The sequence below is a fragment of the Ekhidna sp. genome (assembly GCF_965212185.1).
GTDB lineage: Bacteria > Bacteroidota > Bacteroidia > Cytophagales > Cyclobacteriaceae > Ekhidna.
The window spans coordinates 4,113,949-4,229,291 of sequence record NZ_OZ243102.1 but is presented as its reverse complement, the minus strand read 5'-3'; the positions used below and the strand labels follow the sequence as shown (position 1 = coordinate 4,229,291).

At 40.3% G+C, this 115,343-nt stretch carries 108 protein-coding genes and 1 pseudogene (2 of these 109 only partly in view); 59 read left to right on the top strand and 50 right to left on the bottom strand.

Going from position 1 to position 115,343, the window contains the following annotated elements; genetic code table 11:
• A protein-coding gene (locus tag ACOMC3_RS18585) for a BspA family leucine-rich repeat surface protein (protein WP_420317393.1) crosses the window boundary here: on the bottom strand, positions 1-455 show its beginning. Its footprint begins 14,599 nt before the window's first position; only the first 455 of its 15,054 coding nucleotides appear in the window; it begins with the start codon at positions 453-455; the stop codon falls past the left edge of the window.
• A gap of 283 nt (positions 456-738) precedes the next feature.
• On the opposite strand from ACOMC3_RS18585, the gene ACOMC3_RS18580 reads away from it, so the two are divergent.
• Positions 739-3,846 carry a CHAT domain-containing protein gene (locus tag ACOMC3_RS18580; RefSeq protein WP_420317392.1) on the top strand — a complete coding sequence of 1,036 codons (3,108 nt, stop codon included), beginning with the start codon at positions 739-741 and terminating at the stop codon, positions 3,844-3,846.
• Between the two features lie 31 nt (positions 3,847-3,877).
• On the opposite strand, the gene ACOMC3_RS18575 is transcribed toward ACOMC3_RS18580, so the two are convergent.
• A complete protein-coding gene (locus ACOMC3_RS18575) occupies positions 3,878-4,918 on the bottom strand; it encodes a hypothetical protein (protein ID WP_420317391.1) in 1,041 nt (346 codons plus the stop codon).
• Between the two features lie 30 nt (positions 4,919-4,948).
• On the opposite strand from ACOMC3_RS18575, the gene ACOMC3_RS18570 reads away from it, so the two are divergent.
• Positions 4,949-5,395, top strand: a complete 447-nt coding sequence (locus tag ACOMC3_RS18570; RefSeq protein ID WP_420317390.1) for a nuclear transport factor 2 family protein — start codon at positions 4,949-4,951, stop codon at positions 5,393-5,395.
• Positions 5,396-5,399: 4 nt separating this feature from the next.
• Here the strand turns inward: ACOMC3_RS18570 and ACOMC3_RS18565 are convergent, their stop codons facing one another.
• The gene (locus ACOMC3_RS18565; protein ID WP_420317389.1) at positions 5,400-6,194 is read right to left on the bottom strand and encodes a DUF6503 family protein; all 795 of its coding nucleotides are present in this window, start codon (positions 6,192-6,194) and stop codon (positions 5,400-5,402) included.
• Positions 6,195-6,374: 180 nt separating this feature from the next.
• On the opposite strand from ACOMC3_RS18565, the gene ACOMC3_RS18560 reads away from it, so the two are divergent.
• From ACOMC3_RS18560 to ACOMC3_RS18550, 3 genes are read left to right on the top strand one after another with little or no spacing between them, the layout of a single operon-like run.
• Positions 6,375-6,746: a PadR family transcriptional regulator gene (locus ACOMC3_RS18560; RefSeq protein ID WP_420317388.1), complete on the top strand. Its 372-nt coding sequence runs from the start codon at positions 6,375-6,377 to the stop codon at positions 6,744-6,746.
• A gap of 3 nt (positions 6,747-6,749) precedes the next feature.
• Positions 6,750-9,377 carry an ABC transporter permease gene (locus tag ACOMC3_RS18555; protein ID WP_420317387.1) on the top strand — a complete coding sequence of 876 codons (2,628 nt, stop codon included), beginning with the start codon at positions 6,750-6,752 and terminating at the stop codon, positions 9,375-9,377.
• 50 nt (positions 9,378-9,427) lie between these two features.
• Positions 9,428-11,992, top strand: coding sequence for an ABC transporter permease (locus ACOMC3_RS18550; protein WP_420317386.1), 2,565 nt, complete (start codon positions 9,428-9,430; stop codon positions 11,990-11,992).
• 60 nt (positions 11,993-12,052) lie between these two features.
• Here ACOMC3_RS18550 and ACOMC3_RS18545 read toward each other — a convergent pair whose 3' ends face one another.
• Entirely contained in the window at positions 12,053-12,523 is a 471-nt protein-coding gene (locus ACOMC3_RS18545; RefSeq protein ID WP_420317385.1) for a hypothetical protein, read from the bottom strand.
• 133 nt (positions 12,524-12,656) lie between these two features.
• Here ACOMC3_RS18545 and ACOMC3_RS18540 point away from each other — a divergent pair, with 133 nt between their 5' ends.
• Both ACOMC3_RS18540 and ACOMC3_RS18535 read left to right on the top strand, forming a co-directional pair.
• Positions 12,657-12,989 (top strand): PadR family transcriptional regulator, encoded by a 333-nt coding sequence (locus tag ACOMC3_RS18540; protein ID WP_420317384.1) that lies wholly within the window; start codon positions 12,657-12,659, stop codon positions 12,987-12,989.
• Complete coding sequence (locus tag ACOMC3_RS18535; RefSeq protein WP_420317383.1) at positions 12,986-15,655, top strand: FtsX-like permease family protein; 2,670 nt, start codon at positions 12,986-12,988, stop codon at positions 15,653-15,655. The genes ACOMC3_RS18540 and ACOMC3_RS18535 overlap by 4 nt, the downstream gene beginning before the upstream one ends.
• A gap of 109 nt (positions 15,656-15,764) precedes the next feature.
• Here ACOMC3_RS18535 and ACOMC3_RS18530 read toward each other — a convergent pair whose 3' ends face one another.
• The 5 genes from ACOMC3_RS18530 to ACOMC3_RS18510 all read right to left on the bottom strand — a co-directional run bounded on the left by ACOMC3_RS18530 (position 15,765) and on the right by ACOMC3_RS18510 (position 19,876).
• A complete protein-coding gene (locus ACOMC3_RS18530; RefSeq protein WP_420317382.1) occupies positions 15,765-16,574 on the bottom strand; it encodes a M48 family metalloprotease in 810 nt (269 codons plus the stop codon).
• A gap of 107 nt (positions 16,575-16,681) precedes the next feature.
• Positions 16,682-17,095 (bottom strand): nuclear transport factor 2 family protein, encoded by a 414-nt coding sequence (locus ACOMC3_RS18525; RefSeq protein ID WP_420317381.1) that lies wholly within the window; start codon positions 17,093-17,095, stop codon positions 16,682-16,684.
• A gap of 4 nt (positions 17,096-17,099) precedes the next feature.
• On the bottom strand, positions 17,100-18,353 hold the full coding sequence (gene metK, locus ACOMC3_RS18520) for a methionine adenosyltransferase (protein WP_420317380.1): 1,254 nt from the start codon (positions 18,351-18,353) through the stop codon (positions 17,100-17,102).
• A 51-nt stretch (positions 18,354-18,404) separates the two neighbouring features.
• Positions 18,405-19,115 (bottom strand): SAM-dependent methyltransferase, encoded by a 711-nt coding sequence (locus tag ACOMC3_RS18515; protein WP_420317379.1) that lies wholly within the window; start codon positions 19,113-19,115, stop codon positions 18,405-18,407.
• Complete coding sequence (locus ACOMC3_RS18510) at positions 19,112-19,876, bottom strand: alpha/beta fold hydrolase (protein WP_420317378.1); 765 nt, start codon at positions 19,874-19,876, stop codon at positions 19,112-19,114. Before ACOMC3_RS18510 ends, ACOMC3_RS18515 begins: the two co-directional genes overlap by 4 nt.
• 114 nt (positions 19,877-19,990) lie before the next feature.
• Here ACOMC3_RS18510 and ACOMC3_RS18505 point away from each other — a divergent pair, with 114 nt between their 5' ends.
• From ACOMC3_RS18505 to ACOMC3_RS18490, 4 genes are read left to right on the top strand one after another with little or no spacing between them, the layout of a single operon-like run.
• Positions 19,991-21,349, top strand: coding sequence for an alanine/glycine:cation symporter family protein (locus ACOMC3_RS18505; RefSeq protein ID WP_420317377.1), 1,359 nt, complete (start codon positions 19,991-19,993; stop codon positions 21,347-21,349).
• Positions 21,350-21,408: 59 nt separating this feature from the next.
• The gene (trkA, locus tag ACOMC3_RS18500; RefSeq protein ID WP_420317376.1) at positions 21,409-22,749 is read left to right on the top strand and encodes a Trk system potassium transporter TrkA; all 1,341 of its coding nucleotides are present in this window, start codon (positions 21,409-21,411) and stop codon (positions 22,747-22,749) included.
• Positions 22,749-24,206 carry a TrkH family potassium uptake protein gene (locus tag ACOMC3_RS18495; RefSeq protein ID WP_420317375.1) on the top strand — a complete coding sequence of 486 codons (1,458 nt, stop codon included), beginning with the start codon at positions 22,749-22,751 and terminating at the stop codon, positions 24,204-24,206. The genes trkA and ACOMC3_RS18495 overlap by 1 nt, the downstream gene beginning before the upstream one ends.
• Positions 24,207-24,256: 50 nt before the next feature.
• Positions 24,257-25,351 (top strand): prolipoprotein diacylglyceryl transferase, encoded by a 1,095-nt coding sequence (locus ACOMC3_RS18490; RefSeq protein WP_420317374.1) that lies wholly within the window; start codon positions 24,257-24,259, stop codon positions 25,349-25,351.
• 53 nt (positions 25,352-25,404) lie between these two features.
• Here the strand turns inward: ACOMC3_RS18490 and ACOMC3_RS18485 are convergent, their stop codons facing one another.
• Complete coding sequence (locus ACOMC3_RS18485) at positions 25,405-25,650, bottom strand: hypothetical protein (RefSeq protein ID WP_420317373.1); 246 nt, start codon at positions 25,648-25,650, stop codon at positions 25,405-25,407.
• A 239-nt stretch (positions 25,651-25,889) separates the two neighbouring features.
• Here ACOMC3_RS18485 and clpB point away from each other — a divergent pair, with 239 nt between their 5' ends.
• The 4 genes from clpB (at position 25,890) to ACOMC3_RS18465 (ending at position 30,451) form a co-directional block, all read left to right on the top strand.
• Positions 25,890-28,505, top strand: coding sequence for an ATP-dependent chaperone ClpB (clpB, locus tag ACOMC3_RS18480; RefSeq protein ID WP_420317372.1), 2,616 nt, complete (start codon positions 25,890-25,892; stop codon positions 28,503-28,505).
• On the top strand, positions 28,498-28,647 hold the full coding sequence (locus tag ACOMC3_RS18475) for a hypothetical protein (RefSeq protein WP_420317371.1): 150 nt from the start codon (positions 28,498-28,500) through the stop codon (positions 28,645-28,647). Before clpB ends, ACOMC3_RS18475 begins: the two co-directional genes overlap by 8 nt.
• A gap of 215 nt (positions 28,648-28,862) precedes the next feature.
• A complete protein-coding gene (locus ACOMC3_RS18470) occupies positions 28,863-29,030 on the top strand; it encodes a hypothetical protein (protein ID WP_420317370.1) in 168 nt (55 codons plus the stop codon).
• 209 nt (positions 29,031-29,239) lie between these two features.
• Positions 29,240-30,451, top strand: a complete 1,212-nt coding sequence (locus tag ACOMC3_RS18465) for a WG repeat-containing protein (protein ID WP_420317369.1) — start codon at positions 29,240-29,242, stop codon at positions 30,449-30,451.
• Positions 30,452-30,496: 45 nt separating this feature from the next.
• Here ACOMC3_RS18465 and ACOMC3_RS18460 read toward each other — a convergent pair whose 3' ends face one another.
• The 3 genes from ACOMC3_RS18460 to ACOMC3_RS18450 form a co-directional block, all read right to left on the bottom strand.
• Complete coding sequence (locus tag ACOMC3_RS18460) at positions 30,497-31,339, bottom strand: dienelactone hydrolase family protein (protein ID WP_420317368.1); 843 nt, start codon at positions 31,337-31,339, stop codon at positions 30,497-30,499.
• Positions 31,340-31,422: 83 nt separating this feature from the next.
• A complete protein-coding gene (locus ACOMC3_RS18455) occupies positions 31,423-32,070 on the bottom strand; it encodes a TPM domain-containing protein (RefSeq protein ID WP_420317367.1) in 648 nt (215 codons plus the stop codon).
• Positions 32,071-32,082: 12 nt separating this feature from the next.
• Positions 32,083-32,970: a TPM domain-containing protein gene (locus ACOMC3_RS18450; protein WP_420317366.1), complete on the bottom strand. Its 888-nt coding sequence runs from the start codon at positions 32,968-32,970 to the stop codon at positions 32,083-32,085.
• 72 nt (positions 32,971-33,042) lie between these two features.
• On the opposite strand from ACOMC3_RS18450, the gene ACOMC3_RS18445 reads away from it, so the two are divergent.
• Positions 33,043-33,633, top strand: coding sequence for a LemA family protein (locus ACOMC3_RS18445; protein WP_420317365.1), 591 nt, complete (start codon positions 33,043-33,045; stop codon positions 33,631-33,633).
• A gap of 68 nt (positions 33,634-33,701) precedes the next feature.
• On the opposite strand, the gene ACOMC3_RS18440 is transcribed toward ACOMC3_RS18445, so the two are convergent.
• The 4 genes from ACOMC3_RS18440 to katG all read right to left on the bottom strand — a co-directional run bounded on the left by ACOMC3_RS18440 (position 33,702) and on the right by katG (position 37,605).
• Positions 33,702-34,385 (bottom strand): energy transducer TonB, encoded by a 684-nt coding sequence (locus ACOMC3_RS18440; protein WP_420317364.1) that lies wholly within the window; start codon positions 34,383-34,385, stop codon positions 33,702-33,704.
• A 66-nt stretch (positions 34,386-34,451) separates the two neighbouring features.
• A complete protein-coding gene (locus tag ACOMC3_RS18435) occupies positions 34,452-34,967 on the bottom strand; it encodes a hypothetical protein (protein ID WP_420317363.1) in 516 nt (171 codons plus the stop codon).
• Positions 34,968-34,974: 7 nt separating this feature from the next.
• Entirely contained in the window at positions 34,975-35,361 is a 387-nt protein-coding gene (locus ACOMC3_RS18430; RefSeq protein WP_420317362.1) for an ankyrin repeat domain-containing protein, read from the bottom strand.
• A 75-nt stretch (positions 35,362-35,436) separates the two neighbouring features.
• Complete coding sequence (katG, locus tag ACOMC3_RS18425; protein WP_420317361.1) at positions 35,437-37,605, bottom strand: catalase/peroxidase HPI; 2,169 nt, start codon at positions 37,603-37,605, stop codon at positions 35,437-35,439.
• A 71-nt stretch (positions 37,606-37,676) separates the two neighbouring features.
• On the opposite strand from katG, the gene ACOMC3_RS18420 reads away from it, so the two are divergent.
• Positions 37,677-38,744 (top strand): DUF3089 domain-containing protein, encoded by a 1,068-nt coding sequence (locus tag ACOMC3_RS18420; RefSeq protein ID WP_420317360.1) that lies wholly within the window; start codon positions 37,677-37,679, stop codon positions 38,742-38,744.
• A 7-nt stretch (positions 38,745-38,751) separates the two neighbouring features.
• Here ACOMC3_RS18420 and ACOMC3_RS18415 read toward each other — a convergent pair whose 3' ends face one another.
• Positions 38,752-39,525, bottom strand: a complete 774-nt coding sequence (locus ACOMC3_RS18415; RefSeq protein ID WP_420317359.1) for a carboxypeptidase-like regulatory domain-containing protein — start codon at positions 39,523-39,525, stop codon at positions 38,752-38,754.
• Positions 39,526-39,606: 81 nt separating this feature from the next.
• On the opposite strand from ACOMC3_RS18415, the gene ACOMC3_RS18410 reads away from it, so the two are divergent.
• Genes ACOMC3_RS18410 through ACOMC3_RS18380 form a run of 7 tightly spaced genes read left to right on the top strand, consistent with a single transcriptional unit; the run spans position 39,607 to position 45,023 of the window.
• Positions 39,607-40,086: an SRPBCC family protein gene (locus ACOMC3_RS18410; protein WP_420317358.1), complete on the top strand. Its 480-nt coding sequence runs from the start codon at positions 39,607-39,609 to the stop codon at positions 40,084-40,086.
• 37 nt (positions 40,087-40,123) lie between these two features.
• The gene (locus ACOMC3_RS18405; RefSeq protein ID WP_420317357.1) at positions 40,124-41,389 is read left to right on the top strand and encodes an aminotransferase class V-fold PLP-dependent enzyme; all 1,266 of its coding nucleotides are present in this window, start codon (positions 40,124-40,126) and stop codon (positions 41,387-41,389) included.
• Complete coding sequence (locus tag ACOMC3_RS18400; protein WP_420317356.1) at positions 41,386-41,730, top strand: DUF4260 domain-containing protein; 345 nt, start codon at positions 41,386-41,388, stop codon at positions 41,728-41,730. The genes ACOMC3_RS18405 and ACOMC3_RS18400 overlap by 4 nt, the downstream gene beginning before the upstream one ends.
• Before the next feature lie 2 nt (positions 41,731-41,732).
• The gene (locus tag ACOMC3_RS18395) at positions 41,733-42,137 is read left to right on the top strand and encodes a VOC family protein (protein ID WP_420317355.1); all 405 of its coding nucleotides are present in this window, start codon (positions 41,733-41,735) and stop codon (positions 42,135-42,137) included.
• Between the two features lie 2 nt (positions 42,138-42,139).
• On the top strand, positions 42,140-42,853 hold the full coding sequence (locus ACOMC3_RS18390; RefSeq protein WP_420317354.1) for a glycosyltransferase: 714 nt from the start codon (positions 42,140-42,142) through the stop codon (positions 42,851-42,853).
• A complete protein-coding gene (locus ACOMC3_RS18385) occupies positions 42,850-43,860 on the top strand; it encodes a glycosyltransferase (protein WP_420317353.1) in 1,011 nt (336 codons plus the stop codon). The genes ACOMC3_RS18390 and ACOMC3_RS18385 overlap by 4 nt, the downstream gene beginning before the upstream one ends.
• The gene (locus ACOMC3_RS18380; protein WP_420317352.1) at positions 43,860-45,023 is read left to right on the top strand and encodes an MFS transporter; all 1,164 of its coding nucleotides are present in this window, start codon (positions 43,860-43,862) and stop codon (positions 45,021-45,023) included. The genes ACOMC3_RS18385 and ACOMC3_RS18380 overlap by 1 nt, the downstream gene beginning before the upstream one ends.
• Here ACOMC3_RS18380 and ACOMC3_RS18375 read toward each other — a convergent pair.
• The 6 genes from ACOMC3_RS18375 to ACOMC3_RS18350 all read right to left on the bottom strand — a co-directional run bounded on the left by ACOMC3_RS18375 (position 45,004) and on the right by ACOMC3_RS18350 (position 48,441).
• Positions 45,004-45,453: a DUF6265 family protein gene (locus ACOMC3_RS18375; protein WP_420317351.1), complete on the bottom strand. Its 450-nt coding sequence runs from the start codon at positions 45,451-45,453 to the stop codon at positions 45,004-45,006. The genes ACOMC3_RS18380 and ACOMC3_RS18375 overlap by 20 nt on opposite strands.
• Before the next feature lie 37 nt (positions 45,454-45,490).
• Positions 45,491-46,279 carry a VOC family protein gene (locus tag ACOMC3_RS18370; RefSeq protein ID WP_420317350.1) on the bottom strand — a complete coding sequence of 263 codons (789 nt, stop codon included), beginning with the start codon at positions 46,277-46,279 and terminating at the stop codon, positions 45,491-45,493.
• 11 nt (positions 46,280-46,290) lie between these two features.
• A complete protein-coding gene (locus tag ACOMC3_RS18365) occupies positions 46,291-46,839 on the bottom strand; it encodes a YciI family protein (protein ID WP_420317349.1) in 549 nt (182 codons plus the stop codon).
• Positions 46,836-47,360 (bottom strand): RNA polymerase sigma factor, encoded by a 525-nt coding sequence (locus tag ACOMC3_RS18360; RefSeq protein ID WP_420317348.1) that lies wholly within the window; start codon positions 47,358-47,360, stop codon positions 46,836-46,838. Before ACOMC3_RS18360 ends, ACOMC3_RS18365 begins: the two co-directional genes overlap by 4 nt.
• An 81-nt stretch (positions 47,361-47,441) precedes the next feature.
• On the bottom strand, positions 47,442-47,912 hold the full coding sequence (locus tag ACOMC3_RS18355) for a BLUF domain-containing protein (RefSeq protein ID WP_420317347.1): 471 nt from the start codon (positions 47,910-47,912) through the stop codon (positions 47,442-47,444).
• Positions 47,913-47,982: 70 nt separating this feature from the next.
• Positions 47,983-48,441, bottom strand: a complete 459-nt coding sequence (locus ACOMC3_RS18350; RefSeq protein ID WP_420317346.1) for a BLUF domain-containing protein — start codon at positions 48,439-48,441, stop codon at positions 47,983-47,985.
• 83 nt (positions 48,442-48,524) lie between these two features.
• Here ACOMC3_RS18350 and ACOMC3_RS18345 point away from each other — a divergent pair, with 83 nt between their 5' ends.
• Together ACOMC3_RS18345 and ACOMC3_RS18340 are read left to right on the top strand one after the other, a co-directional pair.
• On the top strand, positions 48,525-49,340 hold the full coding sequence (locus ACOMC3_RS18345) for a hypothetical protein (protein WP_420317345.1): 816 nt from the start codon (positions 48,525-48,527) through the stop codon (positions 49,338-49,340).
• 23 nt (positions 49,341-49,363) lie between these two features.
• On the top strand, positions 49,364-49,876 hold the full coding sequence (locus tag ACOMC3_RS18340; RefSeq protein ID WP_420317344.1) for a DUF350 domain-containing protein: 513 nt from the start codon (positions 49,364-49,366) through the stop codon (positions 49,874-49,876).
• On the opposite strand, the gene ACOMC3_RS18335 is transcribed toward ACOMC3_RS18340, so the two are convergent.
• Positions 49,877-52,489: an ABC transporter permease gene (locus tag ACOMC3_RS18335; protein WP_420317343.1), complete on the bottom strand. Its 2,613-nt coding sequence runs from the start codon at positions 52,487-52,489 to the stop codon at positions 49,877-49,879.
• A 26-nt stretch (positions 52,490-52,515) separates the two neighbouring features.
• Entirely contained in the window at positions 52,516-52,836 is a 321-nt protein-coding gene (locus tag ACOMC3_RS18330) for a PadR family transcriptional regulator (protein ID WP_420317342.1), read from the bottom strand.
• Positions 52,837-53,056: 220 nt separating this feature from the next.
• Between ACOMC3_RS18330 and ACOMC3_RS18325 the strand changes: the two genes are divergently transcribed.
• Positions 53,057-54,046 (top strand): hypothetical protein, encoded by a 990-nt coding sequence (locus ACOMC3_RS18325; RefSeq protein ID WP_420317341.1) that lies wholly within the window; start codon positions 53,057-53,059, stop codon positions 54,044-54,046.
• Between the two features lies 1 nt (position 54,047).
• On the opposite strand, the gene ACOMC3_RS18320 is transcribed toward ACOMC3_RS18325, so the two are convergent.
• Positions 54,048-54,434, bottom strand: coding sequence for a DUF6768 family protein (locus tag ACOMC3_RS18320; protein ID WP_420317340.1), 387 nt, complete (start codon positions 54,432-54,434; stop codon positions 54,048-54,050).
• A complete protein-coding gene (locus ACOMC3_RS18315; RefSeq protein WP_420317339.1) occupies positions 54,421-54,987 on the bottom strand; it encodes an RNA polymerase sigma factor in 567 nt (188 codons plus the stop codon). The genes ACOMC3_RS18320 and ACOMC3_RS18315 overlap by 14 nt, the downstream gene beginning before the upstream one ends.
• A gap of 119 nt (positions 54,988-55,106) precedes the next feature.
• On the opposite strand from ACOMC3_RS18315, the gene ACOMC3_RS18310 reads away from it, so the two are divergent.
• Positions 55,107-55,820, top strand: a complete 714-nt coding sequence (locus ACOMC3_RS18310) for a DsbA family protein (RefSeq protein ID WP_420317338.1) — start codon at positions 55,107-55,109, stop codon at positions 55,818-55,820.
• A 283-nt stretch (positions 55,821-56,103) separates the two neighbouring features.
• Here ACOMC3_RS18310 and ACOMC3_RS18305 read toward each other — a convergent pair whose 3' ends face one another.
• From ACOMC3_RS18305 to ACOMC3_RS18285, 5 genes are all read right to left on the bottom strand, one after another.
• On the bottom strand, positions 56,104-57,039 hold the full coding sequence (locus tag ACOMC3_RS18305) for an IS3 family transposase (protein WP_420317337.1): 936 nt from the start codon (positions 57,037-57,039) through the stop codon (positions 56,104-56,106).
• On the bottom strand, positions 57,036-57,410 hold the full coding sequence (locus ACOMC3_RS18300; RefSeq protein ID WP_420316999.1) for a hypothetical protein: 375 nt from the start codon (positions 57,408-57,410) through the stop codon (positions 57,036-57,038). Before ACOMC3_RS18300 ends, ACOMC3_RS18305 begins: the two co-directional genes overlap by 4 nt.
• A gap of 102 nt (positions 57,411-57,512) precedes the next feature.
• The gene (locus ACOMC3_RS18295) at positions 57,513-57,947 is read right to left on the bottom strand and encodes a YHS domain-containing (seleno)protein (RefSeq protein WP_420317336.1); all 435 of its coding nucleotides are present in this window, start codon (positions 57,945-57,947) and stop codon (positions 57,513-57,515) included.
• A 119-nt stretch (positions 57,948-58,066) separates the two neighbouring features.
• Positions 58,067-58,336, bottom strand: a complete 270-nt coding sequence (locus tag ACOMC3_RS18290) for a hypothetical protein (RefSeq protein WP_420317335.1) — start codon at positions 58,334-58,336, stop codon at positions 58,067-58,069.
• Between the two features lie 404 nt (positions 58,337-58,740).
• The gene (locus tag ACOMC3_RS18285) at positions 58,741-59,331 is read right to left on the bottom strand and encodes a hypothetical protein (RefSeq protein WP_420317334.1); all 591 of its coding nucleotides are present in this window, start codon (positions 59,329-59,331) and stop codon (positions 58,741-58,743) included.
• A 341-nt stretch (positions 59,332-59,672) separates the two neighbouring features.
• Between ACOMC3_RS18285 and ACOMC3_RS18280 the strand changes: the two genes are divergently transcribed.
• Positions 59,673-60,461 carry a PhzF family phenazine biosynthesis protein gene (locus ACOMC3_RS18280; RefSeq protein ID WP_420317333.1) on the top strand — a complete coding sequence of 263 codons (789 nt, stop codon included), beginning with the start codon at positions 59,673-59,675 and terminating at the stop codon, positions 60,459-60,461.
• Here ACOMC3_RS18280 and ACOMC3_RS18275 read toward each other — a convergent pair whose 3' ends face one another.
• Positions 60,462-61,589 (bottom strand): hypothetical protein, encoded by a 1,128-nt coding sequence (locus tag ACOMC3_RS18275; protein WP_420317332.1) that lies wholly within the window; start codon positions 61,587-61,589, stop codon positions 60,462-60,464.
• Positions 61,590-61,598: 9 nt separating this feature from the next.
• A complete protein-coding gene (locus tag ACOMC3_RS18270; protein ID WP_420317331.1) occupies positions 61,599-62,441 on the bottom strand; it encodes a UbiA prenyltransferase family protein in 843 nt (280 codons plus the stop codon).
• 14 nt (positions 62,442-62,455) lie between these two features.
• On the opposite strand from ACOMC3_RS18270, the gene ACOMC3_RS18265 reads away from it, so the two are divergent.
• On the top strand, positions 62,456-63,418 hold the full coding sequence (locus ACOMC3_RS18265; RefSeq protein WP_420317330.1) for a YheT family hydrolase: 963 nt from the start codon (positions 62,456-62,458) through the stop codon (positions 63,416-63,418).
• A 54-nt stretch (positions 63,419-63,472) separates the two neighbouring features.
• Here the strand turns inward: ACOMC3_RS18265 and ACOMC3_RS18260 are convergent, their stop codons facing one another.
• The 5 genes from ACOMC3_RS18260 to ACOMC3_RS18240 form a co-directional block, all read right to left on the bottom strand.
• Positions 63,473-64,090, bottom strand: a complete 618-nt coding sequence (locus ACOMC3_RS18260; protein ID WP_420317329.1) for a DinB family protein — start codon at positions 64,088-64,090, stop codon at positions 63,473-63,475.
• Between the two features lie 86 nt (positions 64,091-64,176).
• Complete coding sequence (locus ACOMC3_RS18255; protein WP_420317328.1) at positions 64,177-64,995, bottom strand: LytTR family transcriptional regulator DNA-binding domain-containing protein; 819 nt, start codon at positions 64,993-64,995, stop codon at positions 64,177-64,179.
• Positions 64,996-65,126: 131 nt separating this feature from the next.
• The gene (locus ACOMC3_RS18250) at positions 65,127-66,797 is read right to left on the bottom strand and encodes a M1 family metallopeptidase (protein ID WP_420317327.1); all 1,671 of its coding nucleotides are present in this window, start codon (positions 66,795-66,797) and stop codon (positions 65,127-65,129) included.
• Positions 66,798-66,882: 85 nt separating this feature from the next.
• Complete coding sequence (locus ACOMC3_RS18245; RefSeq protein ID WP_420317326.1) at positions 66,883-67,383, bottom strand: hypothetical protein; 501 nt, start codon at positions 67,381-67,383, stop codon at positions 66,883-66,885.
• A gap of 3 nt (positions 67,384-67,386) precedes the next feature.
• Positions 67,387-70,251 carry an FAD-binding and (Fe-S)-binding domain-containing protein gene (locus tag ACOMC3_RS18240; RefSeq protein WP_420317325.1) on the bottom strand — a complete coding sequence of 955 codons (2,865 nt, stop codon included), beginning with the start codon at positions 70,249-70,251 and terminating at the stop codon, positions 67,387-67,389.
• 143 nt (positions 70,252-70,394) lie between these two features.
• Here ACOMC3_RS18240 and ACOMC3_RS18235 point away from each other — a divergent pair, with 143 nt between their 5' ends.
• The 12 genes from ACOMC3_RS18235 to ispF all read left to right on the top strand — a co-directional run bounded on the left by ACOMC3_RS18235 (position 70,395) and on the right by ispF (position 80,165).
• The gene (locus tag ACOMC3_RS18235; RefSeq protein ID WP_420317324.1) at positions 70,395-70,946 is read left to right on the top strand and encodes an RNA polymerase sigma factor; all 552 of its coding nucleotides are present in this window, start codon (positions 70,395-70,397) and stop codon (positions 70,944-70,946) included.
• 2 nt (positions 70,947-70,948) lie between these two features.
• On the top strand, positions 70,949-71,743 hold the full coding sequence (locus tag ACOMC3_RS18230; protein ID WP_420317323.1) for a HEAT repeat domain-containing protein: 795 nt from the start codon (positions 70,949-70,951) through the stop codon (positions 71,741-71,743).
• Positions 71,744-71,760: 17 nt separating this feature from the next.
• Entirely contained in the window at positions 71,761-72,588 is an 828-nt protein-coding gene (locus ACOMC3_RS18225; protein ID WP_420317322.1) for a DUF4097 family beta strand repeat-containing protein, read from the top strand.
• Positions 72,589-72,618: 30 nt separating this feature from the next.
• Positions 72,619-73,440, top strand: coding sequence for a hypothetical protein (locus ACOMC3_RS18220; protein WP_420317321.1), 822 nt, complete (start codon positions 72,619-72,621; stop codon positions 73,438-73,440).
• Positions 73,441-73,545: 105 nt separating this feature from the next.
• A complete protein-coding gene (locus ACOMC3_RS18215; RefSeq protein WP_420317320.1) occupies positions 73,546-74,469 on the top strand; it encodes a bile acid:sodium symporter family protein in 924 nt (307 codons plus the stop codon).
• A 168-nt stretch (positions 74,470-74,637) separates the two neighbouring features.
• The gene (locus ACOMC3_RS18210; protein WP_420317319.1) at positions 74,638-76,470 is read left to right on the top strand and encodes a SurA N-terminal domain-containing protein; all 1,833 of its coding nucleotides are present in this window, start codon (positions 74,638-74,640) and stop codon (positions 76,468-76,470) included.
• An 81-nt stretch (positions 76,471-76,551) separates the two neighbouring features.
• Positions 76,552-76,812: a DUF493 family protein gene (locus tag ACOMC3_RS18205; RefSeq protein ID WP_420317318.1), complete on the top strand. Its 261-nt coding sequence runs from the start codon at positions 76,552-76,554 to the stop codon at positions 76,810-76,812.
• A 10-nt stretch (positions 76,813-76,822) separates the two neighbouring features.
• Positions 76,823-77,056, top strand: a complete 234-nt coding sequence (locus ACOMC3_RS18200; RefSeq protein ID WP_420317317.1) for a 4a-hydroxytetrahydrobiopterin dehydratase — start codon at positions 76,823-76,825, stop codon at positions 77,054-77,056.
• Between the two features lie 179 nt (positions 77,057-77,235).
• Positions 77,236-77,916, top strand: coding sequence for a 16S rRNA (cytidine(1402)-2'-O)-methyltransferase (gene rsmI, locus ACOMC3_RS18195; protein ID WP_420317316.1), 681 nt, complete (start codon positions 77,236-77,238; stop codon positions 77,914-77,916).
• Positions 77,913-78,698, top strand: coding sequence for an inositol monophosphatase family protein (locus ACOMC3_RS18190; protein WP_420317315.1), 786 nt, complete (start codon positions 77,913-77,915; stop codon positions 78,696-78,698). Before rsmI ends, ACOMC3_RS18190 begins: the two co-directional genes overlap by 4 nt.
• Positions 78,699-78,732: 34 nt before the next feature.
• Positions 78,733-79,563, top strand: a complete 831-nt coding sequence (locus tag ACOMC3_RS18185) for a DUF4349 domain-containing protein (RefSeq protein ID WP_420317314.1) — start codon at positions 78,733-78,735, stop codon at positions 79,561-79,563.
• 113 nt (positions 79,564-79,676) lie between these two features.
• Positions 79,677-80,165 carry a 2-C-methyl-D-erythritol 2,4-cyclodiphosphate synthase gene (gene ispF / locus ACOMC3_RS18180; protein ID WP_420317313.1) on the top strand — a complete coding sequence of 163 codons (489 nt, stop codon included), beginning with the start codon at positions 79,677-79,679 and terminating at the stop codon, positions 80,163-80,165.
• A gap of 13 nt (positions 80,166-80,178) precedes the next feature.
• Here ispF and ACOMC3_RS18175 read toward each other — a convergent pair whose 3' ends face one another.
• Complete coding sequence (locus tag ACOMC3_RS18175) at positions 80,179-80,676, bottom strand: DinB family protein (protein ID WP_420317312.1); 498 nt, start codon at positions 80,674-80,676, stop codon at positions 80,179-80,181.
• A 29-nt stretch (positions 80,677-80,705) separates the two neighbouring features.
• On the opposite strand from ACOMC3_RS18175, the gene mnmD reads away from it, so the two are divergent.
• Positions 80,706-81,365: a tRNA (5-methylaminomethyl-2-thiouridine)(34)-methyltransferase MnmD gene (gene mnmD, locus ACOMC3_RS18170; RefSeq protein WP_420317311.1), complete on the top strand. Its 660-nt coding sequence runs from the start codon at positions 80,706-80,708 to the stop codon at positions 81,363-81,365.
• A gap of 33 nt (positions 81,366-81,398) precedes the next feature.
• Here mnmD and ACOMC3_RS18165 read toward each other — a convergent pair whose 3' ends face one another.
• On the bottom strand, positions 81,399-82,505 hold the full coding sequence (locus ACOMC3_RS18165) for a hypothetical protein (RefSeq protein WP_420317310.1): 1,107 nt from the start codon (positions 82,503-82,505) through the stop codon (positions 81,399-81,401).
• A 108-nt stretch (positions 82,506-82,613) separates the two neighbouring features.
• Here ACOMC3_RS18165 and ACOMC3_RS18160 point away from each other — a divergent pair, with 108 nt between their 5' ends.
• The 5 genes from ACOMC3_RS18160 (at position 82,614) to ACOMC3_RS18140 (ending at position 88,986) form a co-directional block, all read left to right on the top strand.
• Positions 82,614-83,837 carry a hypothetical protein gene (locus ACOMC3_RS18160; RefSeq protein ID WP_420317309.1) on the top strand — a complete coding sequence of 408 codons (1,224 nt, stop codon included), beginning with the start codon at positions 82,614-82,616 and terminating at the stop codon, positions 83,835-83,837.
• 94 nt (positions 83,838-83,931) lie between these two features.
• The gene (locus ACOMC3_RS18155) at positions 83,932-85,029 is read left to right on the top strand and encodes a DUF2911 domain-containing protein (protein WP_420317308.1); all 1,098 of its coding nucleotides are present in this window, start codon (positions 83,932-83,934) and stop codon (positions 85,027-85,029) included.
• 307 nt (positions 85,030-85,336) lie between these two features.
• Positions 85,337-85,669: a PadR family transcriptional regulator gene (locus tag ACOMC3_RS18150; RefSeq protein WP_420317307.1), complete on the top strand. Its 333-nt coding sequence runs from the start codon at positions 85,337-85,339 to the stop codon at positions 85,667-85,669.
• Positions 85,670-85,671: 2 nt separating this feature from the next.
• Positions 85,672-88,347, top strand: a complete 2,676-nt coding sequence (locus ACOMC3_RS18145; RefSeq protein WP_420317306.1) for an ABC transporter permease — start codon at positions 85,672-85,674, stop codon at positions 88,345-88,347.
• A gap of 39 nt (positions 88,348-88,386) precedes the next feature.
• Positions 88,387-88,986, top strand: coding sequence for an FISUMP domain-containing protein (locus ACOMC3_RS18140; protein ID WP_420317305.1), 600 nt, complete (start codon positions 88,387-88,389; stop codon positions 88,984-88,986).
• Between the two features lie 22 nt (positions 88,987-89,008).
• Here the strand turns inward: ACOMC3_RS18140 and ACOMC3_RS18135 are convergent, their stop codons facing one another.
• On the bottom strand, positions 89,009-89,725 hold the full coding sequence (locus ACOMC3_RS18135) for a hypothetical protein (RefSeq protein WP_420317304.1): 717 nt from the start codon (positions 89,723-89,725) through the stop codon (positions 89,009-89,011).
• 146 nt (positions 89,726-89,871) lie between these two features.
• Here ACOMC3_RS18135 and ACOMC3_RS18130 point away from each other — a divergent pair, with 146 nt between their 5' ends.
• Together ACOMC3_RS18130 and polA are read left to right on the top strand one after the other, a co-directional pair.
• Positions 89,872-90,351: a hypothetical protein gene (locus ACOMC3_RS18130; protein WP_420317303.1), complete on the top strand. Its 480-nt coding sequence runs from the start codon at positions 89,872-89,874 to the stop codon at positions 90,349-90,351.
• 49 nt (positions 90,352-90,400) lie between these two features.
• On the top strand, positions 90,401-93,160 hold the full coding sequence (gene polA, locus ACOMC3_RS18125; protein ID WP_420317302.1) for a DNA polymerase I: 2,760 nt from the start codon (positions 90,401-90,403) through the stop codon (positions 93,158-93,160).
• 198 nt (positions 93,161-93,358) lie between these two features.
• Here the strand turns inward: polA and ACOMC3_RS18120 are convergent, their stop codons facing one another.
• Positions 93,359-93,706 (bottom strand): endonuclease domain-containing protein, encoded by a 348-nt coding sequence (locus ACOMC3_RS18120; protein ID WP_420317301.1) that lies wholly within the window; start codon positions 93,704-93,706, stop codon positions 93,359-93,361.
• A gap of 120 nt (positions 93,707-93,826) precedes the next feature.
• Between ACOMC3_RS18120 and ACOMC3_RS18115 the strand changes: the two genes are divergently transcribed.
• From ACOMC3_RS18115 to ACOMC3_RS18105, 3 genes are read left to right on the top strand one after another with little or no spacing between them, the layout of a single operon-like run.
• Positions 93,827-94,777, top strand: coding sequence for a pyridoxal-phosphate dependent enzyme (locus ACOMC3_RS18115; protein WP_420317300.1), 951 nt, complete (start codon positions 93,827-93,829; stop codon positions 94,775-94,777).
• A 5-nt stretch (positions 94,778-94,782) separates the two neighbouring features.
• Positions 94,783-96,636, top strand: a complete 1,854-nt coding sequence (locus tag ACOMC3_RS18110) for a phosphate/phosphite/phosphonate ABC transporter substrate-binding protein (RefSeq protein WP_420317299.1) — start codon at positions 94,783-94,785, stop codon at positions 96,634-96,636.
• On the top strand, positions 96,633-97,514 hold the full coding sequence (locus tag ACOMC3_RS18105) for a diacylglycerol/lipid kinase family protein (RefSeq protein WP_420317298.1): 882 nt from the start codon (positions 96,633-96,635) through the stop codon (positions 97,512-97,514). Before ACOMC3_RS18110 ends, ACOMC3_RS18105 begins: the two co-directional genes overlap by 4 nt.
• Here ACOMC3_RS18105 and lgt read toward each other — a convergent pair.
• Positions 97,501-98,283 carry a prolipoprotein diacylglyceryl transferase gene (gene lgt / locus ACOMC3_RS18100; protein WP_420317297.1) on the bottom strand — a complete coding sequence of 261 codons (783 nt, stop codon included), beginning with the start codon at positions 98,281-98,283 and terminating at the stop codon, positions 97,501-97,503. The two genes, ACOMC3_RS18105 and lgt, sit on opposite strands and share 14 nt — an antisense overlap.
• Positions 98,284-98,443: 160 nt before the next feature.
• Here lgt and ACOMC3_RS18095 point away from each other — a divergent pair, with 160 nt between their 5' ends.
• Complete coding sequence (locus tag ACOMC3_RS18095) at positions 98,444-98,833, top strand: hypothetical protein (RefSeq protein ID WP_420317296.1); 390 nt, start codon at positions 98,444-98,446, stop codon at positions 98,831-98,833.
• Here ACOMC3_RS18095 and ACOMC3_RS18090 read toward each other — a convergent pair whose 3' ends face one another.
• On the bottom strand, positions 98,834-99,316 hold the full coding sequence (locus tag ACOMC3_RS18090; RefSeq protein ID WP_420317295.1) for a PaaI family thioesterase: 483 nt from the start codon (positions 99,314-99,316) through the stop codon (positions 98,834-98,836).
• 183 nt (positions 99,317-99,499) lie between these two features.
• Between ACOMC3_RS18090 and ACOMC3_RS18085 the strand changes: the two genes are divergently transcribed.
• From ACOMC3_RS18085 to ACOMC3_RS18065, 5 genes and pseudogenes are all read left to right on the top strand, one after another.
• Complete coding sequence (locus ACOMC3_RS18085) at positions 99,500-100,387, top strand: MBL fold metallo-hydrolase (RefSeq protein ID WP_420317294.1); 888 nt, start codon at positions 99,500-99,502, stop codon at positions 100,385-100,387.
• A 179-nt stretch (positions 100,388-100,566) separates the two neighbouring features.
• A complete protein-coding gene (locus ACOMC3_RS18080) occupies positions 100,567-103,629 on the top strand; it encodes a SusC/RagA family TonB-linked outer membrane protein (RefSeq protein ID WP_420317293.1) in 3,063 nt (1,020 codons plus the stop codon).
• Positions 103,630-103,647: 18 nt separating this feature from the next.
• Positions 103,648-105,000 carry a RagB/SusD family nutrient uptake outer membrane protein gene (locus ACOMC3_RS18075; protein ID WP_420317292.1) on the top strand — a complete coding sequence of 451 codons (1,353 nt, stop codon included), beginning with the start codon at positions 103,648-103,650 and terminating at the stop codon, positions 104,998-105,000.
• Positions 105,001-105,086: 86 nt separating this feature from the next.
• Positions 105,087-105,311: pseudogene (locus ACOMC3_RS18070) on the top strand (pentapeptide repeat-containing protein); the annotation flags it as partial.
• A gap of 72 nt (positions 105,312-105,383) precedes the next feature.
• Positions 105,384-105,650 (top strand): pentapeptide repeat-containing protein, encoded by a 267-nt coding sequence (locus ACOMC3_RS18065; protein ID WP_420319328.1) that lies wholly within the window; start codon positions 105,384-105,386, stop codon positions 105,648-105,650.
• 29 nt (positions 105,651-105,679) lie between these two features.
• Here ACOMC3_RS18065 and ACOMC3_RS18060 read toward each other — a convergent pair whose 3' ends face one another.
• From ACOMC3_RS18060 to ACOMC3_RS18045, 4 genes are all read right to left on the bottom strand, one after another.
• The gene (locus tag ACOMC3_RS18060; protein WP_420317291.1) at positions 105,680-107,221 is read right to left on the bottom strand and encodes a RagB/SusD family nutrient uptake outer membrane protein; all 1,542 of its coding nucleotides are present in this window, start codon (positions 107,219-107,221) and stop codon (positions 105,680-105,682) included.
• 32 nt (positions 107,222-107,253) lie between these two features.
• On the bottom strand, positions 107,254-110,256 hold the full coding sequence (locus ACOMC3_RS18055) for a SusC/RagA family TonB-linked outer membrane protein (protein WP_420317290.1): 3,003 nt from the start codon (positions 110,254-110,256) through the stop codon (positions 107,254-107,256).
• A 116-nt stretch (positions 110,257-110,372) separates the two neighbouring features.
• Positions 110,373-112,742: an ABC transporter permease gene (locus tag ACOMC3_RS18050; RefSeq protein WP_420317289.1), complete on the bottom strand. Its 2,370-nt coding sequence runs from the start codon at positions 112,740-112,742 to the stop codon at positions 110,373-110,375.
• Between the two features lie 191 nt (positions 112,743-112,933).
• Positions 112,934-115,343, bottom strand: the 3' portion of a protein-coding gene (locus tag ACOMC3_RS18045; protein WP_420317288.1) for an FtsX-like permease family protein. Its footprint extends 2 nt past the window's final position; the window shows 2,410 of its 2,412 coding nt (coding positions 3-2,412); its start codon straddles the right edge of the window (only 1 of its three bases is visible, at position 115,343); it ends in the stop codon at positions 112,934-112,936.

Sequence of the window (115,343 nt, the reverse complement as noted above, 5' to 3'; positions counted from 1 at the left end):
GGGCTAACCCCTAAAGAATACCTTTGGCTGGTCACATTGGGGCCGTATGAGAAAAAATATTGCTGACTTCCGGGTGTGGATGGGTATTCAGCTACAACGAATACAGATCGATCAGCAGAGCCGAATGCAAAGGCGTCCAATGCGAAATCCATATCATCATCGCTAAAGCTAAGATATGGTCGACCATTTTGACCGCCTATCTGAAAAGTAGGATTTGCTCCTCCAACGCTGGCGTTGTTTCCAACGCCTGAAACATCATTCCACTGTACAACCGGATCTGTATTAACTGCGGGTGTGGTTCCTGCGTCTGAAAAGACGGCTGAATCGGCCCTTAGCCACAGGGCAGAAAAGTCTACACCTCCCGGACCACTTTGGGCAAACGAAGAAAGGGTACTGAGAAAAATAAAGCAAAAGAGGATATATCTAAACTTTCTAAGGAGGGTAGTAGTGTGCATGACTAAGTGGTTAAATCAATTTAGTGGCCAAAGTAATCTGATATTTCCCTGGTATGAAATACCATAATCACGGTAATTAGATCATTAATAAGTGAAATAATTACTAAAATAGTGTGATAAGCCCCATTTGCATTTTAACAAATTAATATTTCGATCAACTTTCTGCTTCATTCCATGAACCACACTCTTTGAAGCATTGAGATGCATTATCTTTAGTCTTTATTTCAAGGCGTAATTTTTCAATTCTCCTTGCACTTGTTTTATTTGTTGAAAACACACTACCATGAAACTGCTATATACTGCACTCTCCCTGCTCCTCAGTACTTCTATTTTTGCCCAGTTTGCTTTTGAAAGTAAAAAAGCTGAGAAGCTGTATTACAAGCTGGATGATGCCTATCTGGACTATGATTATGCCACCATTTTGGATAATGAGGAGGTAGCTAAAGAAACATTTCTAAGTAAAGAAGATACAGTCGCTGCTAACATCTATAGCTATCTGGCAGAAGCCTATGACTATGAGCTGGGTGATTTTCAAAAAGCGTTAGACTTTTACCAATTAGAATTAGATCTACGAAAGAAAATTGATCCAAATGGAGACAACAAAGACCTTCTGTACAACATGGCCACTTTACAGACCGAACTAGGTTATTATGGTGCAGCGGAAGAATTTTTAATCTCAATCAGGGAATCAGATGCAAAAGCATTTGGTGAGGGCAGCCCAGAGTATTTTGATTCATCCCGAGCACTTGTGGAACTCTATCTTCAAACAGAGCAGGTCAAAAAAGGGCTTGAGGTAGCAGAAGAAATTAAAAAGGAAGTATCTAAAAACAGCGTTGAAGAAGGGGTCTCTTATAAATGGGTCGGAGATGTTTATGCGATTGAAGGCTCTTTTAAAAAGGCAGAAAGAAATCTGTTGCGTGGGCTTGAAGTCTTTGAAAAAAATGGATTAGATGCAACATTCGAATATATATCCACACTGAATAGTCTCGGTGTATTATATATGGATAAAGGTAAGTTACCTGAGGCTGAAGAGATTTTTCAAGAGTCAATAGACCTTGCAAATAGGATGCAAGGGGAGATTGAAGATGTGATTGCAGGGTTGGAAAACAACCTGGCAATAGTATACTTCAACTTGGGAGACTATGAACGAGCAACTGAACTTCAACGTAAAATATTAGAACAGGACAAGGAGTATTATGGTGAGGAATCCTTCACTTATGGTTTGAGCTTACTAAATCTTGGTCTTACTCTTTTATATGATGGACAATATGCCGAGTCGGAACAGCTTCACCTGGAGGCTATGGGGGTTTTTGAAGTCAGTGCTGGAAAAGAAAGCATCGATTACGGTAGAGTTCAAAACAATCTTTCACTTCTAAATTCAAAAAGAGGACAAATTGATGATGCTATTGAATATGGTAAAAAAGCGATTGAAACCTATGAATCCACTTTAGGAAAAGATCACCCGGAAACTGCCTTCCCTTATTTTAACCTGTCAAACGCATATTTAGGATATGAAGACGTTGAAAAGGCCATTCCATTAGCCAAAAGAGCATACGAAATCAGAAAAAAGAGCCTGGGAGAGCAACATCCATATTTTGCTCGTAGTGCCAATCAACTCGCCATAATTAATTGGAAACAAGGCAATAATGAAGAAGCCTTAAAATTCTATAAAGAGACATTTGCAAACTATTTCAGACAGATCAACACTTTTTTCCCGGTGCTGACCGAAGAGGAAAAAGCAACCTTTTATTATACCAACCTGCGTCCTGCTTTTGAGCAATACGTTTCATTCATCGAAGAGACATCCAGAGAAGATAAAGAGCTTCTGGGAGAAATCTATGATTACCAACTAGCACTTAAAGGGCTAATCATGTATGCTACTTCGAAGGTACGAGAGAGCATTCTCGCCAGTGGCAATGAAGAATTAATTAGCATGTTTGAAGAGTGGATCAGCCAGAAAGAACAGCTTGCCAAGCTATTCAGCGCCACGGATATTGAAATCAGTGTACGCAATATGAAAATTGATTCATTGACTGCAGCCTCTAATGCCCTGGAAGAGGAGCTTAGTAAATCATCACAAGCATTTGGAGAAAACTTTGCTAATAAATCTGTTTCGTGGCAAGATATCCGGGATATCTTAAAACCCGGAGAGGCCGCTGTTGAGATGGTCAGGTATAAAAGCTTTTCAACCGATTCGTCGGGAGTTTTCACGGATGAAGTGTTCTACGCGGCAATGATTGTGCGTCACGATACCCAGGATCATCCCGAGATGATCACCCTTCGTAACGGGGCTCAGATGGAAAAGAAGTTCCTTGCCAATTATCGAAATGCCATTAAGTATAAAATATCAGAAAACTACAGTTACCGATTGTTCTGGCAACCAATCGCGCGAAGACTTGAGGGAATCAAGAAAATCTATTTTGCCCCTGACGGGGTGTATAATCAGATCAGTATTTATACACTTCAGAATCCCGGAACCAAAGATTATCTTTTGAATGAAATTAACCTGGCACTGGTAACTAACACCAAAGACTTGTTAGCTGAAAGTCAGCCATTTGAAGACGGTGGAAGAAGTGTCTTCTTTGGCTATCCTCAATACTCGATGGGATCCAATTTATCGGGAGATTCAGAAGATCGTGGTGTTAGAGGTGTTAGAGGTGCAAGAGGCTCTCGTGGCAAGACGAGTAAAGAGGAACTATCTAGAAGTATCCCTAGAGGAGTGCGTGGAAACTTAGTTAGATACATGCAGTCGTTTAATGGTCTAGGAATGCTTCCGGGCACCAAAAAAGAAGTAGAACTTATTGATAGCTTATATGCTGCTAACGACAGAAAGAGAGATACCTATTTTCTGGATGCCGCACTCGAAGGAACAGTAAAAGGTGTTAATAATCCGAATATTCTCCACATTGCAACTCATGGGTTTTTTCTTGAGCAGGATTCTGATGCACAATCTGATGATGCATATGTTCAAAACCCTTTGCTAAGATCTGGCCTCATTCTAGCAGGTGCCAACGACTTCATTCAGACCGGAACAATTGATGAGGCAGATGGGAATGATGGGATTCTCACCGCATTTGAAGCAATGAATATGAACCTAGACAAAACAGATGTGGTGGTACTTTCTGCCTGTGAGACCGGTCTCGGAGAAATTAAGAATGGTGAAGGTGTATATGGATTGCAACGTGCCTTTCAGATCGCGGGTGCTGATGCGATCATCATGTCTATGTGGACCGTGGATGATGATGCAACTCAAGAGCTAATGACTACTTTTTATCAAGAGTGGCTGTCACACGGAGACAAACAATTGGCCTTTAATACCGCTCAGAAAAAGTTGAGAGAAAAGTATAACAAGCCGTACTACTGGGGGGCATTTGTGATGATCGGTGAGTAATCATAAGCAGTGCAAAAGAAAAAGGGAGAGCTTACCGCTTTCCCTTTTTCTTTTCCCAAGCCTTCAAATCCATCACAAGTATACCTCTTCCCTTTCCTGCAGGATCTTCAGCATGTGCATATTGAAAAGCCATATACCTGCCATCATCGCTTACTACCGGATTCGATGCTTTATACTCAGGATTTTCATTGAAATACGTGATTCGCTCAACATCTCCGGTCTCATCAAGTTTGAGCTTGTAAATATCAAGTGTCAGAAATTCTTTCATCCCCTTGTAATTGACTCTGTGTCTATTACTCTCGATGAGCATTTCAAACCCATTTGGAAAAATTCCTTCTGCTTCATCGTATGTCTCTTTGCTATTTGAATAGTTCGTAAACTTCTTTTCCTCAATATTGTAGCCAAGTACTTCTGCCTGATATCCAAACTGCCCTCCAAAGGCATAAAAGAACAACTCATTTTCATTCGTGGGATTGAAGTTCTGAGTTTCTAAATCCCAACCCTTAGCTGGAGATGGAAGACTTCCTGAAGTGAAAAGAGGCTTCCAATTTTTCAATTTCGGTTTTTCATTCTCATAGTCAATTTCACCTATATAAATGGTAGAACCTAATGCCCACGCGATATTCATTTTCTTTCTTGAAACGGCAGGACCTTCTTTACAATGTACACCCAAAGCCACAGGTGGTGATTTCAAATCTTTCTTTAACACCCATAGCTCCGTGTTTCTTGCATCTCTGCTTTTCCATGGATCTTCGGAATTAAAGTTTTTTGCCCCGGACAGCAGTATATCTCCATTGGCCAGATAGAGTGCTCGTACGAATCCCTCATGAAAGAAGTGATGCGTCATCGGGGTAATCTTCCCTGTTGCTACTTCCACCTCAAATACGTCTCCAAATGTTTTTTCAATGAAAAGAATGCGCTCACCATCATGAGACCAGTCTGCTCGTTGACCAAAGTGCGTCACTTGTGTGATATAATCAGGTAAATCATCCAAAGGCGATGGACCCTCTTGAGCATGTGAGGAATAATTTAGGGCAACAAAAAATATGATTATGAGGTATAAATGCTTCATGAATAATGGGTGATAATCTCCAAAGATAAAATGAATAAACTGGTTATAATTTTTTTAATCCTGTCAATTCGCTGTTCTTTTCAAAACGTTCCTTCTGAGGAAGAGTTAAAATTGACCATTGAAGAATTCAACCAGGCTTATAAGATTGGCGATGTTGAAAGGTTATCGTCAATGATTACTCAAAACTATATGCATACGAACGCTTCATGGAAATCATTCGGTAAAGAAACATGGTTGGGTTATATGAATGACCGTTACACAAAAATCAGCGAAGGCACCCTTATCATTGAATCTTATGAGATGGATGAGCTATCGATTGAAATGCACAATGATGCTGCCATAGTCACAGCTCTTATCTCCTCGTCTGGAATTGAAGATAGTACACGATTCAGTAAGAAATTTAGAGTATCCAATTTTTGGGTTTATGATGGAAACCGCTGGCTTAGAGCGGGCTTCCATGATACCCCCATAGAATAAAGAATTACCCTTTCCCAACATTTAATGGCGCAATCTGAGCATCCACTGGCATTACAAATAAACTATCAGAGGGTACTTCTTCAGTAATTTTAATGTCTTCAAAACGCACCTTGTTACTCATCTCACCTACTGAATCATCTTTAAACTGATGCCATTGAATGGCAGTAGGCAAGAGCAGCCCATTAACCTCTGCCCACTGATCGTATTTTATCAACTTATACGTATTGCTAGGTTCTCCACTTCGATACGTCACTGTGTACATGAGCCATTCCATTTTGTTGGTCTCAGGATCATACCATAAGATATAATTATCATCTGGGGCATCTCCAATATTTTCCCCGTAAGAAATTTTGATTCCATTGTACGTTTTACCTGAAAGCTCACGAGGTTCTACATCTTCGTAAAATGCTCCCGGATCTCCTACGACGAATGGCATTGCATAGAAATAGAAGTATAGATTATGATAAAACCTAGCTCTACTGGCATCTATCGTGTCTGGAGTAACCCAAACTACCTCGCCATCAAAACCAATGGTTTGTTTGGGTGATTCCAAACGAATTTTTCTGTTCTGCAGGTTGGTGATGGTGGACTCCTCTCCCTTCATGTACGAAAGTGATTTCATTTTGGACCATTGCTCATAACCTCCGTGAGCATGCATCACTTTGGTGAGTGATTCGGAGTGGTGTCCCGGCTCATTATAGATCGATTCTGCCTGAACAGCTTCTTCAGGAATGTCTTTTTGGTTGTTCGGCTGGCATGCTATCAACACTGACAGTGATAGAATAGTGAGATATTTCATAAAAAATTTTCTTCAAAAGTAGCCGATAAAAAACGCCTCCTGTAGCTCATTAAAATCATTTTTGGCTAAAAGGTAAGCTAGACTACATTCAAAAATTGAAATTGATAATGAAACATTAAAACTACAATTAAGGTATAAGGTATTTATAATTACTACATTTGAGGTAAAAATGTAAAGATCATGGGAAAACATCAACTGGGAGAATTTGAAGAAGTAGTCATGCTGACGGTGGCCATACTTACCAATGAAGCGTACGGATTTGCCATCATCGAAGAAATGGAAAAGCGCCTCAACCGAAAGGTGAGTATCGGTGCATTACAAACGGTACTTCGAAGGCTCGAGAAAAAAGGCTATCTCTCTTCTGAAATGGGAGAAGCTACTGCCGTACGTGGAGGTAAACGAAAACGATTCTTCCATCTCACATCGGCAGGGAAGAACATTCTGCAAGAAACTAAGGAACAGCGACTTGGACTATGGAATGCTGTACCTGAGTTTGTGGTGAAGTTTAATAAAACCTCCAAAGTTTTTAAAACCTTGGAGGTTTCCAACTGATTTATGAAAACACCACCCAAATATCCCCTACGCTTCTTTCGTTGGTTCTGCCACCCGGACTATGTGGAAGACATAGAAGGTGATCTTTTGGAACGATTTAAAAAAAGGACTAACGAAAATAAAGCTCCGAAATGGCTATTTACTCTGGACGTACTAAAACTCTTTCGTCCGGGTATAATCAGACCAGTCAAAAGCGGTCAAAAACTAAATAACTACGACATGATCTCTAACTACTACAAAGTGAGTATGCGAAACATACTACGTAACAAGACATTCTCATTTTTGAATATTTCCGGACTAAGTGTCGGCATTGCCAGCTGCATCCTGATTCTGATTTACGTAAATAATGAGCTATCCTATGACACGTACAATAGCAAGTATGAAAATACTTATCGGGTGATTCATTACTACGGCGAGCAAGGTGAAGCTCCTGATTATTCATCCCTTCCTACGAATGAATACCAGGTATGGGGAAATGCACCGGTTGCACCTGCCATGCAGCAATTTTTTCCTGAAGTAGACAAGGTTTTTCGTTTTACCAGTGATGCGCCGTGGCTTTTTTCCTACAATTCGATCACCTATTCAGAGTCAGATGTTCTTTTTGCTGACTCCACCGCATTAGACATCTTCGACTGGAAAGTAATCGCAGGGAATCCTAAAACTGCCCTTGAGAGACCAAATACGGTGGTCTTAACTCAGAGATTAGCCGAGAAATACTTTGGTAAAGAAAATCCCATTGGAAAGTCCATTATCATGGACAATCAAGACCCTTACGAAGTAACTTGTGTTGTGGAAGTGCCCACCAATTCCCATTTCTCTTTCAATGCCCTCATCTCCATGAGCACCTTTCGAAATTCACGGCCGCAAATTTTCGATTCATGGGGTTATGTGGATTTTTACACCTACTTCACCCTTAAGCCAGGCACAAGTATTGAGCAACTTCAGGAAAAAGTACCCGAGTTTTTGGCGGCCAATTTCCCAAATGACTTTAACTATCACATCGAATTTGAACCTCTTTCAGACGCTTATCTTCACTCGGATGCGGGACGTCAGCCTGGGCCTGTAGGTAGTATGGGAAATATCTACATTTTCACATCGGTAGCCATTTTCATCTTACTGATTGCCTGTATCAACTTCATGAATCTCTCAACCGCCCGATCGGTAGAGCGTGCGAAGGAAGTAGCCATCAGAAAGACCATAGGTTCTCATCGTAGCGCGTTGATTTATCAATTTTTAGTAGAGGCTATTCTTGTAACTTTCATAGCCTCTATGATGGCTTCCATTTTAGTGTTTTTAGGGCACTCTTTGCTTGAACAGATTTCTGGAAAAACATTACCAATCGAATGGCTATTTAGCATGAAAAATGTGGCAATCGCTATATGTGCAATTCTAATAATCGGAATTGTGGCTGGTAGCTATCCGGCATTTGTGCTTTCCACCTTCAAGCCAATTACGGTACTGAAAGGCGCCTTCAAGTCCTCATCCAAGGGTGTCTGGCTCAGAAAAGCATTGGTTGTTCTGCAGTTTGCTTTGTCCATCATTTTATTGGCGGGAGCCGCCGTGGTTTCCTCGCAACTCGATTTCCTCCAAAAACAGGATTTAGGTTTTAACTCCGAACAAGTACTCGTTATTGATTTTGGTTATGATGGTGAAGTGCAGCGAAAGCGGGAGTATATAAAACAACAATTTTTAAATCATAAAGACGTAGAGTTGGTCTCCATTTCCAGGGCCACCCCGGGTGACTTCTTCCCCAATGCAGGTACAGGAGTAGCGGATCCTAAAACTGGCGAAATCACCTATAAAGGCCCTGCTATTTATGAAGTAGATGAAGATTTTATCCCTACCTATCAGATGACCATGGTGGCAGGAAGAAACTTTTCGGATGACTTTCCATTGGACTCTGCCAATGCCCTGATCTTAAATGAATCAGCCGCCAAACTTTTTGGGTATCCAAATCCACAAAACATCATTGGTCAGTCTTTTGAACAGTGGGGAAGAGAAGGCAAAGTGATTGGTGTGGTGGAAGACTTCAACTATGTCTCTCTTCATGAAGAAGTTGAACCACTCTCCATTCGATTCGGGACACAGTTCAATGTTTCAGCTGTCTCCCTTAAACTAAACAGCCAGGATTATTCCAAAACATTGTCAGAACTTGAAAACATTTGGACAGAAATGGTTCCACACCGTCCTTTTGATACCCGATTCGCTGATCAAAATTTTGAAGCTCAATATGAGTCTGATGAACGGTTTGGGATGATTTTTTCGGTGTTCTCCGCCTTAGCCATATTTGTCGCCTGTCTGGGTCTATTCGGTTTGACCATCTACAGTACAGCTCAGCGCAACAAGGAAATTGGTGTAAGAAAAGTACTGGGAGCTTCCACCGGACGAATAATTGCCCTGCTTTCCAAGGACTTTATCAGGTTGTACATCGTAGCGCTGGTCATTGCTATTCCGCTTTCATGGTTCCTGATGAATAATTGGCTGGATGGCTTTGCTTATCGCATACCACTAGGTTATGAAGTGTTTACTATCTCAGCAGTCATTACGCTCATTGTGGCATTTGTAACTATGAGTTTTAAGACGGTTAATGCAGCTCTAGCCAACCCTGTTGAATCATTGAGGGATGAATAAACTGAAAATCCTGACAGGTTTCTGAAACCTGTCAGGATTAAACGAAACTAATGAAACAACCCCCAAAATATCCCCTTCGCTTTTTCCGCTGGTTCTGCCACCCGGACTATGTGGAAGATATTGAAGGTGATCTGTTGGAGCGTTTTGAAAAAAGGACTAACGAAAAGCGATCAGCCAGCTGGCTGCTCACACTCGATGTGCTCAGGCTTTTCAGGCCGGGGATCACCCGAAATTTTGAAGGGACAAAAAAACTCAACTATTACGGCATGTTTAAACACAACCTACTCATTTCACTTCGCGGATTCAAAAAACATAAGACGGTCTTTGGAATCAATCTTATCGGTCTTGTTGCAAGTTTAACGTGTGTTTTGTTCAGTGTTCTTTGGGTCTCTGACGAACTAAACAAAGACCGATTTCATGCTGATTCCGATAACCTATTCCAGGTGTATTCCAAGTTCACCAACGTGAACGGGATTAGTGTCTCCAGAGGTGTAAGTGGGCTTATTGAACCAGAAATTGAAGCTCAGATTCCACAGGTTAGCGCCTCAGCAGTTTCTTCCGATGTGCATGAATATACCCTAAGCGTTGAGGAAAAAGGATTTAAAGTAAGAGGCCGTTTTGCAGATGCTGACTACTTAAAAATCCTTGACTACCCGCTCTCTGAAGGTAACATCAATGCGCTATCAGATCCTTCCAATATTCTTATTACAAAATCCTTAGCCACTAAGATGTTTGGAAAAGAAGATGTTGTAGGAGAAGCCCTAAACTGGCATTTCTGGAGCACCGAAAAAACCTTTCAGATTGCAGGAATATTAGAGGATGTTACCCTTGCTACTTCAGAGCCTTTCGAATTTATTCTGCCATGGACCTTTTATCATGACGAACTCATCAACTATAAAGGCTGGGGTAATTTTTATGGTAGAGTTTTAGTAAAGCTGGATGAACTGAATCAAAAAAGTTTAGTGGAAGAAAAATTGAATACCATTTTTCAGGCCAACCAAGCAAATGAACGTGTAGAACTATTCCTTACGGGCTATGCAGATCGCTACCTACACGGAAAGTACGAAAACGGTGAACAAGCCGGAGGTAGAATCGAATATGTTAAGCTTACCATTATTGTTGCTGCCTTCATCTTACTCATTGCATGTATCAATTTCATCAACTTATCTACTGCTTTTGCTTCACTAAAAACAAAGGAAATAGGGGTTAAGAAATCTTTTGGTGCAACGAAAGGGAAGTTGGCATTCCAGTTCTTCTTTGAGTCACTTTTGCTTTCAACTCTTGCAACGATTACTGCCACAATATTGGTTGTAGCCCTATTGGAACCCTTTAATCAACTTACCGGAAAACAACTCACTCTAGATCTTCAAATGATTGGCTACTTCCTGCTGTTTATTCCCCTTATTGGAATTATTGCAGGATTGTATCCTGCCTTTCATTTATCGCGGATGGAGGTTATTTCAGCGCTTAAAGCAAATTTTTCCGGCAACCAACGCACTTGGGGCAGACAAGCATTGGTGCTGGTTCAATTTTCTCTATCCATCCTGCTTATTGTTGGAACTTTGATTGTGAGCAGGCAAATGGATTTTGCACTCAACAAAAATCTGGGATATGATAGAGACAACCTCCTTTACTTTTTAAGAGAAGGACAGCTTTTTGAAAATGGTCAAGCGTTCCTATCGGAGCTCGAAAACATTCCTGGCGTGTTACAAGTATCGGAAACAGGTTTTTCAGTGAGCCCAAATATGCAAAACCGAACCGGCGGTTTAAACTGGGTCGGCAAAGGAGAGGATCAACAAGTTAATGTTTGGGAAAATAATGGAGATGCAAATTCCGTAGATATCCTAGGATTGGAATTGGTAGCCGGTAGAACCTTCAGGGAAGAGTTTAACAATGAAAAAGAAAGTGTCATATTCAATGAAACCGCCATTCGGATGATGGGACTTGAAGATCCCATTGGTAAAACGGTCGAGCATTACACTGGAAAGAAAGAAATCATTGGTATTGTAAAGGACTTTACAACCGAATCACTACACAACCCCATGGAGCCTGCTATGTTCTTCTACCGACCGGAACGTTCACACTATGTGATGGTGAAAATTGAAAGTGGTAAAGAACTTCAAACCATAGAACAACTAGAATCACTTTATGAAAAATTCAATCCTGGTTATCCGTTTGAGCCAAAATTTATTGATCAGGATTATCAGGCTATGTATGATTCTGAAATGAGAGTTGCCAACCTATCCAGCATATTTTCTGGTTTAGCGATTGTGATTTCCTGTATGGGTTTATTCGGCCTTACCATTTTCCAGGTCCAGCGAAAAGTCAAGGAAATAGGGATCAAGAAGGTACTTGGTTGTGAGAGCTGGAAGCTAGCCGTTTCGATGACATATGATTTTACAAAAGCAGTCATTTTGGCGATATTAATCGCGATTCCCATCAGCTATTATTTAGGCTTAAGGTGGTTAGAAAGTTATGCTGAAAGTGTATCACTCTCATGGTGGTCATTTGCAATAGCAGCTCTCACGGCTATCCTAATTGCCTGGATTACGGTGGGATCTCAAACTCTAAAAGCGGCAAACGCCAATCCGGTAGAGTCACTTCGGGATGAATAAATAGAACCCTAAGAGGTTTCAAAAACCTGTCAGGGTTAGAATGAAAGTTTTGAGGAATTCTTAAAGCTTTTCCAACTCGTATTGATAGTCGGCCTGCAGGTCCTCATGAAGGCTTGTAAGTGCTTTTTTTATACGTGTGATTTCCCTATGATATAGGTTTTTGATGGTTGGGTGCCTATTGATAGCAATACCCGAGTCTTTTATACATCGACACAAATACAGTCGAACCTCCACTTCTGTTTGTTTTTGACCCGAATATCTTAATGACTTATTGAGTGAACGAACAATTTTCTGTAACCCTTTTTTTACATAGTAAAGATGGCTCATATTGATCTCCTCCATCATGTCATCAATATCCTCTTTCAGCAGTTTTATATAACCAAGCTCATCCCCAGCCTCAAAAAGTAAGTAGGTTAGGAGTTCTTTATTGTCTTTTTTGAATCGGCCCAGGCGTAAACATATAGCCAGCACCTCTTCTGGAGTTCGTTGTTTCAACTCTCTTTTTATATCTGCCAGTGATGCTGCTTTCATTCTAAATCAAATTTACCTCTTTGATCAGTCATGTTGATTGATAGATCCCATTTACATAAAAAACTGTGAAAACCATTTCTTTTACAACTTAAATAGAAATGATCCGTATATTTGTTTTACAAATTCAATAATAATGGGTAGAACAAATTTTCTGGGTGAGTTTGAAGAGCTAATTCTCACCATGGTTTTGATTCAGGAAGAAGATGCATACGGCAATACGATTGTCAAAGCGATTAAAGAGCATCAGAACCGTGAAGTCAACCTCAGCTCCGTTCACATCACGCTTTATCGACTGGAGGAAAAAGGATACCTCGAATCGTACATGGGTGGAGCCACAAAAGCTCGCGGCGGCAGGAAAAAGCGTTTTTTTAAAATCACGAATGCAGGTAAGGTACTGCTGCAGGAAATGAAAGATGCCAGGACTAATCTCTGGAAACTTGCTCCACAACTCAACTTTTCTTCATGAACACTCCAAGGCCACCTAGGTTATTTGCCAGATTTTTTCAATGGTATTGTAATCCACGATTACAAGAAGCGATTCTTGGAGATCTGGAAGAACAATTCGAAGAAGACATTGAAACACATGGACTAAGCAAAGCAAGAAGAAGATTCGCCTGGACGGTGATTCGATTTTTTAGAAAGGACATCATTAAGCCTTTAAGCGGCACTCAAAAACTTAATAATTACGGCATGTTAAAAAATTACTTCATTACATCTATTCGTTTCATTAAGCGAGAAAAGGTATTCGCTTTGATGAACATTTCCGGACTTGCATTAGGCATTGCCTGTGCAATTGTCATCTACAAAATCCTGGATTACGAGTATAGCTACAACAAGCACCATCAGCATTATGAAAATCTCTACCGCGTCTTAAATGAGGACATTACCACCCGAGGAAAGTTACTCTACCGTGCACAAACGCACCCTTTGGCAGGTGCTCTAAGAAACGATTTCACAGGGATCAATGCCGCCATGACCTTTTATGATCGCGACGGTTTGATTGGTATTCCGGATGGAGAGGGTAACATCCAGCGCTTTCAGGAAAAGAAGGGTGTGGCTTTTGTAGAACCTCAGTTTCTAGAGATGTTTACGCTTCGTTTTCTGGTCGGAGATCAAAAAAATGCATTAAGTGAGCCAGGGAAAGTCATCTTAACGGAATCAAAAGCCAAGAAGTATTTTGGACTCTCATCATTCAATTTACACGAAGCTATAGGAAGGGAAGTAATCCTGGAAAATGAGAAAACGCTCGTCGTTTCTGCAGTGGTAGAAGATGAACCAACTACTTCTGACTTCCCCTTCGAAGTTTTCTTTCATTACATGGATCAGGATGCTGCAAACCCTTGGTTCCTTAAAGGGCAGGATTGGGATGAATACAACAGTGCAACCAATTGTTACGTCCTACTTGACAATGGAGTAAATCCAAATGATTTTGAAAAGCAACTGGAAACCATTGTTGATAAATATCTCCCGGAACATGCCGCTAAGAACAGGACATATAAACTTCAGCCATTTTCTGACCTCCACTATAGCGAGGAAGTAAGAAGCACGTATGCAGGCATCACTTCAACAAAGAATGAATTGATGATACTGGGATTAGTTGGTCTGTTTTTAATCATTACAGCTTGTATCAATTTCATAAACCTATCCACTGCGCAGGCGGTTAAGCGATCCAAAGAGGTAGGCGTTCGAAAAACGATGGGTAGCAGCAGGAGTCAATTAATGATTCAATTCTTATGTGAGACATTTCTCATCACTGTTCTTGCAACAATTTGTGCCCTCTTCCTGGCATCTTTTCTTGTGGGCGAAGTAGCGGACATTTTTAAATATGAGATGCAGCTCGATCTAATGTCTGATGTTCAAATCATCTATTTTTTATTAAGCCTAATCCTGGGTGTAACCATCGTTGCTGGTATCTACCCTTCCCTTATTCTTGCACGAATGAATCCAGTGCTGGCGATAAAAAATAGTCTGAATGTGAAACATACGTCCGGATTTCTTTCGCTTCGAAAAGCACTAGTTGTCATGCAATTTGCCATTTCACAAATTCTTATTATCAGCATTCTAATCCTGAAGGCACAAATGGATTTCTTTCAAACCAAGGATTTAGGATTTAACGATGAATCCATTGTCGTTGTAGACCTGCCTGAAAATGATTCCACTCGTTTAAATGTCTTAAAAAGTGGGCTACTATCGCATTCGTCAGTATCTAAAGTAAGTTTCAGTACCTCAGGGCCGATGGCCTCATGGAGATCCACCAATCCTATTTTTCATCCCAATATTGAAGGGCAGGATGTTTCAGGTAATTTGAAGAATGTCGATGAAGATTATTTTGATCTATACGAGATGGAGTTCTTAGCAGGAGAGCCCTTTAAGGCCTCTGATCCTAGAAATTATGCGGTAATAAACCGGCAGCTGACAAAAGTTTTGGGATTTGAAGATCCGCATGATGCACTAGGAGAACGAATTAAATATGGAAGAGGATCTCTTGAAATGATCGTAGTAGGAGTGGTTAAAGATTTTCATTCTGCTTCCCTTCATGCAGAAATGGATAACGTGTTTTTAGCCAACTACTCCTGGAATATCTTTCAGGGAAATATTAAACTTCATCCGAAGGGTAACAGTTTTTCTGAATTTAAGCATGCATTAAATCATATCGAGGAAACTTGGGTAGCTCAGTTCCCGGAGCACGTGTTTGACTTTGACTTTTATGATGAGCAATTGGCTGCTATGTATGCTTTGGAGATAAGTGTAGCTAAAGTATTTAGACTCTTCGTCATCATAGCCATCCTCATCGGTGCTTTAGGACTCTACGGACTGGTCTCATTTATAGCTAATCAGAAGACAAAGGAGATCGGAATAAGAAAAGTAATGGGAGCATCTGAAATTGCGATTTGGAATATTTTTTCAAAAGAATTTGTGCTGTTGTTAACTGTAGCATTCTTTATTTCTGCACCTGTCTCATATTACCTTATGCGTGCGTTTCTCAATACTTACGCTTATAGAATAACACTAGGTCCAAAGTTTTTTATAGTAGCAATTCTTCTAAGTATGATCATTGCCTTCCTTACAGTTGGATATAAATCCATCAGTGTTGCTCGGGCAAATCCGATTGATGCACTAAAAGACGAATGATTTTAAAGAGGCGTAGCGATCATCTTTTATTGAATTCCCTGCGCCTCTATTTGCATTTTAATGCTCCCTTCCTGTTGGATTTGACATTTCATATGCCTCCTAAATCCTCTTAATTGATCAGAGAAGCTTTAAATGCCTCATAGTCAGATACTGCATCATCACCCAAAGTTGTATCACACCCTATTTCTGCTGCCTTCGCATTTATGTCAGCCACACGGTTTTCAGGGCTTGGGTGTGTACTTAAAAATTCAGGAGGAGTAGATGCATTACTTTCTTCAAGCTTTTGGAAAAAAGCTGCAGCTCCATTACACGCATAATCGTCTACATCAGCAAGATAAAGAACGGAGAAATCATCTGCTTCAGTTTCAGCGTCCCGACTAAACTTTAAAGTACCCAATGAAGTGGCAATTTCTGTTAATAGGCCTGGGTCTCCTCCGCTTATAATGCTTAAGAGAACACTTACTCCATATTGTCTTTGTAATTGTTTTGAACTATGTCGCTGATCTGCATGTGCAATTTCATGACCCATTACACCGGCCAGATCATCTTCCTTATCTAAAAAGAAAATCAACCCGGTATAAACATATATTTGACCTCCTGGGGTAGCAAAAGCATTTAATACTTCCGGATCGTCAATGATGTTCACTTTCCAGGGAAATTCCGTACGATACGATACGCTTCTTGAGGCCAAAATGGAATTCATCATGTTTTCAATATATGTATAGGCTTCCAAGTTGGCTGATCTATCCAGGATAGGAAACTGCTCTGGCATACTTGCAATTTCATCCGCTACCTGCTGTCCAAGAGAAATGTCATTGTTGATACTGAATAAGACGATATCTCCATTTTTATCACATGAGCTTGTGATGATCATGAAAACAGTCATAAAAAGGAGCACGAAAGGATTTATCTTTTTCATTCTAAAAATTTTAGGGTAGCAAACATACCCGCTCATTTAGGGATTGAAAAGGGTAATTAGATGAATGACCCTTAAGGTTCTTTCAATTGTGCCAAGGACAGGACCTTTTACAGCTTTAACTTAAGCTTACCCCACAGACTCAAGTCCTCAAGATATGCTCTCATTTTTTCTCCCACTTTTTCGATGGCTTTCAAAGGTCGTACCATGACTTTAAATTCCGTAATTAGCCCTTCTTCATTGATAGTGATGATATCAACACCATCTATATGAATACCGTCTATTTCGGCATTGAATTCTAAAACTGCTTCCCGCTCATTGATGACTTCTTTCACATAGTGAAAATTTGAGCCTTCAAACATTTTAGCTGCAGCAAGCAGATAGACCATCACTTTTTTACGTCCAGTCTGTGGTTTGAATAGAATGGGGGAGTGAAAGATTGCTCCCTTGTCAAGCATCGACTTAAGCAACTTAGCATCCTGATTTTTAACGACTTCATGCCAGTTACTTAAAACTTCCTCCATGTTTTTATAGTCCAAAGGCCTCTTTGACCTGATCTACGTAATCCAATTTTTCCCAGGTAAATGTTTCAACCACTTTCTTAATCTCCTCTCCTCCATTACCTGTAAAAGTTACTTGCTTAACCTCCGGGGCTCTACCCATATGGCCATATGCAGCAGACTCGGAATAAATTGGTTCTTTAAGCTTTAATCGTTTGATAATATAAGCCGGTCGCATATCGAAGATCTTCTCCACAATCTTAGCTATCTCACCGTCATTCATGTCAACATTTGCAGTACCGTAAGTATTTACATAAATGCCCATCGGTTCCGCTACACCAATCGCATATGACACTTGTACAAGAACCTCATTGGCAACTCCTGCTGCCACCAAATTTTTTGCAATATGTCTGGTCGCGTATGCAGCTGACCTGTCTACTTTGGAAGGATCTTTTCCGGAGAATGCCCCTCCTCCATGAGCACCTTTACCACCATAAGTATCAACGATGATTTTACGACCTGTTAGACCCGCATCTCCATGTGGACCACCAATCACAAACTTTCCTGTTGGGTTGATATGATATTTGATCTGATCATTGAAAAGGGCCTGATTATCAGACTTCATTTTCTTGATCACTCGTGGGATAAGGATACTAATTACATCCTCTTTAATTTTTTTAAGCATGTTGTCTTCACTGTCAAAGTCATCGTGCTGAGTAGAAACAACAATCGCGTCAATTCTAACGGGTCTATTATCGTCATCATATTCGATGGTGACTTGCGACTTAGCATCAGGACGCAGGTAAGTCATCTCCTTCCCTTCTTTTCTGATAGCAGAAAGCTCCATTAAGATGCTGTGGGAAATATTCAATGCCAGTGGCATGTAATTGTCCGTTTCGGTAGTGGCATACCCAAACATCATTCCCTGATCTCCCGCACCTTGCTCATCTTCAGTATCTCGATCGACTCCCTGATTAATATCTGGAGACTGTTCGTGGATGGCAGAAATGACTCCACATGAGTTGCCATCAAACATGTATTCTCCTTTGGTATATCCAATCCTGTTGATGACATCTCTGGCAATGTTTTGCACATCAATATATGCGCTTGTCTTTACTTCACCAGCTAAAGCAACTAAACCTGTAGTTACCATTGTCTCACATGCAACCTTACTGTCTGGGTCAAATGCAAGGAAATGATCCAACAATGCATCGGAAATCTGATCAGCAATTTTATCCGGGTGTCCTTCACTTACGGATTCTGAAGTAAATAAATAGGGCATCTATATATCGTTTGAATTGGTCGGCAAATTTAGAAGATTCGCTGAACTACGTTACGGGAATTGTCCAAAACTAAATATTGTTGGAATTTTATGTATTTGAATGTCCGCCTTCTGCCATTTTGAAATGGGTGCTGATAGTATCTTTTCATTGGTTCCAGAGATCTCTGCAGCGATACTGAGCAATGTATCCGGACGACATGTTTTTAAAATATCCTTGATTAGCTGTTGATTTCTGTATGGGGTTTCCATGAAAAGCTGTGTGTAGCCGCTTTGACTTAGCTTTTCCAGTTCTCTAATTTTTTGCTGCCTTGGGCTCTTGTCAATTGGTAAATAGCCATGAAAGGTAAATTTCTGTCCATTAAATCCTGAAGCAATCAGCGCCATCTGAATGGAAGAAGTGCCTGGCATTGGAACTACCTGTATATGGGTTTGATGCGCGAAGCTTACCGCCAAATTACCAGGGTCAGCCAAGCAAGGAACACCTGCCTCTGAGATCATGCCCATGTCCTTTCCATTCCGTATCGGCTCGAAAAGTGAATACATCTGATCCCAGTTTGATTTTTTGTCCAAAACATAAAATTCTAACTCATCTATGGTAATACCAGCTTTTAAGCTGCTGATAAACCTTCTTGCTGTTCGCACATTTTCAACAAAGAAGTACTTGGTATTTCTGAGCACTTCTGTCACCATTGGTGACATAAATGAGGCATCATTATCCGATGATAAGTAAGTTGGGATTAGGAAAAGTTTACCTTGGCTCATGTGTTTAAAAATTCAATGACCATTTCCCCTAGTTCAGTTGGCTTTTCAGCATGTACCCAATGACCTGCCCCCTTTACCGAAGATATTATTGCTTTTGGAAAATGCTCACGAATTAGGTCGTGATCATTTTCTGAAATATAATCAGACTTACTACCGGCTATAAACAGTGTTGTTCCGTCAAATGCAACATCACCTTCAATGCCCTCTCCAACTTTTTCAGTTGCCCTCTCGATCGCATCCACATTTAACTTCCATTCAAAACTTCCATCTTTTTTTCGATCCAGATTCTTTAGGATGAATTGACGTACACCCACATTAGCTATTACTTTGGACATCTGCTCATCCGCATCTTTTCTGTTTTCTAAGCTATCCAGATTCACCGAATGAAACCCTTCAAAAATCTGCTGATGATGTGGTGGGTAGTACTTAGGTGCAATGTCAACTACAATTAGCCTGTTAACCCTGTCAGAATATTTTGTTGCCAGATGCATTGCCACCTTACCACCCATTGAGTGGCCAAGAATATGAGCCTCTTGAATTCCTTCATCGTCCATTAGCTCAACTATATCTTCCACCATCACATGATAATCAAATTCATCACTGTGAGGCGAATTACCATGGTTCCTGAGATCCACCAAATAGACTTTAAACGATTCCGCAAAAACTTTTCCAAGCGTTTGCCAGTTATCTGATGACCCAAAAACGCCGTGCATGATAATGAGGGGATCTCCTTCTCCCAGAGTTCTAAAATTTAATTTCATTTAAGGATTAACGTCTGTTTGTTGGGAAATAGAATAACAAAATCGAACTTTTTGTTCATTCGATACCAAATATTAAGTTTTGACTCAAAGTTACATATTACCTTCACCAGCTTTATGAATTCGATCAGCACTTTTCTTTCAGATGCAGTCTCCTTTATATGGGGGCCTCCTTTGCTCATACTATTACTTGGTGGAGGATTTTTCTTGCTTGTTTATTCGCGTTTTCTCCCCTTCAGATATTTACGCCATTCAATTAATGTATTAAGAGGCAAATATGATGACCCTAATGATCCCGGAGAAATTAGTCACTTTGAGGCCTTATCCGGTGCGCTTGCAGCCACAATAGGCATGGGAAACATCAGTGGGGTTGCATTGGCAATAGCCGCTGGCGGTCCAGGTGCCATGTTTTGGATGTGGGTTAGTGCATTCATTGGAATGGCAACTAAATTTTTTACATGTACACTTGCCGTCCAATTTCGTGGAACCGATAGCAACGGAGAACTTCAGGGTGGGCCCATGTATGTAATTCGAGAAGCTTTGAGTAAAAAATGGATGCCTCTGGCTATTTTCTTTTGCGTTGCTGGATTTTTTGGCGCAACACCTGTGTTTCAAACAAATCAAATGGTGGCCGTTTTCAAAAATGTGGTGCTAATTCCCGCAGGATTTCAAGACTCATTTATGCTAAACCTGTTAATTGGGATTGTCATCGCTGGGTTGGTAGCAGCTGTAATTCTTGGAGGCATTAAGCGTATAGGTAATGTAGCTTCAAAGCTGGTGCCATTCATGGTCATCCTCTTTGTTATTGGTGTGCTCACAATTATGATAATGAATCCAGGTGATATCATTCCTTCATTACTTTTCATAGTAGAAGATGCCTTTACTGCCAAGGCAGTCTTGGGTGGTGCAGTTGGTGCTGTGATAGTGGAAGGAGCGAAACGTGCGGCATTCTCAAATGAAGCAGGAATTGGTATGGCACCCCTGATGCATGGTGCTGCCAAAACAAAAGAGCCTGTTCGAGAAGGACTTGTCGCGATGCTAGGTCCAGCAATTGATACCATTATCATTTGCACAATGACTGGTTTATGTATCCTGATTACAGGTGTTTGGAACAGCGGAGAGGCTGATGGCATTGTGATGACAGTAAAAGCTTTCCAAATAGGGTTACCTGGGTTCGGTCCTTATGTATTAATGATCTGTGTAATGGTATTTGCCATTACTACCATTTTCGGTTTGGCTTACTATGGTCAGAAATGTCTATCATTTATCATAGGAGCCAAGTATGGCAAATACTTTTATTATTGGTACATCGCACTGGTTTTAGTAGGTTCGGTCGCATCTTTAAATGATGTGGTTAACTTGGTTTTCGTGGCTTACGGCTTAATGGCTGTACCAACCATGATATCCACAGTTGTACTAGCTCCGAAAGTGATGGAAGCCACTAAGAAGTACTTTAGTGAAGTATATAAATCGTAATCATTTGGAATGCTGGTACTTAGATATCATATCTTTGCGCCAATATCATTTAAGATAGGATGAGAATTGTAATAGCAGGAGCCGGTGAGATGGGTTTTCATCTTGCAAAGCTTTTAACCGCCGAAGAACAGGATATCGTAATCATTGATTCAAATCCAAATGTTCTGGAGTATGTCTCGCAGCACTTAGATGTGAACACTGTCAGAGGAAGCTCCACATCTCCAAGAGTATTGAAAGAAGCAAATATTGGTAAGGCAGACTTGCTGATAGCAGTTACTTCAATCCAGGAAACCAACATCACTACCTGTATTCTTGGAAAAAGTCTAGGCGCTAAAAAGACAATAGCCAGAATCTCAAATACAGAACTACTTCATTCCAGAGATGAGCTTAACTTAAGCAATGTTGGCATTGATGAAGTTATTTCTCCGGCATCTTTGGCTGCACGGGAGATCAAGCGATTACTGAAACAATCTGCATTGACTGACACTTTTGAGTTTGAGAAAGGAATGCTTTCCCTAGTAGGTATTACTGTTGATGAAGGGTCACAATTGTTTGGGAAAACACTTACTGAAACAGCTTACTTAAATCCAGATCACAACTTTACAACCGTTGCAATCCTCAGAAATAATAAAACGATCATACCATACGGTGAAAACAAATTTCAAACCGGAGATCATGCTTATTTCATTGCACAGCCGGATGGGATAGAGCGTGTCACTGCACTTGCAGGCAAAGAAAGCTTTGAAATTAAAAACATAATGATTTTGGGAGCGAGCAAAGTGGGCATCAACACCGCTAAGCTGCTGAGCAAAAAATATAACATCAAGTTGATAGAGGCAGATAAAGAGAAATGTCTGCATCTGGTGGATGAGCTCCCAGATACGATGATTATTAATGGTGATGGAAGAGACATTAATCTTTTAAAAGAAGAGAGCATTGATCGGATGGATGCATTTGTTGCATTGACTGAAAACTCAGAAACCAATATCATGGCTTCATTAGTAGCCAAAAATCAAGGAGTCAGAAAGACAATCGCTTTGGTTGAAAATGTGGATTACATCCATCTTTCACAAAGCATTGGAATTGATACGCTAATCAATAAAAAGCTAATTGCCGCAAGCTTTATCTTTAGATACATTCGAAAAGGTGAGGTACTAAATATTGCCGGTATTCACGGGGTAGATGCAGAGATCTTAGAATTTGAATTAGGTGAGAAATCTCGAATAGTCGAGAAACCATTGAAAGACCTGGATTTTCCACGTACTGCCATCGTTGGAGGAGTGATTCGGGATGGGAAGGGCATAGCCGTTCGAGGAAATTTTGAATTCCATCCAAAAGACCGGGTGGTGGTATTATCCAAACCAGAATGTATTAGAAAAGTGGAGAGCTTTTTCAAGTAATGCAGTTTAACTACAAGGTAATTTTCAAAGTCATCGGTATTCTTCTGTTAATAAACGGAGGATTTATGTTGACTTGCCTTCCTTTTAGTTTTTATTATGGTGGAGGAGACCACTTTCCATTAATAGCTTCAGCACTTATTACGATCGGGTTTGGTGGGCTTTTGCTACTCCTAACACGCAATCTGAGCACCAACGAAATGAGGAAGAAGGATGGCTACCTCATTGTGACCATGGGTTGGCTTTCCATGTCATTTTTTGGATCCCTTCCATACATTTTAAGTGGGGCCATTCCTGATTTAACCAATGCTTTTTTTGAAACCTTATCTGGTTTTTCAACAACAGGCGCCACAGTGTTGACTGACATTGAATCTGTTGAAAAAGGAATTCTTTTCTGGAGAAGTCTAACACAGTGGATAGGTGGAATGGGTATCATCGTTTTAACGGTTGCTATCCTTCCTCTTTTAGGTATTGGAGGAATGCAGCTTTTCGTTGCAGAAGCACCTGGAATTTCTCCTGATAAACTGCAACCAAGGATCAAAGAAACAGCAAAGCGTCTTTGGATCATATACTGCGGGTTGACTGTTACAGAATTGATTTTATTGTGGATCGGAGGAATGGATTTTTATGATGCGATCAACCATAGCTTGACCACCATGGCAACAGGTGGGTTTTCTACCAAGAATGCCAGTATCGCGTATTATAGCGATCCATTCATCCAGTATGTAATCATCACATTCATGTTCCTTGCAGGAACCAACTTTACCATGACCTATTTTGGATTGCATGGAAAATTCAAAAAAGTACTCAAAAACGAGGAGTTTAGATTCTATTTTATCTTTTGCCTGTTTACATCCTTAATCGTTGGGTTAATCATATTCAATCTTGGACATGATACGCTGGAAAAATCATTAAGAGACGCACTGTTCCAAGTGGTGTCATTAGTTACCACAACCGGCTATGTCACTCATGACTATACAGCCTGGACATCTTTCCTAACTGTGTTGTTCTTCCTGCTCATGTTTGCTGGAGGATCCGCCGGCTCTACTGCCGGAGGGGTAAAATTGGTTCGACATATTTTACTTATTAAGAACAGTTTATTAGAACTTAAAAGAATTCTTCATCCATCCGCTATTATTCCGGTTAGATTCAATGGTAAATCAGTAAGCAGAGACATTACATTCAATGTCCTGGCCTTTATCATGATCTATATCCTGGTCATGTGTTTTGGAGCCATTGCAGTATCCTCATTTGGCATAGATTTCAATACAGCATTAGGCGCAGTTGCTACTACACTTGGAAACATCGGACCAGGCATTGGTGATGTAGGTCCCGTAGACAACTTCGCACACCTACCAATGGGAGTGAAATGGATACTCTCCTTTATGATGCTCCTTGGAAGGCTGGAGTTATTTACTGTTCTCATATTGTTTACGCCATTTTTCTGGAGAAAAGTTTAGGCTTTCATAAGATTAGGTCATCTTTGGCGTCTTCATAAACAAAAGAAGATATGAACATCCTCAATTATATAATCTGGACGGTAGATCCGGCCATTTTTACAATTCCATTTACAGATTACGCACCTCGCTGGTATGGAGTATTATTTGCCCTTGGATTTCTTTTGTCTCAACAGGTGTTTTTCAAAATATTCAAGACGGAAGGCAGACCAGAAAAGGATGTAGAACGTATCACAGGCTATATGGTGGTCGCCACTATTGTTGGAGCACGTCTCGGCCACTGCCTATTCTATAATCCTGAATACTACCTCTCCAATCCAATCAAGATTTTAATGATCTGGGAAGGAGGACTAGCTAGTCATGGAGGCACTTTGGGTATCATAGTAGCCATTTGGATGTTCTGTAAAAAGTATAATTATCGATTTCTCTGGGTGATAGACAGAATGGTAATTGTTGCTGCACTTACAGGTGCAATGATCAGAACCGGAAATCTCTTCAATTCAGAGATGGAAGGAACGCTTACCAATTCGAATATGGGAATCGTTTATGCCCGAGCAACGTATGATGTTTTGAATTATTCAGAAGATGTTGACGATGTTTGGTTCGAAAAAGGTGGAGAAATGCAAAGCTCGCAGGCTGGGTTTGTGCCAATTACTGCCTTCATTGAATACCGCAACAATTTTGAATTCCAACTGGCAGACAAGATGTTCATTGAAAACCAGCTTAAGAGTGCATTAAATAGATATACTGAGATAAAGGAGCATGTTGATTTTGGAGATGGTCCTCTCATTTATAAGAATTACCAAAAGGACGGTAAGGAGATTGTAGAGATTTCAGCACTTGGTAAGGTGCGACATGCCGCCCAATTGTATGAAGCACTTTACTGTGTCGTATTAATGATCGTTCTCTATTGGCTGTGGAGCAAAAAAAGAGACCAGCTACCCCAAGGGTTTAATTTTGCCTTATTCATGATTGTTCTTTGGTCTCTCCGATTTGTAGATGAATTCTTCAAAATGAATCAGGAGGCATTTGAAGAAAACATGGCATTAAATATGGGACAAATTCTAAGTATCCCGCTAACCATTGTTGGCATAATCGTTATGGTCTGGGTATTCCAGCAAGATCGGAAAATGTCAGATTTCAAATAGCAAAAAAAAAAGGAGCTCAAAGCTCCTTTATTCTTTTTAAATCTGCTAGACCCCTACTGATTTGCTTCATCAGCAACTTCGTCAGCAGCTTCCTCTGCTTCAGTAGCGAGAGAATCCACTGCCATATCTAAAGAATCCATTGCAGAATCTGCTGCATCTTCCATTTCATCCATCGCCTCTTCAGCAGTTTCACTTGCTTCTTCTACTGCGTCCTCTGCTTCAGATTCTGATGAAGATGATGATGATGTGCAAGCTCCTAGGAATGCCACCATAGCTACTAGTAATAATACTTTTTTCATTTGGTCAGGTTTTAAATTCTCCATAAAATTAGAAGTATAATACTCATATGCAAGCGATAAATCCCCATTTGTGTAAAAATTCAAAATAAAATTTATACAAGCATCAGTCATCATCATGACTAGATGTCTCATTTTATCAATCTTGATTTAAAAAAATCTGACAACTTGTCTTTAAATAGTCCAATTATTCCTTTGGAATAGCATTTGTCGTCTTGAGATCGTACAAGAACAAGCGACTAATGAATTTTAATAATTATACAATCAAAGCTCAGGAAGCCTTACAAAAGGCGACCGAAATTGCTTCAGGGGGTGGTCATCAAGTTATTGAGACCGGACATCTCTTGAAGGCTATATTACAATCAGATGAGAACTTAATATCATTCCTTCTGAAAAAACTGGGTGCCAACAAACCAATGATCGAAGGGCCATTGGATGATTTAATTAATGGCTATCCTCAGGTTTCTGGAGGTCAACCATATCTTTCAAATGATGCGGCGAAAGCATTACAGAAAGCGGAGAAGTATCTGAAAGATTTTGAAGACGAATTCGTTGCGGTAGAGCATATTATTCTCGGGATTTTGGCTGGCTCTGATAAGCCGTCACAGATTCTCAAAAACACAGGTTTTCAGGAAAAGCAGTTAATCTCAGCAATCAAAGAATTGAGAGGTGGAGAGCGAGTAACTGATCAAAATGCTGAATCTAAGTATCGATCTCTGGAGCGATATTCTAAAAACCTTAATGAGCTTGCGAAGAAGGGAAAGATAGATCCGGTAATCGGACGAGACGAAGAAATAAGAAGGGTATTGCAAATTCTTGCTCGAAGGACTAAAAACAACCCAATTTTATTAGGTGAGCCCGGTGTTGGTAAGACAGCAATTGTAGAGGGCATGGCTCAGCGAATCATTGATGGGGATGTCCCGGAGAATTTGAAGTCCAAAACCATCATTTCACTAGATATGGGTCTGCTTGTAGCTGGAGCGAAATACAAAGGTGAGTTTGAAGAACGATTAAAAGCGGTAATCAAAGAAGTAACTGATAGTGATGGAGAGATCATTCTTTTCATTGATGAGATTCACACCCTGATTGGTGCAGGAGGGGGTGGTGAAGGAGCGATGGATGCAGCTAACCTTTTAAAACCTGCTTTGGCCAGAGGTGAATTACATGCAATTGGTGCTACAACACTTCAGGAATATCAGAAATACATTGAGAAAGACAAAGCATTAGAGCGTAGGTTCCAGGCAATCATCGTGGATGAACCAGGTGTTCAAGATGCCATTTCAATACTTCGAGGGATCAAAGACAAATATGAAGTACACCATGGAGTAAGGGTTAAAGACGATGCAGTTATCGCCGCTGTTGAGTTATCCAACAGATACATTTCGGATCGATTCTTACCCGATAAAGCCATTGACTTGATGGATGAGGCTGCATCCAAACTTAGGATTGAGATTGATTCGCTTCCGGAAGAGCTGGACGAGTTGAATAGAAGGATCATGCAGCTGGAAATTGAGCGTGAGGCTATTCGGAGAGAAAAGAACAAAGACAAAGAGAAGCAGCTCAATAAAGAGATCGCCAACCTGGATGGAGAACGGAAAGAGCTTAAAGCAAAGTGGGACAATGAAAAATCCGTCATCCAGGGTCTTCGCGAGCAGAAAGAAAATATTGAAAACTATAAACTGGAAGCAGAAAAAGCAGAAAGGGCCGGAGAGTATGACAAAGTAGCAGAGATCCGATACGGAAAAATTGTAGATGCGGAGCAAAAACTGGCAGACTTTCAAAAGCAACTTCACGAAATGCAGGGCGAGAAATCCCTGCTAAAAGAGGAAGTAGATGCTGAAGATATTGCTGAAATAGTTGCAAAGTGGACCGGCATCCCTGTTTCAAAAATGCTTCAAAGTGATCGTGAAAAACTTATCCATTTGGAGGAAGAGCTAGGCAAGCGAGTGGCAGGACAGGCAGAGGCGATTCAAGCAGTATCGGATGCAGTAAGAAGAAGTCGTGCCGGATTGCATGATCCCAAGCGTCCGATTGGTTCGTTCATATTCCTCGGAACCACCGGGGTTGGTAAAACTGAGCTGGCAAAAGCCCTGGCTGAATACTTATTCAATGATGAAAACTCGATGGTGCGTATTGATATGTCTGAGTATCAGGAGCGTCATGCTGTGAGTCGACTAATCGGAGCGCCTCCGGGCTATGTAGGATATGATGAAGGTGGTCAGCTAACTGAGGCAGTAAGAAGAAAGCCATATAGCGTCATTCTATTGGATGAAATTGAAAAAGCCCACCCTGATGTATTCAATATTTTACTTCAGGTGTTGGACGATGGCCGACTGACAGACAATAAAGGACGTATGGCGAATTTCAAGAATACGATCATTATCATGACCACCAACATTGGGTCAGGTCTTATTCAGGAAAAGTTTGAGAAGATGGATGAATTAAATCCAGAACCGGTGATTGAAGAGACAAAGAATGAGGTATTCGAATTGCTCAAGAAATCGGTACGGCCGGAGTTCCTTAACCGTGTGGATGAAACAATTATGTTCCGTCCATTGAGTAAGGAGGATCTTCAAAAGATCGTTGGCATTCAGTTTAGGTTGATTCAGAAGAGATTGGAGGAAAACGGAATTAAAATTGAAGCGGATGAAAAAGTGTTAGCTCATCTGGGTAAGATTGGTTTCGATCCGCAATTTGGCGCCAGACCATTGAAGCGTGTACTTCAAAGGAAGATTCTCAATGAACTCTCAAAAGAAATCCTTAGCGGAAATATTGCGAAGGATTCAGTGATTGGAGTCACTTTATCTGATGGTGGTGAAATTGAATTTCTTAACCTTGATAAGGTAGCCATTGAGTAAATTTTGGAAACTATTTAAGCGAATAATGTGGGTGGCGATCATTGGAACAATGATCGCTTTCCACAATACCTACAATCAAGAATTTAAATCAATTGATGATGTGAAGCAAGAGCAGGTCATCAAGGATGAGGAAGAAGATTAGGAATTACATTCCCTAACTTTTTATTCCAATTTCATCAATTAAGATTAGCCCATCAAACTGCTTTGATAATGTCAATGTGTTAGAGCTGGAAAGCGTCAACAGGTAAAAATTGCCTGCACAATACCGTTTCCATGATTAATTTTCGAAGGCCTGGGAACCATTATTGAAAATTTTCATTTAGATTTATTTGATTAATTACCCGTAACAAATACGTCATGACTGCAGAAGAACTCCAATCACAAATCAAAGAATTAGAATCAAAGCTAACCGGTGACATGTTTAACGACATGGAAATTAAAGACAAGATCCATAATTTGAAGATGAAGCAAAACGGAACTCGTCCCATGAACTCAGAGATTGAGTGTGTTGGGTGCGGCAGTTGATCGAATATTTTTATACAAAATGCCCCAATAGCGTATATATAGTAGGATTACTTTAAATCTACTGATATGCACAAGTACCGATATATATTTAAGGCTACCGTCGCATTTCTTTCAATTGCTTTATTCATAGCCACCTGTGCTTAATTCTTGATCGAAATACGGAAGCCATCTTGATTTTAGGCTGTCTATATTACAAAAGACATCCTTAAATGAAATTTATTCCTACACTTTCAATTATTCTTATTCTCTACTTTCCTGTCCCTGCTCAGGAAGAAAGCTCCTATGATTATATAGGTAATTATGGTGATTTAGGACATTCAGGACTTTCCCTTGTAAGAAAAGAGAACAGGTATGGGCTGATTGATCGCGAAGGAAAAGAAGTCCTTCCTGTACAATATGATAAGATCTATTCATTTGGATCTTCCGGACCCAACTGGGCTAAAATTCAGAAAGATGGCCTTTTGGGATTCGTAAATCGGGCAGGAGAAGTAGTTGTAAAAACAGAATACGAACGCATTTATTCATTTGGAGACAAAGGAGTTAATTGGGCAATGGTCACCAAAGGTGGATTATATGGTTTCATCGATCGGGCTGGTACCGAAATAGTCAAGCCCGTATATAGCTCCATTGGCTCATTTGGTTCCACTGGTGTATCATGGGCCAAGGTTCAAAAAGAAGGACTCTATGGTTTCATTGACAGAAGTGGTAAAGAGGTTGTACCTGCCGTATATTCTCGAATTGGCAGCTACGGATCAATCGGCACTTCTTGGGCCAAAGTAGAAAAAAATGGATTGACCGGGTTCATCGACCGTGGTGGAAAAGAAGTTGTTACGCCTAAATATTCATCTGTTTCATCTTTCGGAACAATTGCAAGTCATTGGGCCCGTGTCGAAAAAAATGGTCTTTATGGTGTGATCGACCGAGCTGGAAAAGAAGTTATTCCACCCATTTATGAACGCATGTATGATTTTGGAAGCAAAGGAGCTTCACATCTTGCATTAGTGAGAAAATCCGGAATGTATGGTTTCATTGATAAAAGTGGCCAGCAAGTGATCCCCCCAATCTATGACCGGATCAGCTATTTTGATAGGGAAAATTCGAATTGGGCCTTAGTAGAAAAAGATGGCAAATTCGGATTCATAGACAAAAGCGGAAGAGAAGTAGTCCCCGCCGCAATGACGGATCTTAGCAGGAGCTTTCATGAGCTAAGTGATCATTTCAACTCAAAAGGAACACATATCGGCACTATTGGTCCAGTTAAAAGATATTGGGTAAGTGACTTTGTCGGAAAATACGCGTTGATCAAAAGCAAGAAAACCAGAAAACTGGGTGTAATTGATAAAGAATTCAAGGTGGTAGTTCCTGTTGATTACCAAAAAATCATGGTCGATGTGAAAGGAAATATCCACGTATGGAAATAAAAAAAGGGTGTCAAAAGACACCCTCTTCATTTTCATACAATATGGCTACTTAAATGCCTCATTTAGGAGAATTTTCATTTCTTCCCAACTTGCACTATCCGCTGCTGCATCATATGCCAGCGCTCCATTTAACATCTCATGTTGGCTAGCTATTTCATCCGCACTTTTATTGGTAAAAGCATGAACAACACCTTCATATGCTACATATTTATAATCAACAGCCGAAGCATCCATTACAGCTTTAAAATCTTCAACCTGCTGTTCACTTATCATTGGATCAGCGGCACCATTCGCAACTAATATTTTTGCCTTGACTACTCCTGCAGAATCAGGCATAATTGGAAGCCCTAATCCTGCATGGAATGCAGCTACTGCATCCAAATCATACCCAGCGTTAGCCATGCTGAGGGCCATGGTACCGCCAAAGCAATACCCGACAACCGCAATTTGTTCTGAATCCACGTTCGGGTGCATTTTTAGCTGTTCCAAAGCGCTTTCAAAACGCGCTTTTGCGATATCCATGTCGCTAACAACAGCCATCATAAATTTACCTGCATTATCTGGGTGATTTGTATTCTTACCATCGCCATACATATCCAAAGCAAATGCAACATATCCTAGTTCAGCAAGCATATCAGCTCGTTCTCTGGAATGCTCATTGTGACCCCACCATTCGTGGATTACTAGCACTCCAGGTCTTTTTTGGTCGCCCTCTCCAACTGCAAAGTATCCCTTTAGAGAGGTTGTGTCAGCAGAATAAGTTACTTCTCCTTTTGGAACCTCAACGACTTCTTTTTTCTCTTCAGAGGAATCAGATTCGGTTTGCGTGCTTGTACAAGCGACTGCAAACACGCTAATAATAAATGCGTAGAACAGTTTCAATTTCATCTTTATTAGGTTTTTAGTTTAGTATAAAGGTAAACAGGAAACTAGTAGGTACTGTTCCCATAAATGTGCAAATGTCTGCTTACCTATTCTTTGATCCTTAGTTCGTCGGATAATTCGTTTGTATCAGTGTCCTTCCTGACGAATCCATTTTGTAAGAGTAGCTCTTTACATTGATTGATTCCACTCACCAGTCCATCTCCTATTTTATGTTTCTTTAAGCCATCGGTAATAAGATTGACCACATTTTCCCAGTCTTCTTTATTAACCTTGGCGTTGATCCCTTCATCACCCATGACTAACACCACATGCTCAAGTCTGCTTATATAAATTAAAATGCCAACACGTTCTTTGGTATCGTATACTTTTTCATTGATGAAGGCCTCTTTAGCTCTCAGCGATATCATCTCCATGGCTCTTTCCTCAGAAACAAGAATTCTTTTAAGGATAGGAAAAAGAATCGGAAGAAAATAGCCGATAGCCATTAATCCAAGAATCATTATAAATACCTCAAGAAAAGATAAAGCTGGAAGCATCCATGTATAGGAGAGTAGCGCAATTACTCCAAAGCCTGAAATACCGAAGAGTGCTGATAGGTGCCAGGAGACCTCAGCATAATCATCACTTTTTCTTGCGAAAAAAGGAACAATCTCACCGCATGACTCCTTTTCTAATGCTTGAACCGCTTCCTTGACTTGATGCTTTTCTTCGTTTGTGAATATATATTTTTTCATATGCTTCAAATTTTACCAGCTGCCCGAAGCGCCTCCGCCACCAAATCCTCCGCCACCTCCGGAGAAGCCACCGCCTCCGCCAAATCCTCCACCTGAAAATCCGCCAGAATATCCCCCGTAGTAGCCACCTCCTCTTCCAGAGCCACCGCTTCCTTTGCCATTTAGAAAAATAAAGGCAATGAAAGTTGCAAATAAACCTGCTGCCAGGCTCGCAAAGAGCCAAACAACAATAAATACAACAGGGAGGACTATGAGATTGCTTTTTAGATTTCCAACCTTATTGCTTAGAACTACTTTGGTTATTATCACAAAGAATACTAAAGCAACCATCCCCAAAAGAAAAGCCAATCCAACAAAATTGTGACTTGACGAATTACCACCTCCGCTAGTAGTGACCTCCGGCAGTTCTTCCCCATTTATTAAACCAATGATCGCTTCAACGCCCTCTTCTACGCCCAGGTAATAATCTCCATCTCGAAAATGAGGAACGATGATGTTACTGATAATTCGCTTTGTATAGGCATCAGGAATGGCTCCCTCCAATCCATAGCCCACTTCTATTCGTAGCTTTCGGTCATTTTTTGCAATGACTAGCAGCACTCCGTCATCAACATCTGCTCTGCCTAGTTTCCATTGATCCACAACTCGAATGGAATATTGTTCTATTGTCTCCGGTTTAGTGGAATTTACAGTCAGAATGGCCAGTTGGCTCCCCTTCCTTTCCTCCAGATCTTTCAGTTGATTTGATAGATACGCCTCTTCATTTGGAGATAGTAAGTTCGCCAGATCTGTAACGCGCTCGGTAAGTGTTGGAATCCCCTGTTGATCTTGCGCTTTCAAAGTGCCGATGACCCACATTGAGGCCATCAAAATAACTATTGATTTTAGGTATGATTTCATATCTTCGATGAAAATAAGGAAAATAAAAATTCCGAGTAGGCCTAAAACCCTTGAATTGTTAAATAAAACCCTATGAGCAAGCGAGTAATTACCATTCTGATCATTTTAGTTGTTGTTTTTATTGGATATAATTTTTTCACTGGAAAGTATAACAGCATGGTAACCATGGATGAAGAAGTGAATACCGAATGGGCAAATGTTGAAACTCAATATCAGCGTAGATACGATCTCATTCCTAACCTTGTGAATACCGTAAAGGGTTTTGCAGAACAAGAAAAAGAAGTACTGACCCAGGTCACTGAGGCGAGAGCTAAAGCATCAAGCATACAAATCGACCCTTCGAATCTCAATCAGGAAGCCCTTCAAAATTTTGCAAATGCTCAGGGGCAATTGAACTCTGCGCTTTCGAGGTTATTGGTAACTGTCGAACGTTATCCCGATTTAAAATCCAACCAAAACTTCCTGGAGCTTCAGGCACAATTAGAAGGCACTGAAAATAGAATTTCAGTGGCCCGCACTCGGTATAATGAAAAGACCAAGGCGTATAACACGTACATTCGTAAATTTCCAAATACAGTTTTAGCCGGCATGTTTGGTTTTGAAAGAAAGCCCCTGTACGAAGCAACAGAAGGAGCTGAGACTGCACCAACTGTCGAGTTTTAATTTATTTAAAAAGCAAGAAAATCGTCCTACGACTTAAAAACAGTAGGACGATTCGTAATAACTCTTAACTAGTGCAACTGGAAATTTGCTGGTACTCTCATCCGTACTTTTACAGGAATGCCTCTCTGCTTTCCAGGCGTATAATTCGGCAGTAGCTTTAAAACGCGAACAGCTTCTTCATCACACCCTGCACCAATGCCTTTTAATACCTCAATATTTGTAATCGCGCCTGATTCGTCTATGACAAACGACAGTGTTACTCTCCCTTCAATACCCATTCTTTGAGCTGCTTTTGGATATTTAATGTTCTTTGCTAGAAATGATAAAAGAGCAGCATCTCCACCCGGAAATTCTGGCATATCTTCCACTCTATCAAAAGGAGTTTCTGGAACAACTTCTATCGGCATTCCATCAGAAATCACATCTTCAATGCTCTCATCATCAATGATTGGTTCATTTGATTCCATGATTTTCGTTAACTCTTTTACTTCCTTAATTATTACAGCATCAGAAACAACCTGCTTCTTGATTTTTGGCTTTGGTATCTCGGGAATCTCTTGTTTTGTGATTTTAGGTTCTTCTATAATAAACCATGTTTCCTCCTTCACGGGTTTCTCATAAACCACTGGATCAATCGGTGATTTCCATTCAAATGCAACGATGGTTAGTGATAGGGAAATAATCATTCCTAACCCAAAGAATAAAGGCCTTCTAGTCTCCAGGTCATACTTTTTGTTTTTCTTCAATTCCATAATTCAAACGTTTATTAGGTTTTCAATCGCTTGATTAGAATAAAAGCATGAATCGTGCCTGAGTGATCAATTCAAAAAATCATTGATCTGCCTGACAAGGTCTTCAAAAACCTCTTTTCTGGGGAGTAAGTCTTCGTGGTTTGCGCCGGCAACCGGTCTGGCCACTGTTTGATGAGATGACTGCAGGTACTGCTCACATAGCTTCAAATCTTTTAAAATAGGATTGTTTCGATCCAAAGAACAGGCATGTCCAAATTCTTCCAGATAAGCTTCGTACCATTTACTCGCACTGCTAAATGAAACCAATGATGTAAAAAATAATTCAAGTGCTTGGTCTCTTCCCTCCACTATCTGCAGTTTACTTGGATCAAAAGACTCTTCCTGCAACGACCATAGTTTGAATATATCATCACTGTGGTCCTCCTTGGCGTGATACAAAACATCCGTACGGTATAAGGATGAGATTACCAGAGATGATCCATCGGTAATCGACTGAATCAATGATTTGAAATTCTGAGCGGTTTTGTTCCTAAATGAGAATTTAGGTGCTTCTTTCCCTTGAATATGGATGTATCGAAGCATTTTTCAATTATCCTTTAGCACCAGAAGCCATTAACAATTTTGCGATTTCACTTTGTCCAAACATGTTGGCAAATGAAAGAGCCGTTTCACCATCATTATTTTTCAAGTTCACATTTGCTCCCGCATCGAGCAGTAACTTGACTATATCATGAAATCCTTTGAAACACACCCCCATTAATGCTGTATTCCCGGAAGCATCTTGCGCGTTGATGTTTGCTCCTCTTTTAATTAAGATTTGTGCAATTTTTTGATGTCCAAAATATGTTGCCAAAATCAGTGGTGTAAATCCTTTCTCATCTGGCTTATCTATGAGTTCAGGAAATTCCTGGACGATTCGTTCTACAGTTACAGAATCCCCGGCTTGTATCAACATTGGCAGTTTCGCAGCATCCATATTTGTCGAGTTTTACAAAAAGATAAATGAAAAAAAGGAGCTCCCCAGCAAAAGAAAGCTCCTTTTAATTTGTTTTTATTCCAAATCGAATCGATCTGCATTCATCACTTTTGTCCAGGCGCTAATAAAGTCCTTAACAAACTTTTCTTTGTTATCATCCTGTGCGTACAATTCAGCATATCCTCTCAGAATTGAATTGGATCCAAATACCAGGTCTGCTCGTGTGGCTGAGTAAACTACATCCCCAGTTTTTCTGTTCCTTCCTTCATAAAGGTTCTCTCCTTTTGGTACCCACTTATAAGTCATGTCTGTCAGGTTAACAAAGAAGTCATTGGACAAGGCTCCTACATTATCTGTGAATACTCCATTTTTAGAATCCGCATAATTGGCTCCAATCACGCGCATTCCTCCTACCAATACTGTCATTTCAGGAGCAGTTAGTCCGAGTAACTGTGCATGATCTAGCATCATTTCTTCAGCAGATGCAGCATACGCTTTCTTCTGGAAATTCCTAAATCCATCAGCCACTCTTTCGAGCGGTTCAAAAGCTTCAATGTCTGTCATCTCTTGAGTAGCATCACCCCTACCAGGAGCAAACGGAACGGAAACATCAAACCCTGCAGCTTTCGCCGCTTGCTCAACACCTACATTCCCCGCCAACACAATCACGTCTGCAATGCTTGCATTGAATTCTGCTGCAATTGGTTCGAGTTTAGAAAGAACTTTGGATAGTCTTTCAGGTTCATTTCCTTCCCAATCTTTTTGAGGTGCCAATCTAATTCTGGCACCATTGGCTCCACCTCTCATGTCTGAACCTCTGAACGTACGAACACTATCCCATGCAGTTGCTACCATGTCTGCAATCGAAATCCCAGACTCAGCAATTTTGGCTTTCAAAGCATCTACGTTGTAGGATGCATTCCCTGGTTCAATTGGGTCTTGCCAGATCAAATCTTCTTTAGGAACTTCTGGTCCAATATATCGTGCCTTTGGTCCCATGTCTCTATGAGTAAGCTTAAACCAGGCTCTCGCAAAGGTTTCTGAGAAGTATTCCTGATCATCTTTGAATTTGAGAGAAATCTCTCTATAAATCGGATCCTCCCTCATAGCCATGTCCGCATCTGTCATAATCGGCATGGTTCTAACCGATGGATCTTCCACATCCACAGGCATATCCTCCTCTTTTATATCCACTGGCATCCATTGATTGGCACCAGCAGGGCTTTTCTTTAGTTCCCACTCATGTTCAAAAAGCATTTTAAAGTAGCCATTGTCCCATTTTGTAGGTTCAGAAGTCCATGCACCTTCAAGGCCACTTGTGATGGTGTGTCTTCCCACTCCACCATTTTGATCGTTCGACCAACCGAATCCCTGCTCTTCGATGGACGCACCTTCCGGCTCTGGCCCCAACTTATTGGCGTCACCATTTCCATGAGCTTTACCGACGGAGTGACCTCCTGCAGTCAAGGCGACAGTTTCTTCATCATTCATCGCCATTCTGGCAAAAGTTTCTCTCACCTGAGCTGCTGTTTTAAGTGGATCTGGATTCCCATTTACTCCTTCAGGGTTTACATAAATGAGACCCATGTGGACGGCTGCCAATGGATTTTCAAGTGTTGAGGGATCGTCCAGATTCTCGTATCGTTCCTCACTTGGAGCAAGAAATTCCTTTTCTGCTCCCCAGTAAATGTCTTTTTCTGGATGCCAGATGTCAGGTCTTCCGAAAGAGAATCCATACATTTTTAACCCCATCGTTTCATAAGCAGCATTTCCAGCCATTATGAAAAGATCAGCCCAGCTGATTTTATTTCCATATTTCTTTTTTATTGGCCATAGCAATCGTCTTGCTTTATCCAGACTGGTATTGTCTGGCCAGGAGTTTAACGGAGAAAATCGCTGATTGCCTGTACCTGCACCTCCTCTACCATCGGAAATACGATAGGTGCCTGCCGCGTGCCACGCCATTCTTATCATAAAACCTCCATAATGCCCCCAGTCAGCCGGCCACCAATCCTGGCTATCTGTCATTAAAGCATGCATGTCTGATTTGATTTCATCAAAGTCCAGTTCTTTAACTGCCTCTCTGTAATCATAATCTTCATCGTATGGATTCGTTTTAGAGTCGTGCTGACTCAGGATATCAAGATTCAGTGAATTTGGCCACCAATGTTTATCAGTTGTGCCGGAGGAAGTGTTTCCCCCATGAAAGGGACATTTGCCTGCCCCGTTTGATGATGCGTTCATATTCATTTTAGAAAAGGTTTTAATACTTTAACTATTGTAAATCTATTATTTGCTTTATTTATAATTTTTATATGTCCATTAGATATAAATATATCAAATCCTTTTGTGGATGCCTCCTGATTCTTGTTGGATTTAGCGCTTTATCTCAATCCAAGAAAAAGTTCACTACAAAATATGATCGAGATGACCTGGCACTGGTACCTCAAGCGCCAGATTATAACAACCTCAAATTCTGGGTAGCCCATCCTGAGAAAAAGGATATGGCCGATGAAGTGCCTGGAAAAGGAGAAATTACAGAATATCAGGAGAGTGCTGACGTGGATGTGTTCTTCATTTACCCAACCATTTATTCTAAGAAGCAGGATAAAGATCACCCATGGTTTGCTGATGTCTATGATGAGAAATTGAATAAGGAAATTGCCACTTCAACCATCAAATACCAGGCAAGTGTTTTTAATGGATCTGCTAAAGTTTATTCACCATTATACAGGCAGGCACACATTGGCATCTATTATATTGATAATCTACCATTGAAAGTGGAGGCGCTGGAGTTTGCTTATGCAGATGTAAAACAAGCCTTTGAGTATTACCTGGAAAATTGGAATAACGGGCGGCCAATAATCATTGCCTCACACAGTCAGGGCACTAATCATGCGGTGAAACTGCTTCGAGAATTTTTTGAAAGTAAGCCCCTAATGAACAAACTAGTGGCTGCTTATATCATAGGAATGCCATTGGATAAGGGAACCTTTTCATACATCCCTGTTTGTGATGAGCCTTCTGAAACTGGTTGTTGGCTTACCTGGAATACATATGCTAAGGGTTATTATCCTCCAGATCATGAGTTTTGGTATGGGGATGCTCTGAATGTCAATCCACTTACATGGAAAACTGATTCTAGCTATGCTTCCTGGGGGAAAAATAAAGGAGGTATTCTAAAGAATTTCAAAAAAATCCGGCCTGGGATTTCTGATGCTCAGAACTATGATGGGATGTTATGGATCAATAAACCGAAGTTTTTCGGGAACTTCCTATTGAACTGGAAGCGCTATCACATGGTAGATTACAATCTCTTCTATTTAAATATTCGGGAAAATGTAGAGGATCGTGTGGAAACGTATTTAGAGGAGAATAAATAATGCGGAGCTATCCCTTTTGACCCTTTTTTTCACATTCCTCCAGAAACTCAGGAAGTATTGCCATCATGCGCTGATGAATATCAAATAGGGTGGCACTTGCCAGGTATTCAACTGAAAAATCACAGTATGCAATAAAACTGGTCAGCTTATCTCCTTCCAGCTTGGTATTCTCTCCAACCCACTCCCGAGTAAACTTAAGGTAAGCGGTAGAAGTAGTATGTCTTTGTTTCCTGATTTGCTGCATTTTTCGCTTCTCTTTTTCCTTTTTGCTGAACGAATGATGGATGGCTGAAATGGGATGAAAGAAAACAAATGCGGGATTTAGGTATTCCTTTTTTTCCAATTGTGGATAGGGGTCCATGACCACTTGTGGAACACCAAACACTTGAAATGTTGTGTCTTTGGGCTGTTCTTTAAGAATCAAATCTTTAAACCTGACATACTCTGGAAACTCACCAACCACTACCTCATCTAAATAGATGGTATTAACGGGAAGAAAAAATGACACTTCTTTTTCATTAAACCAAGTTGAATCGGCTACCCATGCCAATGTTTTGTGTCCTACACTAGAAAGTACAAGCGTGTCGCCTACTTGTGCAGGTATCCTAAACTGACCCAATTCATTCGTAGATGTCAGGCTTCCAGCATTAATATTCCGGATATGTACACCAATCATTGGATCATTGGAAGTACTATCCTTTACTAACCCATATACATAGTTTCTTTGACCGACGACAGCCAGACAAAGTATACATGCAGCTATGGTAAAAAGATATCTCAAGATCAAATATCTGTTTTTAGCTGACGATTTTTTTTGAATTAGGAATATTTAACATTTCCGAGAGAGTTAAGTTAAGTGTCTATGATTCAATTCAAAAAGCATTCCGGAATCTATACACTTAGTGTAATGCAGGAATTACCAATAGGGTTGTCTGAGGCCTGGGATTTCTTTTCTTCTCCAAAAAATCTAGAAATCATCACTCCTCCACATATGGGATTTAAAATCACTTCTGGGGAGCCGGGCGGGATGTATCCCGGGCAGATTATTACTTATAAAGTAGCTCCTTTTCCGGGCGTAAAAACGAATTGGGCCACTGAGATAACCCATGTAATAGATAAAAAATTCTTCGTGGATGAGCAGCGATTTGGTCCGTATAACATGTGGCATCATGAGCATCATTTTGAAGAGCGGGAAAATGGCATCTTTATGACAGACAAGGTGTCCTATAAAATCCCTTTTGGTTTTCTGGGTCACCTCGCCCAGGGTTTATTTGTTAAAAGACAGCTAAAAGAGATTTTCGAATACCGTATCAATAAGTTGGAAGAGATGTTTGGTAAGTAGCCTATCTTTATTGGTGATCCGCACCTAAAATAAAGATATGGACCGTCGAAAAGTAATTAAAGGAATGGCCGCTGGGATAGCAGGTCTTCCATTTATTCAAGCAAAAGCATCTCAACCCAGAATTTCAGATTATACCAGCTATTTCCAATCAGATGTCTCATCAGATGAGAAGTTCTGGAAAAAATTCAGAAAGGACTTTTATGATGTGCCAAAGGACTTTATCAATCTGGAGAATGGATATTTTGGAGTGCAACCACTACCTGTTCAAAAGGCATATCTAAAAAATATTGAGCAAGTAAATGTGAACTCTTCCAGGTACTTAAGGACAACCTACAGAGAAGATTACCAATCGATTGTAAATGGCTTAGCAGCTTTTGCCGGGATTGAACTTGAAGAAGCACTGATTACCAGAAATGCTACTGAGGCACTAAACATAGCGATCCAGGGACTGGATTGGAAAAGTGGAGATGAAGTCATTCTTTCCGGGCAGGACTACTACAGTATGATTGAGACTTTTGAGATGCTGGAAAAGCAAAAAGGGATCATTATTAAGAAAATCAAACTGCCGCTACTACCAAAAAGTGATCAGGAAATAATTGATAGATATAGGGAGGCAGTTTCCACAAAGACCAGATGTATTTTATGCACACACATCATTCATCTGACTGGACAGATAATGCCAATCAAAAAAATATCAGATCAGTTCAAACCTCAAGGAATTGACGTTATTGTCGATGCTGCACACAGCTTTGCTCAAATCGATTATCAATTGAAAGATTTAGGTGCTGATTTTGTAGGTGTCAACCTCCACAAATGGTTTGGCAACCCATTGGGTGCCGGCCTTCTCTACGTCAATAAAAATCGCATCAAAGACCTCAAGCCTTTGTATGGTGATAGTGGGTCAGAAGAAAATGATATCATGAAATTGGGACATTTTGGGACACTTTCCGTTCCGACTGTATTGACTATTCCTGAGGCCCAGTCATTCAATGAAACCATTACCATTCAGACAAAAGAAAAACGCCTGCGCTACCTCCAAAACTATTGGACATCAAAAGCTCGGGAGATTCAAAATGTAATTGTTACTACCCCATCGGAGGCAAAGCGGAGTTGTGCAATTGCCAGTTTCAAAGTAGAAGGAAAAGAAACCAAAAAAGTGATCGATCAATTATTTGAAAAAACGAAGGTATTCACAGTGATTCGCTATCTACCAGATCAGGAAGTAGTAAGAGTCACGCCTAATCTTTACAACCTCACAGAGGAGTTAGATCTATTAATTGATGGTTTAAAATCTATCGCATGAAAAACCTAATTAGACTTGAAGAGCTGGTGATGTTTCTCCTTTCGATATATCTATTCAGCTTTCTGGATTACGCTTGGTGGATCTATCTTTTACTGATACTGACTCCTGATATTGGCATGTTGGGTTATCTTATAAATGCTCAGGTTGGAGCTTTAACATATAACATGTTCCACCATAAAGGAATTGCCCTTTTCATTGGTTTTATGGGTCTTTGGTGGTCTATTCCAGAATTACAGCTTGCAAGCATTATCTTATTTGGGCATGCGAGCATGGATCGAATATTTGGGTATGGATTAAAGTTTAGTGATAACTTTAAACATACACATTTAGGAGATTTGTAATTATGGCTAAAGCACCTTTCCCAACCGAAGACATGGCCCTTACCACTATTCTTGTGGTTTCAGACATGGCTAAATCCAAAGATTTTTATAAAAACGTACTTGGTGCAGAAATATATCGTGAATATGGTGGCGATTCTTGTGTGCTTCAATTTTTGGGAAATTGGATTCTAATAGTGACCTCCGGAGGAGAAACTAAAGATAAACCGGGAACTCAATTTTTGCCTCCTCCAAATCCAAAAAATATCAGTCATTCATTCACCATTCGAGTAAAAGACTGCATGGGATCTTACGAAACACTAAAAGAAAGAGGAGCTGAGTTTTTAACGCCACCAGTTGATTGGGGTGCTGAGATACGTGCGTTTTTCAAAGATCCTGACGGACATTTATTTGAAATTAGTCAGGCTTAATCATGCTCTCAATCGTCATCCCAACCCTGAATGAAGAAAAATATCTCCGGCATACAATTCTTCACACACTAGCAAAGGCTAAAAATCCTCAGCAGATAGAAATTCTGGTAATTGATGCTGGCAGTAAAGACCAAACACTTGATAGCATTCAGGATTTAGCAGAAATTAAGGCTTTTCAAAAACCAACTTTTGCATTGAAGAAGTACGAAAGCATGAACTTTGGCTTCAATCAAGCTTCCGGGGAGGTAATTCTTTTTCTTGATGCAGACACTTTATTACCGGCGCATTTCGATTCACTCATCATCCGGTATCTACAAGACAAGAAAGCAATTGGAGGTGCCTTCGAATTTGCCTTTGAATCTCCAGACTGGAAGCTACAATTAGTTACCCTGGCAAATAGAATTCGCTATCGTTTTGGAAAAGTCTTTTATGGAGATCAGGCAGTTTTCGTTAGAAAAGAGTCACTGGCACAAATTGGAGGAGTACCCAAAGAACCTTTAATGGAAACAGCCTACATGTGCCAGTCATTGAGTAAAAGAGGTAAACTAAAAATTGTACGGCCTGCTTTGAAGACCTCTCCACGCAGATTCAAGACTCATGGTTTTTTTAAAGTGGCATGGTTTGACCTCAATATGATCATTCGTTTTAACTTAGGCCTTTCCGTTTCTAATTACGCTAGTATTTATTGGGGTAAAAATCTTAGAAGTAGTCAATGAACCAGCCTTTAGTTTCAATCATTATGGCAGCAAGAGACACTGCGCCATACCTACCCAAATGTTTGGATTCCATTATCAGACAGACCTACAAAAAATGGGAGCTGATAGCTATTAATGATCATTCGAAAGACCGCACTCCGGATATTCTGAAATGGTATGCAGAAAAAGATGATCGCATAAAGGTTATTTACAGTAAAAGACAAAAACTCATACCTGCACTTAAAGAAGGATACGCTGTATCAAAGGGAGAACTCATTAATCGGATGGATTCTGATGACAAAATGCCGGCTGATAAGCTCGAGGTATTGGTCAATGAATGGCTGAAACACGGCAAAGGAAACATCATCGCAGGGGGTACTGAACACTTTGTTGAAAAAGGAGAGGTAGGTGATGGATTTCGACGATACGAAGAGTGGCTAAATGAGGTGGCCAGAGAAAATAAACATTACCAGGAAATCTATCAGGAGTGTGTGATTCCTTCTCACTGCTGGATCATTCACCGGGAAGACTTTGATAAAGTCAACGGCTTTAATCCGGAGGTTTACCCGGAAGATTATGATTTGTGCTTCCGCTTTTATAAAGCTGGTTTGAAAGTCCATGGAATAGATAAGGTGCTACACTACTGGAGGGATCGACTCGACAGAATATCCCGTACCTGGGAGGAGTACAAAGACAATAGATATTTTGAGATGAAGCTCCGCTATTTCTATCAGATCGATCGTGATCGTGATCGCCCGTTGTTACTTTGGGGGGCTGGCCGCAATGGAAAGGATTTAGCAAAGCTTCTGTTTGAGGAAGAGAATAACTTTCACTGGGTATGTGATAACCGAAGAAAAGTGGGTAAAGATGTTTACGGGATCAAAATAGAACACCAGGAGGTGATTCCTGAAATTGAAAATGCTCAGATTTTGATTGCTGTGACTTCTCCGGAAGAAAAAAAGGAAATACGAAAGCAACTTGAGAGCTGGGGGAAAAAGCCAGTCAAAGACTTTTGGTTTTTCGCTTGATGAAAAGCCAGAGGCATATCTTACCTATCATCGTGCTCGCACAGTTTATGTGTACGTCGCTGTGGTTTGCAGGGAATGCAGTAATGCCTCAGTTGATTAACCACCTGAATCTTAGTACCGCAGACCTTGGATATGTGACTTCCTCTGTTCAGTTTGGGTTTATCGTCGGAACGCTTGTCTATTCAATTTTTACAATTGCAGATCGTTTCAATGCTTCTAATGTGTTCCTAATGAGCGCTTTGTTAGGTGCTTTATTTAATCTGTTAATTTCCCTAAGTGGTTCATTTGCTGAATTAATCACATTTCGATTCCTCACCGGTTTTTTCCTTGCAGGTATTTATCCGGTTGGGATGAAGATCGCTTCAGATTTCTTTAAAGATGGGCTGGGTAAGGCTTTGAGCTTTCTTGTCGGTGCATTAGTACTTGGAACTGCTCTACCGCATTTAATTGCAAGCTACGACAACTTCATTGCATGGGAGTTTGTGCTGTACACAACCTCTTCTTTGGCAGTCATTGGAGGAATCATCATAAAGTTCTTTATAGGTGAAGGCCCATATCACAAAAAATCACAAGAAGTAAAATTTAGTGCAATGAGGCAGGTGTTTAAAGATCGTTCCTTTCGATCTGCTGCGTTCGGATACTTCGGCCACATGTGGGAATTGTATGCGTTTTGGGCATTTGTTCCAGTAATGCTTGGTTTACATTCAGGCTCAAATGGACGTGTATCTTTCCACTCCTTTCTGGTAATTGGATTAGGTGCCATTGCATGTTTTATTGGCGGTTTTATATCGGATAAGTATGGCACTAAGAAAATGGCAATCGTCTTTCTAGGCTTATCTGGAATTTGTTGTTTAGCATCCCCTTTGATGTACGGCTTAAACTATAATGGTTATTTAATTTTTTTAATCTTCTGGGGTATGGTTGTGATAGCCGATTCACCGCTTTTTAGCACGTTAGTGGCTCAACATGCTGATCCAAAAATAAAGGGAACTGCACTCACAATTGTGACTAGTGTCGGCTTTGCAATCACCATCGGGAGCTTACAGCTTCTAGTCTATCTCCTTGTGAACTATGATCAGCAAATCCTATTTCTACCTTTAGTAATAGGGCCTGTTTTAGGTCTTATTGCCCTTATAAAAAGACCTACTTCCGCTTCATCTTAAATACCTCCGTCCAGCTTTTGTCTTTGTTTTTCAGGTCTAACCGAATTTCCATTTCAGTATCTGATTTTCTTTCAAAAACCAATCCCTTCAATACGATTTTATCATCAGTAAATTCTATGGCCTTGAAATGAACAAAGTCTTCTTTGGTTTCCCAACTCATCATGTCCGGATTGAAATGTTTTAAGCGAAGACCGGTTGAATCCATCACCATGAACTCATAGAAATTCAAAGATCCGTCTCCTTTGTGGTGTCTATAAACTCCCATCATAGTGCCATCCTCTGATGGTGATGACCACAATTCTTCAGATGTGCCACCAAATCCGTCTCCTGTCCAATTACCAGCGAGCCAGGCATAAGGAGGGGTATTACCTTGGGAATAACAGATAGCATTGAAGCTGAAAAGAATTGATAGTAGTAGTAGCTTTTTCATAATATGATGTTTTGTGAAAAGACGTTTAAATATTTGATTACTGGACACTTTCAAAGATTTCTATGGCATTCCCTTCCGGGTCTTTGCAAATGACCTTATCTCCTATTTCCTTAAAAAGGACACCCTGCTCCTTCAAATACTCCCTAGTGTCATTAAGATTCGATGTTTCAAAAAGTAGAACCATTTGGGCATCTCCATACTCCAATGGATTCCTCTTCAGGTTGCCTTTTTGATGGATCATAAATGCAAAGGTTCCATCCGTGTGTTTTAAAGGTAGTGCTTCAGGCAGGTAATTCCGAGACCACTCGTCAAACCCAAGAATGTCCAGATAAAAAGCAGATACTTTTTCCATGTCGGAAATTGTAACGCCGGTGTTATAAACCTTGTATCCTTCAAATGCTGGAATCTTTCTTATTTGAACCTCGATCAAGCTCAGGACGTGACCACTTGGATCCTTAAATGGAATGGAAATTCCAACACCATTCCTTTGAAGCAAGGTGTCATAAAGTGATACATTCCTGGAACGTAAGTGATCAATTCCAGGAAGTAATTTGTGGGTTTGAATACTCAACCCGGTTCTTGCTCCCAATGGATAATTGGAAACAGAAGACTCAGATGCCCTTGTTAAATAAATGGGAAATGCATCAGATGCCGATTCATTTTCTGCTATTATCCCAATCCCAAGTACCTCTTTGTAAAATCTTCTGGAAGCCTCTATATCACTGGAAAAAACTCGTATTCCATGATGTCGGAATGTTGGTTTATCCTGACTAAACATCGGGTGAGTGAATGCCCTGATTAAAAGGAATATTGCAAAAGCTTTCATATCCTAAAGATCTATCGAACCATAAACTGTTTCAACTCAACTGTACCGCCATACGTGGTATGTGGGTTATCTTTTGCAATTGCAAGAGCCTCCTCTATCGAACTTGATTCAAATATGAAATAACCGGTAATTCGATCATTATTTTTCACTTCTTGTCCCTCATTTGAGATGAGTATTGCATCATTTTTTAATTCCTGACCTTGAATCCGAATTCCTCTTTCGGAAACCTTTTTAATCCAATTGCTGTGAGCTTCAAACATTTTCATTGGGTCTCCAGCCTGAAAGTTTTCATCCTCATGGAGCAGTAGCATAAATGATTGCTCAGGAGCTGTTTCCTCAGCCCTCCATTGCTGAAAGAAGATGCCACTTAAGAAAATAAGTACAGATGCCGCGACTCTAAGTGACCATCTGATAATAGTAGCAGAACCACTGGAAGATATGAGTCCTTCATTTTTTAAGGAATTGATAATCTTTTGTTCAAGCGCTCTTGGTGGAACTTGCTCATTGTCTAAGTCCTTAAACCTTCTTATTTCTTCATCAGAAAGATGCTCGTCATTCATTTCGTTTGATATTTATCTGCTTCTAAATATTCTCTCAGCGCTTTACGTGCTTGAAAAAGCTGACTCTTGCTCGTCCCCTCCGTTACATTTAGCAGCCCGGCTATTTCTTTATGCTTATATCCGTCTATATCGTGTAGTATAAACACCTCCCGATAACCTCTTGGAAGCTGACCAATAGCTTTTTCCAAATCATAAGAAGCCTGAAAGTTCGATTCAAATGAATTTGTGTTTCCTTTATCAACCATTTCCTCATGATTTTTTCGTTTCTGATACTGTGCTTTTGAAAGATTAATCAAAATTCCAATCAGCCAGGTTCTCAATTCAGAGCGCCATTCAAATTCAGGAAGCTTACGAATAGCTATAATCCACAACTCCTGAATGAGCTCTTCAGACTCATTTGTGTTTTGTGTAAGCCGCAAAGCCATTTTATACAAGTGTGGAGTATGTAAATGATACAGTTTCGAAAATGATTTTTCGCTACGTTTTTTCAGAAACTGACTTACAAGTTCTTGGTTCTCCAATCTGCTTTGTTTTCTATAAGTTAGGTAAGTAGGCCAAAAGGTTGGTTCACCAGATAAAAAACATCTGATGGTACTGCATAGCTATCCAGACGTGCCGTTCTTTAATTTGCTGACGCGCTCAGGCTCATGTGCAATCCAGGTATTCAGAAGGCCATTCATCATATGAATGAACTTCGTGGTTTGTAATTCAGTATTTGAAGGATCATTCAAAAAGTTCTTTACATCAGCCAGAGCAGTGAGCTTTTCAAGTTTTTCATTGCTCAGCATCCAGGATCCCATCGACCATTCTGAAAAAACACGTTCTTCATAAAATCCTTGAACCCAGACAACAAGATCTTTATGCCTGGCATCTTGCTTAATAATCTTTAAGAGATTCAAGACATCTTTTTTACCACCCTCAAGGTATTGCAAATAATGTCCTTCTATAGCCAAGAGCATTCCCGTAATATCAAAAACCTTATTATTTCGAATAGATGCATGGGTAATCTCATCTACAATTTCCACTGTCATTGGGATTCTTGGTTTGCTAGTATAGATGAGGTAAAAGATCATGGTAGTGTAGATACTTAACCTAAGTTAAATAAATACCTCTACTCTTTTATGACTTGATTTCAAATAGACTTTAACCTTTCAGCTTCTTAGCTCTTTCAGGCTCATGAGCGATCCAGGTTTGAAGCAGGTTGCTCATCATAGCAACAAACTTCTTCGACTGTAGGCTACTATTTACCGGGTCCTCTAAGAAAGCCTTTAAGTCGTTCAGTGCAGATAGTTCAGCAAGCTCCTTATTGGATAGCATCCATGAACCCATTGACCATTCTGAAAAAACTCGCTCATTTGCGTAACCTTGGATTCTGAGTGTAACATTCTCATGTCGAGCATCTCCCTTTATCATTTCAAAAAGCTTTCTAACTGCACTTTCTTCGCCCTCCAAAAATTGGAAATACTTATCTTCTACATTTAGCAACATTCCTGTAATGCCTTGAGCAGAATTCCATTCAATCGACTTCTTTGTAATGTCGTTTAGGATTTCTGGCGTTACTGATCCGGATGGAGTACTGGTATAAATAATGTAGAATATCATCGAAAGGCGCTTTGGAATTAAATTAAACAAATTAGAAGCAGATACGGAACTTGATCTTCAGACTTTTTTAGATATTTATGCCCATGAAAGGGTTGATAAGGTTCCTGACATTTATTGCGGTGGTCTATATGATCATTACAGGGTTTATTTCACTTATTAGCAGGCAAACAGATCCTACTCCATTTTGTCAAGATACCTTTCAGGTAATAAATACGAAGGATGATAGGAAGCATCAAAGAAGCTGGGATTTTAACGATTACTCCAAGTCTTTTTGCACCAATTATTTTTCAATTGATTCCGTAAGCCTTGCCACAGGTAAGGCCAGAAATAAGGTCATTTACAATGTAGACTACTCTTATGAAAATTTTTGGGGGACCGTCTACTCCCAGCTTGTAAAAGACAGCAAGGTTAGCATCGATTTTTTAGTGGATTCATTACGAGAAATTTCTGTCAGTGAATCCCTCAGTCAACGAGAGTTAGCAGAACTGGTAGTTACATTCGTTCAAGACATCCCATATAGCTACATAAGAGCAGAAGATTGCTCGAACGCAAATAATAATGGAAAACCGTGCATTGGAAACATCGCTTTGGGGATACTTTCGCCCTACGAGTTCATTCATTCCCTTTACGGCGATTGCGATACGCGCGCTGTTCTCATTTTTGCAATGCTGGATGAAATGGGGTTCGACCCAATGATTGTGGTAAGTAATGAATATGCACATGCTATGCTGGCACTAAATCTTCCGGCTACTGGTGACTACCTTAAGTTTGAAGGAAAGAATTACTATTTCTGGGAAACTACTGGTAAAGGCTGGCCTTTGGGGATGCTTCCTCCTAACTCGAATAACATAAATTACTGGAAAATCGCACTAGTAAATCGTAAGGCACCAAGCACCTAAATTGAAACATAAATCTGAACTCCATGAATCCTAACTTGGCCATTTTAGCACTTATTGAGATCATCTCTGCCATTACCATTGGCATTTTTATCTTAGCACTGACCTATAAAATTGTTCAATGGGTGGGCCGCAAGTATTACGGAATTAACGATTACAATCTGTCTTACAGCATATTCGTGTCAGCCATCATTCTATCAGTGGGAATCATGATTAGTGGCATAGTTCAGCCTTTGATCTCCTCATTCAGGCTTTTAAATCAGACAGAAAGCAGCTTCATGCTTGCTTTCCAATACATTACAATTGGAGCCGTTTACATCGCCATAGCTTACACAGCCACCATTCTCATTGGATTAATCAGTACATTCCTGTACAGCAAGCTCACTCCAATCAGCGAGTTTGAAGAAATCAGAAACAACAATGTGGGGGTTTCACTCATCATTAGCAGTATTTTGATCACTTTAACACTCCTTGCTAAAAATGGAGTCATTCTTTTGATCGAATCAATTGTGCCGTATCCGGAGCTGCCACCAATCTAATTACTCGTCTCTCAATACTGTAGCAGGATTAGTTCTCGCCGCTCTCCATGTCTGTGTGATAATGGTAATCAAACACAAAACAAGTAAGGCGATGATGCTACTCCCAATTTCCACAATGGTAATTTGTGTTCTATATACATTCTGAGCAAGAATGACCTGATCGAAAATGATGTAACAAATAGGTGTTCCAATAAGAATAGCCAATATTACCATTTTAAGAAAGCCTCTGGAAAGCAGGTAAATGAGTGTTCCCTCAGTAGCGCCAAACGTTTTTCGAATGCCGATTTCTTTCATGCGTGTCTGAGTAGAGTAAATGGCCATGCCAAATAAACCCAGTGAACTAATAGAAACCGCCAAAAATCCTATGAATCCAAAAATTTTCATGAAGTCCACCAAAAACTCATAATAATCTTCGATTTGCCGATCCATGAATGCTGCATCCATTCGGTGATTGGCATCAACCATGTCCCATACCTCCTCCACGCTACTAAGCGTCCCTAAAATATCAGAGCTTGCTACTTTCAGGTTGGCATATTGATAGTCTCCCGTATTTCTGATCACAAAACTGTTGATGTGTTCTTCCAGATTAGCATAAATGATATCTTTGATAACACCCACAATCTCCACGGATTCACCCTCTACATTGAAGACCGTTCCCAAAGCTTCCGAAGGAGAGCCCAGGCCAAAGTTTTTCACAAAAGTCTCATTGACCAATATGGTGGATTCACGCACATCATTTTCACCTGGCTCAAAATTCCTCCCTGCAATCAATTCAATTTGCATGTTGTCTAAAAAGGCATCATCTACTTTGATGTGATGCACCCAAATTGAATCCTGATTTCGGTCATCCACCAGCTGCAGGTTGTTCCAGTTTCCCACTCCAGGTATGTAGGAAGAGAATGATACATTCGATACTTCCGGAAGCTTCATTAATTCGGATTTCAGAATCTGTGGATCATTTCCCTGAACCTTCAGATTTAGAATGTTATCCTTATTGAATCCAAGATCAGTATTCAGAGAATAGGAGTATTGTTTGTGTGTAATGACGACAGCCAATACGAAAATGATGCTGAGCGTAAACTGGGCAACTATTAAGCTTTTTCGAAAATTAATCCCTGATAAAGCCTTTAGCATTTTACCAGAGCGAAGAGCGCGCAATGAACTGAGCCTTGAGAAAAACAGAGACGGACTCAATCCAGCGATTAACCCAGTCAACAAAGCAAACAAAACAAACCAGCCGATCAGCTGAGGAGTAAGCTCCAGGCTTACCATTTCCTCCGCTCTGGGCAGGATTTCAATAAAGCCATTTCGTAGCAATCGGAATAAGAGAATCCCTAAACCGAGTGAGAATAATGATAAAATAATCGCCTCCACTGTAAACTGACCGAAAATAGAAGCGCTGCTAGCACCATTGAGTTTTCTTACACCTACTTCTCTTGCTCTTCTAAGTGAACGGGCCATTGATAAATTGGTGTAATTAAAAATAGCGGACAACAAGATCGCCGCGGCAATAACAGAAAGGATGATGATTGGCAAGTAGATCATTTTGGGACCAATGGAATCACTAATATCCGGGCCAGGTACAATTTCATTGATGCGCTGAAGCTCAAAAGAGGCCTTGAAATTATCCGGATCTTTAAAGTAGGTGGGTGCTGTGTTTTTGAGCCAGACGATTACACTTGATTTCTCTGCGTTTTCAGGGATGTAGAGATAATTGTAATAGCGATCCATGTTTTCCCATTGGTCATGGGTTTTACTAATAATTCCTTGTCGGGCAAGGATTGGTGTAGTGCTCAAAGAAACAATCGCCTCAAACTGAAGGTGTGAAAACTGTGGTGGATCAGCGACTATGCCAGTGACGCGAAATGTCCCTAGCCCCTCAATGTCTATGGTTTCTCCGATCGGATTTAGATCTTCAAACGTTTTTTTGACAAAACTCTTGGAGAGCAAAACTGAAAATGGGTCTTTCAATGCTTTTTGCTCGTTTCCTTTGACTAAGTCAAAAGTGAGGAAATCAAAGAAATGCTCATCTGCGTAGATGCCTTTAATGAAGATCTTCTTTTCGTTTGCTGTGGCTGTTCCCTGCAAGCGTCTACCCAATTGGGTGACCTGAATGTTAGGAATTTGCCTTCTCATCTCCGGACCAAGGTCTAGCGGAGAGGTGGCTTGTATATCCAGTTGCCTTGATTGATAAGTGGGGGAGGAAATGACCCGATAAATCTCATGTTTATGTTCATGAAACTCGTCAAACTTCAGAAGATCTGAGATCATTCCTATGACCAGCAGACCACTAGACATTGCCACAGAAAGGCTGAAAATATTGATGAAAGAAAACAGCTTTTGCCGGCGAAGATTTCTCAGTGAGATAGTAATATAACTTCCAATCAAAGCTGCCTGATATCCAGGTCCTGATTTTGGCTGGTCTAATACAGTCGGGCGAATCATTTTTAATACCTCCCTGGTATATATTCTTCTCGCCTTTTTGAGCCCGAACTTCGCCTTGTTTGCAAGAAAAGATTCTTCCAAATCTCCTTCCAACTCTTCAAAGAGGTGGTCCTTGCAAAACCATTTGAACAGCTTATAGACAAATGATGGTATCTCGGGATGTTTCATAGTAGTAGTCCTTTTTGAGTTCGTGTTTAGCTGAGTTTTGGGATGAGGTCCCACATGCCTTCTCTAAGTTCTTTTGCCTCCTGCAAAGTGGCCAGTCCTTTATTGGTCACTTCATAGTAGCGTTTTCTACGTCCTCCTCTTTCAGAGGTAGGTTCTCCATAGTCGGAAGAGATGAAGCCCTTTTCCTCGAGTCTGGTGAGGGCCGTATGTAGGGCACCCCTACTGATGCTACGACCCATACGTCGATCGATTTCCTCCTGGATCGTTACTCCATAAGCGTTCTCCTCCAAAATGAGTATGCTGAGCATGACGATCTCCTGAAATTCTCCAAGGTGTGTTCCTTTCATATAGGTTGATTTAATATGATTCTTAAATGAAGACGTAATTATAAACTATTTGTTTCTTAAATGGAGAAAAAATTAGGCTAAACATCTAAAAAAACTGCATTAGTCATTTAAAATCCAATTACCCCCTAATGGGTTAGTCTTTATTTTGACTTTTATGCTGGGTTGTTAGGGGGTTGATTTTATAAAGTGCTCTTAGCTTCATAACTCAACTTTAACCATAATGAAAAGCATAATATTTGGCTTGGTGCTATTAATAGCACACATCAGCTTGTCTCAACAAGTTGTCTATTTTCCGGGGTTTGAATTAATAAATATCGAGGAAAGAGAAGGATTACAATATTCCACTTCCAAATTGCTAAAATCTTACATTGAAGACAATAACGATTACACGATTATTCTTGATGAAAATATTGGTAGAGAGGGTTATCTGGGACAGGAAACTTTGGTTAAATCCGCTGAAAAAGCTCTTGAATTGAATGCACCATATCTGTTGAAAGGCGAAATTTATTATTTGCAAGGGATTTACATTATCTCACTGGGAGCCTATGAGAGTACCGGTAACAAGTTGCTTTGGCACGATATGGCAAAGGGTGCGATAGAGCAAGATCTGGATCCGCTGCTTTCGAGGCTGGGTCGGTCATTTATGACTCAGAGGTCTGCAAAAACAGACATTGAAATCGATGAGGTAACTCAATACGATCAGCAAGGAGTAGAATTGGCTCAAATCAATGTGAATCATTTTGTTGGGATCATGCTGGGAGGTAAGCATATCCCTGATCAAAGTACACTTTCCGGATTTGGCTTGGTTTATACCTATGACGCATCAACCGTATTGTTCAATTTGGATTTTGAATTATATCCGTCATCTACCTTATCAATTAATCATCAATCTAGTCAACGAAGACTGCAAACAGGAAATATGAATCTTGGGGTGACATACCCACTAACCAGAAAACGGATGACCTTTTTTGTCCAGGGAGGGATGGAATATGGGTATACCAATGTCAAAGACGAACTATATGATCAGCCCTACACCTATGGGGAATCCGGAATAGGTGCATATGTGGGTGGTGGCTTTTTGATCAATAGAAATTCTACCGTTAACCTCCGGATGTTTAGTACTCTCTCGCTTCCATTTTATAACGTAGATGGAATGGATCTGTCAGGGATCAAATTTGGTATTATCACTTCTTTTGCCCGCAAGAAGTAAGCTAGTTTTTATGAAAAGACTTAGCTAATACAGAAACCTGCAATTCCAATCGTTTGATCTCTCGAATGGTTGTATTCTTATTCATCTCCATCCAATGATACATTTTCAGCATCGTAACGGATAGCGTAGTAAGGAAAAAGCCTGCACCAAATCGGAATAACTCTGTATTATCAGTTGTCCCGAAGAAGCGATAACCAAAGTATATGGCAAAGCCGAACATAATTAGTTGCACGATAAATGTCATTGCATTCAGCCATTTCATTTTTCCGTGAAATAGCCCACCAAATTTTTGAAGCAAGCTTTGCTCATCATAAGTGTTGAATAGCTCTTTTTCGTCTTCAGATAATGCCTCCTTGATCATCTGGTCAATGTCTTCATTCGTTTTCATTTTGATAAAGTTTAGTTTCTAACATATTTTTCAAATGTTCCCGCCCTCGAAAAAGTCGGGATTTAACCGTGCCAATGGGAAGCTTTAACAGCCCTCCAATGGTGATAATGGTTAAGTTTTCCTGGTAGAAAAGTTGGATCACCTCCTTTTGCTCATCTGGCAATTGAGCGATCGCCTGCCTCAGTTCATTAAATGCATCTTCCTGAGGTAATGGATTGCTTTCAATAAACTCTTCCTGAATAGTCCTTCGAATGTCTTCTCTCTTTCGGCTTACCTGATTGGATCGAATCCAGTCGATGGCCATACGAGTAGCAATTCGGAGAGACCAGCCCTGAAATGCACCCGGATCTCTTAATGTCTTGATCTTTCGAATAATGGTGATCCATGCTTCCTGAACAATGTCTTTGGAAGCAGATGCGTCTTTCGTTGTATAGTAAACCCTGGCCAACATTTTGGGATTCCATCGTTTTACCAGCAATTCAAATGCTTTACGATCACCTGCCTGGCAATTAATTACCAGCCATTCTTCAATTATTTGATCCGAACTTTTCATTTGCTACCCTTTAGTCGGAGGTCTTGGTAAAAGGTTCCCTTCAATTAACAATCTACCGATTAACAATTGAATTTGAATTGTCTGCAAACTCAAATAAAGAAATAGCTGTTTAGCATAACATGAATCCATATTGTGATCCTGAAACGGGAATATGTACTCCTTCTTCTTTCGAAGACCTTCAATCAATAGGTCAGAAAAAACTGACTGAAAAGACGGAAATTATTTATGTAGGTGACCCGATGTGTTCGTGGTGCTGGGGCATCTCTCCTGATCTCATAAAACTCAGAGATTATTATCGAGACAAAGAAGTCGGTTATCGAATTGTCGTTGGTGGCTTGCGTCCTGGTGGAGGAGAGGCCTGGGACGACAAAATGAAGGATTTTCTAAAAGAACATTGGGGTCACGTAAATGAAATGAGTGGTCAGCCATTTGGGTACAAGCTCATGGAGCTGGAAGACTTTAACTATGATACTGAACCAGCTTGTCGAGGTGTGGTAGCTGCCAGGCCTTTTGTGAAGGAGAAAGAAATGGAATTCTTCGAGGAGATTCAGCGCAAGTTTTATGTGGAGTCTGAGGATCCCGGCCAGCTTGAGTATTACAAAAGCATTTGCGAAAAGTTTGATGTTGATTTTAAGAAATTTTCCGAACGATTCCAAAGTGAAGAAGTGCGCTACGAAACCAGAAATGAGTTTATGCTGAATAGACAATGGGGCGTGCAAGGTTACCCAACCATGGTTTTATTACATAAGGATCAACTCTTTATGATTGCACATGGTTATGCATCCTTTGATCAGATGAAAGCACAAGTAGAAAAGACCATGGAGGAGGTATGAGCTTACCCTATTCCCTTGCGAACGAAGAAGGAGGGAGACTTGAGGATAATACACAAACCTTATTCCCTTGCGATTGAGGAACGAATGAGACTTGGGAATCTCTTCACCTTTAACATCCTTAATAGGAGATTCCCATGACTCGGATAGCTGTTGCTATCCTCCCAAGGGAATACGGTTCCTGCCGCTTTTGCTAACCCCCTTTTTTTTAGGGGGAATGCTATATCTATAATCCTGAATGAGGAGTAATTGTGTCGTCCTAAAATAAGTTTACAATTAAACATAGTTAATCCTGACATATGTTGACAGTTTGATTATAGTCCTGTTTTACGTTGACAGTTGCACTTTTCCAATAATTCTTCCAAAGAGATTCCGGCTTAATATTCGTTAAGTGAACCTGGTTGGGTGTCATCATCCCACAGCTTAGATGAGGTCTTTCTTGATTGTAGCGTTTTACTACTTCACTTAAGAGGTCTCTGGCCTGTGAGAGACTTTTCACCTCATAATGCTGAAGATATTCTTCTTTGATTATCCCATTGACTCGTTCAGCAATAGCGTTTTCTAATGGATCCCCATTTTCAGTCATACTGATAAGCACACCTCTAGCGGATAACATTTCCACATATTCATGGCTGCAATACTGGATGCCTCGATCTGAATGGTGGATCAATCCCTTTAAAGATCCAGGTTGGCTTTCGATTGCCATGTGTAATGCTCGTTGGTTATTGATGGCTTCCAGATTATCAGATAACTCATAACCTACTATTTTTCGACTGTAAGCATCGGTGATTAGGCAGATGTAATGAAAGCGATCTCTCCACTTCCAATATGTAATATCACTCACCCAAACTTGATTCACATTTTGAATAGCCAGATCCTTAATCAAGTTGGGGTACTTCCTAAACCAGTGCCTGGAGTTTGTCGTCGATACCCGTCGTTTTCTTCGCTTTATCAGCAAATGATGGCTGGAAAGCAGATCAAAAAATGCATCTCTGCCTATACGGATACCTAAACGATCAAAATCCGACTGAAGCAGATGAAAGAGCTTCCTGCCTCCTAAATATGGATGAGATGCTCTTTGATCCAGAACCAATTGCAGTATCTGTTGATGAGTGGACTCCAATGATCTGTTTCTCGCCTGATACTGATAGTAGGATTGCCTGCTTATACCAAACAGCCCACAAATACGGCTCAGCCCTACTGATGGATAAATGTGCTTCATGGCTTTGACTGTTTGGTGGACAACTTTTTTCTGATCTTCAATGAAAACTTCTCCTCGGCTATGTCAATCATCTTTGAATAAGCTTCTGACTTTAGCTCAGCTAACTTCAGCGCTTCTTCTAGTTCCTTAATTCTTGCAGTTAAATCTTCAGGATTCTCCTGTTCCTTATTTGATTTAGACATATAAACACTGCCTTTTAATGGCTCTCTTATACCAAAACTACGCATCCAGTTGGTGATGGCACTATGGCCTTTGATTCCATACTTGCGCTGAGCTGCATCTTTACTAAGTTTACCTGATAGTACTTCTTGTATTATTCGTAGTTTCTCCGAATCACTTCGATAAATACGGCTTCCTGTTTTAATTCTCATTTCACACTTAAATTGTGTAAACCTATTTCAGGACAAGACAATTCCCCCTTTGAAGGGGGGTGCGTTAGGTGATGCGAGGGAGGGGGATGTCTTATACCACCCCTACTCCTCTATCACCTTCGGCCAATTCTCTTCCGCCTTTTTAATTAATGCATCCCGATCTGCTTCCCATTTTTTCTGGATGCCCTTGCTGTAGTTGAGGTAGAGTTTTCCGTCCACAATACGCCAGGCCATAGGACTGGATGCATACGTATAGCCATTGCCAACTGCGTAGGCACAATAACCACCAAACTGTGGGGCATACTTCTCAGGATCTGCTTTGAATGCATCTAAGTTTTCTTGAGTACTAAAGAACCAATCTGCCTCCTTCCATTTGAATGTGAATTTCTCTACTCCTTTTACTGGTTCACCCTGATTGAAGTATGCTACCGGGTCATAGCCTTTGATTGCGCCATCATTGGTGGTGTAGATGGGGCTTTTCTGAGCAGAGGCAATGAAACAAACAAATAAAAGAAGTATTGATGCAATGGGTTTCATAGTGGTAATTTACGGAAGCACTGAACCAAAAGATTAGTTAATCGAATCAGTATGTCCGCCAGCTGTCCCCTCTGGAGGCGGGGAAGGATTTAACAGCAAAGATGTTCTACATGACTTTCTTAATCCATGTATTTTGAATTTTGCAATGCCTTTGAGGTTGAATTGCTATATCCGATACATACCTCATCAGATGAATCCACATCTGCTACTACATTATTATCGATCAATAGTTGACACAAACGTCTGGCCTCACCAATGGGAATCTCTACTTCAAATTCTTTAAAAAAGTACCTTGAAACATCAGAAGCGGTCAAGGTGCTTTTGCTTCTGTGATTAGATATATAATCAAGATACCTCAGGATCGCATGGAGTTTTTGATTCTGCGTCATGTATTAAAGTTAGTTGAAATCCAACTCAAATGGAGATAGAAAGCTTCATTCAATCTTATACGATTATTTCTAATCGAGGTGTAATCTTGAGCGCAGCGAAGGATCTATTTGAGATGCTTCGTACCTCAGCATGACAGCACGGAAATCAATGCGGAGTTAAAGTATTATTAAGTGTACCTCTTTTTTAGATCGAAGTGTCATCCTGAGCCACAGCGAAGGATCTATTTATATTTAGAGAGTGAAAAATCACAATTACTTCGTTTACATCACCACTAATAAATCAAGGAAAGTTCTCTATACACGAATGACTAACGATTTACGTACTCGAATTCCATTATTTAACTCAAAATTCTCGCCAACAACATAAACAGCTCTCCGCAGCGCGAAGATGTTTTGGCTACCACTCAATTACTTAATGTCACTTGCCCGTCATTCAAAATAGACCTTTTAGGAGGGTTCATTTCTTTCAAGTTCAGCACTTCTTCAAATGAACTTAACAGCTTTCTGGCCTTCTTTTCAAAGATGGTCAACTTCAAAAGCACCTGATGGCCATCTTCAAATGCGATACATATTTTATGGTTTTTGGTTCCCCTGTATTTCTCGCGGTAATGCACCAATCCAATCGCATCATTAAGATCAAATACCTGCTCTACTTTTCCTTTTAACCTATAAAAGATAAGCGTCAATGTTCGAGGATCAATGCGAACCACACTAGAGGTGCTTCCTTGAATGTATCTGAATATTGTACCAATAATCAGTCCAAAAAGACTCACAATCAGCAGCTCAGGAACCAGAATATCTGAGACAAGTGCATTCAAAAAAATTAATATTAATGGAGCATAAATCAGCAATGCCGAAACCAATAAAAAGATGAAACTAATCAGTCCTGCACTTGGAATGATTACCATCGGTATGGACCGATTACTCCTTGGAAATGGATGAAAGACAAGTGGTAATCTGATAAAAGAGGTAAGATGGTAGACAAGCCAGGCCATGGATTAAGTTAATCATATTCTGGCTTATTCGAAGATTTTCACCTCGCCAACACCCTCGCCGGCAGCATAAAAAGCGCTCGGATAAATGCAAAGACACCTTCTACTGCAGACCCTAGGATTCGAAAAGGCAGCAGTACCAGCCAGATGATTGGATAAAAGAAAAGAATGGCCAAAGCAAGCGGCCAGCATATAACTAGTAGAATGAACCAGAGTAGTAATTTCATGTATGATTTTACGGTAAAGAATCAATGCTGGTTATCTGGCCGCATCTGAACAACTCATTGTTCAAAATCGTCCGTTTTTAGTAGATAAAGCCTCTTTTTCTTTTGTATATTTAGAATATGAAGCTACCCATTTACCAAGTTGACGCATTTACAGATCATTTGTTTGCAGGCAATCCTGCCGCAGTTGTTCCAATCGAAGACGAGTGGCCCATCGAGGATGTTCTCCAAAAAATTGCCATTGAAAATAACTTATCTGAAACAGCCTTTTTTCAAGAGCAGGGAGATGTTTTCGAATTAAGGTGGTTTACTCCTGAGTTCGAGATTGACCTCTGCGGGCATGCGACATTAGCGTCAGCACATGTCATCTACAATCACTTAGGCTATTCCAAGGATCAGATAAATTTTGAGACGATGAGTGGTCCTTTAGTGGTTAAGCGAAAAGATCATTTGCTACAGTTGGATTTTCCATCTAGAAAACCTGAACCAGCTGAAATGAACGAAGGCCTTCTAAAAGCCTTTACACACCAGCCTAAAGAAGTGCTTAAGTCCAGGGATTGGGTGTTGGTGTATGACAGTGAAGCGGAAGTGCGATCACTTAAAGTGAATGAAAGCTTGCTAAGTCCTGCTCATTTTGATAAAGGTGGAATCATTTGCACTGCTCAAGGTGATGGTGTTGATTTTGTATCACGATTTTTCTTACCCGGAGGAGCACTTTTTGAAGATCCAGTGACTGGTTCATCCCATTGCTCACTGATTCCTTATTGGTCAGAAAAGCTCGGAAAGAAAGAAATGATCGCCTATCAGCTTTCAGAAAGAAAAGGATATCTCAATTGCACCGACCTGGGAGAACGAGTTCTCATCGCTGGAAATGCCGTGACCTACATGAAAGGTGAAATTGAAATTTGATTAGTTAGCCTCCGAAAGGACCAGGTATTCCAGCACAAGCGCCCAGTTGTATGCTTCGCAGTACCAATCAATGGTTGGTGAAATCCCATCCAATCGCAGCGAGCTAAATCCACTCCCAAATGGCTTTACTGAAAAGAAAATAAACGATTGAAGGTCTTTTGACAATTCGTCAAAGTTTGGAGCTTCAGATATGGAATGACCTAACCTAAATAGGGAGGTTAGAATCAAGACTTTCTCCATTTCATTTTCAGACTCATCCAGTAATTGTAGTAGGTCCTCAATTACTATACGATTTAAATCATTCAATATTCCCAATGAATCAGCTTTGATCAGGCGAGATACATGATAGAGTATTAACGCAGGAGAAGTTGCATGATGTGAGATGAACTTAGTGTTAGTTAAATGATCATCATTTCTGATCATCTGTTGAATCAATTCAAATGTGGCACTATCTGTACCATTTAATTCAAACCCATTCTTCACTACAAAAAGCAAGGCATTCGACATGACACAGATATCAAATGTCTGAGGCATTTCTTTGGCATACCAAACCTCATATGCCTGCGAATCTTTGTATTCATTGAGTGTGGTTGGTTCATTTTCATTTCGATTGGCACGATTGGCATACTCAACCATGGCTTTTCGCAGGTTAAGGCTAACAGAATCATTTCCAGCAGCCAGGGCTATCAGACAAGACGTATCGTAATCGTCAGGTAGGCGCATACCCTCATTTGAAATCAGTCGACCCCCATTGGGAAATGGTAAATCCGGTGCTATCGTCTGCCAAAAATTGAAGGTAGCCTCACTCTTTCTACTCCTGTATTTCTGGTAGTTCCGCCCAACTCCGGCAATGATTTGATGAGCAATCAATTGAGCTCCTGAATCAAGTAGCGGATAAATCTCTCTTAAAGTGAAAGCGATAGATGCAGAAAAGAAGATGGTATTGTCCTCAACCGGATTATTAGAAAAACTCCATGAACGCTGGCAGGGGAAAAGACCTGAATCGTAAAAATCATTTTGGTCAACTTGTAAGGAATCGAGCCTTTCAAGTACATCTATAATAGAGTACTGACTATTGCCGCAAAGCGATAGAATGATGAGTATGGAGAAGATGAATGATTTATGCACTGTGTGTAGTTATCGACTCAATAAAGCTAGAATAAGTAAGGCAAACGTAATGTGTGATAACCTAACACTATAAAGTGCTGTCTGATGATTCGGCTTTTTAAAGTATCGCCAAAACGAAATCCAAACTGACAAAATGGTGATAGTCAGTAGGATGATAGTGGTTGTGTTACGCTGTTCAGTGGTAATCAAAAGTACGAGTGAGGCGCTAGCCAACAAAAGGAAAAAAGACATGACCCAGGATAGCTTTCGCTCAGAAAGTTGAATTGGTAAAGATCTCTTCCCAATCTTTTGGTCTCCGGAAACATCCAAATAGTCAAGTAATATTTCGCGTGGAATCGTGAACAAGAACAAGAATATGGAAGACAACCATAAATAATCATCAGGTTTGATAACCCAAACTCCCCATTGTGTTCCTGATACAATGAGTGCAACCACAACATTTGCCAGTAACCCCGTTTTCAGATTGATGTAAGAATAAAAGGACGCTAAAAGCAGAAATACTACGGAAAGAATAAAAGGTATTTGACCAAGAAACCAGCATATGGTCATAAAAATAAGAGCAAAAGCCATGGATACTCCTTTTGCAACATGTAGCGGTAAAACTCCAGTAGCAATCGGTCGGAACTTCTCATTAGCCAGATCCTTTTTCCTGTCAAAAATGTCATTTACGAGAAAGCAGTAAGCTCCACCAAAAAATGTGGCTAACATCAAAAATACAAGTGGCTGCCAGTCACTCATTTCAGGGTTCAAAGCAGCTAATACCAGTATGCATGCACCCAAAGTAGCCGATGGCCTGATGGTATAAATGATGGCATTGAAGATTTTACGAATATCTTGGAGCAACTTTAGCATGCAAACGAATTCTGATGCCAATAATAAAGGAATCGAGCTACAAGAAAAGGCCACTGCTATTATTTAATGCTTGGATGGAAACGCTGGTGCCCTATTTCTTGAGCAAGCGATTGAATCTTCCATATAAAAGAGAAAAACTGGAACTTGATGATGGAGACTTTATAGACCTGGACTGGTCTTTAAACAACTCAGACACTCTGTTCATTATTTCACATGGTTTTGAAGGCAATTCCAAGGATCATTTTATCGAACAGACCGTAGACTATTTTTCCAGGCGTGGTGTTGACCTACTGATTTGGCACTACAGAAGTTGTGGCGGTGAATTGAACCGTCTTCCTAGATTTTATCACCATGGAGATGTTTCTGATTTCAGAAAAGTCATCGATTATGCAAGTGGAAAGGGTCAATACAATCACATCGGCTTAATCGGCTTCTCCATGGGAGGCAACTTCGTGATCAACTACCTTGGATCAGGCAATCCTAACAAACAGATAAAAGGGGGTATCGTTTTCTCCACTCCGATGGATCTCTCAACAGCTTCTGACCAATTATCAAAAGGTTTTAACCATAAAATTGAAAGAAGCTTCGTTGAAAAATGGAAGAGAAAAATTGAGCGAAAGGCCAAAGAGTTTCCAGAATTGATCGATCTAGATAAACTCAATGCAATAACAACATTGGATCAACTCCAAAAGGATTTTTTACTTCCTCTTCACGGGTTTAGCAGCCAGGAAGAGTACTTTAAAAAGCATTCAAGCGCTCAGTTTTTAATAAAAATAGATGTCCCTTTATTGATAGTGAATGCCAAGAACGATCCGTTGCTTTCCCCAAACTGCTATCCTTATATTCAATGTCAATCGAGTGAAAACGTTTTTTTGGAGACACCTGAGTTTGGAGGTCACACAGGCTTTACACGAAAAACAAATGGGAAATTATGGTTCATCCATAGAATTGAATCATTCCTTCTCGAAAGGAAATAAAAAAGGCCCTGTATCGCATACAGGGCCACTCTACTTACGCTACAACTCAAAATCTCAACTTGGAAATTTCGGATTCTCTAACACTTCATCCAGTTGCTTGATGTGACGCTGAGTATGTGCACTGATAAATACCAACCAGTGATAACCACTGATTTCACCCAATGGACCAAAATCTTTGTAATACCCTTTTAGCGGCTTTTCAATTTCATTGACGTAGGCAATTGTCTCGCCACGCTTTTGTTTAAATTCTGAAATAAATGCTTTTGCATTTGCAAACTGGCCTTCAGGCTGAATGTGTTCCGGTGCGTTGAACTTACGCTCTCGGTTCTGTAGAAAATCAATAATAAAGTCCACCTTTTCATTCACATAGCTTTCAGGCATTGGCTTCCACTCGGTAGTGTCCATGGCGTCTGCACGTTTGACTAGCGTGCCTTCCGTTTTGAAAATGTGCTCACAGATTTCTGCCGGTGACCAGGACGTTTCCGTTGCTTTGAAAGTCCATTGTTCTTGACTCAGGTTTTTAATTCTACTGAAAAGCTCTTTCTGCGATTGCTTTAAGTAGTCGTTTACGTACTTGCGGTCTTCCTTTGTCAGATCACCCTCCCTTAATGTAAAGGACGACCCTAGCACCCAAATGGCCATAAGTACGGTTGTGCTTAGTAATTTTTTCATAGTATTTGATTTTTAGCCAATCCTAACGACTAGCTGATTGGCGAGGCTATGAAAATCGACTCAAGAAAGTTGAATGGTCAGAGATTTCAGGCTGAATGGTCTGCTTTGAACCAGGTTTTTAACTCCCGGCTTTTGTAGCGACTGACTGTAATGCACTCCTGCAGATGGTTCAGCTGCACCCTGAGTTTATTGTTTACATCCTTTTGCAAGGATTGAATCGCAGATCTTGAAATAATGGTTTGCCGATTGGCTCTAAAAAATAAGTGAGATAGTTTTTCTTCCACTTCACTAAGTGATTCATATTGGGTTATGAGTTTATTGCCCCCTTTGTCAATTAAGAATACACATCCGTTTTGATGAATAAAGCAAGAGATTTCCTCCTCAGCTATCGTTCGTAATTCTCCGTTTCGAACGATAGACAAACTCTTTCCATATAATGCAAGCTTATTCAATGTAAGTGTGCCATTGCCCCTGGCATAGCCTCGCAAAATGAATACACCAGTTTCGATCAGCGATATCATCAGGCAAACTCCAAGCAATCCAACGAATCGGAATGGGTTCATCACGTATTGAAAGATTAGCATTTGCAACAGGCTAAGAATCGTGAATATAAAGGTGCAATAAAGCAGGTTTGTTCTAATGATCAGCAGCACAGAATTTAGATCATAGCCGAGTTTGACTTTTTTTGAAAGTCTTCGATAGTTCCAGGTATTGGTCTCACAGATAAACAGCCCATAGATCAGAAATATAGAGAATGGAATGACTGGAAAACGGTAGGCGGGCGAGAATGGGAGCTTCTGATACGTGATCAGGTGTGTCATGATGAACGCTAATAGCACCATCAAACTCCTTCTGACAGTATTATCGCTAACCCTGATTTTCTGATTTGAAATGGCAATTGTCATGATATGAATGTAACCATTATGAGTTTCAGAATACCATGGTTTTTACACAAACGGCCATCATTTCCAATTTGAGGAGCTAGGAAGAACAATCACAAACTCAACCACTAGTACGGACGATCTAAAAAATCAACTTATTCCAAATCCTCAGTCAGGACATAACCAAAATCCCCAATATTGAATGATGGAAAACTCTCTATTTCGATTTGTTGAATTGAGTTAGTGGGGGTCAAGATTACTTTTTTATCACTCAAGGTCGCCACTACTTTTAATGGGAAATTATCAGGAAGCCCGGTTTTCCATTTATATCGCAAAGTCGAATGAGTTGGGTCATAAGCATATAAAAGTACCGGCGGTGATTTTTGCTTTAAGTACACTTCAAACAAGGGATCAAAATCTTTTTTGGAAGTTTCATTGAAGTACTCAATGAAGGTTTCGGTTGTGATATTTTGTTTAGCAAACCTGTTTAGTGTTCCTTTTAAAATAGAAAAGAATGCTTCATCATCATTTATTTGCATTCTCAAAGTATGAAGCAAAAGGGCCCCTTTATAGTAGATGTCTGCATCCTTAGAGCTCACCCAGCTATTGTATCGAACACCGCAAGGTTTCAAAACCGGCCGTTCATTATCAACATTGAGTGATAGTAGCCACATATAATGGTCATAATAGTTAGTTTGGTATAATTTTTCGATGACTAAAGCCTCAGAATAAGTGGCAAGCCCTTCATGAAGCCACATATCACAGTAGTCCATTCCGGAAAGCAGATTCCCCCACCATTCATGCGCCAGTTCATGAATTAAAGTTGTGTTCACTTTTAATGAATAGGCAGGAGGGGCATAATCATTGAAAAAATAGGAGCCCATTGAAATGGCTGACTGGTGTTCCATTGCACTTCCTCCCAGCGTAGATTGAATGATTTTACATCCATCTCTCCACCATGGAAATGAACCGTATAACTTTTCAAGCTCTTGTAAATGCAGTGAAGTTTGAGCGTAGAAAGACCTTGCCGCGTCTATTTGATGCCTTAGGGCAAAGACCTGAATTTCCCTATCATCACCGTTAATATCCGTGTATGGGAATGTGATTTTTTTAAAATCACCGATGTTGAATGAAATATTATAAATATTGATAGGGTTAAGGACCGAATGGTGATATACCTGATTTTCTCCTTTTGTGGTAACACTATCGAGTTTACCATTGGCCACCGCGACAAGTGGGCTCGATACTTCAACCCGAATAAAACACTGCTCAGGTTCGTCATACAAAAGCTCTTTGCATGGCATCATATAGTGCGCCCCCACGCCCTCGGTTTGTGTGCCGACCCATGGATTCCCCCTACTATCCTCTTTCCATTGAATAGGACCTTCGTTTGCAATATTGGCCGGCTTCCCTCCATAGGTTATTTTAATTGATCCATTGGTGCCTTCTGCTGCTTGATCCGCAAAGACGATGTAAATCAAATCCTTTGTGTGCTTCCATTTTTTTATGGAAATCGAGCTTTCAATATTGTCAACCTTCAATCTTCGATGAAGGTCTATCAGGATGGAGTCTTGACGCATTTCCATCTGGAAATCGATTCTCATAGTTCCTTCAATTCGCTCTTCGTCAGGGTCTACTTTAACATACCAATCGTAAGTGGTGATATCATAGGCTCTCAAACGGTTGATCTCACCTTGTAAATAATCGTGTTTTGAAAACCTTGGAAAACCTTCTTTTTTGTTCTGGAAATAATATTTGACAAAAGGTTTGTATCTACATGCACCGGCTATCAATGATACAATGATTAGGAGAAGTAGCTTTTTCATTTTGCTTCCAAAATGGGTGATAAGGTAATTTACCTCGTTCTCTCAAAATATGCTTACGTTAAGAGGAAGTTTAATAAGTGTCCGATTAAAAATAATCCGTTATTACAGCTCTAATATTCTGGGCTTCACAAAAATGTTTCTTATGGTCTAATCGGAACCTGATTTTATACAATGAGTTCTGATAGGTAAAGTGTAATTGATTTCTGGTTCCATTTGATTTAGTTGGATATTTAGCGAAACCAATCAATTCGTTTCTTAGCTGTCTCTTATAATCAGTTATTGAAAACTTCAGTACTGAAATTTCACTGAAAGGATAAAGCTTTTGCCCTAATTGAATTCCATTCTCTGTAATAATCATTTTAAATGGAAATGAGCCTCTAGCAGGCTCAGGTTTATTCCAGCGAATAAATGCCCAGATGAAGTAATAGGCAAAAACAGAAACTCCAATCGAAAAGCCAAGAATATGAAAATCTATTAAGATTAGAAGAATGGATACACCTATTAGTATATACCCAATTAGATTATTTCTCTCTTCAATAACCTTCCTTCGATGACTCTCTCTATAGACTGATGCTTCGAATCTCATTTATCATAAAACCTCCACAATATGCCTCGCTACCCTACCTGTTCCGTCCAGGATTTGATGTCGACATGAAGTGCCAGATGCTAAAATGATTGTGTCTTTTTCTGCTTCCCGCACTTTTGGGAAAAGAACCAATTCACCAATTTTCATCGACACCTCAAAATGCTCTTTTTCATAACCAAATGATCCGGCCATGCCACAGCATCCACTGGGGATCATTTGTACATCAAACCCTTCTGCTGCTTTTAATATTTTCATTGTTGGAGTCATGGAGGAGAGCGCTTTTTGATGGCAGTGACCGTGTACCAACACTTTTTGTTTCTTTCTTGGAAAATCTTCTGACTTTAGACTTCCTTCTTCCAACTCCCTAGCTAAAAACTCTTCGATTGTGAAGGTCCTTTCAGCCACTTTCAGTGACTGTTCCTTTTCTTTTCCCCGAAGCAAATCCGGGTACTCATCCCGAAAAGTCAGAATTGCAGATGGTTCTATCCCTACCAGGCACATGTCTTTTTTCAATATGCTATGAAAAAGTTTTACATTTTGCTTAGCTAACTCTTTCGCCTCCTCAAGCATCCCTTTTGACAAATAAGCACGACCACTAATTGCATGATTGGCCGCTCTTACTTCATAACCCATTCGGTCCAGCAGCATAATCGCTTTTTTGCCGATGGCTACATCCAGGTAGTTGGTAAACTCATCAAAAAAGAAGTAGATGGTCTTTTTCGGTTTACGTTGAAGCGAATGAAATTTCTTATCAAACCAAGAGCGTAGCGTTTGATTTGCCATCTTAGGAATAGATCGCTTGGATGCAAATCCCAGCATGGGCTTTGAAAGATTTCTTGTCAGGTTATATGCCCAGGGTGCCACCTCAAATCGCTCCATGCTTTTCGCATAGTTGGCGATCATTTTGGTGCGAAATGGAACACCTTTTTCCTTCATCGACTGATTTTGCCATTCCGCTTTGAGCTTGCCCATATCTACATTGGATGGACATTCCCGCTTACAGCCTTTGCATGATAAACAGAGATCCATCACTTCTTTTATTTCTGGCTGTGCGAATGGGTTAGCTTCTTTGGATCGAGTAAGCATTTCCCGGAGGATGTTGGCCCGTGCCCGAGTGGTGTCCTTTTCATCTCGGGTGGCTTGATAGCTGGGGCACATGGTTCCTCCAGTAAGTGCTGACTTTCGGCAATCACCGGACCCATTGCATAATTCAGTTGATCGCACAATCCCCTCATCTTGTGAGAAGTCAAGCATGGTCTCAAACTCAGGCGTTTCTTGATTTTTCTCATACCTAAGTGAAGTATCCATGGGAGCAGTGTCCACAATCTTTCCAGGATTGAAGATATTATGCGGATCCCAGGCTTGCTTTACCTTTTTAAGAAGCTGATAGTTTTCCACTCCGATCATTTTTGGAATAAACTCGCCACGTAACCGCCCATCTCCATGCTCACCGGAAAGTGAGCCACTGTATTTTTTGACCAGTTCAGCAATCTCCTCAGCAATGGTTCGGAAGAGCTTGACTCCCTCTTCTGCTTTCAGATTGAGATACGGGCGAAGGTGCAGCTCTCCTGATCCGGCATGCGCATAATGTACGCTGTACAACCCATGCTTGTGTAAGATTTTGTTGAAGTCGCCGATATAATTAGGAAGGTCTTTTACGTCTACTGCCGTGTCTTCAATCACTGGAGCAGGTTTTGTATCTCCGGGGATGTTGGAAAGCAATCCTAAACCTGCCTTTCTCAGATTCCAAACCTTAGAAATATCATCCCCTTTGATGATTGGAAATGCATACCCCAGTCGCTGTTTTCCAAGCTCTGTCAGGAAATTAAGAATACGAATGTCTACTTCCTTTTCTGTCTCACCGATCAGTTCCACTACCAAAATGGCTTTTGGTTCTCCTTCGACAAAAAATCGATTTTCCGCCTGTTCTTTATTTCTGCTTGTGGCCTCCAGGATGTAATGGTCCATCAACTCACAGGCATACGGTTGATAATTGAGAGCAATCAGGTTCGCTTTCAAAGCATCATCTATTGTTTTCGCATGAATGCAAACTAGTCGCTTATATCCTTCAGGGATTTTAGTGATCTTCAACTTGGCCGCTGTAATAAATGCCAGCGTCCCCTCTGAACCAGCAATCAATGAACAAAAATTAAATGGCTTGCCTTCAGGATTAAATGGCTGCATGTCCGCAAGCATATCAAGCGCGTATCCGGTGTTTCTTCTAGGTATGTTGGGCTTTGGGAATTCCTTTTTAATACGTTGAATATTCTTCTCTTCAAGAAGAATATCTGAGATGTTTTGATACAACTTGTTCTCAAGTTCTGATGAACTTCGTAAATCATCTGTGTCCTTAAAATGAGCGTCTGAACCATCAGACAATAATGCCTTCACCTCTAACAAGTGTTCTCTGGTACTTCCATAAACTACCGAGTTGGAACCACAACTATTATTCCCGATCATTCCTCCGATCATGGCCCGATTAGCAGTAGATGTTTCTGGTGAGAAGAAGTATCCATGTTTTGAAAGCTCTCTATTCAGTTCATCACGAACAATCCCTGGCTGCACCCATACGTATTCTTCCTCCAGATTCACCTCCAGTATTTTGGTGAAATGCTTAGACACATCTACCACAATTCCACCACCTACTACCTGCCCTGCAAGTGAAGTTCCCGCTGTTCGGGGTATCAGTGAGGTTTTATTTTCAGCAGCAAACTGAATAAGCTTTTTCAGGTCGTCATCAGTCTTTGGGATCGCAACAGCCTGAGGAACTTCCCGATAGGCAGACGCATCTGTGGCATATATTCGTCGTATGGCTTCCCCTACATGAAGATCGCCTTTAAGTTCCTTTTTTAGACCTTCCAAGTTCATAGGTCAAACCTAATCAACTCACCCCATTTCCTTTCGGAAATTTCCCCTCTCTTTCAAGAGAGAGGTTAGGGAAGCGTTAAATAATTTCCAATCCCGATGTAACCTTCAGAAATTAGGGGAGTTTCCCCGACAGAATGCACCAAATGAACCTACTGGAAGACCACAGTTTGATGTTGAAAGTGAAAGAAGGAGAGGTAGAAAAACTCAACCTGCTTTACAAACGGTACAGTCGCCGATTCTTTGGCTTCTTCTATGGAATGACCAATGATGGAGCGACTAGTGAGGATCTGGTGCAAAATGTGTTCATGCGTATTCTAAAGTACAAGCATACCTATAAAGAAAGCGGAGACTTTGAGGTTTGGGCCTTCCAGATGGCGCGTAACGTGCATCACGATCACTACCGAAAAAATAAGCGATACGCTTTTCAAGAGGACATGAATCCTTATGAAGAGCGATTAAGTGAAAATAAAAATCAGGAGGTAGAAATGGAAAAGAGTGATGAATTGAACTACCTGAAAAAAGCACTAGCTAATCTGTCTGATGAAAAAAGAGAACTGATTGAGCTGGTGCGATTTCAAAAAGTGAAATACGCCAAGGTGGCGGAAATGCTTGGAGTAACTGAGAGCGCAATCAAAGTTCGCGTGCATCGAATATTGAAAGAATTACGGGAGTCCTACATAAAAATGGATGTCTAGCTATGAAAATAACAAATAAAAAAGCAGAGGAACTCTGGCAGGATAAGCTGGCAGGAAACATCAGTGAGAATGAAGAAAAGGCATTGAAGGAGTTTCTTCTATCCAACCCTGAGAAAGCTAAAGACCTGAAAGATCTGGAGCAGACCTGGGATTTGTTTGAGGAGATCGAAAGACCTGAACCAAGTGATGCCATGGATGCCCGATTTGAAGGAATGATGGCCGCTTATTCGGAAAAACAAAAAGAAGTTCGTCCGAATGTGCTGGACTGGATTGTAGCACAAATGACCAAAAGCTGGCAAGTAGGTCTGGCGTCATTGGTGATGGGACTGTTCATTGGTTGGTGGATGTTGCCTTCTCAGGATCAGAAGCAGGACATAGTTCAGTTAAGCAGCGAAATTCAAAGTATGAAAGAAATGATGATGCTTACGCTCATTGAACAGCCGAAGGCACAGGAACGTATTCGAGCTGTAAATATGGCTGCCGAGATGCCAAAGGCAGCTGAGAAAGTGATTAATGCACTGATATCTACGCTGAATCACGATGATAATATCAATGTGCGATTGGCGTCTTTGGAATCTTTGGTGCGCTATGTCGATGAGCCTGATGTTAGGCATGCTTTGGTAGATGCATTGAAGATGCAGGAGTCTCCGCTGATGTTAGTTGCCATAGCAGATGTCTTGGTAGCCATTCAGGAAAAATCATCCGTGGATGCGATGGAACAACTAAAAGAAAATACGGAAGATGAATTCGTGAAGGAAAAACTGGTTGAGAGCATTAAGACGCTCAAGAATACTTAAACTCAAAAATTGGACTAATGAACTTATTACTCATATTATTAATACTGATCAACCCGGACCTCAAGGAGGATAAGGTCGAGATCAACAAAGAATATACCATCGATAATCCAAGTCAAATGTTAGTAATCGTCAATAACATTAACGGTGATGTTGAGATTGAGGCCTCTGAAGACAATAAGGTCTATCTCAGTTTAGTCATCGAAATGTCAGCGGGTACGGATGAATTATTAGCAAAAGCTAAAAGTGAACTCGAACTTGGTGAGTTGTTTACCCATGACTCCCTGGTGTTCTATACCAAAGCTCCATTTATTAAAAAGTGTCGGTGGGGAAATTATACGGGTTATGATATGCATGACTACCCAAAGTATACTTTCAAATATCAGTACAAACTCAAGGTCCCGAAAGCAGTCAGCCTAGAAGCAAAAACCATCAACAATGGGGATGTCTATGTGCAAAACATTGATGGGCCGGTCAAAGCTTGTAATGTCAATGGTGAGGTGGAAATCAAAAATGCGCGTCAAGTATTGCAGGCATCTACAGTAAACGGCGATGTAACCATCAATTTTTTAGAAAGCCCTAAAAACGCCATTGATTTTAATACGGTAAATGGAGATTTCACTTTCGAGCTGCCTGAGGACTTCAGTGCACAGGTATTCTTCGATAGTATGAATGGTGATCTCTTTACTGCCTTTGACTATAAACGAATGAGTCCCAAAGTAGAGAAAAGTGAACGAAACGGGACTTTCAAAATTGGTACTAAAACCGGAGTAGAAATAGGTTCTGGCGGGCCTGAGCTTTCATTCCGAAGTATTAATGGAAATGTGTATTTGAAAAAAAGTGAATAACCGCACCTCGTGTGCACAAAATATAAAAGCATGAAAAAATTATTAATCATATTATTTCTTGTAGCCTCAGCAGCCGTTTGGGCACAAGATTTCAACGAACGAATTGCAATTCCACTCAGCTCTCCTGGAAATAAAGGGAAACTAGAAGTAGGGCTTGTACGAGGAGACATCATGGTAGAAGCCTACGAAGGAAAGGAAGTAATCATTGAAGCCGAAGCAAGTACTAAATCAAAAGATGATGATTGTGCCAGCTGCGATGATGATGACGATGATCGATCTGTTCCGTCTGGAATGAAAAGGATTGCATCCAGTCCAATAGAGTTGAGCGCTTCTGAAAACAATAATAGAGTGAAAGTAGAAACCAACTCATGGAAAAAACCAATCAACCTTACCATCAGAGTACCGGCTAATTTTGATTTGGAGGTTTCAACAGTCCATGGTCAGGTAGATGTCACCGGTGTAAGTGGAACTCATGAGATTTCAGCAGTACATGGCCCCTTGACTTTGAAAGATATGAGTGGCTCTATAGTATCCAATACCGTTCACGGAGACATCATCGTGAACTTTATCAAAGTGACACCAAATGAACCCATGTCATTTGTTACCCTCCACGGAAACGTTGATGTTACATTTCCTCCTGGAATAAAAGCCACCGCAAAAATGAGATCCGATCGCGGGGAAATATTTACAGACTATGACATGACAGTAGACCGATCAAAGCCAGAGGTGAAATCAGACGATGGTAAATACAAGGTGTCTATCAATTCGTGGGTCTTTGGAGCCATCAATGGAGGCGGTCCGGAGTACACCTTCAAAAACATGCATGGAGATATTATTATCCGGAAGAAGTAAATCTTTTTAAATGTCATCGCGAACGTATGTGAAGCGATCTTAATTTTAAGATTGCTTCACTCCTTTGTCGTTCGCAATGACGATCATTTATTTTATCTTGCCTGAATGGATCCGATCGATCAGGTCACATTAAATTTTAGCGAGGCTAACCTATTCTACCTCAACTTAAGCCTCGGATTCATCATGTTTGGGGTCGCTATTAATCTTCGATTAGAGGACTTTATTCGAGTGATAAAAAGTCCCAAATCTACCCTTGTCGGCATATTCTCTCAGTTCCTCGTGCTGCCGTCTCTTACCTTTCTGTTGGTATTGATCATTCAACCTCGTCCAAGTTTCGCTTTGGGCATGATGCTGGTTGCGGCATGTCCAGGCGGCAATATATCAAACTTCATGACTGCAATGGCCAGGGGTAACACAGCTCTTTCTGTAAGTTTAACTGCAGTTTCAAGCACACTGGCGATCATTATGACACCTCTCAATATTACATTTTGGGGAAGTCTATATCCTCCAACTGCATCTATCCTCACTGAGGTTAGTCTGGATTTTTGGGAATTGTTTAAGACCATCACCATGCTACTATTGATTCCAATTTTCCTGGGAATGCTCTTAAGAAAATGGAAGCCAACCATTGCCGATAAGCTTCACCCGATTATGCATTACAGTTCCATTGCCATTTTCGCTGGAATTGTCATTATGGCCTTCAATGCGAATTTTGATTTATTTATTGCACATATTCACTTGGTCGTATTACTGGTTTTCGCCCACAATGCGTTTGCCTTGCTAGCAGGGTTCAACCTGGCCCGGGTTTTCAAGCTTCAATTACAGGATCGAAAATCAATCGCTATTGAAACTGGCATTCAAAACTCTGGCCTGGGACTAATTATAATCTTTGGTTTTTTTGAAGGGTTGGGCGGTATGGCGATCGTGGCAGCCTGGTGGGGCATATGGCACATTATATCAGGTCTCTGTCTGGCGTATTTTTGGAACAGAAATGCAGACGTCAGCCCTTCAACAGTATCAAATATTTAGTAGAGATGATAGCAGCCAAGTCTCATCATCTCAGAAAGCAAAAAGGATTCTGACTAACCAATTGATCCCTTGATGATTACGACAGATTTATTAAAACCCGCGGTGTGGGTCAATAGCAAATTATTTCCTTATTTTTGCCGACCTTATAAAAAGAGCATTTAGAAGATTATGGCACTAATAGGCATACTGAGAAACAAGATGGGTAAGATCGTGGTGGGAGCTATCATGGTCACTATGGTTGCATTCATAGGCACAGATTTAATCGGTAACTCCACACTTTTGGGAGGAGGAGATAACCCGGATATTGGAGAGATTGCCGGAACAAGCATCTCAAATACTCAGTTTCAAAACAAGGTAGACGAGCTATCATACAATTTTGCTATCAATACTGGTAGAAATCCACTTCAACAGGAAACTGATCAAATTAGAAATCAAGCATGGAATGCACTGATTCTTCAAAACGCATACGACAAGCAGTTTGATGAGCTTGGCATTGTTGTTACCAATGATGAGTTGGTAGATATGGTTCAAGGCAGCAACATTAGTCCTCAAATCCAACAATTTTTTGCTGATCCACAGACAGGATTTTTCCAAAAGGAGAATGTAACTGCATTCCTTTCAACACTTCAGCAGGCTCCACCTCAACAAAGAAATTCATGGATTGCCTTTGAGCAATCATTGGTTCCTAGCAGAAAGCTTGAGAAGTATTCGAACTTGTTTACCAAAACAAATTACGTAACTAAGTATGAGGCCAAAGATGAGTACATCAGCCAAAATGCTACAGCTTCGGTAAGCTACATGTTTGTTCCTTTCCTAAATGTTTCTGATTCTTCAGTTAGCGTTTCTGATAGTGAATTACAAGATTATCTAGACAGCAATGAATCCGAATTTCAGCGTGAAGAAACTAGAAACATGGAGTATGTCATTTTTGACATCATTCCATCTGGAGCCGATTCTGCAGTTGTTGCAGGTGAAGTTGCAGATTTTAAAGAAGCACTCGCTCAGGCTACCAACGATTCAAGTTACGTGAGTATCAATTCTGACGATCCATACCCATTCATTACTTATGGGGTAGATAACCTTCCGGCATCACTTCAAGGTCAGGAAGTAGGGTTTGTAACAGAACCACAAATTGTAAATGGAGCATACGAATTCTATAAGCTTTCCCGAATGGATGAACCTGCCCCAGACAGCATCCTTTACCGGGTGGCAAAAATGAAAAAAGAGTTTTTCGTCTCTGATGAAACAATCAATGAAATCTACAGACAAGCTGATTTGTTTGCAGCATCTGCAGGAAACCTTGAGGAATTTAGAAAACTAGCTGCTGAACAAGAGTTAAACATCAGAACGGCAAATCGAATAGGAAAAAATGCACAGCGTGTTGGACCAATTGTTGAAGCCAGAAGTTTAGTTCTATGGTTGTACAATGACGCTTCCACTGGTGCTGTTTCCGACGTGAAAGAAGTCGGTGATAGATACATCGTTGCGGCTATGACTTCTGAACAGGAAAAAGGAGTGGCTAACCTTGACGAGGTTAGAAATCAGGTAGAAAGAAAAGTAAGAAATCAAAAGAAAGCAGAATCCATACTTAACACTTTGAATGGACTGGATGCTTCAGATGTTGAATCACTCGCAATTGCTTACGGAGATGATGCTAAAACTGGTTCAGTAGACTTTCAAATGTTCTCAAACAGTATCACGGGAGTAGGATATGCTCCTGAAGCCATCGGTTTATCATTTGCTTTGGAAGAAAGAGAAATCACAAAAGCTTTCGATATTCAGGATGGTGTCATTGTCATTCAACTTGACGCAAAAGACATTCCTGCTGATTTGGACAACTACTCATCATTCGCTCTTCAGGTTTCTCGTCAGCGACTTGGTCAAAACGCGATGGTAGCAGACTTCCCACTATCATACTTCCGATTATTTGTTCCAAGAAAAATTGATGAAGCAGTAAAAGAATTCGCTGAGATTGAAGACATGAGATACAAGTTCTTCTAAGCAGAATTAAAACATTATAGAAAGCCATTCCGAACTTTATCGGGATGGCTTTTTTTATACTTGTATAATTAAAATGAATTTATGAGTTGGGACGAAAGAGCATTTGTCGAAAAACTGGAAGGAACCCATCATTTTCCAGATAACTATACCTTCAAGTTCATTGTAAAACCGGAACACCAGACCAAAGTAGAATCATTGGTGCCTGGCGCTCTAATAAAATTAAAGCCAAGTTCAGGAAACAAATATGTGAGTGTAACACTTAGTAAGAAGATGAACTCCAGTCAAGAAGTGGTAGAGGTGTACAAAGAGGCAAATAAGATTGAAGGAATTATCGCATTATAAAAGATGAATTATGAGCTGGACTGAAGAAAATAACAAACTGAAGAAAACCTTTGAATTTAAGGACTTTGTTGAAGCCTTTGGTTTCATGAGCAAAGTTGCGATTGTAGCCGAAAAAATGAACCACCATCCGAATTGGAGGAACGTTTACAATACGGTGAGCTTCGAACTGAACACCCATGATGCAGGTGATGTAGTGACGGAAAAAGATCATAAGCTGGCGGAGGCGATTGATGGGTTGGTATAGAACGTAATTGCGAGGAGGAACGACGAAGCAATCTTATGGTTTGTTAGTGCCTGGTATCAATGAGATCGCTTCACTGCGTTCGCGATGACGGTTCTTTTGATTGCAATGGCGTTTTATTAAATCTGTCCTCCGAGAATCATTCTCTGTGTTCTTTGTGGTTAAAAATCTAACTTAGCTTTATGACCATAGAGCCTGGAAAACTATACCTCGTCCCCACTCCGATTGGTAACCTCGCTGATATGACCTATCGTGCAGTTGAGGTTTTAAAACAGGTAGACCTCATACTGGCGGAAGATACCCGCACTTCAGGCATTCTTTTGAAGCATTATGAAATCAACACCCAGGCTCAGAGCTTCCATGCGCACAATGAGCATAAAAAGGTAGAAGAAGCAATCTCAAAATTGAAAGAAGGTAAGTCGATTGCACAGATCTCCGATGCAGGCACTCCAGGCATTTCAGACCCTGGATTCTTGCTTGTGCGAGAAGCATTAGCCAATGAGATTCCGGTAGATTCATTACCCGGTGCAACAGCTTTTATTCCTGCGTTGATCAAATCTGGATTCCCTTGTGACCGTTTTGTTTTCGAAGGTTTTTTACCCCACAAAAAGGGTAGGCAAACCAGAATTGAGTCAATAAAGGAGGAAACCCGCACAGTCGTTTATTACGAGTCTCCGCACAGACTCCTAAAAACCTTGCAACAATTCAAAGAAATTTTAGGGGAACGAAACGTTTCGGTTTCCAGAGAGTTAACAAAGAAATTTGAAGAAACCGTAACGGGTTCCGTAGATGATGTGCTCACCTACTTCAGCACTAAATCGATTAAAGGAGAATTTGTCATCGTATTAGAAGGAGTGAAATGAACCTTGAAAGCATAACTGAAAAGGTAGCTGCTGTAGCCATGAAAACCGGAGGATTCATCCGACAGGAAAGAAGGCGATTTTCCTACGATGAAGTAGAGTTTAAAGGAGATAGCGACCTGGTTTCTTATGTAGATACTGAATCTGAGAAACAAATCATTTCTGCTTTAGAAAAAATCCTTCCAGAAGCTGGCTTCATTACTGAGGAAGAAACTACCGCTCAGAGCCAGAAGGAATTTACCTGGATCATTGACCCATTGGACGGGACCACCAATTTTGTGCATGGCATCCCCAATTACTGTGTAAGCATTGGCTTGCTGCATGAAGAAAAGATTGTTGCGGGGGTTGTGTATGAAGTAGCCAATGACGAATGCTTTACTGCATGGAAAGATGGGGGGGCCTATTTGAATAAACAACCTATTCGTGTTTCGCAAGCAGAATCATTTTCTGATACCGTTCTGGCAACTGGTTTCCCCTATTACGATTTTGATCGATTGGATGAATACTTGTTGATACTTCATCAACTCATGGAGTCGACTCAGGGTCTCAGACGAATGGGAAGTGCTGCTGCGGACATGGCATACGTGGCATGTGGTAGATATGGTGGATATTTTGAGTACAACCTCAACTCATACGACATAGCTGGAGGAGTCATCCTGGTAAAGGAGGCAGGAGGAACTGTCACGGATTTTCGAGGCGGGGAAGACTACATTTTTGGGCGGGAAATCGTTGCAGGCGGAGCGGTACATCCTCAGCTTTTGCACGTAATCAAAAAATACTGGTAGGATTGTTGTAGCTTCATCTGCTAAATTTATAACGATGAAGACTCTCACTATGCTCTTGATCTTTCTAATGGCTGCCTGTGGCGGCAATGAAGGTTCTAGTTCCTCAATGGCGGATATGGAAGCAGCTCCAATGATGGAGATGTCCGATTCCGATGCAGGAAGCTCCTCTCTGCGCAAAGTGTCGAATCAATCTCAAGAGGATCCTGAAATCGAAAAGAAGGTCATCAAAAACGGAGGACTTTCCTATCGGGTAGAAAGCACCCAAGCAGAGTACCAGCGACTCAATAAATTGTTGGAAAAATTTGATGCTTATATCAGCTCAGAGAATGAAAACAAAGGATATGATCGGGTGAATTACAATGTGAGCATCAAGGTACCACCGCAAAACTTTGATCCAATGATCACTGATATTACCAAGGATAAAAAGCTGGATAACCGATGGGTGAATACCGATGATGTAACAGAAAGGTATTATGATCTTCAGTCCCGAATTGACAATAAGAAAAAATTAGAGGAGCGTTATTTGGAGATACTCAAACAAGCGAATAAGATCACCGACATTCTGGAAGTGGAAAGAAACCTGAATCAGGTGCGATCAGAGATCGAATCACTTCAAGGACAATTTAAGTTGCTAAGTCATCAAATCAATTTCAGCACCATTGATGTATCATTCTACCAATTGATTCCATACGAACTGGATCAGGAGCAGCGCCCCGGTTTCGGTACTCGTTTGGTTAATTCCATTACCGCCGGTTGGCAGGGATTTCTTACTTTCCTGGTTTACGTGTTAGCTCTTTGGCCATTTGGTTTACTTGCTGTCGGCGTTGTTTGGGTGGTGAAGAAAGTAAGAGCTCGTAAAAAATAATTAATAAACATCCCCCTACCTACACTTGTGGCTGACTCACCCCCCTTCAAAGGGGGAATATCCCCTTGAGGGGATTATAGGGGTGTTATTCAGAATGTATCTAATTTTGTTGGATGAACAAACCCAACATACGCGTCGGTTACGGATATGATGTACATGCCCTTGCAGAAGGTGTGGATTTCTGGATTGGAGGAATCAAGATCCCTCATTCTCATGGAGCCTATGGTCACTCGGATGCAGATGTACTAATCCATGTGATTTGTGATGCACTATTAGGAGCTGCTAATATGCGAGACATTGGCTTTCATTTCTCTGACAAAGACCCAAAATTTAAAGGCATTGATAGTAAGATTTTACTGAAAGAAGTTGTTCAAATCATTGGTGAAAAAGGGTATAAAGTAGGGAACATTGATTCAACCGTATGCCTGGAAATGCCTAAACTCAATCCTCATATTCCAGAAATGAAAAAGGTCCTGGCTGAAGTAATGGAAATAGAAGAGGAAGACATTTCCATCAAGGCAACCACTACTGAAAAGCTAGGGTTTGTTGGAAAAGAAGAAGGAGTGGCTGCACATGCTACTGTTCTGATCTATAAAAATTAGGTCATTCAGAATCTTAAACCGACCTTGAAATAACCTCCTCAGATGTCAACCCATAGAGTGGAGGGGTATCAACTCCCAATATGGCCAAATACATGTAAAGCTGTCCTCGATGATGTACCTCATGCTCAATTAATGCGCGCAACCATTTCCAAACGGTGATCATAACGCCTCCTGGTGTTTCGCATTTCATTTCCATGTCATCATGGCTCAAACGCTCAAATACCTCTCGTGATTCCTTTTGCATTTGAAGGTAAAAATTTATGATGGCCTCCTTCCTTTCAGCCAGTTCGATTCCGCATCCCTTGTATTTGGAAGGTTTCAATTGAACATTCTCAACGTACATGAAGCGTTCAATAGCTGCCATGTGTCTTATTTGGTCACCAATGGTGAACTTCCCCTCCTTATAAGTCCACTCAATCTTATCTTCTGGAATAAACTCAAACAATCTTGCTGTTCTTGCTTTTACTTTGTCCAGGTATTTAACAAAGGATTGACCATCATATATTTCCATTGCATCAATTTTAAGTTTTAAGATAGCACATGATCAAGATCATTACTACCGAAGATGGTTCTCACAGCTTATTTGATGAGGAACTGAACGAGACCTACCACTCCACCAGAGGAGCCAGGGGAGAATCCATGCATGTGTTTATACGTGAGGGACTTGAACATTGGTTGTCAGGAAATCAAGCGACTGAGATCAGAATTTTGGAGATTGGACTGGGAACCGGCTTGAATGCCTTTCTAACTGCTCAATTTTCGGCAAGACACAGCCAAAAAATTCAATTCACTTCTTTAGAACCGTACCCAATTGACAAAGAGATTTATCAGAATCTGAACTTCTTCAGGTCCGAAGAGGAAAGGGGATTGCTTTTGAAAATTCACGAATCTAATTGGGAGAAAGAATCAAAGATTTCTTCCAATTTCATCCTACAAAAAACAAAATCAAAGCTCGAAGACTTCACCACTTCAAGCTCATTTCACATCATTTACTTCGACGCATTTGCACCCAGCAAACAACCGGAAGTCTGGTCATTGGAGAACCTTAAGAAATGCTTCTCACTGTTAGATAGAGGAGGAATACTCACCACCTATTGTGCACAAGGTCAATTCAAACGCAACCTCGTAGAAGCTGGCTTTGAGGTTGAAACGCTACAAGGAGCCATGGGCAAGAAGGAAATGGTTAGGGGAATAAAATAGTAAGCCGATCAGAAGACCGGCTTACCAGGAAACCTATTTTACAATTACCCCGCTATTATCTTTAAATCTCCCGGTAATTAACCAGCCCCCGAAATCTTCTGAAACAGCCATCAAGAGCTCATTTTTGCCTTTTTTCAAGTCAAGGTATATCCCATCAAATAACCCTACCGTACCCAGGTATCGGTAGTCTCTACTTCGCCATTTATTGTTTCCCCAATAGATGGGTTTCCCGTTTAGAATGGCTACTACCCTGTCACTGTAACCAAACTCAAATAGTTTCATTTGATCTTTTTCTGAGGTAATGGTGATTTTTGCAAAAACGGTATTGCCAGGCTCGCCATTATATAAATTTTGGATTCTGGAAATATTAGCAGCAGTCCCTTCATCTACTTTTATTTTCCCTTGCCACCTCCTGTTCGCCAGAGCCTCTTCGATATTGTTTGGGTTTTCAAGAAGCTTTTCCTCAAACATGTCCGAAATTTCCCACTCCTGGATCAAATTGGGAATAGCTTCCCTTTCAATTGGGCTAAAATCGGCAAGATCAGGAGCGTCGAATGAGACTTTGATGTTGGCGATATGAAAGCCAGACGAGTTACCCCCTCTTATGATGATCTTGCCGGATTCTGGTTTATGAAATAGATCCCAGGAGAGGTTTGGTTTGTCACTATTATCCAGATATACCTGAGCCTTATCTTCATTTACTAGAATCTTTATGTGAGTCCAGGTATCATAATTGTATTTGTAAGCAAACGAGTATCGGGGGCCAAAATACAGTTGCCATGGTGAAATGTTTTTGGTTGTCGGTGCTGCCTGATTCGCATCCGGATTTCCGGATTGGTGAGGTCGAACATAGAACTGCTCGGAATCTCCAGTCTCGTTATTTGCCCGGAAGTAAACCCCGGGGAAGGCCTGTTCTTCCTTCAGTTGTATGTCAAATTCAATGATGCCATTTTTAAACTTTTTATCCTTAAGAGTCATAGAGCCTGACTGGAGATATATTGCGTCTGATCCCAGATGTTTTTCAAGAACATAGGCACGCGCTTGAATTTCCCAATTGTTCGTATCAATTGGAATAATTTGTCCTTTTGATCCTATGCTAAAAAGGAGAAGCGCTATTGTGAGTTTTACTTGTGTTTTCATACCACAACCTTACGCATGGTTCAAAGGTTAAGTAATGGTATCTGTAGACAAGTTGATTCAATGTGATTCATGGTTGTTCAACTCATGGATGTTTAACACTTTTGGAAGATGTCAGATAACTCAGAAAAGTATATCGCCCGATTAAGGCATGAGGTTGAGGAACTTCTTAACTGGGGAGCTGTGAGCGGTTGGCATAGTAAAATGTTTGATGAGCTTTCTGAGAAAGTTTTTGAGTCAACACGAGTAATGCTCAGTGTGGCGACACTAAAACGTTTTTTTGGTGTTGTGAACCACGATGGAGCTCCAAGCATCACAACGCTTGATGCTCTTTCTCAGTTTGTGGGCAAGGAGAACTGGCGTGCTTTTAAAATGGCCGACCCAATTAAAAGGAAAAAGGTAAAGACCCCACGGAAATCAATCTATGTGACGATTGGATTCATTCTGGCATTAATCTCCATAAGCCTTGTTGGCAATAAGCGTCCAGAGGTAGTTATTAATGCTTCTGAGTTTTCGTTTTCAAGTAAAGTCTTGAGCAAGGAGTATCCAAATTCCGTGGTATTTGATTTCAATATCCCCTCTGACCTAAGGACAGACAGCTTACATATTCAGCAGTATTGGGATCCTACAAAGACGATAGTTATTCAAAAAGAACAAACACAAGCAACAGGGATATACTATTTTCCCGGATACTTCAGAGCGAAGCTTATGGTGGATGGGAAGGAAGCCCAGGCTCATGACCTTTTCCTGAAAAGTGAAGGCTGGCTGGGACTGATCGAATACGCTTCAACACCAAAATATTTTGAGCCGGAAATTGACGGCACTGCACTTTCTTTTCCGGAAGAGATCAAAAAGGAAATAATAGCGCGTGAGAAACCTGTTGTCTCTTCTTTTCATTTTATCGATGACCTGGGTCGGGTTTCAGGTGACAACTTCTCCTTTTCTGCAACTGTTAAAAATGTATTTGATGATCGATGGGCAGTATGCCAGGCCATGAGTATTTATTTCATTGGGTCCACAGGTGCCATGATTATCCCGTTTTCAAAGATTGGGTGTAGTTCTGATAATAATCTGATGCTCAATGACACTTATTTACGTGGCAAGGAGTACGACCTGTCTTTCCTTAGTGCAGATTTTACTGACCCTGTTGAATTGAGTATTCAGGTAGAAAAAAAGCAAGTATCCATCCTTATTGGTGGAAAAGAAGTCTATACTGAAGCTTACAAGGAATCCATGGGGAAACTGGTAGGTGCTCGCTTTAAATTCAAAGGCCTGGGAGAAGTTTTAAATTTCGAACTGAAGGATCAAAACGGTGAATTGGTACTGTTACAGTAGTCAGAAAATTTATGAACAAGATTGAACGATCTTGTTTTACAGATAGCCTTTGACTTGTCTAACGCTTGTGTACCATTGAACAAAAATCAGGATTATGAAAGGCTCAATTTTCTTATCTCTTTATTTATTAGCAGCTATAGGATTCTCTCAAGACGTAGGCGGAAAAACCTTGGTCAGTCAGTCCAGAACCACCACTGCCAATATTGGTAAGTGTGATATCACTATCAAATATCACAGCCCATCAGTAAATGGGAGAAAGATATTTGGTGGCATAGTACCCTTCGATTTTGTGGTTGATGGAAAGGAATACCCCTGGAGAGCAGGATCCAATCAACGAACCACCATCGAATTTAGTCACCCCGTGGAGGTTGAAGGTCAGAAACTGGATTCTGGCTCGTATGGATTTCTTGTTTTGGTATCGGAAAAGGAATGGACTTTGATTTTTTCTTCAGGCAAGAGTTGGGGAGCTTTTAATTATGACAAAGCAAATGACATCATTCGTGTTCCTGTCAAAACTAAAACCATGCCCTTTCAAGAGTGGCTGAGCTATGAGTTTATCAACCCAAAATCAGAATCCGTAGATGTGCAACTCAGATGGGAGGAAACAGCTGTGACATTTAATGTTCAAACAGATGCCTTTAGCAACATCATTTCAGATATTGAAAGTAAAGAGAAAAAAGATGCCAATGATTATCAAGAGCTTGCAGTTAGAACATTAGAAGACAATCCAAACCAAAAAGAATTTGCATTGGATTATTTAGAAAAATCGCGACTTGCTTTTGATACCATGTCAAATGAATATTATCGTCAACATTACAACTTTACTTACCAAATGCTCAAAGCTGAGCTACTGGAATCTCAGGGCAAGAGGGATGAATCGAAAGAGCTTATAGAGAAAGCATGGACAACTGCAAGTGGGTTTAATATCTACTATTACGCTTTGAGGAAATATGCTGTAGAGGAAAAGAAAAAGGAGGCGCTTGCAATTCTTGAAAAAGGAGTAGAACTACATCCGAAGAATTTTCAAACGCACTTTGCATTTGGGGAGTATTACCTGAAAGAAAAAAATCAACAGAAGGCTACCGAGCATTTTAAGAAGGCGCTGGATATAACTATCGAACAAAAAAGTAGATGGGAAAACTACGCCAGATACCTTTATCTACAAAATAAGTTGATTCTTGAGCGAAATTGAATGCAGTGTAGAATTAAGGTTTCAGTTTACTCAAAAGGGACTCTGCATGTCGCTTTAAAAAGCCAATTCTTCCCCGAAAACTGTCAAAAAGATTCTTGTAGAAGTATCAAGATTCTATATCTCGAATCTGTTTTGAATTAAGCAAATAAGCACTCTTTGTAACTTTTATTTACAAACATGAGTATTATCATAGGTAATATTTACATTTATGAGGAATAATGAGCGTAACGCTCAACCTAATTAATTGAGATCGATAAGCATCCAGTTGGGTTAGGTGTGCCAATCTCTCAATTGTAGAAACGAAACTATGAAAGGAAATAATCTCGGCGAATTTGAAGAACTCATTTTACTCACAGTTGCGTCACTGGAAACGGAAGCGTATGCCGTTTCAGTAAAAGAAGAATTGGAAAAAAGAGCTAATCGAAAATCAAACATAAGCGCCATACACTCTTCACTTTATCGGTTGGAAGATAAGGGCTACCTAACCTCATCGTTTGGTAGAGCCACACAAAAGCGTGGCGGTAAGAAGAAAAGATACTTTCAAGTAACTAATGCGGGATTTGCAATCTTAAAAGAAGCAAAGGAAATGAAGGAAAATTTCTATAAAACCATCCCGCAATTGGCAATAATCCAAATCTAGAGGTGCCAGCAAGACAGAATCATATCAGTCCTCCTAAGTCAGCGGAAAAACTGCTACGTCTTATTTATGATGATGACCTCCTGGATGATATCCTTGGAGATCTTCAGGAAATGTTTCAGGATCGTGTGGAGAGCATAGGACTATTCAAAGCACGCATACACTATTATAAAGATGCATTCCTCTCGATTCGCAATTATGATCTAAAAAGAAAACGAAAGGTCATTCACAATAACTCAATCCCAATGTTAAAGAACTACATAAAAACCACATTTAGAACGCTTGCAAAGAATCAAGTGTACTCGGCGCTCAATATCTTCGGTTTAGCTCTGGGTATTGCTGCATGTTTGTTCATCGCACAGTATGTCGCATACGAATACAGCTACGACAAATTCCACTCCAATCACGAAAATCTCTATCGCGTCAAGTACATGGTTTATCGGGGAGAAGATCTGCAGATTGATTGTGCTGCAGCTGTCCCTCGTGTTGGCCCTTTCATGAAGGAAAACATGCCCGAGGTGGTTGATTTTGCAAGAGCTTTTCCAATGTCCGGAGTTTTTGAGAAGGACAACATCCAGTTCAGGGAAAAACGAATTCAAATTGCCGATCCTTCTTTTTTGAAAATATTCGATTATCCATTGATTCATGGAGATGTTGAAACTGCACTTACCGAACCGAATACAGTGGTAATTACAGAGTCTATCGCTAAGAAATATTTTGGGCGAACGGATGTAGTTGGTGAGAGCTTGAATCTTTACACCTGGATAGAAAAAACATTAGAAATTACCGGTGTAACCAAGGATGTTCCGGAAAACTCCCACTTGAAATACAATTTCCTGATTTCTTATGAGACCTTAAATAATGAGACTCGTAATGACGATGGAACTGCCTCTTCTGAGACCGCCTGGGGTTGGTATGATTTTAATACCTACGTTTTACTCAAAGATGGCACTGATCCAAAAGTATTTGACGCAAAGTTTGAGGAAATACTATACACAGAAAGAGGCGAGGATTTCGAAAAGTATAATTTCAGATCAGATTTCCCCTTGCAGCCGATTACCGATATCCATCTATACTCCAACCTATTACAAGAGTCTGAACCTGCCGAACAAGGGGATGGTGATACGGTGTTTTTTCTGGCAATCATAGCAGGATTCATCTTAATCATCGCCTGGATCAATTACATAAATCTTTCAACAGCCAAATCGCTGGAGCGTGCTAAGGAAGTGGGCGTTAGAAAATCGATGGGTGCATATAAAAAACAACTCGTCAACCAGTTTTTAACTGAATCCTTTGTCTTAAACCTCATTGCCCTGACCTTGGCAATCATCGTAGTGGTGATCGCCACACCATTATTTGGTCAGTTGGTTGACTCGCAGATGAATAGAGTTTTCTTCCTAAAACCTGATTTTTGGTTTGCTGTGTTAGGTGTTTACATCATGGGATCGCTTCTTTCGGGACTTTACCCGGCTTTCATTTTATCTTCCTTCCGTCCAATTCAGGTGCTAAAAGGGAAGATGACCACAAACAAGTCAGGTATTCTACTGCGCAGAGCGTTGGTAGTATTCCAGTTTGCTGCCTCAGTTACTCTGATAGCTGGAACCATCATTGTCTACCAACAACTGGGTCATATGAAAAAGCTGGATGTAGGATTTGATATGACGGATACCATGGTCATGAGGGGCCCCCAGGTTTTTGCAGTGGATTCACTCTTTGGAACAGCCCTTAATTCTTTCGAAAACGATCTCAGAGCCAATCCAAACATAGAGGCTGTGACAAATAGTTCGAATGTACCGGGAGATGAAATCTTTTGGACAAGAGGAATGAGAAAACAAGAGGACACGAGGGATAAAAACTTTACTGTTTATTTGGTGGGTGTAGATCAGGATTATTTCCCAACGTATGACATTGAGTTTCTAGCTGGCAGGAATTATGATAAATCATTCACTACTGACACTGGAAATGTAGTAATCAATAGAGCTACAATGGAGTATTTAGAAATTCCAACTCCGGAAGAAGCTATTGGTCAAAAAGTGATTTATGGTGGAAATAAGCGAACCATCATAGGGGTGGTGGATAACTATCACCAACAATCTGTCAAGAACAGTATCAATCCTCTCGTATTTCCTTTAACCGAGAGCAATGCTTCTTTCATCACTGTAAAACTCAAAACGGATGATTATCAGCGAGCATATGAGGAAAGTAAGGCAACATTTGATCAATTCTTTCCGGGCAACCCTTTCGATACTTTCTTTCTCGATGAGTTTTATAACAAGCAATACGCCAACGAGCATAACTTTAGTAGAGCCTTTACCTTGTTTGCTTTATTCGCAATTATTGTAGCATGTCTTGGTCTCTTTGGTCTTACATCATTTACTGCCCTTCAAAGAACAAAGGAGATTGGAATCCGAAAAGTACTCGGGGCTGATATATCACAAATTGTGATGATCCTGTCTAAAGAATTTTTAATCCTTGTAGGGATTGCAAACGTGATCTCATGGCCCATTGTGTATTTCCTCATGGACGGTTGGCTAGACAATTTTACTAGTCGTATCACGATTGGTATTTCAGTGTTTTTCATTGCGGCTGTGATGGTGGTGATAATTGCATTGATTGCTGTGGGCAATAAAACACTTTCCATCGCAAAGACCAACCCGGTTAAGGCGCTGAGATATGAGTGATCCAAAATATGCATACGGAAATTTTATTAACTTTTCTGTATGCAAATTCAGCATCATATAACCTTCCTTTTAGTCTTAATAGGATTTAGCAGCTTTGGTCAGCAGCTTCTATCAGATAAGAGAGATGGCAACCAATATGAAATTGTGAAGCTCGGGAATCTTTATTGGATGGCAGAAAATCTTCTATATGAAGCTGAAGGGTCTACTTGCCTAAACGATTGCGACAAGATAAGATTCTACGATTTTCAATATTTGGAGGGAGTATGTCCGGAGGATTGGCGGCTACCTACGGTAGAAGAATGGGAGTTATTCACCAATTCATTTGAGGATGCTGAAATCGCAGAAATGATGGGGGAGAATCAAAAGCTTTATCGGGTTGACTTTCTGGATCAATACAACATTTTTGAATCAAACGTTCTAAATATTGAACCTTATGGACGAATGGAGGGAGGTAAAGTGGATGATGGCATGTTCGTAGATTTCTGGACTGTTAACCCTGCAACAGATGATCGTTTTCATATGCATTTATCTCCATACTCAATTACCGGGCATGCGCACAAGCATAATTTGAAACAATCAAAACCAGAGGAGTATCGTTTGTTTGCTGTGCGCTGTGTTTGTGAGAACATTAGCGAATAGTCTGATCATCGTGTTGGGGGTCTTACCACTTAATCAACCCGTCCAGGAAATTTTGAATAGCCTCTGACGAACCTATTGGAACCCTTAACAACCTCAACAAAACGGTCAACAAGCCGATGATGGTTGCTAGATGTTTCATTTTACCAAAGCGAATCGCATAAACAACCAATAGCGGAATGAAAATGAGTTCAGCACTCAAGGCCACCATCATTGGGTTAAGTTTCTCTATTGGTACAAGCGCTCTCCATAGAACGATCATACCACGCCCCAACGCAGGCATCATGAGGTAGAAAACAGAACAAATCATCCACCAGGCATGTTCGTGTAGAACTTTCCTAAATCGAATGGCTTGAATTACAGCAAATCCATAAAGAAGACCTAATATGAGCTCGATGACCAAGGTGCCATAATAAAATGATAACGGCGGTCCGGGTCTGGATGGATCATAGACAGCAGCTCGCTTTAAGGGAATATCTAGCAAACTCATACTTGTGAATACAATTCCTCCTGCTATTAGAAAACCAATCATTCCTAAAGTTCTATGATTGAAAGTTTTACCTTTTTCAATGAGATAGGGCTGAATGATCATAAGGACAAACCAACCCGTGACCAACCAATAATGAATATGGAACTCCCAGGAAGTTGTTGTAATCTTTGGCCAGTAAAAATTGAATATTCCGACTTGAATAATAACCAATGGAAGGACCATCCAGAGGTGTAGGTTCTTGTATTTTTCCAATGTGAGATAGGTTAGATGTCATAAGTTAACAGGAATGTTTCATATATCGGTCTTCATATATAATATTCAAATAAGTTATCTGTTGCAACAGAGGACAATAACATTTTATTGGATTATCAGTTTCTATAATCACAAGCTTAACCATTATGAAGAAACGATACAGTACAATCATTCTTTTTCTAAGTATTTCTCTTGCCTACGCCCAAAATATGACTCAAGAGGATCTTCAATTACTGGAAGGACAATGGACCGGGGATTTGGTCTATTTGGATTACTCATCAAATAAAGAGGTGAAAATTCCGGTAGAAGTAAGTATTGAAAAAGTGAAAGAAGGGAAATTCAAGTTCAACTACGTCTATCCTAAAGAGCCTAAAGCCAACTCAACTAGTACCGTAATTATTGATTTGGATAAAGAAAAAATAGCTGGTGAAAACATTGAAAAAGTTCAGCTTATAGATAACCTGTGGACAATAGTGGCCTATTCCAGTGGAAAAGATAATGGTCAAAAGGCGCGTTTCATAAAAACCTACATCATTGGGGGAACGAGTTTATCTATAAAAAAAGAGGTTCAGTATGAATCCAGCGATGAGCGATTCATGCGCAATGAATACCGCTTGAAGAAATAGATTTTTCTTAAAGAATTCAATTAACAAGCTGGCTATTTAACTTAGCCGCATGTCTGAAAAGAAACTCTTCCTCCTCGATGCATTTGCATTGATTTATCGTGCTCACTTCGCCATGAGTCAAAACCCAAGACTGACCACTAATGGAATAAATACCGGAGCAATTTTAGGTTTTACAAATGCACTATTAGAGATAATCACCAAAGAAAAACCTTCGCACATTGGAGTGGCATTTGATACGCATGCTCCTACATTCAGGCATGAAGATTATAAGGAGTACAAGGCGACCAGGCAAGAGCAACCAGAAGAAATAAAAGTGGCGATTCCATACTGCCTGAAGATCGTTGAAGGGTTTAATATCCCTATTCTGATGAAAGATGGTTTTGAAGCCGATGACCTAATTGGAACCATCGCGAAGAAAGCCAGCAAGGAGGGCTTTAAGGTTTACATGATGACGCCAGATAAGGATTTTGCTCAACTGGTGGATGAAAATATCTTTTTGTTCAAACCACGTCGAATGGGTAACGGCGTGGATATCATGGGCATCCCTGAGGTATTGGAAAAGTTTGACATTGACAAAGTGGATCAGGTGAGAGATGTACTCGGACTGAAAGGGGACTCGGTAGACAACATACCTGGGATCCCCGGCATTGGGGATAAAACCGCTTCAAAGCTTTTGAAGGAATATGGCTCGGTCGAAGAAATCGTGGCTCATGCGGATGAACTAAAAGGAGCCTTACAGAAGCGCGTGCAGGAGCACGGACAGCAAGGCATCATGTCGAAAAAGTTGGCGACCATCAAGATTGATTCACCCATTGAGTTCGATGAGAATGCCCTTAAATATGGAGACCCTAATTCTGAAATTTTGAAGCCAATCTTCGATGAGTTGGAGTTTAAGACGATCGCTCGACGGGTTTTCCAGGAAGAAAATGAAATAAAGAAGGGAGACACCCAGCAGCTCGGCTTGTTTGATACTGCGGGAGAATCAAGCGAGTCTTCAGACAAACGATCTTCGATTGAAACAACAGCACATACCTATCATTTGGTAGATTCAGTTGAGAAAGCTAAAGAGCTAGCTAATAAATTAGACACTCAGAAATCGTTCTGCTTTGATACAGAAACCACTAGTTTGGAAACCAGGGAAGCAAAGTTGGTTGGAATCGCTTTTGCGATAGAAAAAGGGGAAGCCTGGTACGTTCCATGTAATACAAATGCACAGGAGATTGCAGATGTTTTCAAAGACGTTTTGGAGAATGATCAGATTGAAAAGATTGGACAAAACCTGAAGTATGATATTCAAATCATGCGCAACTATAATGTCTATGTGAGAGGATCCATCTTCGATACCATGCTGGCTCATTTTCTTTTGGATCCTGAGTCTAACAATAGCATGGATTGGTTGGCTGAAAAGCTCCTAAACTATAAAACGATTTCCTATGAAAATGTGGTAGGGCCAAAGGGCAGAAACCAAAAAACCATTGATCAGATTGAGCCAGAAAAGGTCAAAGATTATGCGTGTGAAGATGCAGATATTACGCTTCAGCTAAAAGAAGTTATTGAAAAGGACATTGAAGAACGAAAACTTCAAAAATTGCTTCATGAAGTTGAAGAACCCTTATCTTTTGTCCTTGCAGACATGGAATATCAAGGGGTAAAAGTGAATACGGATACCCTGGAGAAAATGTCCAAAGAGCTGGATGAGGCCAGTAGGGAAGCACAGGACGAAATTTATAAAATTGCAGGCGTTGAATTCAATATTGGCTCTCCTAAGCAGCTAGGAGAAATACTTTTTGACAGACTTAAGCTTGTTGAAAAACCCAAAAAGACGAAAACAGGCCAATACGCAACAGGTGAGGATATCTTATCCAAACTAGCCGATGAGCATGCGATTGCAGCTAAGATTTTAGAATTCAGAGAATATCAAAAATTGAAGTCTACCTATGTAGATGCCCTGCCAAAACTGATCAGTCCAACAGATGATCGCATCCATACAGATTACAGACAGACAGTGGCGGCAACTGGAAGATTAAGCTCGAATAATCCGAACCTTCAAAACATCCCCATTCGAACAGAAAAGGGACGTGAGATCCGGAAAGCTTTTGTTGCGCGAGATAGTAACCATTTGATCATGGCCGCTGATTATTCTCAAATCGAGCTCCGAATCATGGCAGCCTTCTCGAAGGATGAAAGCATGATGCAAGCTTTTAAAGAAGGTCGGGATATTCATGCCACAACTGCAGCTAAGGTATTTGGGGTAGACATTGACAATGTGGAGCCGAATATGAGACGCAAAGCCAAAGAGGTGAACTTTGGTATTATTTATGGCATTTCTGCATTTGGACTTTCGCAGAACCTGAACATCGCACGCGGAGAAGCACAAGAAATCATTGACTCCTATTTTAAAGAGTTTCCAAATGTGAAAAAATACATGGATGAAACGATTGCTAAAGCAAAAGAGGATGAGTATGTAGAGACCATTTTAGGTCGAAGGAGGTATTTGAGAAATATCAATTCCAGGAATTTTACCATGAGAGGTTTTGATGAACGAAACGCTATCAATGCTCCGATCCAGGGAAGTGCTGCAGATATCATCAAGATAGCCATGATTGACATTCACAAGTGGATGCAATCAGAAAAATTGAAATCTAAGATGATCATGCAGGTCCATGATGAATTAGTTTTTGATATGCACAAAGAAGAGCAGGATCTACTGATTTCCAAAGTTGAGGACTTCATGAAAGAGGCACATCCACTAGACGTTCCCATGGAAATTGGCATTGGAGTTGGTGAGAATTGGTTAGAGGCGCATTAGAATTGGTATAATCACCGCCTAGCTCCCTCTTGGGAGAATGGTGTTCAGGAAGAAAGACCTCCTTAAATAGTTATTTCCAACCATATTGGAGATTCGTTATTTGTCCTGCACATATTAATCCTATTGAAACAAATCAAATTCGTGTTTTGGAATGGTCGAACGTGAAGATTTGCAGTCCTATTCCCCCCTTTGAGGGGGTTAGGGGGTGACCTCTTTATCCAAAATCCAATTTTCAATGGTTCTCACAACATTATTGATGTCAGATAGAACCTCAGAATCTTCAAAACGAAGAATGAAATATCCCATCTCTTTTAGTTCCTTCTCTCTGGCTTGATCTTTGACCAAAACCTCTTCAAACTGATGAGTGTACCCATCTACTTCGATGATCAATTTCAATTCTTTGCAAAAGAAATCCACGATGTAATTATCTATTGGTCTTTGTCTCAAAAAACGATAATCCATCATCTGTTTTTCTCCTAGCACCTCTCGCCAGATGACTGTTTCTGCTTTCGTTGGATTCTTTCTAAGCTTTCTAGCCAGTTGCATTAGATTTTTATTGTAGTTGTTATTGGAATATTTGTTCATATCACCCCCTAGCCCCCTCGAGGGGGAACAGATTCGTTTTAAATTTGATAAAAATCTCAAATAAATAGGATTTCCATTTCTATGCTTACATCACCTCCTTCTTTCTCTGACATAAAAAGAGCTCACCAGCGGATCTCTAAATACATCTACAATACACCAGTCATGACATCAGCGAATCTGGATGTTTTTTCTGGATGCCAGATGTTTTTTAAATGCGAGAACTTTCAAAAAGTGGGCGCTTTTAAAATGCGTGGAGCAGCAAACGCCATATTTAGCTATCGCCCTGAAGACCGAACCAACGGATTTGCCTGTCACTCCTCCGGAAACCATGGACAAGCTGTCGCACTAGCAGCCAAACTTGCAGGCGCCAAGGCTTATATCGTTATGCCAAAAAATGCTTCCATTGTTAAAATAAATGCTGTAAAAGGATATGATGCTGAGGTCATTTTTTGTGAGCCAAATGATGAGTCCAGATCGAAGACATGTGAAGAAGTAGTGGCTAAGACTGGTGCTACATTAATCCATCCCTTCAACGACTATAACATTATTGCAGGTCAGGCTACAGCAGCCAAAGAGCTAATAGAAGAAGTTGACGATTTGGATGCTATTATCACACCTGTTGGTGGTGGTGGTCTTGCTGCAGGATGTGCATTAGTAAGCCACTTTTTGGATCCCAATATGGAGCTTTACTTAGGTGAACCTGCTGCCGTAGATGATGCTTATCAATCGATCAAGGCTGGAAAGATTATTCCTAATAAGACTTCAGATACCATTGCTGATGGTTTAAAAACAACCATCGGGGAAAAGAACTTTGAGATTCTTAAAGAACATGTTAAGGAAGTGTTGACCGTTTCTGAAGAGGAAATAATTGCAGCCATGAAGCTGATCTGGGAACGCATGAAAATAGTCATTGAGCCTTCGTGTGCTGTTCCTTTTGCTGCCATCCTTAAGTATCCAAATGCCTTTAAAGGCAAGCGAGTAGGAGTAATTCTTACTGGGGGTAATGTAGATTTAAGCAAACTTCCATTTTAAGTCCTATGCAAAAGATCCTCCTTATTGTCATCATAATTTGTATTGGAACGCTAGGTTCTGCGCAAGAGAAATTGAAGGTTGGGATTGTCCTTTACAAAACTCAGGATAAAGTTTTAGCAACCTACCAACCACTCATGGATTACGTTGCATCGGAGTTGGGATTAGAGGCTGAAATACATATTGTCAATGAAGACGATCTGGCCTATTACCTGGATAATGGTGAATATGACATTGGTGTCTTTACCGTATTTCCATATCTGAGGGAAAAAAAGGTATTCCCGGATCTTAAGGTTTTTGCAACTCATCACGTAAATGGATCTGATCATTTTTACGGGAGTATTTTAGTTGGAAAGGACAACCCCATAGAAGAGCTCCAAGATTTAAAAGGCAAGCAATTTTTGTTTGTAAAACCAACTTCCACTTCCGGATTTAAATATCCCAAAGGAATTTTTACTGAACATAGCATAGATATAGATCAGGATATAAACTATCAGTTTGCTGGCAGTCATGAGGAAGCGATCTTAGCGCTTTCAGAAGGTAAAGCAGATGCTATTGCTGTGGATGAAACTCGATTTGATAAAGTTGAGGGTATCAGCAAAAATGATTTTAAAGAATTGGAAAGGTTCAAAGTCCCACATCATGCATATGTCGCTTCTCCTAAAATGGATACAGCATTAAAAAGCAGGGTAGTTCAGGTTTTTGCTAACGCTCATAAGGTTCCAAACAACAGATCACTGTGGGATAATCCATTAGGAATTACGAGATGGGAGCTGAAAAAGGATGAATACTACAATCTGATTCGAAGGTATTTAAGAATCATTCGCGTAAAACCGGAAGTCGGTATCAATATTTCATCTACAGATAAAGCAAGACAGCAATTGGATGATCTGGGTGATGTCACAACCGTTATGGAACGCCGTATTAGACGGTTATTGGCTGAAAGTAAGAGATTTTCAAATAAATCAACCCATGCTCCGGAGTATCAGTTGGATTTAGATTTGGCTGTTACTGGTGATCATTTCAGCTATCAAATAAAGATCAACAATGAATTTGTTACTGATGGAGAGGTGACGCCTGATTCGATGAATGTAACAGTTCCCTCCATTGCCAGTCGTTCCTTATTGAAGAAATCAGTAATCAAAACGGTCCTTTTATATAATGGATCTGAATGGTTTATCACATATGGTTTAAATGACGGTATCAATTTGAGTGATTATGAATTTTCATTCACCGATCAATCGGGTAGAAAAATTAGGATTGAACCAGATGAAATAGCAAAAATTGATCAGCTCAACATCTTCTTTGAATCCGATGATGAATTTTATAGAAATGCTCCCGTTGAGATAGCATATGGGAGAAGTATTTCTTCTACAACCGATGAAGACATTGCGGATATCAATACCTATAATATTTTCAGTAGCGATTTTTGGAAGCAGCATTATTGGGATAAAATTGGATTGATTGGTGGTATTATGGTTGCTCTATTGTCAACCATAATAGGTCGTGTAATTTCCAACAGGAAAAAGAAACGTTTCAAAAGTATTCTTCAGGAAACTAACAGCCTGATTAAGGAATATGTGGAAGGTCACTTTAAGCTCGAAGCTAAATTGCTTGAACAAAAAGATAAAATCAGCCATGCCTTTGAAGAGGGGATTATTAATGAGAATCAATTCATCATTCTAAAACATCGCATTGAAGACATGCAAAACATCGTAGACATTCACCAACATGGTGACGTAAAGTTGAATGAAGATGATGCAGATGAAATTGCAGATATCGTAAAAGATGGAACGGTAACAGAGAAAGAGTTTAGCAGGATTATGACTATACTCAGCAAGAGTAAGCCGGTAAACCCATGAAGAAGCTCTTTATCATTGGGAATCCTCATGCCGGTCAACGCAAGCTCAAAAAAATATTCTCTGGGTTCAAAGAGTTTTTAGAATCCAGAAATGTCCAATTCGAATTTCATGATACAGAACAATCAAAAAGTGCCTTAAAAACCGTTTCTGAGAAACTGGATAAAAGCTACAGTGATCTGATCGTCATCGGTGGTGATGGAACCATCAATGAATCAATAAATGGTCTCAATTTTGACATCCCTGTTTCGATCATTCCTTCTGGTACTGGAAATGATTTTATAAAAACTGTTGAACTGGGTAAAAATCTAGAACAAGTTTTTGAAACAGCTTTGACAGGCATGGTGCATCAGATTGATTTGGGGCAATGCAACGACCGCAAATTTGTTAATGGGGTCGGGATTGGATTTGATGGACAAATTGTAGAAGACATGGCCACAAAGAGAGTGCCTTTACTTTCTGGACATGCGGCTTATTACTATCACGTCCTTCGAATACTGGGAGGTTATAAAGAACGCCCTTTTCAATATCAAATCGATAACCAGAAATTCGAAAAGGATTTGATCCTTTTAACCATCGGAAATGGAACCACTTTCGGTGGAGGATTTAAGCTAATGCCCGAAGCTAAAATCGATGATGGACTATTAGAAATCTGCGAGATTGGAAAAATCTCTGGGCTAAGAAGATTTTTAAACATTCATAAACTTTCCAACGGAACACATGGGTCATTAGAAGAAATCGAATTTTATAGGGCTAAATCCATAAATGTGGAAGCTAATGAGGCCCTATTTGCTCACATTGATGGCGAACGAATGGGACAGCCTCCTTTTGAAATAAAGGTATTACCAGGAGAGTTAAAATTAAGGGTTACTTCTTTTTAAATCTCGCCCTCTTCTTAAATCTCAAATATGCCCAAACAGTAATAGCAATCACCCCGATGCTGATAAATTGAGAGTGAGACAAAACCCCATCAATAATGTAGCCGCGCTCTTCATCCCCACGGAAAAATTCAATTATCCCGCGCCCAAATGCATATAGAATGATATAAATAAAGAAGAGCTGGCCTTCAAATCGCTTATGCCTCCTAAACATTAGAAGGATTATCATTATTCCAAAAATCAAACTTGCAGAATATAGCTGTGTGGGGTGTAAGGCAGTATTTAAAGGTTCTGCTTGCGAGACAGGATCTGTGAACGTCACTCCCCATGGCATATCTGTAGGAATACCATGACAACAGCCAGCAAAGAAGCATCCTAAACGCCCCATTCCGTGAATAATACATGCGGTGATTGCTAGCCTATCCATCAATGGCCATAAAGGCCATTTCTCTTTTCGGAAATACCATACTGTAACAGGTATTGCGAAAAGTAATGATCCATAAAACACAAAACCAGTCCGGAAATTTTTCTTCATGTTCGCCCACGAACTAAAATAGTATCCTGGATCCTCCATGTAAAAAAATAGTTTCCCTCCAATAAAAGCTGCCAAGATGATAAGAATGGCAAGATTCTGAATTTTATCTCGCTCTATTCCTAAATCCTTTTTCACACTATTGGACATGTAAAAGAACCCTAATGTCGCTCCCAGCATGATCATAAAACCATACGTATGAACCGTGAAGCCACCAATTGAAAATAGTTCAGGATGCATAAAATCATTTTTAGTTAAGGTGAAATTAGGTGAAAATACCTATAGATTTAAGTCCTGCAGTCAACTGCATAGCAGCTTAAACTTTTAATAGCAATTAGAAATTACAAAACTGTAATTGACTTGGCATAAGATTTGAGCATGTTGCAGAAACAATTTTGCAATGAGCTTAATTAGAGTTCTTATGATTGCTCTTCTTTTCATTGGATGTAAAAAAGAGCAAGTAAATCCAACGGCAGATAATGAAATTATCGTTCAATATCAGCAAAGTGCCTCCAAGAAAATTATTGGAAAGGACTGGAAAGTCACATTTCTTTCAATCAAAGAAAACTCCTTGTGCCCACCAAACTCAGAGTGTATTTGGCAAGGCAGACTTGTTGTTGATTTAGAAATCAATCAGGAAGAGATTGAGCTAGGTTTAGGTGACCTCACTTCAAATACAGAAACCGAGTTGGTAAATGAAGTTGTCATAAGTGGGGTGACGATTACCTTTTCAGAAGCTCATGATTATACGGAAACGGCTAAAACAAAGGTCGTTCTTTCCTTCGATTAGTTAGCTTTTAAAAACCGTTTCTTTCCCCTCGCTACCATCATAAACGCGGATTGCGACAACATCTGCCTCCGCGGTTTTTTCCCCATTCTCAGATAGAAAATCACATTTGAGAATGGTTTTTCTTCCTTTGACTTCCACAACTCTTGCCCTTATTTCTACTTCAGAATTAGGAGTAGGTTTCAAATATTTTACTGTAAGTGTTCCGGTGGCGTACCTATATTCAGGATCGGTATCAAGTGACCTCCCTTCTCTTTTATAAGCGTCCGCCATAGCAGTGCCCATGCAGTGGCAATCAATCAAAGTTGCCATGATGCCGCCATTCATTAGGTTGCTCCATCCATGATATTTCTCTTCGGACTTCCATTTACAAACAGCTTCATCTCCATCCCAATAACTTTTAATCTGCAATCCTTCATGATTATGTCCACAACCAAAGCAGACATTTTCGGGCATATGATCTTGAAAATATTTTGACGCACTCATTTTACTAACTTTACTTCTAAACGTTAAATCAAATCAAAATACTTGTCTTTTCGACTTTAGGAGAAATATTTATAATAAAGTGGTTTTGATGAAATGTTTTGAAGTCCTTCTAGAATTAAGGGAGATATTTCATTGCATTCAATATCACAAGTATTTTGATTTGATACCTTCAAATTAAAAATTATGTATCATACCCTTGACCTTCATTTCCAAAATTACAAGCATGCAATAGCTGCATTCCTGATTGAAACTAAAGAAGGTCCCGTTTTAATTGAATCCGGTCCTTATTCAACCTTTCCGAGTCTCGAGAAAGGACTATCTAATCACGGCTATAAAATTGAAGATGTGAAACATTTATTCTTATCACACATTCACTTTGATCATGCCGGTGCAGCATGGGCTTTTGCAGAAAAAGGGGCTAAAATTTATCTTCATCCATTCGGCTATGATCACATGCATGACCCATCAAAGTTGGTTGCCTCAGCTACTATGATCTATGGAGACCAAATGGATTCTCTTTGGGGCAAAATGGAAAGCATACCCAAAAAGTACCTTCAAATAGTAAATCACGAAGAGGTAATTGAAGTTGGGGGTCATAGTTTCCGTTCATTGCATACTCCCGGACATGCAAAGCACCACATTGCATGGCAATGGAAAGACACGATATTCACCGGAGATGTAGCAGGTGTTAAGATTGATGGAGGCCCTGTTGTCCCTCCATGCCCTCCTCCTGATATTAATATCGAAGACTGGCTCCATTCCATTGACCTGGTTCTTTCTAAAAACCCAAATAAGTTGGCATTAACTCATTTTGGTGAGGAGCAGAACCCAAACATTCACATGCATGAATTGAAGGAAATCATCAATGACTGGGCTCAATGGATAAAGAAAAAGTGGGAAGCTGGAATGAGCAATGATGAAATTACTCCTGAGTTTATGGCATATACATCAAAGCAATTAAAAGATCGTGGAGTATCTGATCAGGGTGTTTTGCAATATGAAGCAGCCAATCCCTCGTGGATGAGTGTGGCAGGTCTTGTTCGCTACTGGAAGAAAAAAAGCGGTGTTTAGGACATTTTACAGTTACATGCTGAAAAAGTCTACCATTCATTGCTAATAATACGCGATTCTTTACAAATATTTCCCATTCAAGTAAGGTTATTCCGTTAGATTCTGTTTCATTCTATATTCACTTAACTTAACTCATGTTTAATTTTAAATTTGAGTTTTTAACAATTAAATTTTTTCATATGAAGAAAGCTTTACTACTATGCTTTGCTGTCATCTTTTTAGCCTCGTTTGAGGTGATGGCGCAAAGAACTGTTTCAGGTAAGGTCACTGATGAAAGCGGTGAACCCTTGCTTGGTGTGAATGTTGTCATTAAAGGAACAACATCAGGTACAACAACTGGTATGGACGGGAACTACAGTCTTCAGGTAGAAGACGGAGCAACACTCGTTTATTCATTTGTTGGCTTTGAAACTCAAGAAGTTTCTGTAGGTAATCGCACAACAATTGATATTACGTTGGGCGGAGCTACTGAGCTTGATGAAGTCGTAGTTGTTGGGTATGGTGCCCAATTGAAGACTGAACTGACTGGTAACATTGCTAAAGTGGACGGAGAGGAACTCAGGAATATGCCAGTACCAAATGTGGAGCAAACGCTTCAGGGACGTGCATCAGGGGTTTTCATTGAAAGTTCGAATGGTAAAGTGGGTCAGGGAATCAAAGTTAGAATCCGTGGTGCTTCATCAATCACGGCAGACAGTCAACCACTTTTCGTCGTAGATGGTGTGCCAATTACTACTCAAAACGTGGGTAACCCGGCAGAGGCTGTTTCAAACCCACTAAGTGATATTAACCCTAATGACATTGCTTCTGTAGAAGTATTGAAGGATGCATCCGCAGCTGCTATCTACGGATCTAGAGCTGCTAATGGGGTTGTTATCATCACTACACGATCAGGTAAGCCAGGTAAAACGCAGTACAATATCAACTACCAGACTGGGGTAAATAGCCCAACTAACAAAAGAGAGTGGTTGAATGCTGAAGAATACGTCGATTATATCATCGAAGCTGCTGCCAACTCAGATGAAGTTGATGGTACTCCTACCGATGATCCAGGATCATGGTCCGCTTTTGCGCTTGGAAGATTAGACAGATATTCTGGAGGAACTTCCTGGCAAACTGGTGAAGTAGATACAGACTGGGAAGAGTTAGCCTATAATGACGACTCAAAAACAACCAAGTTTGATATCTCAGCATCTGGTGGATCTGAAGACACAAGATTCTATGTAAGTGGAAGCTATACAGATCAGGATGGTATTTTGATTGGAAATGGATTGAAAAGATTAAGCACACGCTTAAATCTTGACCACTCTGCAAACGACAAATTATCTTTCGGATTGAATAGTGGATTTATTAGAACTGATATTGACAGAGTTTCTGATGATAACCAGTTCTCTACTCCAATTCAGTTGATTGCACTTTCACCAATTACTCCAGTAAGAGATAGCGAAGGTAATCTGAATGATCGCCCGGTTACTACTTATTACAATGGTCTTCTTGACTTAGAAGGTGTGACTAGAAAAGATGTGACATTCCGTTCGCTTTTAAACTCTTATGTTGGTTATAACATCACTGATGACATTACTATCAGAGCTGAGGTAGGCGCAGATCTACTTACACAAAATCAAGATAGAAGATGGGCTGACTATACCAATGGTGGTGAAGGTACCAATGGCTATGCGATTTCACGATGGGCTAGAGTGTTCAACTACAACACCAAAGCATATGTGAATTACAACAAGCTAATTAACTCGAATCACTCAATAGACTTCACCGGTGGTTTCGATTTTCAAAAGTCTGAGACCTCTATCACCAGAGTGGAGGGTCAAGAGTTTGCTGTGAATGATTTGAAAACTTTAGCAAGTGCCGCTGACATTGCAGTTGGAACTGGTTCTTTGACTGAGTTTTCGTTCTTATCCTACTTCGGAAGATTGAATTATAAACTGAATGACAAGTACTTATTGACAGTAAGTGGTCGATTAGATGGTTCTTCCCGATTCGGAGCTAACAACAGATTTGGGTTTTTCCCAGCAGCTTCTGCAGGATGGATTCTTTCTGAAGAGTCCTTTCTACAAGGAAACGATATCGTAAGCTTCTTAAAAGTTCGTGCTAGTTATGGAATCACTGGTAATGCAGGTATCGGAAACTTTGATGCTTTGGGTCTTTATGGTGCTGAAGGATACGCTGGAAACGGAGGTCTTCAGCCTACTCAAATTCCAAATCCTGACTTGACTTGGGAGAAGAACTCTCAACTTGATATTGGATTTGATTTTGGATTCCTAAATGATCGAATCAACGGTGAGATTGATTACTATGTGAAAACTTCAACTGACCTATTACTTTCTAACCCTGTTCCAGGAACAACTGGTTTTAGAATCATCAATGAAAACATTGGTGAACTAGAAAACAAAGGGGTTGAGATCGTATTAAACGGTGTGATTTTGGAAGGACCACTTTCTTGGACTTCTTCATTCAACATAGCGTTCAATCAGAATGAAGTAACTGATCTTGGTGGACAGGAAATCATCGATAACGGTAGCTCAAGAACAATGAACGTTGTACGAGTAGGAAGCCCAATTGGAGCCTTCTACGGAGCGGAGTATGCAGGTGTTGATCCGGCAAACGGAGATGCATTGTGGTACTTAAACAATGAAACTGATCCAAGAGGAACAACCAATGATTTCTCTCAAGCAGAATTTGTAGTGCTTGGTAGCCCGAACCCGGATTACATTGGTGGATGGAAAAACACAATTACCTGGAACAACTTTGATCTGAACATTTTCTTCCAGTTTGTTCAAGGAAACAGTGTTCACAATGTGGGTGGTGTATTCCAATCAGCAGCTGACTGGTTTGACAATCCTAGCAAGGACATTGCTAGCAGATGGAGACAGCCGGGAGATGTTACTGATGTTCCTAAAGCTTATTTAGGATATGGTAACGGTGGCCAAGGCAGATCGAGTAGATTCCTTCATGATGGATCATATATTCGATTGAAAAACCTTACAGTAGGTTACAACCTGCCAGGTGACGTACTTTCTAAAGCTAAGCTTAGCTCAGCAAGAATCTACTTCACTGGGGTGAACTTACTGACAATCACGGACTACCCATTGTGGGATCCAGAAGTAAGTGCGGATTACTTAACAGTAAATGCGGATGGAAGTACCAATAACATCTTCCAGGGTAATGATTTTTACTCTGCTCCGCAAGCGAAAACATTTACTGTGGGCGTTCAATTAGGTTTTTAATCTTAAAAGCGAATAATTATGAAATCATATATAAATAAATTTTTAATTGTAACGGTAGCTATCCTTGGCTTCACAGCATGTTCTGATGAGCTGGAGTTAGAGCCGGCACAATCTATTTCAGAGACACTCGCTTTGTCCACTCCTGAGAATATACAGGCTGTATTAATTGGAGCATACGATGAAGTAGGAGTTGACGATTTGTTTGGTGGGGAAACACTGAGAAACTCAGAATTGCTTGCTGCATCAGACGAGTTATTATGGGCTGGTACATTTAACGCACCAAGAGAGATGTTTAATAAAAACATGGTTGCGGTGAATAATGACGCTGGTGAAGTGTGGTTAGAAGCCTATCAAACAATTAACATTGTCAATAACATACTGAGTGCACTTGATATTTTTACTGATCAGGCGCAGGCAGATGTTGTCGAAGGTGAGGCAAAATTCATCCGAGCACTTCTATACTTTGAGCTTGTTAAGTTTTACGGACTTCCATACGAAGTTGGTGGTGGAAACTCTCAACTTGGAGTTCCTTTGGTGTTGACTCCTACAAGAGGCATCACTGCAGAGAATAATGTAAGCCGAAACACGGTAGAGGAGGTATATACTCAGGTCCTAAACGATTTGGGTGATGCCATTACTAATCTTCCTCCCAGCAATGGAGTATTCGCTACTTCCGGTGCTGCGCAAGCGTTAAGAGCACGAGTGCATCTTCAGATGGGTAACTATACAAGTGCCTTAGCTGATGCTAATGCAGTAATTGGGTCTGGTGACTATCAGCTTGAGTTGGGTGCGTTCGCAGATGCATTTAACAATGATGCAAACTCTTCGGAAGACATATTTGCTATGCAAGTAAGCTCTCAGGATGGGGTTAATGCTATGACAACTTACTGGGCAACACCTCAGTTTGGAGGAAGAGATGGAGACATAATTGTTCAAGCTCCTCACCTTGCGTTGTATCCAGTTGGAGATGACAGAGGTGCATTCTTCTATAATGATGGTGGAACTTTCACCAGTAAATACACTAACCAATTTGCTAATGTCCCAGTAATCAGATTAGCAGAAATGTACTTGATCCGTGCAGAGTGTAACGTTCGACTTTCAAGTGCTGTTGGTGACACTCCTCTCAATGATCTTAACTTGTTGAGAACAAGAGCGAATGCGCCATTACTTGTAGCAGCAACACTTAATGATGTTCTTTTAGAGAGAAGACTTGAGCTTGCTTTTGAAGGTCACAGACTTCACGACATTAAGCGACTTCAGCAAAATGTGGGAACATTTGCGTACAATGCTCCAGAATTAGTATTCCCAATCCCTCAAAGAGAGATGGATGCTAACCCTGGATTAGCTGGACAACAAAACCCTGGCTATTAATAACTTGAATTATTAAAATCTAAAGGCCTCCTGGTGAGGCCTTTTTTTATGTCTTCCATTACAGAAAATCTTAAGTTGCATCAATTATGCTAGTTGCCGATAAAGTTTTTGAAAAACAAAAGACCTTCGATAATCAGAACGAATACGAAAACTGCACCTTTAAAAATTGTGAATTTGCGAACGGTAATTTCTCCACATCTAAGTTCATTGATTGTGAATTTGAGGGCTGCAATCTCAGCAATATATTGGTCAACGAAACTTCATTTCGAGGAGTAATTTTCAACAACTGCAAAATGCTTGGTGTTCAATTTGACACGTGCAATAAATTATTATTTGATGCCTATTTCATTAACTGCCTGCTTGATCATAGCATCTTTTTTCAGATGAAATTGAAACAAATATCCTTCTTGAACTGTGAGCTTGTGGAAGTTGACTTTTCAGAAGCAGACTTAAGTAACGGAAAGCTTGTCGGTTGCGATTTGACGAACTCGAAATTTGATTACACCAATCTTGAAGGAGCTGATTTAAGTAAATCTTATGGGCTAATTCTAGATCCGGAAACCAATAAGATCAGTAAAGCCAAAATCCCGCAATCTCAACTAGGCGGCCTCCTCTTGAAGTACAACATAAAGATTATTCAGGATCAATAAAAAAGGCCTCAATGTGAGGCCTTAAATTTTTAGTTACATAATCCGGGGCTTGCGTCACATTCTGATTGTGGAATGGGTAAAATCAAATCCGGATCCAGTGGGTTTATCACAGGGTTCGGTCTTCCTCCTACCAAAATACCTGTTGAATAGCCATTGACAAATTGCCTTCTAATATCATGAAGGACATGCCCTTCATAGATCAGTTCTCGATTTCTTTCCTGAATCAAACTATCATAGAACTGATCAGGGTCACCGTTTAAGTCTACCACACTAAGTGCTCCAATCCCCGCCCTTTGTCTGATCATATTCAGATCATTTAATGCAGTCGCATCAATTACCCCTGTGTTTTGTTCGTAAATGCACTCCGCTCTATTCAGATAGACTTCAGCTAATCTTATCACTGGTACCACATCCGTATTTCGTAAAAACTTCGCAGAACTAATAATCGCTGTATTTATTGGATCTCTGTAATAAGCCGTGCTTACATCAGTTGTCGAAGTGGTCGTACTTAGATCTACTGTTGCACGTAAATCCGCATCACTGAATCTTGGGTTATTGTAAAGCACATCTGAGCTTATTGCATCCGGACTGATTCTAAAAGCTGAAAGTCCTTCTCCGGTAAGGGATGAATAAAGCGTGGCAAGGCCTGAACCGGATCCTGGTGTACCAGTATTATTTCCTGGCGTTTGCTGAATAGCCAAGATGTCTTCTGTACTATTCGTAGCATTGTTGAAAGCATCCATTGGCTCATTTGTAAGAGTAAATGTTCCATCCAAAATATTCTCCAAATGAGTCTGGGCCACATCGTATTGATTCTTTTGCATATTTAATCTCGCTAAGTATGCCTGGCAGGCATAATAGGATATTCTTGTCCCATTGGTGCCCAGCGATTGCAGATCAGCCGACGCATTGGTTAAGTCCAGCTCAGCTCTATCATAGATATCTCCCAAGCTTGACTTAGATGGTAACCCAATTTCATCCACAGAAATAATAGGCTCGGTCAGTAGAGGCAGCACTAATGTTGAAGCAGAAGAAGTCGTAAACTGTGGTCCCCATAATCGAGCCATCTCAAAATATAATATGCCTCTCATTGCAGTAGCTTCGCCTTGTATTCTACTTCTAGCATTACCATTTTCTACATTATCAATATTGGCTAGAATATTATTGATCAGATTTATGGTTTCGTATGCTCTCCGCCAGTTGGATTCCACTCTTAAATTCGTTGGAATAATGCTTTTGTTCACAAAATTCTCATAGGTAGGTGCAGCGGATTCATCCCAGAATATTTCTTGCGGAATTACCTGACTGCTCTGCGGGTCAAATCCAAATTGATCATTCCTTACCATGAGTTCAGCCATAACCTGGAAATCACCGCCTAACAATTCACCGCCATCACCACCATCAGATATTCCCATAAAGTTAAAATAGGCTCCATTTAGCGCTAATTGAATTGACTCTTCGTCCACTAATAGATCACCACTCAAGGAGTTTGATGCTTCAATGTCTAATAAGTCATCGCATGAGATACTTACAAGTGCCAAAACCAAAGTTGACAATAGGACATTCTTCATTTTCGTAGGATTTAGTTTAATGTATCTCATAATTAAAATCCAATTTTAATACCTGTTAAAAAGATTCTTGGTTGAGGTGCTGTGAAATTGTCTATCCCTCGACTTATGTTTTGTCCGATGATGCCATCCAGAGGATCAAAGTAGCTTACGTCCGGATCGTACCCGGTATATCCTGTTATGGTGAATAGGTTCGTAGCTCCGACGTAAATACTCAGATTATCCAAGCCCATGTTACTCAGTGCGGTTTGATCAAAGTTATAAGTGATGGTTATATTCTTCAGCCGGATATAGCTTCCATCCTGAAGCCACCTGGTTGATGGGTTCGGATCAATCTGATCCGGATTTAAAACCGGGTTGGATACCTCATCTCCCGGTTGGTACCACCTGTCAACCTGATCTTCAGTCTGATTGATTAAAAGAATCCCACTGTTGGAAATGAATTCTCCGGTTGCGTTATAAATGTCAACCCCACTGACGAATTGGAACATGGCAGATGCTTCCCAGTTTTTGTAAGTCAGGGAGTTTGTTATCCCTCCAAATAGCTGAGGGTTAGGATCTCCAATGGGTTTCCTCAGGTCAAGTGACCAATCCGTCGTGCCTTCTGGTGTCCCATCGTCATAGAGTGCCTGACCCGTGCTTGGATCTACTCCAAGATATTCCACGAGATAAAATACACCAGCTGAATGGCCTTTTAAAAAGGCGTTTGTTCCCACAATTGCTTGCTCTCCAGCAAGATCTGTGATCGTGTTAGTATTGGTAGAAATGTTAAAGTCGGTTGTCCAGACTAATCCATTTTGATCAATATTGGTTGAGCTAATCAAAAACTCAAATCCTTTGTTTTCCATCGAGCCAACATTGTCAATGATCGAGCTTTGTCCAGAGGTTTGAGAAACCGGAACCGGGAAAAGTAAATCTTCAGTCTTTTTGATGTAATAATCTACGGAACCAGAAATTCTATTATTAGCGAACGCAAAATCTAATCCTACATTAAACTGAGAGGTTGTTTCCCATTTTAATTCCGGATTTTCCAGGTTCACTATTTCAATGCCGTCTTCATCATCGTATTGAGAAATGATGTAATTCAAACGATATAAGAAATCATCTGTAGGAGTGTTCCCCACTAGCCCATAACTAGTTCTCAATTTCAAAGAGCTAAATGAATTGGAGCTGAAGAAGTCTTCGTTGTGAATATTCCATCCTGCTGAAACCGCAGGAAAGTAACCAAACCTATTTTCCTCACTAAACTTTGAGCTTCCATCCACCCTTCCGCTTACTTCAAATGAGTACTTATTGTCTATAGAATAACCTACCCTGGTATAGGCTGATAAAAATGAATTGGCCGCTCCTGGAATTGGATTTTCTGGAATGGTTGTTCCTGCCTGAGATTCTAAAGTGGAGATGCTATTGACAAGTCCTCTTATATATCTGAAATCTGCTTTTGAATCCTGATAAGAACCTCCTAAAACGACTGATAGGTCATCCTTATCATAGGTAAACCAACCATTAAACACGTGGTTCTTAATGTCAGACGTTTCAATCTGAGAGAGACCTGTGCCTTCCCCGTCGAGAGTCTCGGGCCCTTGCCTTCTTTCCACTCTTCCATCGCTGTAATCAATCCCTCCATTTACATCAAAACTTAAATCACTAGTCAGTTGATATTTCAATCCCAGACTTCCAATAATTGAATTATTGGTGGCATCATAATCCGAAAAGTTTATTTCAGTTAATGGGTTATAAAGCAAGCTGAAAGTATTCAATTTGTAATTATTTGAAGGATCATATGTGTCTGATGGTGGCAGAGCAATCGCTTGCATTGGGCTACCAAGATCCTGATCATCATTCAACCGATCATCATCTGTATAGATATAATTCAAATTCAAATTTGCTGAAAGCTTTGAACTGATTTTGCTGTTTAGAGTAAGCGTTCCATTCAAGCGGTCAAACTTGTTGCCCACTAAAAATCCTTCCTGTGTGGTATAACCCAAAGAAGCGAAGTACCCTAACGACTCTGTACCGCCCTGAAAATCTACATTGGCTCTATGAGATGGAGCCGATCTAAAAACCTCCTCTTGCCAGTCTGTATTCTGACCATTATTAAGCCCAAGATATGCTGCAGGTAAGGTTATTGAACTGTTGTTCGGAAAGTTTATAACCAACTCACTTGGATCAGTTACACCCTGAAATGACTCTTCCCACATTTCCAGGTTTTCTTTAGTGATGAATTGAGACAAGCCAAGAATTGGATTCCTTAATGTGCTTTCAATAAACATCTGGTTGAATTGAGAAGGGGACATCAAGTCCAGCGTTTTTGGAGTTTGGCTTAAACCGAATTGGTAATCGACGTTTACTTTTAAACCGCCAGTGTTTCCACTTTTGGTTGTAATGATTACTACACCGTTAGCAGCTCGAGTTCCATAAATGGCTGTTGCAGCGGCATCTTTCAAAATTTCAATCGATTCAATGTTGCTAGGATTAATATTGGATTGGTTGCCAGAAACAAGAGGAACTCCATCTACTACATAAAGTGGTTGATTAGAAGCCGTCAATGATGAGCCTCCCCGTATTCTTACGGTTGTTCCCTGACCCAACTTACCGCTTGAGTTTTGAACAAACAAACCGGCGGTAACTCCTTGATTTGCCTGCTCAAGATTAATAAGAGGAGCTGGGCTTACATCTGCTTGATTAATGCTGGAGACACTACTTGTAAGTTCATCCCTGCTTTGAGAACCTATTCCCATATTGATGGTGCCGAGCGATTTCATTTTCACATCAATATTCGTTCGTCCATTTACATAAACACTATGGACCTGAAACCCTTCTGCGCTTATGATTAATGTTTCAAACTGATAATCAAGATCTATAGTAAATTCTCCGTTTTCGTCGGTGTAAACAGTTGTTACTGCTCCATCAACTTTGATTGTAGCGCCAGCAATACCCTGATTGTTTTGGTCAGTCACTTTTCCACGCACCGTGATTTGTGCGAATGATGAAAATACCAATAGCAAGGAAGCCAGGCAGGTTAGTGTTAGTTTCATGTCTTTTGGTGTGGTAGTTGATTATCCTTTAAAAATAGGCAGATTACTTTTTAGCTGAACTAAAAAAGGGCAGGAATCGATGATTCTGCCCTTTGATTCGATTTTTAAATGAATTTCTATTCGTATCTCAGCGATTCTACCGGGTTTTTAATGGCTGTTGCGAATATTCTTGCAGAAGCAAAAATCACTGCAACTAAAACAAGAATGAAGAATGGCAAAAAGTAAGTGATTAGTGTTCCTGGCTGATAAATATCAAAGATTGAGCCCATGAGTAAATCTAGCGAAAAGTATGCCCCAAGAGCACCCATTGCAGAAGCTATCATCAGCAGCCAGAAAAACTGCTGATTCATCATTACAATGATGTTGCGAATAGATGCCCCTAATACTTTTCTTACCCCTATCTCTTTGATTCGTTTTATGATATTCAGTGAAACCAACGTATATAACCCGATCAAAGAAAGCACCAAAGAAATAAATGCCATGAACTCAAAAATGAGCATGATATTGGTGTTCACTTCATTTGCCGACTCAACCTCACTGTCATATTCTGCATTAAATGGCTTGTTTGGAGCTACCTTAAACCACTCCGCTTGCAATTGATCGTATAGCTCTACTGGGTTCTTGTTACTCTTTACCATTAAGTAGTACAACTTGTTTGGATCAGCCATTCGGATACCGGTTGGTTCAATATCATTGAAAAAGCCTTCATCATAAAAATCATTCACAACTCCAATGACACTCAGGCGTGTGGTGTCATCGATCTGTACTACTTGGCCTACAGGATCTGTCCATCCAAATTCTTTGACCAATTGCTCGTTCACTACGATTGAGTTTATGCGATCGTGCTCGCGCATGTTGTCATCAAAGAATCTCCCCTCGATTATTTCTAAATTCATGAGATCAAAATATTCGGTTGTGAAATCCATCATTTCTGTTTCGAGCTCGGCTTGCCCGGATTTAAGTGTTCTTGTATAGCTCCAATCCCCTATTCTATTGTAGGTAGCAGCCAATTTCTCTATTCCAGAAACCTGCTCCACCACAGGCCTGAAATTTTTATATTCTGCATGACTGTCGAAACCAATAGAAAGCAGAGGTTCTTTATTAAATCCTAAATCATAATTAGACTGGAACTCCGCATTATTATAAAATGCATAAGCTGAAACAAGTGACATGGTGGTCAGAAGGTATTGCATCCCCAATAGTCCTCTTGAAAGCCGGCTACTACCGCCGATGCGTAAATTCCCACGAAGAATTTTTACTGGTTGATACTTGCTGATGTACAGAGAAGGGTAAGCTCCTGCAATCAGCGCAGTTGCCAATAACAATCCGGCTAAAAAAAGATAAATCTCCGGATCAGAGGCGAGGTTCAACTCGATATCAATGAAACGCCATAGTGAGCTATAGGTTGGAACCAAAATATCCGCGATGGCAAGTCCAACCAAAAGCGCGGCAAAACAGAGAATTATGTTTTCACCCATGAACTGAAAGATCAGTTGCCTTCTTTGGCTACCCATGACCTTCCTGAGTCCAATTTCTTTCAATCGTTTGCTGGAAATGGCAATGGATGTATTGGTAAAGTTGAAGCAGGCAATGAGTAAGATCATGATGGCCATGATACCAGGACCAATAATTGCTGAAGATGGGGGTGCCTCATTTAGCCAGTTTGAACGGATCTTATCAGAATTTCGCGCCAGAGTCGTCAGCGGCTCAAGATAATAGCCTGCCAACTGAAAATTGTCACGTGCTTTGTTTTGAACCTCGATACAATTCTGATTAACATAATCAAGCAGATTCTGGGGAAATTGCCCTTCCGTCATCACAAAGGTGGCTGCATTGAAATATTCCCACGAATCATTCTTAAAATCACGCAGCTTTAAGTAGTTATCGTAATGTGTGATTGCGCTAAACGTCATGGAAGAATTTCGAGGAATATCTTTCAATACTCCTCCGACACGCATCGAAACTTCTTTATCCCCTAAGTCTATTAATGTGATCATTTTACCTGTAGGGTCTCCCTCTCCGAAATATATCTCCGCCATTTTTTCCGTTAGAATCACATTGCTTTTGTCTTTGAAAGCTTCTTTACTGCCATATTTAAAGGGGAACGAAAACATTTCAAAATAGTCATCCTCAGCATATCCAATATGCTGCTTCAAAACTTTATCTTCCTTCTTAAAGATCAACCACATGGACTCATATCGGGAGTATTTGGTAATCCCTGGAATTTTTTCTTTAATCTGCTCCCCAAGACCAATTGGTGTAATCCCATATTTTATCTGCTCTCCCTGAACTGATTTGTATGAGTGTATCTTATAGATCTTATCATGATTAAGGTGGTTATGATCAAAAGTTGCATCATACTTCCAGTTTAGATAACCCACGATACAGCAGGCTAAGGAGAGTCCCAACCCTATTAGATTGATCAGAACGTAGCTTTTGTTTTTTTGAAAATTGCGGAAGGTGATCTTTAGAAAATTACGAAACATGGCTAGGTTTTTTGCTTTGGCGTGAAAACACCAACAAATGTGCCACTGGAGGTATGTCATTGGACATCAGCAAGTTAGGATTTGGTTAGGATTATAAGCTGTTCGAAAATGAACCACTTAATCGGACACAATGAAAATAAAAAGGGCAGGAATCGATGATTCTGCCCTTTGATTCGATTTTGAATGGATTTCTATTCGTATCTCAGTGATTCTACGGGGTTTTTAATAGCCGTTCTGAATATTCGACTTGATGCAATAAATACTGCAATAGCCATAAGGGATATAAATGGTACAACAACCGTGAACACACTTATAGCCTGGTAAACCGCAAAGATTGATCCCATCAATGCGTCTATCGCAACATATGAAAGTGCAGCTCCAATAAATGCAAAGACCATGAGCAACCAGAAAAATTGCTTATTCATTAAAACAAGAATTTGGTTGATGGAAGCACCAAGTACTTTTCTTACACCAATTTCTTTTACACGTTTAATGATGTTTAGAGAGACAAGCGTATACAATCCAATTGAAGAAAGAATTAACGCAAGCGCTCCGAGGAACTTAAACATGGTAGATATATTGGTGTTGACTAAATCTGTTCCTGCAAGCTCTTCATCCATGTAAGAACCGTTGAACGGCGTATAAGGAGCTATCTCATACCACTTAGACTCCATCAATGCACGAAATGCGGTTGGGTTCATTTCGCTTTTAATCACAACGAAATTCATCTCCTCTTTATCAGCAAGCCTAAAAGCACACGGCTCTACAGGATCGAAGAACCCATACATGTAAAAATCTTCAATGACACCCACTACCGTAAGCCTGGTGCTGTCATCCACCTGCACAACTTTGCCTATTGGTTTCTCCCAACCAAATTCTTTAACTAACGCCTCGTTCATGATGATGGATTTCTCCTTATCAAATTCATACAAGTCTTTTTCAAAGTACCTGCCATCTTTAATGGTCAGGTTCATAAGGTTTTTATAATCAAGGCTAAAATTCATCATATCGGATTCCACTTCCTGTTCACCAGCTCTTAACGTTCTTCCATACGTCCACCATCCGATGTGATGCGTAGTGCCTGTCATTTGTGCTATTTCCGGCATTTGACTGATCAGGTTGGAGAATCGATCATATTCCGATTTATTTTCTAAACGGACTCCAAGTATATTCTCCTTTTCAAATCCCACATCCAGATTGGATTGGTAGTCCGCATTATTAGAAAATGCCAGGGCAGAAATCAGCGCAATAATGGTTAGCAAATATTGCATGCCCAAAAGAGTTTTTGAAAACCAATTGGTGCCCCCAAGTGTGAGACTTCCGCGTAGAATATTTACTGGCTGATAAGCACTGATATATAAGGAAGGGTAGCCACCAGCAATCAGTGAGGTTAATGTCAATAGTCCAATAAGGAAAAGATATATTTCACTATCATTCACCAGGTTTAATTCCAGCGTGATGAAGTCCCACATTGCACTGTATGCGGGCACCAGAAAGTATGCAAAGCCCAATGCTATAAACATGGAAAGGAATGATAGTATCAGGTTTTCTCCCAAGAATTGAAAAATCAATTGCTTACGATCACTCCCCATTACTTTTCTAATGCCTATTTCCTTCAAACGTTTGCTTGAAATAGCGATGCTTGTATTGGTAAAGTTGAAGCAGGCAATCAACAGCATAAGGAAGGCCATAATCATTGGAACTACGACAGCAGGAGGTGGTGGTGGCTCGCTTAGCCAATTGGCACGGATGGATTCTGCCACGCTTCCAAGATTGGTTAGCTGAACAGCATAATAATTGCCTATCTTGAAATCGTCACGTGCTTTATTTTGAACCTCCACATAATTTGTGTTCATATCCTCAATGAGGTTTTGAGGAAAGCCGGAATCAGTCATCACAAATGTCGCGGCTACAAACTGCTTCCAATCATTATTCTCAACTTCTCGAATTCTTATGTAATTATCAAAATGTGTAAGCGCACCAAATCTTACAGAAGAGTTCTGCGGTATTTGCTCAAAGACACCTCCGACTGTCAGAGGATATTGTTTCCCTTCTTCCGTAATTATGGTGATAATTTCACCTGTGGGATCTACGTCTTCGCCAAAATAGGTATTCGAAGTATAGTTACTCAGAATGATTTTACTGCGATCGAAGAATGCAGACTCATTCCCATACTTCAATGGAAATGTAAACATCTCTAGAAAATCATCCTCCGCAAAAGCAATTCCTTGATTAAATACCTTAAGTTCTTTCTTAAGAACCAGTCCTGTTTCGATATATCTTGATGTATGAGTTACTCCAGTGACCTTGTCTTGAATAACGGCTCCTAATGCCAATGGTGTAATCCCATAGGGCACATTCCGATCCTGAACCTCCTTGTTGATCTGAATTTTATAAATACGTTCATGATTCACATGGTTTTTATCATAGTCGGCTGCAAACTTCCAGTTGAGGTAACCCACAATACAGCAGGCCAATGAAAGTCCTAATCCTATCAGATTTATGAAAACATATGATTTGTTTTTCCTGAAATTCCGGAAAGTGATTTTGAAGAAGTTCTTGAACATATCCTCTGAGTTAGTTGGGTTCTTAAATAGCGCC

What these genes read in the sequence shown, in the direction of transcription:
- ACOMC3_RS18580 (WP_420317392.1), top strand. Translation starts at nt 739, where the DNA reads ATGAAACTGCTATATACTGCACTCTCCCTGCTCCTCAGTACTTCTATT.
- ACOMC3_RS18575 (WP_420317391.1), bottom strand. Translation starts at nt 4,918, where the DNA reads ATGAAGCATTTATACCTCATAATCATATTTTTTGTTGCCCTAAATTAT.
- ACOMC3_RS18570 (WP_420317390.1), top strand. Translation starts at nt 4,949, where the DNA reads ATGAATAAACTGGTTATAATTTTTTTAATCCTGTCAATTCGCTGTTCT.
- ACOMC3_RS18565 (WP_420317389.1), bottom strand. Translation starts at nt 6,194, where the DNA reads ATGAAATATCTCACTATTCTATCACTGTCAGTGTTGATAGCATGCCAG.
- ACOMC3_RS18560 (WP_420317388.1), top strand. Translation starts at nt 6,375, where the DNA reads ATGGGAAAACATCAACTGGGAGAATTTGAAGAAGTAGTCATGCTGACG.
- ACOMC3_RS18555 (WP_420317387.1), top strand. Translation starts at nt 6,750, where the DNA reads ATGAAAACACCACCCAAATATCCCCTACGCTTCTTTCGTTGGTTCTGC.
- ACOMC3_RS18550 (WP_420317386.1), top strand. Translation starts at nt 9,428, where the DNA reads ATGAAACAACCCCCAAAATATCCCCTTCGCTTTTTCCGCTGGTTCTGC.
- ACOMC3_RS18545 (WP_420317385.1), bottom strand. Translation starts at nt 12,523, where the DNA reads ATGAAAGCAGCATCACTGGCAGATATAAAAAGAGAGTTGAAACAACGA.
- ACOMC3_RS18540 (WP_420317384.1), top strand. Translation starts at nt 12,657, where the DNA reads ATGGGTAGAACAAATTTTCTGGGTGAGTTTGAAGAGCTAATTCTCACC.
- ACOMC3_RS18535 (WP_420317383.1), top strand. Translation starts at nt 12,986, where the DNA reads ATGAACACTCCAAGGCCACCTAGGTTATTTGCCAGATTTTTTCAATGG.
- ACOMC3_RS18530 (WP_420317382.1), bottom strand. Translation starts at nt 16,574, where the DNA reads ATGAAAAAGATAAATCCTTTCGTGCTCCTTTTTATGACTGTTTTCATG.
- ACOMC3_RS18525 (WP_420317381.1), bottom strand. Translation starts at nt 17,095, where the DNA reads ATGGAGGAAGTTTTAAGTAACTGGCATGAAGTCGTTAAAAATCAGGAT.
- metK (WP_420317380.1), bottom strand. Translation starts at nt 18,353, where the DNA reads ATGCCCTATTTATTTACTTCAGAATCCGTAAGTGAAGGACACCCGGAT.
- ACOMC3_RS18515 (WP_420317379.1), bottom strand. Translation starts at nt 19,115, where the DNA reads ATGAGCCAAGGTAAACTTTTCCTAATCCCAACTTACTTATCATCGGAT.
- ACOMC3_RS18510 (WP_420317378.1), bottom strand. Translation starts at nt 19,876, where the DNA reads ATGAAATTAAATTTTAGAACTCTGGGAGAAGGAGATCCCCTCATTATC.
- ACOMC3_RS18505 (WP_420317377.1), top strand. Translation starts at nt 19,991, where the DNA reads ATGAATTCGATCAGCACTTTTCTTTCAGATGCAGTCTCCTTTATATGG.
- trkA (WP_420317376.1), top strand. Translation starts at nt 21,409, where the DNA reads ATGAGAATTGTAATAGCAGGAGCCGGTGAGATGGGTTTTCATCTTGCA.
- ACOMC3_RS18495 (WP_420317375.1), top strand. Translation starts at nt 22,749, where the DNA reads ATGCAGTTTAACTACAAGGTAATTTTCAAAGTCATCGGTATTCTTCTG.
- ACOMC3_RS18490 (WP_420317374.1), top strand. Translation starts at nt 24,257, where the DNA reads ATGAACATCCTCAATTATATAATCTGGACGGTAGATCCGGCCATTTTT.
- ACOMC3_RS18485 (WP_420317373.1), bottom strand. Translation starts at nt 25,650, where the DNA reads ATGAAAAAAGTATTATTACTAGTAGCTATGGTGGCATTCCTAGGAGCT.
- clpB (WP_420317372.1), top strand. Translation starts at nt 25,890, where the DNA reads ATGAATTTTAATAATTATACAATCAAAGCTCAGGAAGCCTTACAAAAG.
- ACOMC3_RS18470 (WP_420317370.1), top strand. Translation starts at nt 28,863, where the DNA reads ATGACTGCAGAAGAACTCCAATCACAAATCAAAGAATTAGAATCAAAG.
- ACOMC3_RS18465 (WP_420317369.1), top strand. Translation starts at nt 29,240, where the DNA reads ATGAAATTTATTCCTACACTTTCAATTATTCTTATTCTCTACTTTCCT.
- ACOMC3_RS18460 (WP_420317368.1), bottom strand. Translation starts at nt 31,339, where the DNA reads ATGAAATTGAAACTGTTCTACGCATTTATTATTAGCGTGTTTGCAGTC.
- ACOMC3_RS18455 (WP_420317367.1), bottom strand. Translation starts at nt 32,070, where the DNA reads ATGAAAAAATATATATTCACAAACGAAGAAAAGCATCAAGTCAAGGAA.
- ACOMC3_RS18450 (WP_420317366.1), bottom strand. Translation starts at nt 32,970, where the DNA reads ATGAAATCATACCTAAAATCAATAGTTATTTTGATGGCCTCAATGTGG.
- ACOMC3_RS18445 (WP_420317365.1), top strand. Translation starts at nt 33,043, where the DNA reads ATGAGCAAGCGAGTAATTACCATTCTGATCATTTTAGTTGTTGTTTTT.
- ACOMC3_RS18440 (WP_420317364.1), bottom strand. Translation starts at nt 34,385, where the DNA reads ATGGAATTGAAGAAAAACAAAAAGTATGACCTGGAGACTAGAAGGCCT.
- ACOMC3_RS18435 (WP_420317363.1), bottom strand. Translation starts at nt 34,967, where the DNA reads ATGCTTCGATACATCCATATTCAAGGGAAAGAAGCACCTAAATTCTCA.
- ACOMC3_RS18430 (WP_420317362.1), bottom strand. Translation starts at nt 35,361, where the DNA reads ATGGATGCTGCGAAACTGCCAATGTTGATACAAGCCGGGGATTCTGTA.
- katG (WP_420317361.1), bottom strand. Translation starts at nt 37,605, where the DNA reads ATGAACGCATCATCAAACGGGGCAGGCAAATGTCCCTTTCATGGGGGA.
- ACOMC3_RS18420 (WP_420317360.1), top strand. Translation starts at nt 37,677, where the DNA reads ATGTCCATTAGATATAAATATATCAAATCCTTTTGTGGATGCCTCCTG.
- ACOMC3_RS18410 (WP_420317358.1), top strand. Translation starts at nt 39,607, where the DNA reads ATGATTCAATTCAAAAAGCATTCCGGAATCTATACACTTAGTGTAATG.
- ACOMC3_RS18405 (WP_420317357.1), top strand. Translation starts at nt 40,124, where the DNA reads ATGGACCGTCGAAAAGTAATTAAAGGAATGGCCGCTGGGATAGCAGGT.
- ACOMC3_RS18400 (WP_420317356.1), top strand. Translation starts at nt 41,386, where the DNA reads ATGAAAAACCTAATTAGACTTGAAGAGCTGGTGATGTTTCTCCTTTCG.
- ACOMC3_RS18395 (WP_420317355.1), top strand. Translation starts at nt 41,733, where the DNA reads ATGGCTAAAGCACCTTTCCCAACCGAAGACATGGCCCTTACCACTATT.
- ACOMC3_RS18390 (WP_420317354.1), top strand. Translation starts at nt 42,140, where the DNA reads ATGCTCTCAATCGTCATCCCAACCCTGAATGAAGAAAAATATCTCCGG.
- ACOMC3_RS18385 (WP_420317353.1), top strand. Translation starts at nt 42,850, where the DNA reads ATGAACCAGCCTTTAGTTTCAATCATTATGGCAGCAAGAGACACTGCG.
- ACOMC3_RS18380 (WP_420317352.1), top strand. Translation starts at nt 43,860, where the DNA reads ATGAAAAGCCAGAGGCATATCTTACCTATCATCGTGCTCGCACAGTTT.
- ACOMC3_RS18375 (WP_420317351.1), bottom strand. Translation starts at nt 45,453, where the DNA reads ATGAAAAAGCTACTACTACTATCAATTCTTTTCAGCTTCAATGCTATC.
- ACOMC3_RS18370 (WP_420317350.1), bottom strand. Translation starts at nt 46,279, where the DNA reads ATGAAAGCTTTTGCAATATTCCTTTTAATCAGGGCATTCACTCACCCG.
- ACOMC3_RS18365 (WP_420317349.1), bottom strand. Translation starts at nt 46,839, where the DNA reads ATGAATGACGAGCATCTTTCTGATGAAGAAATAAGAAGGTTTAAGGAC.
- ACOMC3_RS18355 (WP_420317347.1), bottom strand. Translation starts at nt 47,912, where the DNA reads ATGATCTTTTACCTCATCTATACTAGCAAACCAAGAATCCCAATGACA.
- ACOMC3_RS18350 (WP_420317346.1), bottom strand. Translation starts at nt 48,441, where the DNA reads ATGATATTCTACATTATTTATACCAGTACTCCATCCGGATCAGTAACG.
- ACOMC3_RS18345 (WP_420317345.1), top strand. Translation starts at nt 48,525, where the DNA reads ATGAAAGGGTTGATAAGGTTCCTGACATTTATTGCGGTGGTCTATATG.
- ACOMC3_RS18340 (WP_420317344.1), top strand. Translation starts at nt 49,364, where the DNA reads ATGAATCCTAACTTGGCCATTTTAGCACTTATTGAGATCATCTCTGCC.
- ACOMC3_RS18335 (WP_420317343.1), bottom strand. Translation starts at nt 52,489, where the DNA reads ATGAAACATCCCGAGATACCATCATTTGTCTATAAGCTGTTCAAATGG.
- ACOMC3_RS18330 (WP_420317342.1), bottom strand. Translation starts at nt 52,836, where the DNA reads ATGAAAGGAACACACCTTGGAGAATTTCAGGAGATCGTCATGCTCAGC.
- ACOMC3_RS18325 (WP_420317341.1), top strand. Translation starts at nt 53,057, where the DNA reads ATGAAAAGCATAATATTTGGCTTGGTGCTATTAATAGCACACATCAGC.
- ACOMC3_RS18320 (WP_420317340.1), bottom strand. Translation starts at nt 54,434, where the DNA reads ATGAAAACGAATGAAGACATTGACCAGATGATCAAGGAGGCATTATCT.
- ACOMC3_RS18315 (WP_420317339.1), bottom strand. Translation starts at nt 54,987, where the DNA reads ATGAAAAGTTCGGATCAAATAATTGAAGAATGGCTGGTAATTAATTGC.
- ACOMC3_RS18310 (WP_420317338.1), top strand. Translation starts at nt 55,107, where the DNA reads ATGAATCCATATTGTGATCCTGAAACGGGAATATGTACTCCTTCTTCT.
- ACOMC3_RS18305 (WP_420317337.1), bottom strand. Translation starts at nt 57,039, where the DNA reads ATGAAGCACATTTATCCATCAGTAGGGCTGAGCCGTATTTGTGGGCTG.
- ACOMC3_RS18300 (WP_420316999.1), bottom strand. Translation starts at nt 57,410, where the DNA reads ATGAGAATTAAAACAGGAAGCCGTATTTATCGAAGTGATTCGGAGAAA.
- ACOMC3_RS18295 (WP_420317336.1), bottom strand. Translation starts at nt 57,947, where the DNA reads ATGAAACCCATTGCATCAATACTTCTTTTATTTGTTTGTTTCATTGCC.
- ACOMC3_RS18290 (WP_420317335.1), bottom strand. Translation starts at nt 58,336, where the DNA reads ATGACGCAGAATCAAAAACTCCATGCGATCCTGAGGTATCTTGATTAT.
- ACOMC3_RS18285 (WP_420317334.1), bottom strand. Translation starts at nt 59,331, where the DNA reads ATGGCCTGGCTTGTCTACCATCTTACCTCTTTTATCAGATTACCACTT.
- ACOMC3_RS18280 (WP_420317333.1), top strand. Translation starts at nt 59,673, where the DNA reads ATGAAGCTACCCATTTACCAAGTTGACGCATTTACAGATCATTTGTTT.
- ACOMC3_RS18270 (WP_420317331.1), bottom strand. Translation starts at nt 62,441, where the DNA reads ATGCTAAAGTTGCTCCAAGATATTCGTAAAATCTTCAATGCCATCATT.
- ACOMC3_RS18265 (WP_420317330.1), top strand. Translation starts at nt 62,456, where the DNA reads ATGCCAATAATAAAGGAATCGAGCTACAAGAAAAGGCCACTGCTATTA.
- ACOMC3_RS18260 (WP_420317329.1), bottom strand. Translation starts at nt 64,090, where the DNA reads ATGAAAAAATTACTAAGCACAACCGTACTTATGGCCATTTGGGTGCTA.
- ACOMC3_RS18255 (WP_420317328.1), bottom strand. Translation starts at nt 64,995, where the DNA reads ATGACAATTGCCATTTCAAATCAGAAAATCAGGGTTAGCGATAATACT.
- ACOMC3_RS18250 (WP_420317327.1), bottom strand. Translation starts at nt 66,797, where the DNA reads ATGAAAAAGCTACTTCTCCTAATCATTGTATCATTGATAGCCGGTGCA.
- ACOMC3_RS18245 (WP_420317326.1), bottom strand. Translation starts at nt 67,383, where the DNA reads ATGAGATTCGAAGCATCAGTCTATAGAGAGAGTCATCGAAGGAAGGTT.
- ACOMC3_RS18240 (WP_420317325.1), bottom strand. Translation starts at nt 70,251, where the DNA reads ATGAACTTGGAAGGTCTAAAAAAGGAACTTAAAGGCGATCTTCATGTA.
- ACOMC3_RS18235 (WP_420317324.1), top strand. Translation starts at nt 70,395, where the DNA reads ATGAACCTACTGGAAGACCACAGTTTGATGTTGAAAGTGAAAGAAGGA.
- ACOMC3_RS18230 (WP_420317323.1), top strand. Translation starts at nt 70,949, where the DNA reads ATGAAAATAACAAATAAAAAAGCAGAGGAACTCTGGCAGGATAAGCTG.
- ACOMC3_RS18225 (WP_420317322.1), top strand. Translation starts at nt 71,761, where the DNA reads ATGAACTTATTACTCATATTATTAATACTGATCAACCCGGACCTCAAG.
- ACOMC3_RS18220 (WP_420317321.1), top strand. Translation starts at nt 72,619, where the DNA reads ATGAAAAAATTATTAATCATATTATTTCTTGTAGCCTCAGCAGCCGTT.
- ACOMC3_RS18215 (WP_420317320.1), top strand. Translation starts at nt 73,546, where the DNA reads ATGGATCCGATCGATCAGGTCACATTAAATTTTAGCGAGGCTAACCTA.
- ACOMC3_RS18210 (WP_420317319.1), top strand. Translation starts at nt 74,638, where the DNA reads ATGGCACTAATAGGCATACTGAGAAACAAGATGGGTAAGATCGTGGTG.
- ACOMC3_RS18205 (WP_420317318.1), top strand. Translation starts at nt 76,552, where the DNA reads ATGAGTTGGGACGAAAGAGCATTTGTCGAAAAACTGGAAGGAACCCAT.
- ACOMC3_RS18200 (WP_420317317.1), top strand. Translation starts at nt 76,823, where the DNA reads ATGAGCTGGACTGAAGAAAATAACAAACTGAAGAAAACCTTTGAATTT.
- rsmI (WP_420317316.1), top strand. Translation starts at nt 77,236, where the DNA reads ATGACCATAGAGCCTGGAAAACTATACCTCGTCCCCACTCCGATTGGT.
- ACOMC3_RS18190 (WP_420317315.1), top strand. Translation starts at nt 77,913, where the DNA reads ATGAACCTTGAAAGCATAACTGAAAAGGTAGCTGCTGTAGCCATGAAA.
- ACOMC3_RS18185 (WP_420317314.1), top strand. Translation starts at nt 78,733, where the DNA reads ATGAAGACTCTCACTATGCTCTTGATCTTTCTAATGGCTGCCTGTGGC.
- ispF (WP_420317313.1), top strand. Translation starts at nt 79,677, where the DNA reads ATGAACAAACCCAACATACGCGTCGGTTACGGATATGATGTACATGCC.
- ACOMC3_RS18175 (WP_420317312.1), bottom strand. Translation starts at nt 80,676, where the DNA reads ATGGAAATATATGATGGTCAATCCTTTGTTAAATACCTGGACAAAGTA.
- mnmD (WP_420317311.1), top strand. Translation starts at nt 80,706, where the DNA reads ATGATCAAGATCATTACTACCGAAGATGGTTCTCACAGCTTATTTGAT.
- ACOMC3_RS18165 (WP_420317310.1), bottom strand. Translation starts at nt 82,505, where the DNA reads ATGAAAACACAAGTAAAACTCACAATAGCGCTTCTCCTTTTTAGCATA.
- ACOMC3_RS18160 (WP_420317309.1), top strand. Translation starts at nt 82,614, where the DNA reads ATGTCAGATAACTCAGAAAAGTATATCGCCCGATTAAGGCATGAGGTT.
- ACOMC3_RS18155 (WP_420317308.1), top strand. Translation starts at nt 83,932, where the DNA reads ATGAAAGGCTCAATTTTCTTATCTCTTTATTTATTAGCAGCTATAGGA.
- ACOMC3_RS18150 (WP_420317307.1), top strand. Translation starts at nt 85,337, where the DNA reads ATGAAAGGAAATAATCTCGGCGAATTTGAAGAACTCATTTTACTCACA.
- ACOMC3_RS18140 (WP_420317305.1), top strand. Translation starts at nt 88,387, where the DNA reads ATGCAAATTCAGCATCATATAACCTTCCTTTTAGTCTTAATAGGATTT.
- ACOMC3_RS18130 (WP_420317303.1), top strand. Translation starts at nt 89,872, where the DNA reads ATGAAGAAACGATACAGTACAATCATTCTTTTTCTAAGTATTTCTCTT.
- polA (WP_420317302.1), top strand. Translation starts at nt 90,401, where the DNA reads ATGTCTGAAAAGAAACTCTTCCTCCTCGATGCATTTGCATTGATTTAT.
- ACOMC3_RS18120 (WP_420317301.1), bottom strand. Translation starts at nt 93,706, where the DNA reads ATGCAACTGGCTAGAAAGCTTAGAAAGAATCCAACGAAAGCAGAAACA.
- ACOMC3_RS18115 (WP_420317300.1), top strand. Translation starts at nt 93,827, where the DNA reads ATGCTTACATCACCTCCTTCTTTCTCTGACATAAAAAGAGCTCACCAG.
- ACOMC3_RS18110 (WP_420317299.1), top strand. Translation starts at nt 94,783, where the DNA reads ATGCAAAAGATCCTCCTTATTGTCATCATAATTTGTATTGGAACGCTA.
- ACOMC3_RS18105 (WP_420317298.1), top strand. Translation starts at nt 96,633, where the DNA reads ATGAAGAAGCTCTTTATCATTGGGAATCCTCATGCCGGTCAACGCAAG.
- lgt (WP_420317297.1), bottom strand. Translation starts at nt 98,283, where the DNA reads ATGCATCCTGAACTATTTTCAATTGGTGGCTTCACGGTTCATACGTAT.
- ACOMC3_RS18095 (WP_420317296.1), top strand. Translation starts at nt 98,444, where the DNA reads ATGAGCTTAATTAGAGTTCTTATGATTGCTCTTCTTTTCATTGGATGT.
- ACOMC3_RS18090 (WP_420317295.1), bottom strand. Translation starts at nt 99,316, where the DNA reads ATGAGTGCGTCAAAATATTTTCAAGATCATATGCCCGAAAATGTCTGC.
- ACOMC3_RS18085 (WP_420317294.1), top strand. Translation starts at nt 99,500, where the DNA reads ATGTATCATACCCTTGACCTTCATTTCCAAAATTACAAGCATGCAATA.
- ACOMC3_RS18080 (WP_420317293.1), top strand. Translation starts at nt 100,567, where the DNA reads ATGAAGAAAGCTTTACTACTATGCTTTGCTGTCATCTTTTTAGCCTCG.
- ACOMC3_RS18075 (WP_420317292.1), top strand. Translation starts at nt 103,648, where the DNA reads ATGAAATCATATATAAATAAATTTTTAATTGTAACGGTAGCTATCCTT.
- ACOMC3_RS18065 (WP_420319328.1), top strand. Translation starts at nt 105,384, where the DNA reads ATGAAATTGAAACAAATATCCTTCTTGAACTGTGAGCTTGTGGAAGTT.
- ACOMC3_RS18060 (WP_420317291.1), bottom strand. Translation starts at nt 107,221, where the DNA reads ATGAAGAATGTCCTATTGTCAACTTTGGTTTTGGCACTTGTAAGTATC.
- ACOMC3_RS18055 (WP_420317290.1), bottom strand. Translation starts at nt 110,256, where the DNA reads ATGAAACTAACACTAACCTGCCTGGCTTCCTTGCTATTGGTATTTTCA.
- ACOMC3_RS18050 (WP_420317289.1), bottom strand. Translation starts at nt 112,742, where the DNA reads ATGTTTCGTAATTTTCTAAAGATCACCTTCCGCAATTTTCAAAAAAAC.